This is a genomic window from Pseudomonas sp. CFBP 5748 (assembly GCF_053850495.1).
Window position 1 is genome coordinate 57,407 of record NZ_JBSPTN010000002.1, and the last position, 112,357, is coordinate 169,763.

The 112,357-nt window shown below is 61.2% G+C and carries 105 protein-coding genes (2 of these 105 cut by a window edge); 60 read left to right on the plus strand and 45 right to left on the minus strand.

Translation table 11 applies throughout. From position 1 onward, the window contains the following. From ACWNZ1_RS04900 to ACWNZ1_RS04910, 3 genes are all read left to right on the plus strand, one after another. Positions 1-923, plus strand: the 3' portion of a protein-coding gene (locus ACWNZ1_RS04900; RefSeq protein ID WP_135845251.1) for a mannitol dehydrogenase family protein. The gene continues 559 nt to the left of window position 1, outside the view; only the last 923 of its 1,482 coding nucleotides appear in the window; its start codon lies beyond the left edge, outside the window; the stop codon is at positions 921-923. A 122-nt stretch (positions 924-1,045) separates the two neighbouring features. Further along, positions 1,046-2,533, plus strand: coding sequence for a xylulokinase (xylB, locus tag ACWNZ1_RS04905; protein WP_456027460.1), 1,488 nt, complete (start codon positions 1,046-1,048; stop codon positions 2,531-2,533). A gap of 12 nt (positions 2,534-2,545) precedes the next feature. Further along, entirely contained in the window at positions 2,546-3,484 is a 939-nt protein-coding gene (locus ACWNZ1_RS04910) for a carbohydrate kinase family protein (protein ID WP_135845249.1), read from the plus strand. A 90-nt stretch (positions 3,485-3,574) separates the two neighbouring features. Here ACWNZ1_RS04910 and ACWNZ1_RS04915 read toward each other — a convergent pair whose 3' ends face one another. The 4 genes from ACWNZ1_RS04915 to ACWNZ1_RS04930 form a co-directional block, all read right to left on the minus strand. Beyond that, complete coding sequence (locus ACWNZ1_RS04915; RefSeq protein ID WP_256452786.1) at positions 3,575-3,862, minus strand: DUF1652 domain-containing protein; 288 nt, start codon at positions 3,860-3,862, stop codon at positions 3,575-3,577. Between the two features lie 379 nt (positions 3,863-4,241). After that, on the minus strand, positions 4,242-5,249 hold the full coding sequence (gene ilvA, locus ACWNZ1_RS04920; RefSeq protein WP_135845247.1) for a threonine ammonia-lyase, biosynthetic: 1,008 nt from the start codon (positions 5,247-5,249) through the stop codon (positions 4,242-4,244). A 217-nt stretch (positions 5,250-5,466) separates the two neighbouring features. Then, a complete protein-coding gene (locus ACWNZ1_RS04925; protein WP_256452785.1) occupies positions 5,467-6,615 on the minus strand; it encodes a PQQ-dependent sugar dehydrogenase in 1,149 nt (382 codons plus the stop codon). 47 nt (positions 6,616-6,662) lie between these two features. After that, entirely contained in the window at positions 6,663-7,004 is a 342-nt protein-coding gene (locus tag ACWNZ1_RS04930; protein ID WP_135845245.1) for a hypothetical protein, read from the minus strand. A gap of 214 nt (positions 7,005-7,218) precedes the next feature. Here ACWNZ1_RS04930 and ku point away from each other — a divergent pair, with 214 nt between their 5' ends. Beyond that, a complete protein-coding gene (gene ku, locus ACWNZ1_RS04935; protein ID WP_135845244.1) occupies positions 7,219-8,097 on the plus strand; it encodes a non-homologous end joining protein Ku in 879 nt (292 codons plus the stop codon). Between the two features lie 117 nt (positions 8,098-8,214). On the opposite strand, the gene lpxO is transcribed toward ku, so the two are convergent. Then, positions 8,215-9,114: a lipid A hydroxylase LpxO gene (gene lpxO, locus ACWNZ1_RS04940; RefSeq protein ID WP_135845243.1), complete on the minus strand. Its 900-nt coding sequence runs from the start codon at positions 9,112-9,114 to the stop codon at positions 8,215-8,217. Positions 9,115-9,518: 404 nt separating this feature from the next. Here lpxO and ACWNZ1_RS04945 point away from each other — a divergent pair, with 404 nt between their 5' ends. Both ACWNZ1_RS04945 and ACWNZ1_RS04950 read left to right on the plus strand, forming a co-directional pair. Then, positions 9,519-11,108: an ABC-F family ATPase gene (locus tag ACWNZ1_RS04945; protein WP_003181279.1), complete on the plus strand. Its 1,590-nt coding sequence runs from the start codon at positions 9,519-9,521 to the stop codon at positions 11,106-11,108. A gap of 207 nt (positions 11,109-11,315) precedes the next feature. Further along, the gene (locus tag ACWNZ1_RS04950; RefSeq protein WP_135845242.1) at positions 11,316-12,509 is read left to right on the plus strand and encodes an MFS transporter; all 1,194 of its coding nucleotides are present in this window, start codon (positions 11,316-11,318) and stop codon (positions 12,507-12,509) included. Here ACWNZ1_RS04950 and ACWNZ1_RS04955 read toward each other — a convergent pair. Continuing rightward, positions 12,503-13,540 (minus strand): alpha/beta hydrolase family protein, encoded by a 1,038-nt coding sequence (locus ACWNZ1_RS04955; protein WP_135845241.1) that lies wholly within the window; start codon positions 13,538-13,540, stop codon positions 12,503-12,505. The two genes, ACWNZ1_RS04950 and ACWNZ1_RS04955, sit on opposite strands and share 7 nt — an antisense overlap. A 182-nt stretch (positions 13,541-13,722) precedes the next feature. Next, positions 13,723-14,331 (minus strand): FMN-dependent NADH-azoreductase, encoded by a 609-nt coding sequence (locus ACWNZ1_RS04960; protein WP_135845240.1) that lies wholly within the window; start codon positions 14,329-14,331, stop codon positions 13,723-13,725. A gap of 130 nt (positions 14,332-14,461) precedes the next feature. On the opposite strand from ACWNZ1_RS04960, the gene ACWNZ1_RS04965 reads away from it, so the two are divergent. Both ACWNZ1_RS04965 and ACWNZ1_RS04970 read left to right on the plus strand, forming a co-directional pair. Next, complete coding sequence (locus tag ACWNZ1_RS04965) at positions 14,462-15,370, plus strand: LysR substrate-binding domain-containing protein (protein ID WP_135845239.1); 909 nt, start codon at positions 14,462-14,464, stop codon at positions 15,368-15,370. Further along, positions 15,367-15,717 (plus strand): MmcQ/YjbR family DNA-binding protein, encoded by a 351-nt coding sequence (locus ACWNZ1_RS04970; RefSeq protein WP_135845238.1) that lies wholly within the window; start codon positions 15,367-15,369, stop codon positions 15,715-15,717. The genes ACWNZ1_RS04965 and ACWNZ1_RS04970 overlap by 4 nt, the downstream gene beginning before the upstream one ends. Here the strand turns inward: ACWNZ1_RS04970 and ACWNZ1_RS04975 are convergent. Both ACWNZ1_RS04975 and ACWNZ1_RS04980 read right to left on the minus strand, forming a co-directional pair. Beyond that, positions 15,714-16,139, minus strand: coding sequence for a DUF1294 domain-containing protein (locus tag ACWNZ1_RS04975; RefSeq protein ID WP_135845237.1), 426 nt, complete (start codon positions 16,137-16,139; stop codon positions 15,714-15,716). The genes ACWNZ1_RS04970 and ACWNZ1_RS04975 overlap by 4 nt on opposite strands. Continuing rightward, positions 16,136-16,966: an undecaprenyl-diphosphate phosphatase gene (locus tag ACWNZ1_RS04980; protein WP_135845236.1), complete on the minus strand. Its 831-nt coding sequence runs from the start codon at positions 16,964-16,966 to the stop codon at positions 16,136-16,138. The genes ACWNZ1_RS04975 and ACWNZ1_RS04980 overlap by 4 nt, the downstream gene beginning before the upstream one ends. A 269-nt stretch (positions 16,967-17,235) precedes the next feature. Here ACWNZ1_RS04980 and ACWNZ1_RS04985 point away from each other — a divergent pair, with 269 nt between their 5' ends. The 9 genes from ACWNZ1_RS04985 to ACWNZ1_RS05025 all read left to right on the plus strand — a co-directional run bounded on the left by ACWNZ1_RS04985 (position 17,236) and on the right by ACWNZ1_RS05025 (position 25,618). Then, positions 17,236-18,870 carry a methyl-accepting chemotaxis protein gene (locus ACWNZ1_RS04985; RefSeq protein ID WP_135845235.1) on the plus strand — a complete coding sequence of 545 codons (1,635 nt, stop codon included), beginning with the start codon at positions 17,236-17,238 and terminating at the stop codon, positions 18,868-18,870. Between the two features lie 263 nt (positions 18,871-19,133). Continuing rightward, complete coding sequence (pnuC, locus tag ACWNZ1_RS04990) at positions 19,134-19,697, plus strand: nicotinamide riboside transporter PnuC (protein ID WP_265073059.1); 564 nt, start codon at positions 19,134-19,136, stop codon at positions 19,695-19,697. Further along, complete coding sequence (locus tag ACWNZ1_RS04995) at positions 19,694-20,218, plus strand: AAA family ATPase (RefSeq protein ID WP_135847985.1); 525 nt, start codon at positions 19,694-19,696, stop codon at positions 20,216-20,218. The genes pnuC and ACWNZ1_RS04995 overlap by 4 nt, the downstream gene beginning before the upstream one ends. Before the next feature lie 336 nt (positions 20,219-20,554). After that, positions 20,555-21,001 (plus strand): hypothetical protein, encoded by a 447-nt coding sequence (locus tag ACWNZ1_RS05000; RefSeq protein ID WP_135845232.1) that lies wholly within the window; start codon positions 20,555-20,557, stop codon positions 20,999-21,001. A gap of 1 nt (position 21,002) precedes the next feature. Next, positions 21,003-21,581: an adhesin gene (locus ACWNZ1_RS05005; protein WP_265073058.1), complete on the plus strand. Its 579-nt coding sequence runs from the start codon at positions 21,003-21,005 to the stop codon at positions 21,579-21,581. 63 nt (positions 21,582-21,644) lie between these two features. Beyond that, positions 21,645-22,628 carry a heme utilization protein gene (locus tag ACWNZ1_RS05010; RefSeq protein WP_135845230.1) on the plus strand — a complete coding sequence of 328 codons (984 nt, stop codon included), beginning with the start codon at positions 21,645-21,647 and terminating at the stop codon, positions 22,626-22,628. 174 nt (positions 22,629-22,802) lie between these two features. After that, positions 22,803-23,483, plus strand: coding sequence for a C39 family peptidase (locus ACWNZ1_RS05015; protein ID WP_135845229.1), 681 nt, complete (start codon positions 22,803-22,805; stop codon positions 23,481-23,483). A gap of 61 nt (positions 23,484-23,544) precedes the next feature. Further along, complete coding sequence (locus ACWNZ1_RS05020; protein ID WP_135845228.1) at positions 23,545-24,291, plus strand: hypothetical protein; 747 nt, start codon at positions 23,545-23,547, stop codon at positions 24,289-24,291. 46 nt (positions 24,292-24,337) lie between these two features. After that, positions 24,338-25,618: a transporter gene (locus ACWNZ1_RS05025; protein WP_135845227.1), complete on the plus strand. Its 1,281-nt coding sequence runs from the start codon at positions 24,338-24,340 to the stop codon at positions 25,616-25,618. A 137-nt stretch (positions 25,619-25,755) separates the two neighbouring features. On the opposite strand, the gene ACWNZ1_RS05030 is transcribed toward ACWNZ1_RS05025, so the two are convergent. Further along, the gene (locus ACWNZ1_RS05030) at positions 25,756-27,081 is read right to left on the minus strand and encodes a sigma-54 dependent transcriptional regulator (protein WP_135845226.1); all 1,326 of its coding nucleotides are present in this window, start codon (positions 27,079-27,081) and stop codon (positions 25,756-25,758) included. A gap of 339 nt (positions 27,082-27,420) precedes the next feature. Between ACWNZ1_RS05030 and ACWNZ1_RS05035 the strand changes: the two genes are divergently transcribed. The 3 genes from ACWNZ1_RS05035 to nhaB all read left to right on the plus strand — a co-directional run bounded on the left by ACWNZ1_RS05035 (position 27,421) and on the right by nhaB (position 30,762). Continuing rightward, positions 27,421-27,687 carry a hypothetical protein gene (locus ACWNZ1_RS05035; RefSeq protein ID WP_135845225.1) on the plus strand — a complete coding sequence of 89 codons (267 nt, stop codon included), beginning with the start codon at positions 27,421-27,423 and terminating at the stop codon, positions 27,685-27,687. Positions 27,688-27,874: 187 nt separating this feature from the next. Then, entirely contained in the window at positions 27,875-29,164 is a 1,290-nt protein-coding gene (locus ACWNZ1_RS05040; RefSeq protein ID WP_265073057.1) for an NHL repeat-containing protein, read from the plus strand. A 95-nt stretch (positions 29,165-29,259) separates the two neighbouring features. Then, positions 29,260-30,762 (plus strand): sodium/proton antiporter NhaB, encoded by a 1,503-nt coding sequence (gene nhaB / locus ACWNZ1_RS05045; RefSeq protein WP_135845223.1) that lies wholly within the window; start codon positions 29,260-29,262, stop codon positions 30,760-30,762. 57 nt (positions 30,763-30,819) lie between these two features. Here the strand turns inward: nhaB and ACWNZ1_RS05050 are convergent, their stop codons facing one another. From ACWNZ1_RS05050 to gnd, 3 genes are read right to left on the minus strand one after another with little or no spacing between them, the layout of a single operon-like run. Beyond that, positions 30,820-31,641 carry an HAD family hydrolase gene (locus ACWNZ1_RS05050; RefSeq protein ID WP_135845222.1) on the minus strand — a complete coding sequence of 274 codons (822 nt, stop codon included), beginning with the start codon at positions 31,639-31,641 and terminating at the stop codon, positions 30,820-30,822. Beyond that, entirely contained in the window at positions 31,638-33,158 is a 1,521-nt protein-coding gene (zwf, locus tag ACWNZ1_RS05055; protein ID WP_135845221.1) for a glucose-6-phosphate dehydrogenase, read from the minus strand. The genes ACWNZ1_RS05050 and zwf overlap by 4 nt, the downstream gene beginning before the upstream one ends. Next, positions 33,155-34,159, minus strand: a complete 1,005-nt coding sequence (gene gnd, locus ACWNZ1_RS05060) for a phosphogluconate dehydrogenase (NAD(+)-dependent, decarboxylating) (RefSeq protein ID WP_338051101.1) — start codon at positions 34,157-34,159, stop codon at positions 33,155-33,157. Before gnd ends, zwf begins: the two co-directional genes overlap by 4 nt. 249 nt (positions 34,160-34,408) lie before the next feature. Here gnd and ACWNZ1_RS05065 point away from each other — a divergent pair, with 249 nt between their 5' ends. Both ACWNZ1_RS05065 and ACWNZ1_RS05070 read left to right on the plus strand, forming a co-directional pair. Continuing rightward, positions 34,409-34,582 carry a DUF6026 family protein gene (locus ACWNZ1_RS05065; RefSeq protein ID WP_178084252.1) on the plus strand — a complete coding sequence of 58 codons (174 nt, stop codon included), beginning with the start codon at positions 34,409-34,411 and terminating at the stop codon, positions 34,580-34,582. 380 nt (positions 34,583-34,962) lie between these two features. Beyond that, positions 34,963-36,702, plus strand: a complete 1,740-nt coding sequence (locus ACWNZ1_RS05070; protein ID WP_135845219.1) for a phosphoethanolamine transferase CptA — start codon at positions 34,963-34,965, stop codon at positions 36,700-36,702. A gap of 319 nt (positions 36,703-37,021) precedes the next feature. Here the strand turns inward: ACWNZ1_RS05070 and ACWNZ1_RS05075 are convergent, their stop codons facing one another. The 4 genes from ACWNZ1_RS05075 to ACWNZ1_RS05090 form a co-directional block, all read right to left on the minus strand. Continuing rightward, positions 37,022-37,516, minus strand: a complete 495-nt coding sequence (locus tag ACWNZ1_RS05075; RefSeq protein ID WP_135847984.1) for a GNAT family N-acetyltransferase — start codon at positions 37,514-37,516, stop codon at positions 37,022-37,024. Between the two features lie 57 nt (positions 37,517-37,573). Further along, on the minus strand, positions 37,574-38,695 hold the full coding sequence (gene zapE, locus ACWNZ1_RS05080) for a cell division protein ZapE (RefSeq protein WP_135845218.1): 1,122 nt from the start codon (positions 38,693-38,695) through the stop codon (positions 37,574-37,576). A 148-nt stretch (positions 38,696-38,843) separates the two neighbouring features. Beyond that, entirely contained in the window at positions 38,844-39,185 is a 342-nt protein-coding gene (locus tag ACWNZ1_RS05085; RefSeq protein WP_135845217.1) for a nuclear transport factor 2 family protein, read from the minus strand. A gap of 51 nt (positions 39,186-39,236) precedes the next feature. Further along, entirely contained in the window at positions 39,237-39,953 is a 717-nt protein-coding gene (locus ACWNZ1_RS05090) for a helix-turn-helix transcriptional regulator (protein ID WP_265073054.1), read from the minus strand. A gap of 220 nt (positions 39,954-40,173) precedes the next feature. Between ACWNZ1_RS05090 and ACWNZ1_RS05095 the strand changes: the two genes are divergently transcribed. Then, entirely contained in the window at positions 40,174-40,644 is a 471-nt protein-coding gene (locus ACWNZ1_RS05095; protein ID WP_265073053.1) for an LEA type 2 family protein, read from the plus strand. Here the strand turns inward: ACWNZ1_RS05095 and ACWNZ1_RS05100 are convergent, their stop codons facing one another. After that, positions 40,645-41,568 (minus strand): carbon-nitrogen hydrolase family protein, encoded by a 924-nt coding sequence (locus ACWNZ1_RS05100; protein WP_280944915.1) that lies wholly within the window; start codon positions 41,566-41,568, stop codon positions 40,645-40,647. Between the two features lie 85 nt (positions 41,569-41,653). Here ACWNZ1_RS05100 and ACWNZ1_RS05105 point away from each other — a divergent pair, with 85 nt between their 5' ends. Then, positions 41,654-42,562 carry a LysR family transcriptional regulator gene (locus ACWNZ1_RS05105; protein WP_178084251.1) on the plus strand — a complete coding sequence of 303 codons (909 nt, stop codon included), beginning with the start codon at positions 41,654-41,656 and terminating at the stop codon, positions 42,560-42,562. A 3-nt stretch (positions 42,563-42,565) separates the two neighbouring features. On the opposite strand, the gene ACWNZ1_RS05110 is transcribed toward ACWNZ1_RS05105, so the two are convergent. Next, entirely contained in the window at positions 42,566-42,820 is a 255-nt protein-coding gene (locus ACWNZ1_RS05110; RefSeq protein ID WP_135845212.1) for a hypothetical protein, read from the minus strand. Between the two features lie 160 nt (positions 42,821-42,980). Between ACWNZ1_RS05110 and ACWNZ1_RS05115 the strand changes: the two genes are divergently transcribed. Further along, complete coding sequence (locus tag ACWNZ1_RS05115; RefSeq protein WP_135845211.1) at positions 42,981-43,295, plus strand: DUF883 family protein; 315 nt, start codon at positions 42,981-42,983, stop codon at positions 43,293-43,295. 132 nt (positions 43,296-43,427) lie between these two features. On the opposite strand, the gene ACWNZ1_RS05120 is transcribed toward ACWNZ1_RS05115, so the two are convergent. Together ACWNZ1_RS05120 and ACWNZ1_RS05125 are read right to left on the minus strand one after the other, a co-directional pair. After that, a complete protein-coding gene (locus ACWNZ1_RS05120) occupies positions 43,428-44,456 on the minus strand; it encodes an Ldh family oxidoreductase (protein WP_280944914.1) in 1,029 nt (342 codons plus the stop codon). Between the two features lie 529 nt (positions 44,457-44,985). Beyond that, the gene (locus tag ACWNZ1_RS05125; protein ID WP_456027461.1) at positions 44,986-45,225 is read right to left on the minus strand and encodes a hypothetical protein; all 240 of its coding nucleotides are present in this window, start codon (positions 45,223-45,225) and stop codon (positions 44,986-44,988) included. Here ACWNZ1_RS05125 and ACWNZ1_RS05130 point away from each other — a divergent pair. Both ACWNZ1_RS05130 and ACWNZ1_RS05135 read left to right on the plus strand, forming a co-directional pair. Next, complete coding sequence (locus tag ACWNZ1_RS05130) at positions 45,193-49,551, plus strand: dermonecrotic toxin domain-containing protein (protein ID WP_456027462.1); 4,359 nt, start codon at positions 45,193-45,195, stop codon at positions 49,549-49,551. The genes ACWNZ1_RS05125 and ACWNZ1_RS05130 overlap by 33 nt on opposite strands. A 182-nt stretch (positions 49,552-49,733) precedes the next feature. After that, complete coding sequence (locus tag ACWNZ1_RS05135; RefSeq protein ID WP_265073049.1) at positions 49,734-50,744, plus strand: FecR family protein; 1,011 nt, start codon at positions 49,734-49,736, stop codon at positions 50,742-50,744. Between the two features lie 146 nt (positions 50,745-50,890). Here the strand turns inward: ACWNZ1_RS05135 and pvdQ are convergent, their stop codons facing one another. Continuing rightward, the gene (gene pvdQ / locus ACWNZ1_RS05140; RefSeq protein ID WP_456027463.1) at positions 50,891-53,239 is read right to left on the minus strand and encodes a bifunctional acylase PvdQ; all 2,349 of its coding nucleotides are present in this window, start codon (positions 53,237-53,239) and stop codon (positions 50,891-50,893) included. 285 nt (positions 53,240-53,524) lie between these two features. On the opposite strand from pvdQ, the gene ACWNZ1_RS05145 reads away from it, so the two are divergent. Beyond that, entirely contained in the window at positions 53,525-53,905 is a 381-nt protein-coding gene (locus ACWNZ1_RS05145; protein ID WP_135845206.1) for a fe2+ zn2+ uptake regulation protein, read from the plus strand. A 9-nt stretch (positions 53,906-53,914) separates the two neighbouring features. Here ACWNZ1_RS05145 and ACWNZ1_RS05150 read toward each other — a convergent pair whose 3' ends face one another. Next, positions 53,915-54,103 (minus strand): hypothetical protein, encoded by a 189-nt coding sequence (locus ACWNZ1_RS05150; protein ID WP_135845205.1) that lies wholly within the window; start codon positions 54,101-54,103, stop codon positions 53,915-53,917. 150 nt (positions 54,104-54,253) lie between these two features. Between ACWNZ1_RS05150 and ACWNZ1_RS05155 the strand changes: the two genes are divergently transcribed. From ACWNZ1_RS05155 to ACWNZ1_RS05210, 12 genes are all read left to right on the plus strand, one after another. Further along, a complete protein-coding gene (locus tag ACWNZ1_RS05155) occupies positions 54,254-54,400 on the plus strand; it encodes a hypothetical protein (protein WP_178084250.1) in 147 nt (48 codons plus the stop codon). 307 nt (positions 54,401-54,707) lie between these two features. After that, entirely contained in the window at positions 54,708-55,154 is a 447-nt protein-coding gene (locus tag ACWNZ1_RS05160) for a DUF411 domain-containing protein (protein ID WP_280944910.1), read from the plus strand. Continuing rightward, positions 55,154-55,588, plus strand: coding sequence for a YqaA family protein (locus tag ACWNZ1_RS05165; RefSeq protein ID WP_135845203.1), 435 nt, complete (start codon positions 55,154-55,156; stop codon positions 55,586-55,588). The genes ACWNZ1_RS05160 and ACWNZ1_RS05165 overlap by 1 nt, the downstream gene beginning before the upstream one ends. Positions 55,589-55,674: 86 nt before the next feature. Next, positions 55,675-56,706: an alpha/beta fold hydrolase gene (locus ACWNZ1_RS05170; RefSeq protein WP_256452766.1), complete on the plus strand. Its 1,032-nt coding sequence runs from the start codon at positions 55,675-55,677 to the stop codon at positions 56,704-56,706. Between the two features lie 11 nt (positions 56,707-56,717). After that, the gene (locus tag ACWNZ1_RS05175) at positions 56,718-57,680 is read left to right on the plus strand and encodes a D-2-hydroxyacid dehydrogenase family protein (RefSeq protein WP_256452765.1); all 963 of its coding nucleotides are present in this window, start codon (positions 56,718-56,720) and stop codon (positions 57,678-57,680) included. Positions 57,681-58,308: 628 nt separating this feature from the next. Beyond that, entirely contained in the window at positions 58,309-59,880 is a 1,572-nt protein-coding gene (gene glgA, locus ACWNZ1_RS05180) for a glycogen synthase GlgA (RefSeq protein WP_256452764.1), read from the plus strand. Between the two features lie 7 nt (positions 59,881-59,887). Further along, the gene (treZ, locus tag ACWNZ1_RS05185; protein WP_280944909.1) at positions 59,888-61,690 is read left to right on the plus strand and encodes a malto-oligosyltrehalose trehalohydrolase; all 1,803 of its coding nucleotides are present in this window, start codon (positions 59,888-59,890) and stop codon (positions 61,688-61,690) included. After that, entirely contained in the window at positions 61,687-63,765 is a 2,079-nt protein-coding gene (gene malQ, locus ACWNZ1_RS05190; protein WP_280944908.1) for a 4-alpha-glucanotransferase, read from the plus strand. Before treZ ends, malQ begins: the two co-directional genes overlap by 4 nt. Beyond that, complete coding sequence (locus tag ACWNZ1_RS05195; RefSeq protein WP_135845197.1) at positions 63,762-66,548, plus strand: malto-oligosyltrehalose synthase; 2,787 nt, start codon at positions 63,762-63,764, stop codon at positions 66,546-66,548. The genes malQ and ACWNZ1_RS05195 overlap by 4 nt, the downstream gene beginning before the upstream one ends. 20 nt (positions 66,549-66,568) lie before the next feature. Beyond that, positions 66,569-66,898 carry a DUF2934 domain-containing protein gene (locus tag ACWNZ1_RS05200; protein WP_135845196.1) on the plus strand — a complete coding sequence of 110 codons (330 nt, stop codon included), beginning with the start codon at positions 66,569-66,571 and terminating at the stop codon, positions 66,896-66,898. A gap of 132 nt (positions 66,899-67,030) precedes the next feature. Further along, positions 67,031-69,190 (plus strand): glycogen debranching protein GlgX, encoded by a 2,160-nt coding sequence (gene glgX / locus ACWNZ1_RS05205; protein WP_135845195.1) that lies wholly within the window; start codon positions 67,031-67,033, stop codon positions 69,188-69,190. 256 nt (positions 69,191-69,446) lie between these two features. Beyond that, positions 69,447-70,211: a PIG-L deacetylase family protein gene (locus tag ACWNZ1_RS05210; protein ID WP_135845194.1), complete on the plus strand. Its 765-nt coding sequence runs from the start codon at positions 69,447-69,449 to the stop codon at positions 70,209-70,211. Between the two features lie 113 nt (positions 70,212-70,324). Here the strand turns inward: ACWNZ1_RS05210 and ACWNZ1_RS05215 are convergent, their stop codons facing one another. The 4 genes from ACWNZ1_RS05215 to ACWNZ1_RS05230 form a co-directional block, all read right to left on the minus strand. Then, on the minus strand, positions 70,325-71,782 hold the full coding sequence (locus ACWNZ1_RS05215; RefSeq protein WP_280944907.1) for an amidase: 1,458 nt from the start codon (positions 71,780-71,782) through the stop codon (positions 70,325-70,327). Positions 71,783-71,798: 16 nt separating this feature from the next. Then, the gene (locus tag ACWNZ1_RS05220) at positions 71,799-73,055 is read right to left on the minus strand and encodes an MFS transporter (RefSeq protein WP_265073046.1); all 1,257 of its coding nucleotides are present in this window, start codon (positions 73,053-73,055) and stop codon (positions 71,799-71,801) included. A gap of 10 nt (positions 73,056-73,065) precedes the next feature. Beyond that, positions 73,066-73,998, minus strand: coding sequence for a SphA family protein (locus ACWNZ1_RS05225; protein ID WP_135845191.1), 933 nt, complete (start codon positions 73,996-73,998; stop codon positions 73,066-73,068). Positions 73,999-74,067: 69 nt separating this feature from the next. Beyond that, positions 74,068-75,060, minus strand: a complete 993-nt coding sequence (locus ACWNZ1_RS05230; RefSeq protein ID WP_456027464.1) for a helix-turn-helix domain-containing protein — start codon at positions 75,058-75,060, stop codon at positions 74,068-74,070. Positions 75,061-75,311: 251 nt separating this feature from the next. Between ACWNZ1_RS05230 and ACWNZ1_RS05235 the strand changes: the two genes are divergently transcribed. Next, entirely contained in the window at positions 75,312-75,476 is a 165-nt protein-coding gene (locus tag ACWNZ1_RS05235) for a type 1 glutamine amidotransferase family protein (RefSeq protein ID WP_256454452.1), read from the plus strand. A 68-nt stretch (positions 75,477-75,544) separates the two neighbouring features. Further along, positions 75,545-76,456, plus strand: a complete 912-nt coding sequence (locus ACWNZ1_RS05240; protein WP_456027465.1) for a LysR substrate-binding domain-containing protein — start codon at positions 75,545-75,547, stop codon at positions 76,454-76,456. Between the two features lie 82 nt (positions 76,457-76,538). On the opposite strand, the gene ACWNZ1_RS05245 is transcribed toward ACWNZ1_RS05240, so the two are convergent. The 6 genes from ACWNZ1_RS05245 to ACWNZ1_RS05270 form a co-directional block, all read right to left on the minus strand. Continuing rightward, entirely contained in the window at positions 76,539-77,579 is a 1,041-nt protein-coding gene (locus ACWNZ1_RS05245) for an ABC transporter substrate-binding protein (protein WP_135845188.1), read from the minus strand. A gap of 178 nt (positions 77,580-77,757) precedes the next feature. After that, positions 77,758-78,927 carry an acetylornithine deacetylase gene (gene argE / locus ACWNZ1_RS05250; protein ID WP_256452759.1) on the minus strand — a complete coding sequence of 390 codons (1,170 nt, stop codon included), beginning with the start codon at positions 78,925-78,927 and terminating at the stop codon, positions 77,758-77,760. Beyond that, a complete protein-coding gene (locus ACWNZ1_RS05255; RefSeq protein WP_135845186.1) occupies positions 78,920-79,594 on the minus strand; it encodes a DUF1028 domain-containing protein in 675 nt (224 codons plus the stop codon). The genes argE and ACWNZ1_RS05255 overlap by 8 nt, the downstream gene beginning before the upstream one ends. Positions 79,595-79,605: 11 nt before the next feature. Continuing rightward, entirely contained in the window at positions 79,606-80,016 is a 411-nt protein-coding gene (locus tag ACWNZ1_RS05260; protein ID WP_003201555.1) for a RidA family protein, read from the minus strand. Next, entirely contained in the window at positions 80,016-81,341 is a 1,326-nt protein-coding gene (locus ACWNZ1_RS05265) for a flavin-containing monooxygenase (protein WP_456027466.1), read from the minus strand. The genes ACWNZ1_RS05260 and ACWNZ1_RS05265 overlap by 1 nt, the downstream gene beginning before the upstream one ends. A 265-nt stretch (positions 81,342-81,606) precedes the next feature. Further along, complete coding sequence (locus tag ACWNZ1_RS05270; RefSeq protein ID WP_135845184.1) at positions 81,607-82,533, minus strand: LysR family transcriptional regulator; 927 nt, start codon at positions 82,531-82,533, stop codon at positions 81,607-81,609. Positions 82,534-82,658: 125 nt separating this feature from the next. On the opposite strand from ACWNZ1_RS05270, the gene ACWNZ1_RS05275 reads away from it, so the two are divergent. The 8 genes from ACWNZ1_RS05275 (at position 82,659) to ACWNZ1_RS05310 (ending at position 89,769) form a co-directional block, all read left to right on the plus strand. Further along, on the plus strand, positions 82,659-83,498 hold the full coding sequence (locus ACWNZ1_RS05275; protein ID WP_256452756.1) for a pirin family protein: 840 nt from the start codon (positions 82,659-82,661) through the stop codon (positions 83,496-83,498). Between the two features lie 50 nt (positions 83,499-83,548). After that, positions 83,549-84,637 (plus strand): alkene reductase, encoded by a 1,089-nt coding sequence (locus ACWNZ1_RS05280; protein ID WP_280944904.1) that lies wholly within the window; start codon positions 83,549-83,551, stop codon positions 84,635-84,637. Positions 84,638-84,803: 166 nt separating this feature from the next. Further along, positions 84,804-85,226 (plus strand): nuclear transport factor 2 family protein, encoded by a 423-nt coding sequence (locus tag ACWNZ1_RS05285; RefSeq protein WP_135845181.1) that lies wholly within the window; start codon positions 84,804-84,806, stop codon positions 85,224-85,226. After that, positions 85,223-85,978, plus strand: a complete 756-nt coding sequence (locus ACWNZ1_RS05290; protein WP_256452754.1) for an SDR family NAD(P)-dependent oxidoreductase — start codon at positions 85,223-85,225, stop codon at positions 85,976-85,978. Before ACWNZ1_RS05285 ends, ACWNZ1_RS05290 begins: the two co-directional genes overlap by 4 nt. Before the next feature lie 3 nt (positions 85,979-85,981). Then, positions 85,982-87,229 (plus strand): NAD(P)/FAD-dependent oxidoreductase, encoded by a 1,248-nt coding sequence (locus tag ACWNZ1_RS05295; protein ID WP_135845179.1) that lies wholly within the window; start codon positions 85,982-85,984, stop codon positions 87,227-87,229. Beyond that, positions 87,226-88,041, plus strand: coding sequence for a DUF1365 domain-containing protein (locus ACWNZ1_RS05300; protein ID WP_280944903.1), 816 nt, complete (start codon positions 87,226-87,228; stop codon positions 88,039-88,041). Before ACWNZ1_RS05295 ends, ACWNZ1_RS05300 begins: the two co-directional genes overlap by 4 nt. Beyond that, positions 88,013-89,284 carry an SAM-dependent methyltransferase gene (locus ACWNZ1_RS05305; RefSeq protein ID WP_280944902.1) on the plus strand — a complete coding sequence of 424 codons (1,272 nt, stop codon included), beginning with the start codon at positions 88,013-88,015 and terminating at the stop codon, positions 89,282-89,284. The genes ACWNZ1_RS05300 and ACWNZ1_RS05305 overlap by 29 nt, the downstream gene beginning before the upstream one ends. Beyond that, entirely contained in the window at positions 89,281-89,769 is a 489-nt protein-coding gene (locus ACWNZ1_RS05310; protein ID WP_135845176.1) for a DUF2878 domain-containing protein, read from the plus strand. The genes ACWNZ1_RS05305 and ACWNZ1_RS05310 overlap by 4 nt, the downstream gene beginning before the upstream one ends. 21 nt (positions 89,770-89,790) lie before the next feature. On the opposite strand, the gene ACWNZ1_RS05315 is transcribed toward ACWNZ1_RS05310, so the two are convergent. The 4 genes from ACWNZ1_RS05315 to ACWNZ1_RS05330 form a co-directional block, all read right to left on the minus strand. Beyond that, positions 89,791-90,096, minus strand: coding sequence for a DUF6482 family protein (locus ACWNZ1_RS05315; RefSeq protein WP_135845175.1), 306 nt, complete (start codon positions 90,094-90,096; stop codon positions 89,791-89,793). Beyond that, positions 90,093-90,602 carry a DUF3833 domain-containing protein gene (locus tag ACWNZ1_RS05320; RefSeq protein ID WP_406550169.1) on the minus strand — a complete coding sequence of 170 codons (510 nt, stop codon included), beginning with the start codon at positions 90,600-90,602 and terminating at the stop codon, positions 90,093-90,095. The genes ACWNZ1_RS05315 and ACWNZ1_RS05320 overlap by 4 nt, the downstream gene beginning before the upstream one ends. A gap of 26 nt (positions 90,603-90,628) precedes the next feature. Next, positions 90,629-91,195, minus strand: a complete 567-nt coding sequence (locus ACWNZ1_RS05325) for a chalcone isomerase family protein (RefSeq protein ID WP_280944901.1) — start codon at positions 91,193-91,195, stop codon at positions 90,629-90,631. Positions 91,196-91,334: 139 nt separating this feature from the next. Then, entirely contained in the window at positions 91,335-92,390 is a 1,056-nt protein-coding gene (locus tag ACWNZ1_RS05330; RefSeq protein WP_256452750.1) for a LacI family DNA-binding transcriptional regulator, read from the minus strand. 127 nt (positions 92,391-92,517) lie between these two features. Here ACWNZ1_RS05330 and ACWNZ1_RS05335 point away from each other — a divergent pair, with 127 nt between their 5' ends. Genes ACWNZ1_RS05335 through ACWNZ1_RS05345 form a run of 3 tightly spaced genes read left to right on the plus strand, consistent with a single transcriptional unit; the run spans position 92,518 to position 95,591 of the window. Next, complete coding sequence (locus ACWNZ1_RS05335) at positions 92,518-93,441, plus strand: TIM barrel protein (RefSeq protein WP_280944900.1); 924 nt, start codon at positions 92,518-92,520, stop codon at positions 93,439-93,441. A gap of 18 nt (positions 93,442-93,459) precedes the next feature. Beyond that, positions 93,460-94,629 carry a Gfo/Idh/MocA family protein gene (locus tag ACWNZ1_RS05340; RefSeq protein ID WP_280944899.1) on the plus strand — a complete coding sequence of 390 codons (1,170 nt, stop codon included), beginning with the start codon at positions 93,460-93,462 and terminating at the stop codon, positions 94,627-94,629. Between the two features lie 59 nt (positions 94,630-94,688). After that, positions 94,689-95,591 (plus strand): sugar phosphate isomerase/epimerase family protein, encoded by a 903-nt coding sequence (locus ACWNZ1_RS05345; RefSeq protein WP_135845169.1) that lies wholly within the window; start codon positions 94,689-94,691, stop codon positions 95,589-95,591. A gap of 9 nt (positions 95,592-95,600) precedes the next feature. Here the strand turns inward: ACWNZ1_RS05345 and ACWNZ1_RS05350 are convergent, their stop codons facing one another. Then, complete coding sequence (locus ACWNZ1_RS05350) at positions 95,601-96,059, minus strand: metallophosphoesterase family protein (RefSeq protein ID WP_256452749.1); 459 nt, start codon at positions 96,057-96,059, stop codon at positions 95,601-95,603. A 278-nt stretch (positions 96,060-96,337) separates the two neighbouring features. On the opposite strand from ACWNZ1_RS05350, the gene ACWNZ1_RS05355 reads away from it, so the two are divergent. From ACWNZ1_RS05355 to ACWNZ1_RS05365, 3 genes are all read left to right on the plus strand, one after another. After that, positions 96,338-97,906, plus strand: coding sequence for a sensor domain-containing diguanylate cyclase (locus tag ACWNZ1_RS05355; RefSeq protein WP_135845167.1), 1,569 nt, complete (start codon positions 96,338-96,340; stop codon positions 97,904-97,906). A gap of 118 nt (positions 97,907-98,024) precedes the next feature. After that, a complete protein-coding gene (locus ACWNZ1_RS05360) occupies positions 98,025-100,025 on the plus strand; it encodes a peptidase U32 family protein (protein ID WP_135845166.1) in 2,001 nt (666 codons plus the stop codon). 276 nt (positions 100,026-100,301) lie between these two features. Then, positions 100,302-102,041, plus strand: a complete 1,740-nt coding sequence (locus tag ACWNZ1_RS05365; protein ID WP_456027467.1) for a dipeptidase — start codon at positions 100,302-100,304, stop codon at positions 102,039-102,041. 54 nt (positions 102,042-102,095) lie between these two features. On the opposite strand, the gene ACWNZ1_RS05370 is transcribed toward ACWNZ1_RS05365, so the two are convergent. Then, positions 102,096-102,323, minus strand: coding sequence for a DUF3079 domain-containing protein (locus ACWNZ1_RS05370; protein ID WP_210639050.1), 228 nt, complete (start codon positions 102,321-102,323; stop codon positions 102,096-102,098). Between the two features lie 201 nt (positions 102,324-102,524). Here ACWNZ1_RS05370 and ACWNZ1_RS05375 point away from each other — a divergent pair, with 201 nt between their 5' ends. The 4 genes from ACWNZ1_RS05375 to ACWNZ1_RS05390 are packed head-to-tail and all read left to right on the plus strand — an operon-like array spanning position 102,525 to position 105,652. Continuing rightward, on the plus strand, positions 102,525-103,055 hold the full coding sequence (locus tag ACWNZ1_RS05375; RefSeq protein WP_265073039.1) for an iron transporter: 531 nt from the start codon (positions 102,525-102,527) through the stop codon (positions 103,053-103,055). Positions 103,056-103,057: 2 nt separating this feature from the next. After that, positions 103,058-103,420 carry a cupredoxin domain-containing protein gene (locus ACWNZ1_RS05380; RefSeq protein ID WP_256452746.1) on the plus strand — a complete coding sequence of 121 codons (363 nt, stop codon included), beginning with the start codon at positions 103,058-103,060 and terminating at the stop codon, positions 103,418-103,420. Positions 103,421-103,442: 22 nt separating this feature from the next. Then, positions 103,443-104,297, plus strand: coding sequence for an FTR1 family iron permease (locus tag ACWNZ1_RS05385; RefSeq protein ID WP_256452745.1), 855 nt, complete (start codon positions 103,443-103,445; stop codon positions 104,295-104,297). Then, a complete protein-coding gene (locus tag ACWNZ1_RS05390; RefSeq protein WP_265073038.1) occupies positions 104,285-105,652 on the plus strand; it encodes a 4Fe-4S binding protein in 1,368 nt (455 codons plus the stop codon). Before ACWNZ1_RS05385 ends, ACWNZ1_RS05390 begins: the two co-directional genes overlap by 13 nt. A 286-nt stretch (positions 105,653-105,938) precedes the next feature. On the opposite strand, the gene ACWNZ1_RS05395 is transcribed toward ACWNZ1_RS05390, so the two are convergent. The 6 genes from ACWNZ1_RS05395 to ACWNZ1_RS05420 all read right to left on the minus strand — a co-directional run. Beyond that, positions 105,939-107,558, minus strand: a complete 1,620-nt coding sequence (locus ACWNZ1_RS05395) for a methyl-accepting chemotaxis protein (protein WP_256452743.1) — start codon at positions 107,556-107,558, stop codon at positions 105,939-105,941. 111 nt (positions 107,559-107,669) lie between these two features. Next, positions 107,670-108,365 (minus strand): anaerobic ribonucleoside-triphosphate reductase activating protein, encoded by a 696-nt coding sequence (locus tag ACWNZ1_RS05400; RefSeq protein WP_135845160.1) that lies wholly within the window; start codon positions 108,363-108,365, stop codon positions 107,670-107,672. Further along, complete coding sequence (gene nrdD, locus ACWNZ1_RS05405) at positions 108,362-108,523, minus strand: anaerobic ribonucleoside-triphosphate reductase (protein WP_135845159.1); 162 nt, start codon at positions 108,521-108,523, stop codon at positions 108,362-108,364. The genes ACWNZ1_RS05400 and nrdD overlap by 4 nt, the downstream gene beginning before the upstream one ends. A 31-nt stretch (positions 108,524-108,554) precedes the next feature. Continuing rightward, on the minus strand, positions 108,555-110,570 hold the full coding sequence (locus tag ACWNZ1_RS05410; RefSeq protein ID WP_135845158.1) for a ribonucleoside triphosphate reductase: 2,016 nt from the start codon (positions 110,568-110,570) through the stop codon (positions 108,555-108,557). A gap of 178 nt (positions 110,571-110,748) precedes the next feature. Continuing rightward, positions 110,749-111,741 carry a GTP 3',8-cyclase MoaA gene (gene moaA, locus ACWNZ1_RS05415; protein ID WP_135845157.1) on the minus strand — a complete coding sequence of 331 codons (993 nt, stop codon included), beginning with the start codon at positions 111,739-111,741 and terminating at the stop codon, positions 110,749-110,751. 25 nt (positions 111,742-111,766) lie between these two features. Continuing rightward, positions 111,767-112,357: the 3' portion of a peptidylprolyl isomerase gene (locus ACWNZ1_RS05420; RefSeq protein ID WP_256452742.1), read on the minus strand. The gene runs 381 nt beyond the window's last position; the window shows 591 of its 972 coding nt (coding positions 382-972); its start codon lies beyond the right edge, outside the window — the gene reads right to left on this strand; it ends in the stop codon at positions 111,767-111,769.

The following is a 112,357-nucleotide window of genomic DNA, read 5'->3' on the forward strand; positions in this document are numbered from 1 at the left end:
TGTCCTGCGATAACCTGCCCCACAACGGCGCCGTAACCCGCAAGGCATTACTGGCGTTCGCCGCGTTGCGCGATGCTGAACTGGGGCATTGGATCGACCACAACGTCAGCTTTCCCAACGCCATGGTCGACCGCATCACGCCGATGACCAGTGTCGCCCATCGCCTGCAACTGCATGACGAACACGGCATTGACGACGCCTGGCCAGTGGTCTGCGAACCCTTCGTGCAATGGGTGCTGGAAGACAAATTCGTCAACGGACGCCCGGCCTGGGAAAAGGTCGGTGTGCAGTTCACCGATGACGTTTCACCCTACGAAGAGATGAAGATCAAGCTGCTCAACGGCAGTCACCTGGCGCTGACGTATCTGGGATTCCTCAAGGGCTATCGTTTCGTCCACGAGACCATGAACGACCCACTGTTCGTGCGCTATATGCGCGCCTACATGGACCTGGATGTAACGCCGCAACTGGCGCCGGTACCCGGCATCGACCTGACCGACTACAAGAACACCCTGGTGGCGCGTTTCTCCAACCAGGCCATCGCCGACCAGTTGGAACGGGTGTGTTCGGACGGTTCGTCGAAATTTCCGAAATTCACCGTGCCGACGATCAACCGCTTGATTGCCGACGGTGGCCAAACCCGCCGCGCGGCGCTGGTGGTGGCGGCCTGGGCCGTGTACCTCAAAGGCGTGGACGAGAATGGTCTGACCTATTCGATCCCGGACCCACGGGCGGCGTTCTGCCAGGCGCTGGTGGCTGACGATGCGCTGGTGACCCAGCGGTTGCTCGAAGTGGAAGAAATCTTTGGCACCGCCATCCCCCGTTCGCCAGAGTTCGTGGCAGCATTCGAATGGTGCTGCAACAGCTTGCGCGAGCACGGCGTTACACGGACGCTTGAGCGGGTGTTGGCTGACTCGGACTGAACTGCGGTCTGCCGTTGTGGCGAGGGAGCAAGCTCCCTCGCCACGGGTTTTGTGTTTGCCTGAGCATTGTTTGACCGAGCGGCTATTTCTTGCGGATATTGATCTGACGACCAAGGATTTTTATGGCAAACCAACAACTGTTCCTAGGCATCGACTGCGGCACCCAAGGCACCAAGGCGCTTGTCCTGGACACCACCACCGGTCAAGTCCTGGGCCAGGGTGCCGCGGCCCACAGCATGATCAGCGGCCCCAACGGATGCCGTGAACAAGACACCCAGCAATGGCTGGACGCGTTCACCCAGGCGACCCATCAGGCGCTGGCCGCCGCTGGGGTCGATGGCCAGGCCATCCTCGGCATTGGCGTCTCCGGCCAGCAGCACGGCCTGGTCTTGCTCGATGAGCAAGGCCAGGTCCTGCGCCCGGCCAAACTGTGGTGCGACACCGAAACCACCGCTGAAAACGATCGACTCCTGGCGCACCTGGGTGGAGAAAACGCTTCCCTGGAACGCCTCGGTGTAGTCATCGCCCCCGGTTACACGGTATCCAAGCTGTTGTGGACCCGCGAACAGCATCCTGAGGTTTTCGCCCGCATCAACAGCATCCTGCTGCCCCACGACTTCCTGAATCATTGGCTGACCGGCCGCCATTGCAGCGAATATGGCGACGCCTCGGGCACCGGTTATTTCAACGTTCGCACCCGCCAATGGGATGTAGCGTTGCTGCAGCACATCGACCCGAGCGGGCGCTTGCAAGCGGCGTTGCCGGAACTGATCGAGGCCCATCAGCCGGTCGGCCGGATTCTCCCGGCCATCGCCGCGCACCTGGGCATCAACCCGGATGCGGTGGTGGCAAGCGGTGGCGGCGACAACATGATGGGCGCCATCGGCACCGGTAACATCCAGCCCGGCGTGATCACCATGAGCCTCGGCTCCTCCGGCACGGTCTACGCCTATGCCGCAGAACCTGCGGTCAGCCCAGAGGCTTCGGTGGCGACCTTCTGCTCTTCCAGCGGTGGCTGGCTGCCGCTGATCTGCACCATGAACCTGACCAATGCCACCGGGGCGATATGCGAGTTGCTGGAGCTGGACATCGCCGCCTTCAACGCCCTGGTGGCCCAGGCCCCGATTGGCGCCGAGGGCGTGTGCATGCTGCCGTTTCTCAACGGCGAGCGCGTTCCCGCCCTGCCCCATGCCACCGGCAGCCTGCTGGGCCTGACGACCACCAACCTGACGCGGGCCAATCTGTGCCGCGCCGTGGTCGAAGGCACGACCTTCGGCTTGCGCTACGGCCTGGACCTGCTGCGGGCCAACGGGCTTGAGGCCCTGAGTATCCGCCTGATCGGCGGCGGCTCGAAGAGCCCGGTGTGGCGGCAGATCGTCGCCGACATCATGAATACCACGGTCATCTGCACCCAACAGAGCGAGGCCGCTGCCCTGGGCGCGGCGATTCAGGCAGCATGGTGCCATTCAGGCACGCAAGAACACCTGGCCGAACTGTGCGAGCGCTGCGTCAAGCTTGACCTGGGCAGTGAAACCCGGCCCATCGCCGAGCACGTCGCGGCCTCCCAACAAGCGTATGAACAGTATCGACAACACGTCGCAACCCTTTGAGAGCGGGAAACTATGTATTTGGTGTGTGGTGAAGCGCTATTTGATTTTTTCAGTGAAACCGAGACGGGTGGTCCGGCCTCGCAAGTGAACTTCAAGGCCATTGCCGGCGGTTCGCCGTTCAATGTGGCGGTAGGGTTGCGGCGCCTGGGCGTCGAGTCCGCACTGTTTGCCGGGTTATCCACCGACTACCTTGGCCGACGCTTGCAGCAAGTGCTGCTCAACGAAGGTGTCAGCGCCCGATACCTCATGGACTTTGACGCACCGACGACCCTCGCGATGGTCGCCGTCGGCGCCAACGGCTCGCCCCACTACAGCTTTCGCGGCGAAGGCTGCGCGGACCGGCAATTGAGCCAGGCTCACCTGCCGACGTTGGGCCCGGAGGTGCGCGGCTTGCATTTCGGCTCGTTCTCCCTGGTGGTCCAGCCGATTGCCGACACCCTGCTGGCCCTGGTGCAGCGCGAGAGCGGCAAGCGTCTGATCAGCCTCGATCCGAACGTGCGCCTCAACCCGCAGCCAGATATCGAACTGTGGCGCTCGCGGATCGCAACACTGGTGCAATATGCCGACCTGATCAAGGTGAGCGACGAAGACCTGAGCCTGCTCTACCCCGAGCTTGAACCGCAAGCAGTGATTGATGGCTGGCTGCAGCACCGTTGCCAACTGGTGTTCCTGACCCGCGGTGGCCAGGGCGCCACGGTGTTCAGTCGCCGCCACGGCACATGGACGATGCCCGCCTGCTCGGTAAAGATCGCCGACACTGTGGGCGCGGGCGACACCTTCCAGGCCGCATTGATTACCTGGCTCACCGAACAGCAATTGGATTCGGTCGAAGGCCTGAACACCCTGACCCGCGATCAGATCAGCGCCATGCTCGATTTCGCGATACGCGCCGCAGCGCTGACCTGCGCAAAGACCGGGCCAGACCTGCCTTACCGGCAACAATTGAGCTGAGGGCTCCAGCCCGCGAATTGCGAACAAAACAACGCCCGGCTCGGACAATGGCCGGGCCAGGCGTTGATGTGATTGAACGGAGCGCGTGGTTTAACGCCCGGTCATCCGATGTAAATGATGAAAATGATTGCCGACGGGATTGTGGTGCTGGTTGTGGTCAAGTTCGGTGCGCAGTTCGGCAATCAGGTCGTTGATTGCACGGCAACCTGTGAGTTTCTGAGCATCGATGCCCGTTTTGACCAGGGCCACGCGGTCGGTTTCATGATCGTCGTAGATTTTGATGGTCATCGACAAATCGGGTGACAAGGTGCATTGCGAGCGCTTGGGCAACAAGCTGCTTTCAATGATATTTCGCATTTCGAGGGCAGATAAAAACATGGCAACTCTCTCCTGTTGAGGCGGCCAATTCATGTACACAACGGCGGCATTCTTTTCGTCCGTTTCTTCCATGCGGACTGGGACTGCGAATACCGTGTCGTTCGTTTTTGGCGTTTCTAATAAATGAGCCCCATTAAGCGAACTCCTGAATCATCCCGCAAATAACATGCCTGAACTCACGACGCCCTGGCTTGACTCAAATCAAATACTTAGCTTCGCCTGGCGCCGGACCGGTCGTGCAGAATGCAAGGTAACGGTAAAAAAACCATGCAAGCTGCAATCGCTTTTCTCCTGTCGAAAGCTAGAGTAGACCCTATTGCAGCAGGGGGAGCGGGCATCCGTCGCCTCGTTCAAAAAAAGTGTGACAGGCAGTAAAAACTCAAATCACGCCCTCCGCCGCACGCTCGGCCACATAACGCAAACTGTCGAAGTTGATATTGGCCCCGGAATCGATCGCCACCAGGGTTTGACCTCGGGCCCCGGTTCGGGCCACGTACTGCTTGATGCCAGCCACCGCGAGGGCGCCGGAGGGTTCGGTGATTGAGCGGGTGTCGTCATAGATGTCCTTGATCGCCGCGCAAAGTTGGTCGTTGCTGACGGTCATGACCTCATCGACGCAGAAACGGCAGATTTCGAAGCCATGGGCGCCGATCTGCGCCACGGCCACACCATCGGCGAAGGTTCCGACACTTGGCAGCGTCACCCGCTCCCCGGCCACCAACGCCGCCTGCAAACAGGCGGAGTGTTGCGATTCGACACCAATGATGCGCACTTCCGGTCGCAGGTATTTGACATACGCCGCAATTCCGGCGATCAGCCCACCGCCGCCGACCGGGACAAAAATCGCATCCAGCCGGCCTGGGTGCTGGCGCAGGATTTCCATGGCAACGGTGCCCTGCCCCGCGATCACATCCGGATCATCGAAAGGCGACACGAATTCCCGTCCGGTCTGCCGGGCCAGGTCCAGCGCGTACTCCAGGGCATACGGAAAACTCTCCCCGTGCAGCAACGCTTCGGCGCCCCGGTTGCGTACGCCGAGCACCTTCAATTGCGGGCTGGTCAAGGGCATGACGATCGTGGCCGAGATCCCCAACTCCCGCGCCGCCAGCGCCACGCCCTGGGCATGATTGCCAGCCGAGGCGGTGATGACGCCACGAGCCCGCTGTTCGGGGGTCAATTGGACCAGTCTGTTGTAGGCGCCGCGGATCTTGAAGGAAAAAGTCGGCTGCAAATCTTCGCGCTTGAGCAGGATCAGGTTGCCCAAGGCTTCGGACAACGCAGGGGCCGCTTGCAGTGGCGTGCGCACGGCCAATTCGTAGACCGGCGCGGCGAGGATTTTTTTGACGTAGTGTTCCAGCAGGGCTTGGTCGGTGGGGGTTGCGGTCATGGCGGTCTCCTGGTTGGGGCAGAACCCTGGAGACAGAAAGAAAAAACCCGCCTCTAGGGCGGGTTGGGTGCAGTCGTCAGCTAGCCCGCCAAATAAGGAATGGCGGTAATAATGCTTGGCTGGCTGCGCAGTACGGTGGAAGTCATGGTTGGAAGTTAGCTGGGAGATGGGGGCCAAGTCAATCCAAAATACCCAGCTGGCCTAGTTCCGCCACAAGTTACTTCAGGCCAACTTTATACAACGACCCATCGCCTTCATCCGTCAGCACATACAGGTAACCATCCGGCCCTTGGCGAACGTCACGGATACGTTCATCGAGTTCACCGAGCAAACGCTCTTCGTGTACGACCTTATCATCCTTGAATTGCAGGCGGATCAGGTTCTTGGAAACCAGCGCACCGATGAACACGTTGTGTTGCCAGGCCTTGAAGCGATCGTTGTCGTAGAACGCCATGCCGCTGAGCCCCGGTGAGACCTGCCATACATGGTAAGGGCCGAGGGTGCCGTCGACCGTTTTACCCTGGGCTTCGGGAATCGGGGCACCGGAGTAGTTGTCGCCGTGAGTCGCCAGCGGCCAGCCGTAATTCTTGCCGCGCTCGATGATGTTCAGCTCATCGCCCCCCTTGGGCCCGTGTTCGTTCTCCCACAACGTACCGTTGCGGGGGTTGAGGGCGGCACCCTGAGGATTGCGAATGCCGTACGCCCAGATCTCGGGTCTTACGTTTTCCTGGCCGACAAACGGGTTATCCTCCGGCACCTTGCCGTCGGGGTAGAGGCGCACGATCTTGCCTTGCAATTTGTCCAGGTCCTGGGCCGTCGGACGGTCGTTGTTTTCCCCCAGGGTAATGAACAGGTAACCCTCGCGGTCGAACACCAGGCGCGAGCCAAAGTGGTTGCCCGTGGACAGTTTGGGTTGCTGACGGAAGATCACGTCGAAGCCGTTCAGCGTCTTCAAGTCTTGCGACAACTGCCCACGGCCCACAGCAGTGCCGGCCTTGCCGTCTTCACCGGCCTCGGCATAGGACAGGTAAACGGTGCGGTCCTGTTTGAAATCCGGTGACAGCGCCACATCCAGCAAGCCGCCCTGGCCCCTGGCCCAGACCTTGGGGACGCCACTCAACGGCGCCGACAACTGGCCCTCGGGGCTCACCAGACGCAGGTTGCCGGATCGCTCCGTGACCAGCATGCCTTGCTGATCCGGCAGGAACGCCACCGCCCAAGGGTGCTCCAGGCCCTTGACCACCGTGGTCACCTCCAGGGTGCCCTCCTCGCTTTTCACTTGCTGGGTTTGCACGGCAGAGGCCGGAGTAGCAAAGCTCAGAACAACGCTGGCGCCGAGTGTGGCCAAGAGTGTTTTACGCAACATGCACACATCCTTCTGTGGAGTGGAAAGAAACAGCCAGGGTTCAGCGCCTAGCGATCGCCGTTGTTGGTTTTCCTGGGCAGGGTTGGGGATTCGATGGTAGGTCGTGGCGAACCCGCAGGCTGGCCGGAACGAGGGTAGCCATTGCCGATTCCGCCGTTTTCCAGGGTGGGTGGACGAGGGACGGCAATCGTCGGGTTGTTGTGAATCATCGGCACGTTGGGCCGGGTGCCCTGCATGCTATTGGGATTGGCCCGGCGAGTCGGGCTGTTGTAGGGGTTGTTGTTGCCGGGCAGATTCTGAGCCACGAGCACGGTGCCAGCGTCAGGCGTTGCAGCCTGAACAGCGGTGGTCAGCAGTAATGTCATGATGGCGAGCATCAGCCTGTTCATCGGAACACCTCATGGATTCAGGCATATCGAAAACACGCTACGCCGCAGGTTCGCCATTGTTAAGTAAAAGATCCTCCTGAAGATGTAACTAAGCGTCTCCAAAACAGAGGGGAGCGGGCTTGCTCCCGCCATGAGCCAGACGGCGCGCGGTGGAAACTTTTCCCAAGGCCCCAAGGTCACCAGAGAGACACTCATCGGCAAGGAAAACTGCACCATGGCACGGGCAATCTGGAAAGGCGCAATCAGCTTCGGACTGGTCCACATTCCTGTGGCGCTGGTGTCAGCCACCGCCTCCCAGGGCGTGGATTTCGACTGGTTGGACAAGCGCAGCATGGACCCGGTGGGCTACAAGCGGGTCAACAAGGTCACGGGCAAGGAAGTCACCAAGGAAGACATCGTCAAGGGCGTCCAATACCAGAAAGGCCAATACGTGCTGCTCAGCGAAGAGGAAATCCGCTCCGCCCACCCGAAGTCCACACAGACCATCGATATCTTTTCCTTTGTCGACAGCGAGAAAATCCCACTGCAAAACATCGACACACCCTACTTTCTTGCCCCCGACAAGCGTGGCGGCAAGGTCTACGCCTTGCTGCGCGAAACCCTGATCAAGAGCAACAAGGTGGCCCTGGCCCTGGTTGTGCTGCACACCCGCCAGCATCTGGCCGCCCTCATGCCCCTGGAATCGGCCCTGGTCCTGGTCATGCTGCGCTGGCCGGCAGAAGTGCGTGAACTCGACATCCTGGAACTGGGCGATGAAGTGACCCACCCGACCCTGGCCAAGGGCGAGCTGGAGATGGCCAAGCGCCTGGTGCAAGACATGAGCGCCGACTGGTCTCCGGAAGAATACCGCGACAGTTTCCAGGACAAGATCATGGAACTGGTAGAGAAAAAGGCCAAGGAAGGTCGACTCGAAGCCGTGGAAACCGACCCGGGCGAAGAGCAACGCAAGAGCGCCGATGTCATCGACCTCACCGAACTGCTCAAGCGCAGCCTGGGCGGCAAAGGCAAGTCGCCGGCCAAGCCCGCGGCAAAACCGGCGAAGAGCACCAAGTCCGCCCCCGCTAAAAAAACCACAAAGACCTCCCGGGGTTGATGGCGAGGTCGGCAAGCGTCTGGGTTGTGATCTTGTCCCAATCCATTGAGTCGCTGGTAAAAGTCTCAAGATCAAAAGATCGCAGGCTTCGCCAGCGCCTGCACAATGGGTGTGGGCTCAGATCCAGATGAAGACTGCCAACAAACCACCAAAGAACGCCCATTTCTGCAAGTAATACAGCTTGCGGTTGCGCTTCTTCAGTTCCTTGCCTTGCAGACGAATCTTGTAGAGCCGGGAAAACGCCCGATTCAAGCCCCCCGTCCTGTCACCCGCGTCATTGGGCGCACCGGCGGCGGCCATGACGGTGCGACTGAACCAGCGGTTGAACGCTGTGGCCCAGCGAAACTTCAGGGGGCGTTCCACATCACAGAACAAAATAATGCGGTTATGGGGGGTGGTGTTCTCGGCGTAATGAATGAACGTCTCGTCGAATATCACCGCCTCGCCATCACGCCAATGGTAATGCTCGCCATCAACGTTGATGTAGCATCCAGCATCGTTGGGCGTTTCCAGGCCCAAGTGATAACGATAGGACCCGGCATACGGGTCGCGGTGACGAACCAACTTCGAACCTGGCGGCAACTCGGCAAACATTGCCGCCTTGATCGATCCGATGCCCTGCACCAGCTCGGTGGTGCGCGGGCAGAGCTTCATGGCCGAAGGATGGCTGTCGCCGTACCACTTCAGGTAAAAACGCTTCCAACCGGTCTTGAAGAACGAATTGAAGCCGACGTCATCGTACTGATTGGAACGCTTGATCTCCCCCGCTTGCAGCAGGCGCTGGCCTTCGGCACGGATTTCTTCCCAATGGGTCTGCAACGGGCTCAGGTCCGGGAAATCCGCCGGGCTCAGGAAAGCTTTATTAGGAAACCTCGAGCACAGGTAGAGCAAGCAGTTGATCGGAGCGAGAAACGACGAGTGATCACTCAACTGGCGTCCGAACTTGTGCCGCACGCGCCCACGCAAGTGCACATAGCCAATGGACAGAAGGTAGATCGTGGCAAAGATAAGTTTCACGGAATCCGTCACAAATCAGGAGTGAACAGGCTGCTTTCTCCCGGCCAGCCGAGCGGCAAGGGAGGTGGCGTCGGGTGAGATGGCATTTTAGCCAGAGTTTGTAAGCGAAAGTTATCCTTCAGTTGTGAAAAACTGTCATGCCCAGGCAATACCCTATCGTTAATGCGGCCATATCAGTACAATCGCCGCCAAACATCATGCGCCCCCTTTGGTCGATACCGGAAACCCGGCTTCGGCGCACGTCAACTCGGGCCAGGCGCTCCGTATGCTGCTGTCCTCTTATGCCGGATGGACCCTTGCGCTTGCGACCGCGACGCCTTTGCGCGGTCGGGCCCTGCGCAAACAGGTACTGAACAGGTACTGCCGCACCCTTAGCTACTCTGAATGTTCCGCAGGATAAACCTTTGATCTCTACAGCTAACATCACCATGCAGTTCGGCGCCAAGCCGCTGTTCGAAAACGTCTCGGTCAAGTTCGGCGCGGGCAACCGCTACGGCCTGATCGGCGCCAACGGTTGCGGCAAGTCGACCTTCATGAAAATCCTCGGTGGTGACCTCGAACCGTCCGGCGGCCAGGTGATGCTCGAGCCGAACGTGCGCCTGGGTAAACTGCGCCAGGACCAGTTCGCCTACGAAGAATTCACCGTGATCGACACCGTGATCATGGGTCACGAAGAGCTGTGGAAGGTCAAGGCCGAGCGCGATCGCATCTATTCGCTGCCGGAAATGACCGAAGAAGACGGCATGGCCGTGGCCGAGCTGGAAACCGAATTCGCCGAGATGGACGGCTACACCGCAGAGTCCCGTGCTGGCGAACTGCTGCTGGGCCTGGGGATTGGCATCGAGCAGCATTTCGGCCCGATGAGCGAAGTATCGCCAGGCTGGAAACTGCGTGTACTGCTGGCCCAGGCGCTGTTCTCCGACCCGGAAGTGCTGCTGCTGGACGAGCCGACCAACCACCTGGATATCAACACCATCCGCTGGCTGGAAAACGTGCTGACCCAGCGTTCGAGCCTGATGATCATCATCTCCCACGACCGTCACTTCCTGAACAGTGTCTGCACCCACATGGCGGACCTGGACTACGGCGAGCTGCGCCTGTTCCCGGGCAACTATGACGAATACATGACCGTGGCGACCCAGTCCCGCGAGCAGCTGCTGTCGGACAACGCCAAGAAGAAAGCACAGATATCCGAACTGCAATCGTTCGTCAGCCGCTTCTCGGCCAACGCCTCGAAAGCCAAGCAAGCCACCTCCCGCGCCAAGCAGATCGACAAGATCCAACTGGCCGAGGTCAAGCCGTCGAGTCGTGTCAGCCCGTTCATTCGTTTCGAGCAGACCAAAAAGCTGCACCGCCAGGCGGTCATCGTCGAGCGCATGGCTAAAGGCTTTGACGGCAAGCCGCTGTTCAAGGACTTCAGCTTCACCGTCGAAGCCGGCGAGCGCGTGGCAATCATTGGCCCGAACGGCATCGGCAAGACCACCTTGCTGCGCACCCTGGTCAATGAACTGGAACCGGATGCCGGTACGGTGAAATGGACCGACGCCGCGGAACTGGGCTACTACGCCCAGGACCACGCCCACGACTTCGAAGACGACGTCAACCTGTTCGACTGGATGGGCCAATGGACCCAGGGTGGCGAACAACTGGTTCGTGGCACCTTGGGCCGCATGCTGTTCTCCAACGACGAGATCCTCAAGTCGGTCAAGGTCATTTCCGGTGGTGAACAGGGTCGCATGCTGTTCGGCAAGCTGATCCTGCAAAAACCGAACGTGCTGGTGATGGACGAACCGACCAACCACTTGGACATGGAATCCATCGAAGCGCTGAACCTGGCGCTGGAAAACTACCCGGGCACGCTGATCTTCGTCAGCCATGACCGTGAGTTCGTTTCGTCCCTGGCCACCCGTATCATCGAGCTGAGCGCGGACGGCGTGGTCGACTTCAGCGGCACCTATGATGACTACCTGCGCAGTCAGGGTGTGGTGTTCTAAGCACCGCCCTTAGCTGCACGCTGCACGTGAAAGCCCTGTCCGTTGTGACAGGGCTTTTTGTCTTCCAAGGGTAAAAACCTGTGGGAGCGAGCTTGCTCGCGATGGCGGCGGCACATTCTCCACCAATGCAAACCGTTAGCCTGCTTTCTTTTATCCCCACCTCGCGCCATGATGAGGCTCTCTTACCGCTGCCCGCGAACGAGCCCCATGCCAACGCCCTCATCTGCCCCCAGCTCCCTGTCGATCACCCTGCAGATCGTCTCCATTGTGTTCTATACCTTCATCGCCTTCCTCTGCATCGGCCTGCCGATTGCGGTTCTGCCCGGGTATGTCCACGAGCAGCTGGGTTTCAGTGCAGTGGTGGCCGGGCTGACCATTGGCTCACAGTATCTGGCGACCCTGCTCAGCCGCCCCATGGCCGGGCGGTTGTCGGACAGCGTTGGCACCAAGCGGGCGATCGTCTACGGGTTATCGGGGATTGTACTCAGCGGTGTGCTGACGCTGATCTCGACCCTGCTGCAAAGCTTCCCTCTAACCAGCCTGCTGATTCTGATTGCCGGCCGATTGCTGCTCGGCGTGGCCCAGGGGCTGATTGGCGTGGGCACCATCAGTTGGTGCATGGGCCAGGTGGGCGTGGAACACACCGCCCGCTCGATTTCCTGGAATGGCATCGCCTCTTACGGGGCCATCGCCATCGGCGCGCCACTGGGGGTGGTGATGGTCGGCGAGCTGGGCTTCGCCAGCCTGGGCATCGCCCTGTCGATGCTGGCCGGCATAGCGCTGTTGATGATTCGCAACAAACCGTCGGTGCCGGTCATTCGTGGCGAGCGCTTGCCCTTCTGGGCGGTGTTCGGGCGCATTGCGCCATACGGAGCGAGCCTGTGCCTGGCCTCGATCGGCTACGGCACACTCACCACGTTCATCACGCTCTTCTATATCAGCCGCGGCTGGACCGGAGCGGCCTGGTGCCTGACGGTTTTCGGCGTCTGCTTCATCCTGGCGCGGTTGATATTCATCTCCAGCATCGCCCGCTTCGGCGGCTTCAGCTCGGCCATTGCCTGCATGAGCATCGAAACCCTGGGGCTGGTATTGCTTTGGCTCGCGCCGAACACCGCGGTCGCGCTGATCGGCGCGGGGCTGGCGGGCTTCGGGCTGTCGCTGGTGTACCCGGCACTGGGTGTGGAAGCGATCAAGCAAGTGCCCAATACCAGCCGGGGCGCGGGGTTGAGCGCCTATGCGGTGTTCTTTGACCTGGCACTGGCAATTGCTGGGCCGTTGATGGGTGCGGTGGCATTGAACCTGGGCTATTCGTCGATCTTCTTCTGCGCCGCGTTGCTGTCGGTCAGCGGGCTGGGCCTGACCCTGCTGCTACGTCGCCAAGCGACAAACGCCCATTATTGATCGGCCGTCCTCATCCCCGCCCGGGTCGGCTTGCCCAAGGCCTCGCCGAAGAAGCGGCTGGCCTCGGAAATCATGGTGCGGTGGATGTCCTTGCGGTCGACACCGTCCGCATCGGTACACAGTGCCGGCATCGCGGCGATCTGCTCTTCAGTACACGGGGCCAGGAAGACAAAGTGCCCCGCTCCGGCCAGCGTCTTGAAATCCGGTGCGGTAGGCAGCTTGCGGGCCAAGGCGGCGGCGTTTTTATCGAAAGCCACCAGCTTGTCGCCGTCGCCGCTGTACAACAGCACCGGCACATGGACCTCGGCCAGGGTGTGGCGGCCAAATTTCAGGCTCAACGGCGCCATGAGCAACAATGCCCGGACCCTGGGGTCGGCCACCGGGGACAGGTCGTCGCGGTCGGCAATCAATTCGCCTTGGGTATTGCAGGCATCACGATCGTCCGGCCGTTCCTGACAGTAGCGGCGCAGGCGATTGAGGTCTGGCGTGGCGCCCGACAGGATCAACGCCGTCTCGCCACCGGCCGAATAGCCGATCACCCCAACCTGCTCCGCATTAACAAAGGGCGAGAGCATCGGGTCGTTCAACGTCGCGGTAATGGCTTCGGAAATCTGGATCGGCCGGCCATACAGATTGCTCAAGGTCCCGAGTCGGCTGTGATCCTGGGCGTTGTCGCCGGGATGAATCACCGCTACCACCACGAAGCCCTGGCGCGCCAGCGAGGTGGCCAGGTCATGCAGGGCCAGCGGTGTGCCGGTGTTGCCGTGGGAGAGCATCAACAGCGGAAAGCGGCCGATAGCAATTTTGGCATCTGGCGCAGCATCGATCTGGTAGCCATCGAGCAGGCTGGACTGCTCCCTGGCGGTGGACGGATAAAAAGCGAAGGCATGCATCGGTTGCCGATCCAGCGGATCGAGAAAGCTCAGCTCATGAAAACCGGCGCTCCAATGCGGATGCGGTGCCGATGCGGCCTGCACTGAACCCAGGCTGGCGAACAAGCAAAGCAGTAGCCCTGCACCAAGACGTGTCATCGAATGTTCCATCCTCACCAGCCGACAGGGTCCCCTGCCGCTCGCCGCTGTGGCCGTGCATAACCTGCGCCACAAAGCCTGATGCCAGACGCGGAAAAACTCCGCACCCTGACCGTCCATGACGACCAGAATACAGAGTTTTACCAAGCTTGCCCGAAGGGCCTGGTGTTTTTACACAAGCCTTACGCAGCGGCGAACTGTTCGCTGATCTGCGACTGGGCTTGGCTCATGCCCTTGATGCGCATCTCGTCACCCTTGGCCAGCCCTTCGGCACGGACGAACTCGATGTCAGTGATGCCAAGGAAACCAAACATCACTTTCAGGTAATCCTCATGGCCGACGCCGCTCGGCTGACCAGCATGCAGGCCGCCTGCGGTGGACACGATCACCAGTTTCTTGCCGCCGCACAGGCCTTCGAAGCCGGCTTCGGTGTAGCGGAATGTCTGGCCGGCCACGGCGATGCGGTCGATCCAGGCCTTGAGCTGGGTCGGAATGCTGAAGTTGTACATGGGCGCAGCGATCACCACGGCGTCGGCGGCCTGGAACTCGGCCATCGTGGCGGCGCTGAGATCGGCCTCGTGCTGCAGGGCGGCATCGCGCAGTTCAGCGCTGGTGCCGGCGGCGACCAGGGTCTGGGCGGAGAAATGGCTGATGGCGTCAGCGGCCAGATCCCGGTAGGTCACCACGGTTTGTGGCTCAGCGGCTTTCCAGGCTTCAACCACTTCGCGGCTCAATTGGCGGGAGGCAGAGTGGTCGCCGAGGATGCTCGAATCGATGTGCAGCAGTTTCATGTGAGTGCTCTCCAAGTGAGGATCGCAACCAAGGCGATCAATTGCGGACAATCCTACCAATGAAACCAATGGTCGATAAGCCAACAAAAATGCGATAGTTCGTTCTACTGACAGGACAATCGAGCTCGATATGCAAGATCTCAATGATCTGTACTACTTCGCTAAAGTCGTCGAAGCCGGCGGTTTCGCCGCCGCCGGGCGTGTGTTGGGCATTCCCAAATCACGGCTGTCGCGGCGTATCGCCGAGTTGGAAGAGCGCCTCGGCGCCCGTCTGCTGCAGCGCACCACCCGTCAGTTGAAACTGACCGCCGTGGGCGAGCGGTATCTGCGCCATTGCCAGGCCATGCTGTTGGAGGCCGAGATGGCCGACGAAGCAGTGGCAAGCATGTCCAGCGAGCCCCGCGGGCGTCTGCGGGTCTCGAGCCCGGTGGGCCTGGCCCACCAGATGCTGCCGCAGGTGATTGGCACGTTCCTGACGAAATTTCCTCAGGTGCAACTGGAAATGAGCCTGATGAATCGCCGAGTGGACCTGGTAAGCGAAGGCTTCGATGTGGCGCTGCGGGTGCGCGACCTGGGCGACGAAGACCCGTTGCTGGTGACCCGGCGCCTGCGCCAGGCGCAACTGATCCTGGTCGCCAGCCCGGCGCTTGTCGAAGGGCGGCGAATCGACACCCCGGAAGATCTCAAGCAACTGCCGGTGCTAGGGGCATTGGAGGCCGATCGCCTGGTGCATATGCGTTTGCGTAAAGCCGATGGGCAGAGCGTCGAACTGGCCCTGGAGGCGCGGCTAGGCATCGAGGACTTCGTCGTGCGCCGCGCCTGCGCCGTCGATGGCCTGGGTTTTACCTTATTGCCGAGTATGTATTGCGAGCAGGATTTGCACGACGGCACACTGGTGGAATTGTTGCCGCAATGGTCATTGCCGGATGGCTGGCTCCTGGCGGTCTATCCCCATCGACGCGGCGTGCTGCCGGCGGTGCGCGCCTGGATCGACCATCTGGTAGAAGCGTTTGAGAGCTGTGGAGAACGAAAGATATGAGCTTGAGCGAAGAAGATGTCGCACGGTTTTGCCTGGGCTTGCCCGGTGCCCGCGAAGACTACAAATGGGGCGGCGTGCGGGTGTTCTCCATCGCCGGGAACAAGATGTTCGCTCTCCAGGGCCTGCGCAGCGATTCGCTGGCGTTCAAGGTCGACAAGGATCTGTTCCTCGGTCATTGCGACCGCCCGGGCATTCATCCCGCGCCTTACCTGGCGCGGGCCCAGTGGATCATCATGCAGGTGCCCTACCCGCTGGGTGCCGATGAACTGCGAGGCCTGCTGCAACGCTCTCACCAATTGGTGGTCAGCAAATTGCCCAAGCGCACCCAGGTCGGGTTGCTGCTCTAGAGCAACGTCAGCAGGCGCCCCAGGAACAACTGGTCGATCCAGAACACTTGGTGCAACAGCACGATGAACCAGAACACCACCTGAAACGACACCTTTCGGGTCTTGTGGCGAAACACCTGCTGGGCCAGCAGTGCCCCGGGCCAACCACCGGCCAGCTCCACCGCATGCAGCACGTTCTCCGGGGTGCGCCAGGCGTCAATGCGAGCCTTGCGCTTGTCGCTCCAGTACAGCAGAAACGCCAGCAGGCTGACGACGCCATAGGCCACCATCGGCACCCAGGACACCGACCGCAGTCCGAGCAGCAGCGACCCGAACAACGGCAAGGCACACAGCAGGACAAACACTATCAACTTGAGCCGCAGGTTCTGCACGGCGCCGTCGGTATTGCGCGCCACGCGTTTGCGGGTGCCTGGATCGTTCATGGCCGGGCAGCCGTCCAGTCCACCCAGCCGAATTGCCAGGTCGCCAGGATCAACAGGCCGAACGCGATCCGGTACCAGGCGAACACCGCGTAACTGTGACTGGCGATGAAGCGCAGCAGGCCCTTGACCGCAATCATCGCGAAAATGAATGCGGTGACGAAACCGATGGCAAACACCGGGAAATCCGCCGGAACGAACAGCTCGCGGTATTTATAGCCCGAATAGACAGCCGCACCGACCATGGTCGGCATCGCCAGGAAGAACGAGAACTCGGTCGCAGTCTTGCGCGACAGGCCGAACAGCAGCCCACCGATGATGGTCGCCCCCGAACGGGAGGTGCCGGGAATCATCGCAATGCACTGGGCCAGGCCGACCTTCAGGGCGTCCTTCCACGTGATCTCATCCACCGTTTCGGCGTGCACCTGGTGCTGGCGCTTTTCGGCCCAGAGCATCACCAAACCACCCAATACCAGCGCCGCGGCCACCGTGATCGGATTGAACAGGTATTCGTGGATCAGGTCGGCAAACAGCACGCCCAGCACCACGGCGGGCAGGAAGGCGATCAGCAGGTTGGCGGTAAACCGGCGGGCACCGGGTTGCGTTGGCAAACCGAATACCACGTCGAAGATCTTGCGCCGAAACTCCCAGACCACCGCGAGGATCGCGCCCAGCTGGATAATGATGTTGAACGCCATCGAGCGCTCGCCGCCGAACTCGAGCAAGTCGGCGACAATGATCTGGTGCCCCGTACTGGAAATCGGCAGGAACTCCGTCAAGCCTTCTACCACGCCAAGAATCAGTGCCGAAAAGGCGGTCCACAAATCCATTCATCCCCCAAAAGACTATGCTTGCGCAGGTCTCATAAAAATTTTAAGCAATATGCAGGTGCAAACAGCAGGCGCACGGTGACTGCGATTTCTCAAAAAAACCAATGAAAAAATCAGGACAGGCTCAGGTTTTGCGCTGCGGGGCCGAAATCCTATCAGACAAGCCCTGATAACGCTGCCGCGTTATGACCCAGGTCAATCACGCGTACCTGGCGGGCGCTAAAGTGCCGGCCGTCGTTATGACAAGAATAAAAACGGAGTGACAGCGTATGAATAGCTTGCGCAGTGTGTCGATCAGCCGACGCTTGTGGCTCATATTGGTCGTAGCCATCGTGATGTTATTCACGCTGGGCGCGTTCATGTTGAAACAGATCCACACCGACCTCTATCAGGCCAAGGTGCAGAAGACCCAGCATGTGGTGCAGACCGCCAGTGGCGTGCTGACCTACTACCATGGGTTGGAAACCGCCGGCACCCTGACCCGCGACGCTGCGCAAAAGCAGGCCCTGAGCGCCGTGCGCGGCCTGCGCTACAACGAAACTGACTATTTCTGGATCAACGACCTGACACCGGTCATGGTCATGCACCCGACCAACCCGAAACTTGAAGGCCAGAATCTCTCGGCGATCCGCGATCCGAACGGTTATGCGCTGTTCAACGAGATGGTCGCCATCGCCAAGGCCAAGGGCGCCGGCATGATCAACTACCTCTGGCCGAAACCGGGTGCCGAGGCGCCGGTGGCGAAGACTTCCTACGTCAAGCTGTTCGAGCCCTGGGGCTGGATCATCGGTTCGGGCGTGTACGTGGATGACGTGGAAGCCGAGTTCCAGTCCCAACTGATCAAAGCCTCGTTGATCGGCCTGGCAATCACGTTGCTCATGGGGCTGTTATTGACCCTGATCGTGCGCAGCATCGTCCGACCGCTGCAGGAAACGGTCAACGCCATGGCCAACATCGCCAGCGGCGAAAGCGACTTGACCCGCACCCTCGACACCCACGGCCAGGACGAAGTCACGCAACTGGCGCGGCACTTCAACGCCTTTACCGCCAAGCTGCGGCAAGTGGTGACCCAGTTGCAAGCCTCGGCCAGCGCGCTGGGGCAATCCTCCAACGAGTTGGGCAACGATGCCGCCCAGGCCCAGGAGCGCAGCCAGCAGCAGTCGCAACAAATGGAACTGGTGGCCACCGCGATCAACGAAGTGACCTATGGCGTGCAGGACGTGGCGAAGAACGCCGAGCACGCCGCCAGTGAGATGCGCGACGCCGAATCCCAGGCCCAGCAAGGCCAGGTCAATATCGATGGCAGCTTGCAGCAGATCGACCGCCTCTCCCAGACCATCGACCAGGCGGTGGAAGTGATTCGCACCCTGGCGAGCGAAAGCACCCAGATTGGCAGCGTGCTGGAGGTGATCCGTTCCATTGCCGAGCAGACCAACCTGTTGGCCCTCAACGCCGCCATCGAAGCCGCCCGCGCCGGTGAGCAAGGCCGTGGTTTTGCGGTGGTGGCCGATGAAGTACGGTTGCTGGCACAGCGTACGCAAAAGTCCACCGCTGAAATCCAGGCGATGATCGAACGTCTGCAAAACCATTCCGAGGCCGCGGTAAAAGTCATCAGCGACAGCAGCCGCGCCTCACAACTGACCATCGAACAGGCCGGCCTGGCGGGTGCCAGCCTTAACGCTATCGGCCAGGCCCTGCGCAACCTCAACAGCCTGAACGCTTCCATCGCCAGTGCCACCCTGCAGCAGGCCCATGTCGTGGAAGACATCAACCAGAACGTCACCCAGGCGGCCGGACTGTCCCACAGCACGGCCGTGGCGGCCGAACAGTCGAGCCTGGCGAGCACGCGGCTCAAGGCACTGAGTGAACAATTGAACGGGTTGCTCACACAGTTCCGGGTCTAAGGATTGATGGACTCTTTGTGGGAGCGAGCTTGCTCGCGATGACGGCGGCGCATTCAACACTGATGCAAGCTGAGCCACCGCTATCGCGAGCAAGCTCGCTCCCACAGGGGGGTCTACTGAGCCCAGGTTTCGTCCTCACCGCAAATCCCTTGTGGAAGCGAGCCTGCTCGCAATAGCGTCGGCACAGCCAGCATTGATATTGGAGCTGCCCACGCCATAACGTTTACAATCCCCGCCCTCTCCCTCTTCCCCAAGGAATCGCCATGTCCGGGCTTGAACTGTTTGCCGCAGCCCTCGGCGTGATTGCTGTCTGGCTGACCGTCAAGCAGAACCCCTGGTGCTGGCCGATCGGCCTGGTCATGGTGTTGCTGTACAGCTGGATTTTCTTCGAGGTGAAGTTGTACTCGGACATGTTGCTGCAGGTGATCTACGCCGTGCTGCAACTCTATGGCTGGTGGCAATGGACCCGCGCCGGGCAGCATCATGATGGGCGGCAGGTGACGCGCCTGGGTGCGCCATCGGTGCTGCTCGGGTTGGCCATCGGTGCCGCAGGCAGCTTGATGCTGGGCGCCGCCATGGCGCACTGGACCGACGCCGCCCAGCCCTGGCTCGACGCGGCGCTCACCGGTTTCAGCCTCGTGGCCCAGTGGTGGATGGCGCAGAAGCGCGTGCAATGCTGGCCCCTGTGGATCGCCCTGGACGTCATCTTCGTTGGCCTGTTCGTCTACAAGGACCTGCACCTCACCGCCGCGCTCTACGCCCTGTTCACCCTGTTGGCGATCCAAGGCTGGCGGGAATGGCGCGCCGATCCGGCCCTGCGCGCATGAAGGTGGTGGTTCTGACCGGCCCGGAATCCAGCGGCAAGAGCTGGCTGGCGGCGCAGTTGCAGACGCATTTCGGCGGTTTGCGGGTGGATGAATACGTTCGCCATTTCATGGAACAGCACCTGCGCGATACCTGCCTGGGCGACATCACCGACATCGCCACCGGCCAATTGGCCTGGGAGGACATGGCTCGTGCCCGGCTGCCGAGGTTGCTGATCCTCGACACCCATCTGTTGAGCAATATCCTCTGGAGCCAGACCCTGTTCGATGACTGCCCAGCCTGGCTCGAGCCGGCCTTGCTCGCGCGCCATTACGACTTGCACCTGCTGTTGAGCCCCGAGCAGGTCGAATGGATCGGTGACGGCCTGCGCTGCCAGCCTGACCTGGCAGAGCGCCTGCGCTTCTTCGACGCGATCGAGCATTGGCTGGTCCGGCACCAGCAGCCTTTCCAAGTAATCGAAGGTGATTGGGTGCAACGTCGGGAGCGGGTGTTCGCAGCCGTTACCCGGCTGCTCGACGCCTGACCCCCTGCGACGGGGGTGACAGCCACATTTGTTCCATGCCTGAAACACTTCCATGTGCGTCAACCCCTGCCCCAGGGCCCTTTCACACAATTGTCATCGTCACTGTCAGTTTCTTGAAACACCTCACTGCACTGCCTGGATCCAGAGCCAAGCGATAGCGCACGGCCATTAACGCCCATCAGGGCTGTCTCACGGATGAAACAGATCCGCTCTGCAGTCCATGCAAAAAAAACCTAACTCATTGAATTAACAGTCCTTCCAAAACCCGGCACAACACATGCTCCTCTTCTTCCCAACGCTGACTAGGGCCAGCCCACCGAAGAAGGAATCGATGCCGTGGGGACTTTCAAAAGAAGTTTGACCTGCCTGCTGGTGATCGGCTGCGCCGCCGGCGCGACACTCAGCCTACCGGTACAGGCCGAGGGCAACGGCGTCATTGTGCTCAACCGTGACGTGCAACCCGTGCACATTGGTCGCTACGGTGGCAAAGACCCCTACCCGACCACCGTCAACGCCAACCCATCCGACCGAATCAATCAGGCGATCACCAGCACTGAACTCAGTGATGGCGAGTTCGCCAGCGTTGCCAGCGGCTCTTCGATCCGCAACACCATCAACCCGAACACCGGCGTGCAGGGCCTGAATGTCGTCACCAATCCCAACGGCATGCCCGGCATGAGTGCCGGTCATGGTGGCGGCAGCGGAGGCGCGATCTCCGGCACCATCAACCGCTCGCTGAGTTCCGGACTGGCCCCATTGGGTCGGCTGGCGGGAGGCCAGTGACATGAAGCCTGTCTTGTTTCTGCTTACCCTACTCGGCACCTCCATTGCGCTCGCCGATCCAGGCGTGGCGGTGGTCAGTAGCGCCACCCTGCAGGATTCCGGCAGCCAGTACACCGGCAACTTCAACGTCAACCAGGCGGCCGGCGACCAGACCCAGCAAACCAACACCCGGGCCATCGCCATTGGCACCCATGCCCAGGCCACCACCCGCGTACACCAACGCCTGGACGCGCCAGCCAACCCGTCCATGAACGCAACCGCCCACATCGGCGGCAACTCATTCACCAACGGCAACGGGGTACTGGGCGTCAACCAGTCCGCCGGGGCCAACAACCAGATGGCCAATGTCATGCGAGTGGGCATCAGTGCCCATCCGCAGAGCATTGACGACAGCGCCCTTTCTCAACAGAACGTGGCGTTGCTACCGAACTCAGGAGCAACTGGCACCCCAACCGGCAGTCGCCAGGTCGCCACCAGCGACCAGGCATTCACCGGCAGCCGTGGGGTCATCCAGGTGAACCAGAGTGCCGGGGTGGGGAACCGCATGGCTAACACCCTGAGCATCCGGGTCGCTGACTGACCCGGATACAGCACCCATAAGAAAGTACTGACACTTAACCAACGACACGCAAGGAGAAACACCATGAAACCTACAATGGCACTCAAACCATTGGTTTTCGCTCTCGCCGCTGTCATGGCAATGGCCGCACAGGCCGGTGGAAACGGTAACGGCAACGGGCACGGCAATGGTCATGGCGACCATGGTCCCAAGGGCCCAACGTGGGAAGAACAACTTTCCATCAATGCCAGCGCGATGGCTACCGTGATCGATGAGCAGAGCAGCGACGGCAACGAAGTGCTCAACCAGGGCACCAAAAACACCGCCGAAGCCACCGACTCCCTCAATGGCAGCAACGGTAACATGGGGGCGAACATCGCCGCCGGCGACGGAAACCAACAAGATAACGCCGCAGCGCTGGCTACTGCCGACGAAAGCTTCATCTTCGGCTCGGCTGTCGCCGCCTCCAGTGCCACGCAAACCAACACCAACAACTATGTAAAAAACAACTCGACCCACAACAACGCCTCGCTCACCAATGCGGGCAACAACGGCTCCGGCAACATCGGCATCAACGTGACCGCCGGTAACTTCAACCAACAGAAAAACAACCTGGCCATCGCGGTATCGGGTGGCCGTGTCGCACAGGCCTCTGCCGAGGCCAATCAGTCCTCCACCGGCCTTGTGGTCGACAACAAAGGCGTGCGGACCTACAAAACCGACACCCTCACCAGCACCTACGCCGCTTCTGGCACCTTCAAGGCCAAAGGCACCGGCACCGTGGAAGATGACGACCATGGCGGATGGGGCAACAGAGGTGGCAACGGCGGCGGTCACGATGACGATAAGTTCAAGTTCTCCGCAGTGGGCACTTTCGAACTGTCCGGCACCAACACTCAGCAAGTGCTGACCCGCGACGGCTGGAAAAACCCTGTGATCAACAACGCCACCATGACCAACTCCATGAACGGCTTCTCCGGTAACGGCGGCGCCAACGTGTCGGCGGGCGTGGGCAACCAGCAAAGCAACTCGCTGTCCATCGCCGCTGGCTGCAGAGCCTGCATGTAAAAAGTACCACTGTGGGAGTAGTGGCTCTGTGGGAGCACCGTTTGCTCGCGATGAGGTCGTCACGTACGGCACCTCTGCTGGCTTTAAAATCGCTATCGCAAGCAAGCTTTGCTCCCACGGGCTCGCTCCCGCAGGGGGCTTTTTTTTCCAGGATTTCTACCAGGTGTATTGATCATGCGTGCCACTGCCCTTTCCCTGCTGCTTTGCATGGCGTGCGTGGCTGAAGCTGCGCAAATGCCGGTCGCCGCCCTGCCTGGCGGCATGCTGGTCTTCAAACAGGTGCAAAGCGTACGCGAGCGCAAGTTCAGCGACATCGTCGAGCAGAAAACCGATTTCAGCTGCGGTGCTGCCGCGCTGGCCACGGTGCTGCGCCAGGCCTATTGGCTTGACGTCGATGAAGAACACGTCATCAAGGGCATGCTGATTAATGCCGACCATGACCTGGTCCGCACCCAAGGGTTTTCCATGCTGGACATGAAACGTTACGTGGAAGCCATCGGCATGCGCGCCCGGGGCTACCGGATACCGCCCGAGAAGATCGAAGCGGTGACGATTCCGGTGGTGGTCCTGATGGAAATACGCGGCTACAAGCACTTCGTGGTGTTGCAGCGGGCCGATAAGCAATGGGTCTACATCGGCGACCCGGTGCTGGGGCACAAGCGCTACAGCCATGATGAGTTCGTCAAAGGCTGGAATGGCATCGTCTTTGCCATCGTCGGTCCGGGTTATGACAAGACCAATGCGTTGCGCAGCCCTCCGCAACCGCTGACGGCACGTAACAAGCTGGACGGTTTCAACCCGGTCAAGGATGCAGAACTGATGGATTTCGGCTTCATACAGAGCGACTTCTTTTAATCGCCGACAAACTGCCAACGCCAATAAGTACAAAAGGGGCAGGAAGCTCCGGGAGCAACACATGAAAACTTCACACTGGCTGTCGCTGGCCTGCCTGGCCGCGACCGCCTCGGGCTATGCCCATGCCGGATTCAAACCCATCGAAGTCAAGGACCAGGAGCTTGCCGAGCTACGCGGTCGTTATGTCATGCCCGGCCGCGTCATCAGCTTCGGCATCGTCATGAGCAGTACCTGGCGCAACGCCAGCGGCGATCTGATCGGCGCCAGCAGTTCCATGCAGATCCAGGCCGCCACCGTCAAACCGCAATTCTACGTCTCGACCATCCAGCAAACCGGCAACGGCAGCGCCCCGGAACAGGGCAGCGGCACGATCGCCGGTGGTGCCGGCCTGGGCAGCAGCCAGGGCGTAACCCAGAGTGTACGCGCCGCCGGCGATGGCAACAGCGCCTACAACAACGTCACCATCAACGTGAAGGAGAGCAGCCACGCGCCCGCACTGGCACCGTCCCAAGGGCAGTTGCTGACCAAGGGCCAGACCATCAGCGGCAGCAACGCCGCCGGCAGCGTCGCGGTCACTGCCACCGGCAGCGGTGTGCAAATGGCTATCCAGGCCAACCACAACCAGGGCAGCACCCTGCAACAAGTGGCCCAAGGCGGCTTGCTGCAGAACACCCGCCTGCTGGGCAACAGCAACCTGGTCAACAACATGACGCAGCTCAATGTGGTGCTGAACAATAATGGCCCCAGTGCCGGGGCTCTGGACTGCAACCTGACCCAACTACGCGGCCTTCGTAACCTCGGTTATTGAGCTACGCTGATCTGCGACCATTGGGCAAATAAGGACGGCATATTTCATGTATCGATCCGTATCGTTGCGCGCTGTCATGTGTTTAAGCACGTTGTTCCCGGCGACCGTGTTGCAAGCGGCACCGGACGCGGACATCGAGGCCCTGAAACAGGAACTTCTCGAGCTCAAGCAACGATACGAGGTCCAGCAAAAGGCCCTGGCGGTGCTCGAACAGCGGGTTCGCCAAGTGGAGGACCAACCCGCCGCCCCACCGCCCAAGCGCCTGGCCAAATCCCCGGCCGACATGAAAGGCAACCAGACCGCAGCTGGCAGCGGGGCCACGGCCGGCGGCAGCGGCTACGGGCAATCCCTGGCCGATGATTCGCAACCGGCCCAAAGTGTCTCCAACCTGTATGACGAAGCCAGTGGCTTCTTTGGCGGCGGTAAATTCAGCTTCGAAACCGGCGTGACCTATTCACGCTACGACACGCGGCAACTGATCCTCAACGGCTTCCTGGCCCTGGATTCGATTTTCCTGGGCAACATCAACCTGGACCGGATCAAGGCCGACACCTGGACGCTGGACCTCACCGGTCGCTATAACTTCGACAATCGCTGGCAGTTCGACCTCAACGTGCCAGTGGTCTATCGCGAGTCCACCTATCAGTCGGGGGGTGCGAGTGGAGGAGCAGGCAGCGTCACCAGCGAAGAAACCGTGACGCGCGATCCCACCATTGGCGACGTCAACTTCGGCGTCGCCTACAAGTTCATGGACGAATCGATCAACACCCCGGACGCAGTGGTTACCCTGCGCGTCAAGGCGCCAACGGGCAAGGATCCGTTCGGCATCAAGCTGCGCCAGTCCCCGGCCAACACCAACCTGTTCGTGCCTGAAGACCTGCCCACCGGCAACGGCGTCTGGTCGATCACCCCCGGGATCTCCCTGGTCAAGACCTTCGACCCGGCCGTGCTGTTCGGCACCCTGTCCTACACCCACAACCTGGAAGAGTCGTTCGACGACATCAGTTCAACCGTCAACCAGAAGGTCCCGGGCAAGGTGCGGATCGGCGACAGCTTCCAGATCGGCGCCGGCATCGCCTTTGCCTTGAACGAGAAGATGAGCATGTCGTTCTCGGTTTCTGACCTCATACAAAAGAAAAGCAAGCTCAAGCAGGACGGCGGGGATTGGGAATCGGTGGTCTCCAGCGACGCCAACGCCGGCTACTTCAACATCGGCATGACCGTGGCGGCCAGCGACAACCTGACCATCGTGCCCAACCTGTCCATCGGGCTGACCGACGACGCGCCGGACTTCACCTTTAGCCTGAAGTTTCCGTATTACTTCTAGCGCAGAGAATTGCTTTAAGCGCATCCCTTGTGGGAGCGAGCTTGCTCGCGAAGGCATGGTGTCAGATTAATCAATCTCACTGACATACCGCCTTCGCGAGCAAGCCCGCTCCGACAAGGGGTTTTGTGTTGGAAGCTCTAACGGATTTGATGCTTGTGCAGCAACCGATAGAAAGTCGGCCGGGACACGCCCAGCACCCTGGCCGCCACGCTCAGGTTATCGCTGTGGCGGTTGAGCACATCGCTCAGTGCCTGGCGCTCGGCGCGGGTCTTGTAATCCTCCAGGGTGCCCATCGGTGCAACGACACCCTGATGGCTGGCCAGGCCAAGGTCGCGGGCCTCGATCTGCCGCCCCTCCGCCAGCACGAGCCCACGACGGACACGGTTGGCCAGCTCCCGCACATTGCCCGGCCAGTCATGCATGCCCATCGCCACCAGCGCATCTTCGCTGAAGCTACGGGGCCGGCGGCCGGTTTCCTGGCTATAGAAATGGGAAAAGTGACTGGCCAGCATCGCCAGGTCGCCATGGCGTTCACGCAACGGCGCCATCACCACCTGCAACACGTTCAAGCGGTAGTACAGATCCTCGCGAAAACGCTTGTGCTCAATGGCCGCCTCAAGGTCGACGTGGGTGGCCGCCAAGACCCGCACATCGACCGCAATCGGCTGGCTGCCGCCGACCCGTTCAATGTGTTTCTCCTGCAGAAAACGCAGCAGGTTGGCCTGCAATTCCAACGGCAAGTCACCAATTTCATCCAGGAACAGCGTGCCACCATGGGCCGCCTCGATCCGCCCGACCTTGCGTTGGTGAGCCCCCGTGAAGGCCCCCTTCTCATGGCCGAACAACTCGGACTGGATCAGGTGCTCCGGAATGGCGCCGCAGTTGATCGCGATGAAGGGTTTATTGCGGCGGTGAGACTGGCAATGCAACGTGCGTGCGACCAGTTCCTTGCCGGTGCCGCTCTCACCCCGAATCAACACCGGCGACTCGGCGGGCGCCAGTTTGCTCAACAACTTACGCAGCTCGCGTATGGGCTTGCTGTCGCCCAGTAGCTCATGTTCGGGCTGATCAATGTGAACCGAACCCTGCCCTCGCAGACGCGCCATGCCAAACGCCCGCCCCAGTGTCACCTGAACCCGGGAGACATCAAATGGCAAGGTATGGAAGTCGAAAAACCACTCACAGACAAAATCACCCACATTTTGTAAACGCAGCACTTCCTGGCTGAGCACAGCGATCCACTCGGTACCGCTGCGACTGATCAACTCCTTGACCGCTTCCGGGCGCTCCAGGTGAAAAGGCTGCAAGCGCAAAAGCCCGACATCGCAGGTGCGATCGCCAGCATGTTCGAGTGAACAGCTGGCGACGTCCCAGCCGATGCTGCGCAGACCTGGCAACAGGCGATGACAATCATCGCAAGGATCAACCACAAGTAGACGACGCGACGTGATGGCTTCGATCATGACTGATCCTTGGCGCCAAAATTAAGAAATATTAGTAAAAACAGTCGTTTGGCAAACCTGCATGTAACAGTAGCAAGAAGTTGACACGCCCTTGTATCAATTGATTATCGAAATCGCCACAAAGCGGTTATAAGCAAGCCTTCGTTAGTTGCCCACGTCTGAATCTTTCATGCAGCTTTCAAACAAAAGCCCAAAAGCCTTGTCTGAAAGAAAGTCGAAATTTATTTAAAGATTGTGTGACCTGCCCCCCTGTTGCGGACATCAGTACAAGTAACCCGCCGCACGGTACGCCCAACCGACGGCAGATCATTTGATTGGGCACACTTAAGAGAAAATGCCATGAACGCCCCGCTCCGTATCAACGAAGCTCTTTTGATTGCCGACCGCGCATTCCGTCCTTTCCAGTGCGTGGCCTGGGCTCCACAAGACGGTAACGGCGAACTGAGTCTGACCGTCATCGACCGCACCAATACTCATATTGGTCGCACTCAGATCCCAAGCAGCGCTTATACCGACCCAGCCCAACTGGCCAACCTGTTGAAACAGGCCCGTGCCGAATTGAGCGAGGAAGGTTACACACTGCAATCCTGGTCCATGCCTGAATAACACGTCGCTAAAGCCTATTATTGATTGCAGGCTAGGTACTGGGTCGTAAAGCCATTGTTATGGCACGAATCGCCCCTGTATCTGTAGAATCTGACAGTTGTGCGCTGTCACGTTCAGGGGTTGAATGTTGCCCTCATGCAGTCGTCGCGCCCCTTCCGGGCTGGTCGACGCGCAAGGAGAGGCATGCATGCTCGATCAATCCGCGTTTGCGCTTCCGACGGCTGCGGCTCACGCCGGGCAACTCGACCCAGGCTTTGCCACTACTGGCAAAGCCTGGGTTCATTTCACCGATAGTATTTCAAGCCTGACCACCGGGGTGACCATCGATCACGTCGGGCGGATCCTGGTTGCGGCCAGGATCGAGACCGCCCACGGCAGCCGGTTCGGACTGGCGCGGCTCAACCATGACGGTTCGACCGATCCAGGTTTCGGAACCCGCGGCTGCATCATCGGCTCTTTTGAACACGACTTCGAAGCGACCGCTGGCAAAGTGATTGAGTTGCCCGACGGACATATCCTGTTGTCAGGCCTGCACTACGAAAACGCCGACCGTACCCTTCCCGCCCTGGCGCTGTTCGATCAACAGGGCCGCCTCGTCCAACGCTTCGGCAACGCCGGACGGCAGGTCATCCGGCTCAGCGGCGATCTCTCCCAAGGCCTGCGCGATCCCTGGCTCCCACCCGGCGTTCCCGGCCTCGAAGCCTGCGACATGCAAGTGCAGGCCGATGGACGAATTCTCCTGCTGGCCAACCATCATTACCAATTGTCCGACCATGTCGGCGTGCTGATCCGGCTCCTGCCGGACGCCACACTGGATACCTCGTTCAACGGTCGCGGTTTTGTGATGGTCCGGCGCTTATTGAAAAACACCTGGCTGGGTTGCCTGGCGCTCCAGGCCGACGGCAACATTGTGGTTGGCGGCGCCATCGACTTGCCCCAGCAAGGCTTGTTAGCTCGCTATGACCCCAGCGGCAAACTGGATGATAGCTTCGGCGACGGCGGCTTCATGTCCATCATGGCCCAGGATCACAGCGTGATGATCAGCCAGATCGTTCAACATGAAAACGGTGATTTGCAGGCATTCGGCAGCAGCCGCGATCCGATGCATAGCCTGTCCCTTAAAGTGCGCCCGGATGGCAAGCCAGACCGCCACTGCAACCAGGGCCAATGTCGACTTCTGAAAATCGGACGCAATCCCAGCCAGTGGACTGCCGCCGAGGTTCAACCGGACGGAAAACTGGTGACCGTCGGCGCCACTATCGGCGGAATCGATGCCGATTTCGTGCTTGCCCGGCATTTGCCGGATGCCAGCCTCGATCCGGATTTCGGCCAGGGCAAAGGCTGGGTCCGTACGCGACTGGGCTACAGCCTGGACACCGCCACCTGCGTCGCAGTGCAGGCTGACGGGAAAATCCTGGTGGGGGGATATTCGCTTCACGGCATTTATCGAGCGGTGGTGGCGCGGTATTGGGCCTGAGCCGGACGGTCCCGGATGAGTTATATCAATTCCTACGCTTGATATTCCGCATTTCTTACGGCAAGTTGCGCGCTTCTAATTAAAAGGAGCAGCCGATGTCCGGTTCAATGGCTCAAGCGTTCGCGCACAACTTTCTTGGGCACTCACCGCGTTGGTACAAGGCGTGCATTATCACCTTCCTGATACTCAATGCCGTGGTGCTGTGGACCCTTGGCCCGGTCATTGCCGGCTGGATGTTGGTAGTCGAGTTCATTTTTACCCTCGCCATGGCTCTTAAATGCTATCCGCTGATGCCCGGCGGGCTGTTAGTCATTCAAGCGGTGGCACTGGGCATGACCACGCCCAAAGCGCTGTACGATGAGTTGGTGCACAATTTTCCGGTGCTTTTGCTGTTGATGTTTATGGTGGCCGGGATTTACTTCATGAAGGACTTGCTGCTGTTTTTATTCTCACGCCTGTTGCTGGGCGTGCGGTCAAAGGCAATGTTGTCCTTGATGTTCTGCTTTCTCTCGGCATTCCTGTCGGCGTTCCTTGATGCACTGACTGTCACGGCGGTGATCATCAGCGCCGCCGTTGGCTTTTATGCTGTGTATCACCGCGTGGCCTCAGGCAACGACCCCCGTCAGGACAGCAACATTGATGAGGACCACGACCTGCCGTCATTGCACCATCAAGACCTTGAGCAATTCCGTGCATTCCTGCGCAGCCTGTTGATGCACGGTGCCGTGGGCACGGCCCTGGGCGGCGTGTGTACGCTGGTGGGCGAGCCGCAGAACCTGCTGATCGGCCATGAGATGGGCTGGCATTTTGTAGAGTTCTTTCTGAAAGTCGCACCCGTTTCGCTGCCGGTGCTGTTCGCCGGCCTGGTGACCTGTGTGGCATTGGAGAAGCTGCGCTGGTTCAACTACGGCGTCCTGCTCCCCGATAACGTACGCTCGGTGCTGGCGAATTTTGCTGAACAGGACAATCAGCAGCGCACCCCTCGTCAGCGAGCGGCCCTGATAGTACAAGGCATCGCGGCGCTGATTCTGATCGCCGGCCTGGCTTTGCATATTGCCGAAGTCGGCTTGATAGGGTTGATGGTGATTGTGCTGATCACCGCGTTTACCGGAATTACCGATGAACACCGTGTCGGCAATGCCTTCAAGGAAGCGATGCCATTCACCGCATTGCTGGTGGTGTTCTTTGCCGTGGTCGCGGTTATTCATGACCAGCATTTGTTCACGCCGCTGATTCAATGGGTGCTCGCCCTGCCCGCCGATCAACAGCCGGGCATGCTGTTCATTGCCAACGGCCTGCTGTCGGCCATCAGCGACAACGTGTTCGTGGCGACCATCTACATTACCGAAGTGAAGCAGGCCTTCGTCTCCGGCCACATGAGCCGTGAGCAGTTCGAGACCCTGGCAGTGGCCATCAATACCGGCACCAACCTGCCCAGCGTCGCCACACCCAACGGGCAGGCCGCTTTCCTGTTCCTGCTGACCTCGGCGATTGCACCGCTGATTCGCCTGTCCTATGGCCGGATGGTCTGGATGGCCTTGCCCTACACCGTGGTGATGGGTGGCTTGGGCTGGTATGCAGTGACTTATTGGTTGTAAACCACACGCCTGTGGGAGCGAGCAAGCTTGCTCCCACAGGAGCCCTTAAAAAGGTCGCTATCGAGGCAGGATGTACCGCTCGATCGCCAGTGCCGCGCCGTCGTCGACAACGGCGGCGGTAATGACATCGGCCTGACGCTTGATCGTCTCCTCCGCCTGCCCCATGGCGATCGACAAACCCGCACGATGAAACATCGCCGGGTCGTTGCCACCATCCCCCATCGCAGCGGTCTGCTCCAACGGCACGTCCAGAAACGCCGCCAGGGTTGCCAGCGCTTCGCCCTTGTTGGCTTTCATCGCCGTGACGTCCAGATAGATCGGTTGCGAACGCGACACCTGGGCCTGGCCCTTGAGCAGCGGATGCAGCCGGCCTTCCAGCTCAACCAACAGCTCCGTATTGGCGCTGGTGGCGACGATCTTGTCGATACGTTCCAGGTAGGGTTCGAAGCTGTCGACCTGTACCGGCGGATAACCCAGACCGCGGGTTTCCACCGGCACCATCGGCCCGTTGGCGTCACGCACCAGCCAGTCGCCATCGGCAAATACCCAGACCTCGATGCCGGGCTGATCGGCGTACAGCGCCAGGGTGGTCAGGGCCGCCTCAGGTGGCAGGTAATGCACGGCGAGGAAACTGCCGTCCGGATGAACCAGGGTGCCGCCATTGAACGCAGCGGTGGGCAGGTCGACGCCAAGGGCCTCGATCTGTTGCAACATCGCCCGGGGCGGCCGCCCAGTGGCGAGACTGAACAGCACACCGGCCTCGCGCAAGGCGCGAACGGCTTCGATGGTACGTTGGTTGAGACTATGGTCGGGCAGCAGCAATGTGCCGTCCATGTCACTGAGCAAAAAGCGGATGGGTTGTTTCACCTGATCACTCATCCGAGGCTGTGCCAGACGCGACCGTCGCGTGTCAGCAGATCATCGGCGGCCGAAGGCCCGTCTTCACCGGCCTTGTAAGGCTGGATCGTTTCGTCCTGCTTCCAGGCGTCAAGGAACGGCTGCACCGCACGCCAACCGTTCTCAATGTTGTCGGCACGCTGGAACAGCGTCTGATCACCCGTCAGGCAATCGTAGATCAGGGTTTCATAGCCGGTGGATGGCTGCATTTCGAAAAAATCCTTGTAGGCGAAGCCCAATTCAATGTTCGCCATGTCGAGTGCCGGCCCCGGCCGTTTGGCCAGCAGGTCGAACCACATGCCTTCATTGGGCTGAATCTGGATTCTCAGGTACGTAGGTTGCAGTTCGTCGACTTCGGTATCACGGAACTGCGCGTAAGGCGCCGGCTTGAAGCAGATGACGATTTCCGTGTCCCGCACGCTCATGCGCTTGCCGGTGCGCAGGTAGAACGGCACGCCCACCCAGCGCCAGTTATCGATCATGACCTTGAGGGCGACATAGGTTTCGGTGCTGCTGTCGACAGCCACGTTGGCTTCCTGGCGATAGCCGTTGACCGGCTTGCCCGCGACCTCACCGGCACTGTACTGACCGCGTATCGAGTTGGCGCGGGCCTGTTCCACCGACCAGGGTCGGATCGCCCCCACCACCTTGGCCTTTTCCCCACGTACCGCGTCTGCGCCAAATGCCGCCGGCGGCTCCATCGCCACCATGGCGAGCAGTTGAAACAGATGGTTGGGCACCATGTCCCGCAGGGCGCCGGTGTGTTCATAAAAACTGCCACGGGTCTCCACGCCGACGGTCTCGGCGGCGGTGATTTGTACGTGGTCGATGTAGTGGTTGTTCCAGAACGCCTCGAACAAGCTGTTGGAGAAACGGCTGACCAGAATGTTCTGCACCGTTTCCTTGCCCAGGTAATGGTCGATCCGATAGATCTGCTTCTCGCCCATGACCTTGAGCAGGCAGGCATTCAGTGCCTCGGCGGTTTGCAGGTCGGAGCCGAACGGCTTTTCGATCACCACGCGGCGGAAAGCATCCTCCTGCTCCTGAAGCAACCCGGCCGCACCAAGGCGGCTGACCACTTCACTGAAAAAGCGCGGCGCGGTCGCCAGGTAGAAAACCGCATTGCCGGTGCCGCTGGCGGCGATTTTCGCCGCCAGCGCCTGGTAGGTGCTGTCATCGAGAAAATCACCCTGAACGTAACTGATGCCCCTGGCCAACTTGGCCCACAGTTGCGGGTCGAGCGCCCGGTCGGGGTCGCCGCCCTTGTTCGCCGCCTCGCTACGGATGAAGTTCTCGAGTTTCTTGGCGAAGTCCACATCGCTGATGGCGTTGTGGTCGACGCCAATGATCCGCAGCCCATCGCCCAGCAGACCGTCACGACCGAGATGGTAAAGCGCCGGCATCAGCAGGCGCTTGACCAGGTCACCATGGGCACCGAACAGAAACAACGTGGTCGGCGGCGCGGGTTCTGCCTTGGATTTGCTGCCGATCGAGGTCATTTTTTCGGTGTCTCCACGTGACCGCCAAAGCCGAAGCGCATGGCCGAGAGCATCTTGTCGCCGTACGTGCTTTGCTGACGGGAACGGAAACGGGCAAACAGCGAGCTGGACAGCACCGGGACCGGCACCGCTTGTTCGATGGCCGCCTCGATGGTCCAGCGCCCTTCCCCGCTGTCAGCGACTTCGCCGGAAAACCCGTCGAGTTGCGGATCATTGGCCAACGCGTCGGCGGTCAAGTCCAGCAACCAGGACGAAACCACGCTGCCACGCCGCCAGACCTCGGCAATATCGGCCACGTTCAGGTCGAAACGCTGTTCCGCTGGCAGGCTTTCGCTGGATTTGGTCTTGAGAATGTCAAAACCCTCGGCGAAGGCCTGCATCATTCCGTATTCGATGCCATTGTGGATCATCTTCACGAAATGCCCCGAACCCGCTGGGCCCGTGTGGATGTAGCCGCGTTCGGCGCGGTCATCGTCAGACTTGCGGTCACGGGTGCGCGGGATATCGCCCATGCCTGGGGCCAGGCTATCGAACAGCGGATCCAGGCGCCTCACCACATCGGCGTCACCGCCAATCATCATGCAGTAACCGCGCTCCAGGCCCCAGACGCCACCGGAGGTGCCGACGTCGATGTAGTTCAAGCCCTTCTCCGACAGGGTTTGGGCGCGACGGACGTCGTCCTTGTAGTACGTGTTACCGCCGTCAATGATCACATCGCCCGCCTCTAGCAGTTCGCTGAGGACGTTGATGGTGTCTTCGGTGGGTGCGCCGGCCGGTAGCATGACCCAGACTGCCCGTGGTTTTTCCAGGCCGGCGACCAGTGCCGGCAGGTCCGCGACGCCCATCGCGCCCTCCTGGCGCAGGTTTTCGACAAAAGCGGCATTGCGGTCGTAGACGACAGTGGTGTGCCCATTGAGCATCAGGCGCCGCGCAATATTGCCGCCCATGCGGCCCAGTCCAATAATCCCGAGTTGCATGTGCTGATGCTCCCTACTACAAATAAAGGTGTGTCAAAGATGAAACGCTATCGACTAGTGGAGGTTAGTCCAGAGCATTGCTGCATAGTTTCCGGGTAATTCGAGCGATCACAAGGGATAACGCTCCAGATCCGGCCGAAGACACAGCGACCATGAAAAATAAAAAAGTTCCAATCACAAGCAAAAGAAATCAGAATCGGCGCCGATAGTAGAGGTGTCGACCAAAAGCTGGCGGCATCTCTATAGTTGATGTAGCCATTTGCGAGGTGAGCAATGGGCCCTGTCGTTACCACACGTCCTCCCCAAACCCTTTACGTGACCATTCGTCGCGACGAATTGCGCCTACTCAAAGAAGAGCGTGATCTGCTGCTCGATGAAGTGATGCAGTTGCGCATGCAGTTGCAGCACTCCCAGCTACCCCACCAAAGCCAGTCTGTGGCTCGGTAAGCGTCCCAGAGGCACAGCGCCAGCGCGTGACACTGGCCAGGCCAGTGTCACTTCCATGTAAGCCTGCCATGTGCACGTGTGGCGAGGGGATTTATCCCCGCTGGACCGCGTAGCGGTCCCGAACCTGCGTGCGCGGCCTGCCGGGCTGGCCAAGTACCTACCCTAGTAGGGTTGCTGCGCAACTCAACGGGGATAAATCCCCTCGCCACAGATAAATCCCTCTGGTGCATTCGCGCCCGCGCCAGCATTTTGTATCCAAAAAAATCACAAACTTTTCACACCCTTACCGCGATACTCCCGGCCTTTTAGGGTTGCTCGGCGTATGCCTACGGTCACCAATCCGGTGCCGACGGCTTCGTCGATAACGGCTGGAGCGCTTGATGAGCTTGTTCAAACGCAGCAAAACGACTGCGAAAGGTTTCGACTGGGCCGGATTCGGCTGGCTTTTTCTGTTCTTCTGGTATTTCTCGGGCATCACCCAACTGCTCATTCTGCTGAGCGACACTTCCGGTTTCACCGGGTTTCGCCAAGCGTTCGTGATGAGTGCGCTGTGGTTGGCGCCTATGCTGCTCTTCCCCGCCCGCACGCGCGTGCTCGCCGCCTTGATCGGCGTGGTGCTGTGGGCTTGCTCCATGGCCAGCCTGGGTTATTTCTTCATTTACCAACAGGAGTTTTCCCAGAGCGTCATCTTCATCATGTTCGAATCGAACGTGTCTGAAGCCGGCGAGTACATGACCCAGTATTTTGCCTGGTGGATGGTCGCGGCCTTCTTGGCCCACACCGCCGTCGGTTACTGGCTCTGGACCCGTCTGCGCCCTGTGTACTTGCCTCGGGGCCAAGCCTGGGTGGCCGCGGCCGTGATCGTCGTGGCCGTGGTCGGTTATCCACTGGTCAAGCAGACCTTGCGAGCCGGCAACTTCGCCAAGGGCCTGGAGAAACTCGAAGATCGCATCGAGCCCGCCGTGCCGTGGCAGATGCTGGTGGCCTATCGTCGCTACGGCGAACAGCTGGAAAACATGCAAGGCATGCTGCACAGCGCCAGCAAGATCAAGCCCCTGAGCAACCTCAAGGACACCGTGACCAACCAGCCGGCAACGCTGGTGCTGGTCATCGGCGAATCGACCAACCGCCAGCGCATGAGCCTCTATGGCTACCCACGGGAAACCACGCCGGAGCTGGACAAGCTCAAGGACCAGCTTTCGGTTTTCGACAACGTCATCACCCCACGCCCCTACACCATCGAAGCACTGCAGCAGGTGCTGACGTTCGCTGACGAGGAGAACCCGGACCTGTACCTGAGCACGCCATCGCTGGTAAGCATGATGAAGCAGGCCGGCTACAAGACCTTCTGGATCACTAACCAGCAGACCATGACCAAGCGCAACACCATGCTCACGACCTTCTCCCAACAGGCCGATGAGCAGGTATACCTGAACAACAACCGCAACCAGAACGCCGCGCAGTACGATGGCGACGTGATCGAGCCCTTCAACAAGGCCTTGACCGATAGCGCACCGCGCAAGCTGATCGTGGTGCATCTGCTCGGCACCCACATGAGCTATCAGTACCGCTATCCGCCGACCTTCAACAAATTCACCGACCGCCAAGGCGTGCCCGCCGGCGTAAGTGACGATCAGGTCCCGACCTACAACAGTTACGATAACGCAGTGCTGTACAACGATTTTGTGGTATCCAGCCTGATCAAGGACTACGCCAAGACCGACCCCAACGGCTTCCTGCTGTACCTGTCGGACCATGGTGAAGACGTGTTCGATTCGCAGGGCCATAACACCCTGGGCCGCAACGAAGCCAAACCGACCGCGCCGATGTACACCATTCCGTTCATGGCCTGGGCATCGCCCAAGTGGCGCGAAAGCCATGACTGGAGCTTTGCCGGCGACCTGTCCCGGCCCTACAGCAGCTCTCACCTGATTCACACCTGGGCAGACATGGCCGGCTTGAGCTTCGATGAACTGGACCGCAGCAAGAGCCTGGTCAGCGATGACTTCAAGGCCCGGCCGCTGTTGATCGGCAATCCTTACGAAAGTCAGCATAAAGGGCTGATCGACTTCAGCTTGATGAAGCCCAAGGCGCCGCGGGCTGAGGTTGTGCAGAAATAACCGGAACCTGCGAGGCCTGCTTTTACAGGCTGTGCTGTTTACTTAAGGAAAACGGCGCTTCTCACATTGGGGAAGCGCCGTTTTTTTGAGGAAGGTTTTTGCGTCGTGTCCAGATGCTGAGAACACCCGCAGCCCCATGTGGGGGCGAGCCTGCTCGCGATGGCGGTGGTCCGGCTACATCGTGCTCCCGCTTGTGCAGAAGCTTTTGGTCACTTTTGGCGGGTGCGGCATTCCGGCTCATCCAAAAGTGACCCGCTGCAAGAACAGAACCGTCAGCCGCCGTTACCGCGAAAATGGATATGTACCCAACATAAAGCCTTCACAACGGCTTTATCCAAAACAACATACGCCCATGGGCCGGGTCAAACATCCCAGCAGCAAAGCCGAACTTGGCATAGCTACCCTGGGCCACGGCATTCCCCTCAAGCACCTCCAGGGTGATCTTGCAGCAACCGCGCTGGCGGGCGATGTCCTCGACCTTCTGCAGCATTTTCTGGCTCAGCCCGAGCCCGCGAAACTCTTTCATCACCGCCACGTCGTGGATATTCACCAAAGGTCGACAGGCGAAGGTTGAAAAACCTTCGAAACAGTTGACCAGCCCCGCCGGTTCGCCATTGACGAAAGCCAGCACGCTGAACGCATGGGGGCGCTTGGCCAGTTCCTCGGGCAGGTGCAGCAGCACTTCGGCGGGCAGCGAGTGGCCGCCTCCCATGGGATCCTCTGCATAACCATTGAGCACGTGGCAGATTGCTTCAGCGTGAACCGGGTTGGTATAGCTCGCTTGCAATACAAGAATGTCCTTGGCTTCTTCCATGATCATTACCATCTCACTTCGGTAGTACCGGCGGCTCGATCCGGCGGCGGGATACAGTCAGGCGGGCTGACCAAAACGTTGCATTTGCATTTCCTGAAGGCGACTGAGCGTACGGCGAAACGGAAATTGCAGATAGCCCTCGGTGTACAACTGATCCATCGGCACCTGGGCCGAAAGGTACAGCGGCACCTTACGGTCATAACATTCGTCGACCAGGGCGATGAAACGCCGTACGCCGTCATCATGCACCGACAATTGTGGCAGTTCGCGATCACCGGCCACAACCCGCTCGACACCGTCTTCCGTGCCACGGGCAATCCGCCCCTCGCGCTGTTCGCCGCTCAGGCACGGCACATCACTGAGCAGGATGACGTTGAAACGATCGCACAGGGCCATGAAATCCAGCGCCGAGAACGGTTGTTCACAGAGATCCGGGTAACGGCTCCAGAGCACCGTGTCACTGGCCTGGACCGGTTCTACCTGACGATGGCCGACTGCAATCGGTTCATGACTCAGCCTCTGCCCTGCCGTCAACTGGTCGAAGATATCGCTCAACGGCTCGGGCTGTCCGGGGTCGCGCAGCCAATAACGCTGCTGCAACTGGCCCGGATGCTGGCGGTGGTCTTGCCATCCATTGACCGGCACGACCTGCATGTGTTGCTTGATGGCGGTGATGGTCGGCAGGAACCGTTCGCGGTTATGGCCATTGGCGTAGAGCTCCTCCGGCGGCAGGTTGGAGGTGCTCACCACCACCATGCCCTGCTCGAACATCACTTGGAACAGCCGACCGAGGATGATGGCGTCGCCGATGTCGCTGACAAACAATTCGTCGAAACACAGCACCCGCACTTCTGCGCTCAACTCCCGGGCCAGGGCCTGCAAAGGGTCCGCCGTACCGGTGAGCTGGAATGAGCGCTGATGCACCCAGGCCATGAAGTGGTGGAAGTGCTGACGGCGGGCTGGCACCTTGAGGCTGTCGTAGAAACGGTCCATCAGCCAAGTCTTGCCGCGCCCCACCGGCCCCCAGAGATAAACGCCCTTGATCGACTTACGGCCCTCGTGCAACGCCTTGTGGCATTGCTCCAGGGCCATGATGGCCAACTCCTGGGCTTCATCCTGGACAAAACCGTGGTGTTCAATGGCATGCTGCCAGGCACTCAAGGGGGAGTCGAAAGTCATACGGCCCAGGTCCGGGAAATGAAGGTGGGGAGTATGCCATGTTGGCAGGATCAGCGATCACGCCGGCTCCATGAAACAATACAAAACCCTGTGGCGAGGGAGCTTGCTCCCTCGCCACAACAGTGCTCACCTGACAAAGTGCAGAACGCTAAACCGAGATATCCAACCGACTGATCTTGCCCTGCTCATCAAGCCGGAAGGTATAGCGCAACTCCAGCGGGCTGCCGGGAAAGGTGCCCGAGATCAGGTTATGCACCAGCACTTTGCCGGTGCGCTGCTGCACATTGAGCACTTGCACCCTGGGCTGGAAGCGCTGGGCAGTGTCTTCCATCCATTGGGCGATGGCCTGGGCGCCAACACGGTGCTGGCCTTCATCGAATACGTTGGCATCCTCGGCGAAGAAACGCGTCACCGCCGAACTGTCACGGGCATTGGCGGCCGCAATGTAGCCGGCGATGGCCGGGGCCAGGGAAGAGACGGGATTGGACATGGTGGGGCTCCTTGTTTTATCGATCTGGCTCCATGCTAGAACAGCCTTGTGTCAGTTTTTGTCAGGAGTGAAGCGCCCGGTTTCATCCAGTTCCATCAACTTGAACCAGGCACGCAACCAGTCACTGCGCCGGCCGGGATACCGCTCCTCCTGCTCGCTGGCAGAGGCAATCCGGTCGGTGCGAAAGGTCCGATAGGCACCGCGCAATTCACACCAGGCCACCACCACCCGCGCCTCATTGAAAAAGCCCAGGGCCAGTGGCCAGATCAAGCGCTGGCTCGGAGTTTTATTCACGTCGGCGTAATCGATCTGCAACTTGGCTTGCGTGCGAATGGCTTGGCGATAGACATTCAGCTCCACCGTATTCTGCGGATAGCCATAGCCAGGCGGACCGGGCAGCACCGTCGGGTTGCGCAAGGCGTCCCGCACGTCAGGGGCCAGCACCGCCGCGACTTTGGCCAGCGCATCGGCGGCGGCCTTGCCCAACACTTCGTCGCCACGCTGATCGACGTAGCGCAAGCCCAATACAATGGCCTCGATTTCGTCGGCAGTGAACATCAACGGCGGCAGGAACAGGCCACTGCGCAACACATAGCCGATGCCCGCCTCACCCTGGATCGGCGCACCGAGGGCGGTGAGTTCGGCGATGTCGCGGTACAAGGTGCGCTCGGACACCTTCAGCTCGACCGCCAATGTCGCGGCGGTGACCGGGCAGCGCTTGCCCCGCAAGACTTGCAGCAAAGTGAGCAGCCGAGTGGTACGCGACACGATGGCGATCCGGAAGGAAAAAGTTGACGCAGATTAGCAGAGGCCGCTGTCAGAAACTGTCAGGAGCCATTTACTCAAGGGCGTAACCTGGGTGTAGCCCGCTTTTGTGGCGAGGGAGCTTGCTCCCACGCCACAGGGGCTTACGGTTGCCTTGAGAACGCGGTGGGTTATCGTACCCCGCAGTTTTCCGAGTTTTTCTCCATCTCTTGAGAGTTTATCCATGCGCAGAATCCTCGGCTTATCCCTTTTCCTGATACTGCTCAGCCTGAGCGCCTGCGCCCTTTTCCCGCACCGGGATCCGTTGAATATCAACGTGGTCGGCATCGAACCACTGCCCAGCCAGGAGCTGGAGATGCGCTTTGCCGTGAAGCTGCGCTTGCAGAACCCCAACGAAACCGCGATCGACTACAACGGCGTGGCCCTGGACCTGGAGGTCAACGGTCGTACGCTGGCATCGGGCGTCAGTGACCAGGCCGGTTCCATTCCACGCTTTTCCGAAGCGGTGCTGAGCGTGCCGGTGAGCATTTCGGCGTTTTCCGTGCTGCGTCAGACCTTGGGCCTGAGCCAGACCCAAAGCCTGAATAACCTGCCCTATGTGCTCAAGGGCAAACTCGCCGGCGGCGTGTTCGGCACCATGCGCTTCGTCGACCGCGGCACCCTCGACTTACCGGGCTCCGCGGCCACCTGGTGATCAGGCGGTAAACCGCACGCCGGGCTTGGCCCGCTCGTCCACCACCAGTTCGAACACATCCGGCCTGGCGTAATGCCCGACCACGTCATAGTCGTAGCGCGCCCGCACCAGTTCATCGGTATCGATTTCAGCGGTGAGCAACCCGGCCGTGTCTTTCAGTGGCCCAGCCAATACGTCGCCCATGGGCCCGATAATCACGCTACCACCGGCAATCAACGGTCGCTCGGCCGGCCAATGGGCGACGTCGATGCCCAATGCCTGTGGCGAGGCCTGGACCTGGCAGGCACTGACCACAAAGCAACGGCCTTCGTGGGCGATGTGGCGCATGGTCACCTGCCACATCTCTCGCTCATCCACCGTCGGCGCACACCAGACCTCAACGCCTTTGGCGTACATCGCGGTGCGCAACAACGGCATCATGTTTTCCCAACACACTGCAGCGCCCAAACGACCGACCTGGCTGTCGATCACCGGCAAGGTCGAACCGTCGCCCTTGCCCCAGATCAGCCGCTCGGTGCCGGTGGGCATCAGCTTGCGGTGCTTGGCCACCAAGCCGGCCTCGGGCTCGAAGTACAGCGCCGTGCAGTACAAGGTGCTGCCGGCACGCTCGATGACGCCGAGCACCAGGCTGGCCCCGGTCCGGGCCGAAAGTCCGGCCAGCGCCTCGGTTTCGGCGCCAGGCACGTCAATGGCATTGGCAAAATAACGGGCAAACGTCTCGCGCCCCTCGGGCAGTCGGTAACCCAGTTGAGTCCCGAACCCCTCGCCCTTGGGATAGCCCCCCAGTAAGGCTTCGGGCATTACCACCAAACGGGCGCCGGCCTGGCGGATGGCGTTTTCATAGGAAAGGATCTGCGCCAGGGTCTCGTCCTTGCCGCCGGGCAACGAACCGATCTGCAGGGCAGCGACAATGGATTTGGGCATGGCTTTCAACTCCGTGGTCATCAGGTGTTGCTGATTCTCAGGTGTCGGCCGATCATGAATAAAGCCCAGAATGCTGCTAAATGATATGAGCCTTATGAATATCGCCAATGTCGACCTCAATCTGCTCAAGACCTTCGAAGCCCTGCATGACGAATCCAGCGCCAGCCGCGCCGCGTTGCGCCTGGGCGTAACCCAGTCGGCCATCAGCGCAGCCCTGCGCAGGCTTCGAAACCTGTATGGTGATCAATTATTCGTGCGCACCGGGCGCGGCCTGGCGCCGACACTGCGGGCCAATCAGTTGAAGCCGGTGATCAGCGAAGCACTGGACAAATGCCGCCAGAGCCTGGCAATGGTCGATCCCCATGTCAGCCATTACCAAGGCCGCTCGGTCATCGTCGGGCTGTCCGACGATTTCGAAATTGCCCACGGGCGACGTCTGATTGAGGAAGTGGCACAACGTGCGCCGGGGTTACGCTTGATTTTTCGCCAGACCCACAGCCAGATCGTCGGCCAGGCCCTGATGGAGCGCAACCTCGACCTGGCGATCACGGCGGGAGGTTTCGCCCAGCGCTTGCTCAGCCGCCAGGTATTGGGCGAAGGCGACTACGCCTGCCTGGTGGACCCGGCCAGCCTGACGGAGGGCCAGCACACCCTCTCCCTGGAAGCGTTCGTGGCCCGTGAACATGTGCTGGTGTCGTCGGGTGGTTTTATCGGCATCACCGACGAAGGGCTGGCCGGGCTCGGTCTGAGCCGGCGGGTGTGCGCCTCGACCACCCACTTTGCCGCGCTGCCATTCCTGCTCAAGGGCAGCCAGGCGGTGGCAACCATTCCGGCCCATGCCGCCCGGGCCATCGCATCCCTCAGCGGCCTGGAAGTGCTGCCCTGCCCCCTCGCCTTGCCGCACTACCCGATCGAACTGGGCTGGCGAACCCCCACGCAAATGGATCCCGCGATGGTCAAGGTTCGCGAGGCGATTGTCGCAACCTTCACGTAGGGTTTACTTGTTGGCGGCCATCAGGCGATTGACTTCACTGCGCACCATGTTGGCGTATTCCGGCGGCGACATGCCGTCCAGTTCCGAGCGCACCCACTCAGACCACTTGCCCTTGCGCTTGGAGCGCTCGCCAAACAGCCGGGCAGCGTCGCCCTTGGCCTTGCCCAAATTGTTTTGCCACAGCTCAAAGAGTCGGGATTTTTCGTCTTCCAGCGCCGCACGCTCGGCCAGGGGCTTGTCAGCCAGATTGAAACTCATGGGAATTACCTGTTGCGTAAATAGGCGCCATCTTACACCTTGCAGAGAAACGTCTTAACCACGATTTGTTCAGGGGTATGCTGCCAGCGTCACGCCCTGCAACTTTTGCCCGAACGCAACACTCCATTGTTCACTGCCATCATCACCAAGGAGTACCTCAATGGCTCGTAAAACCACCGTGCAAAACGGAGAGCAAATCAAGGATCAAGCCTTCAGCGAACTGAAGGCACTGATTGAGGAATCGGAAAAACTGCTCAAGAGCAGCGCGTCACTGGTCGGCGAGGACGCCGAAGACCTGCGGGGCCAGATCTCCCAGAAACTGCAACAGGCCCTGGATTCGGTCACCAGCGCCCGGGAGCGCACCCGGCCGATGGTCGATGCCACGGAAGTTTATATTGGCGGTCATCCATGGCAAACCGTGGCGATTTCCGCCGGATTCGGGCTGGTGGTGGGTTTGTTGCTCGGACGGCGTTAAGCAGCACCCAGAAGGACGGTTATCCGTGGCGAGGGAGCTTGCTCCCGCTCGGTTGTGAAACAACCGCAAAAAAGCGAGGGCTGCTTCGCAGCGCAGCGGGAGCACGCTCCCTCGCCACAAAAATACAATTGCTTACTGCCCCGCCAACTCGCGCAACTGCGCCAACGTCTGCTCCTCCAACACAATCCCCCGCTCATTGGATTTGCTGCGCTCGCGATGCCGACGATCCCCCGGCAGCCGCCGTAGCCCCACGGCATGCATTTGCCTCACCAGCTCCTGGCTGCGCTCGGCGAAGTTCTGGCCGGCGGCCTTGCTCGGGTCGATGACGATCAGTAATTGGCCGGTCCATGGCGTCTTGGCGCCGGGATGATTGCTCCAGTCGAACTCGAACGAAAAATTCCCCCCGGTCAGGGCCGCCGCCAGCAACTCGACCATCATCGACAACGCCGAGCCCTTGTGTCCGCCAAACGGCAGGAGTGCCCCGCCTTCGAGAATCGCTTTCGGATCGCAGGTCGGTTGGCCGAGGCTGTCCACGCCCATGCCTGGCGGCAACAGCTCGCCTTTGCGGGCGGCAATCTGCACGTCGCCATGGGCGATGGCGCTGGTGGCCAGGTCGAAGACTATCGGCTCGCCGTCGGCCCGGGGCGCGGCGAAGGCGATCGGATTGGTGCCGAACAGCGGACGGTCGGCGCCGTGGGGCACCACGCAGGTCATGCTGTTGACCACGCTCAACGCCACCAGGCCTTCGTAGGCAAACGGCTCGACATCCGGCCACAGGGCGGCGAAGTGATGGGAGTTACGAATCGCCAGGACCGCAATCCCGGCGCTGCGGGCCTTAGCCACCAGCAATGGGCGCGCTGCCGCCAGGGCTGGCTGGGCAAACCCGTTTGCGGCGTCAACCGCGACAAAACCCGATGCGACGTCTTCGACCGCTGGCACGGCCTTACCGTTGACCCAACCGCTGTTAAGTGTCGAAACATAGCCCGGAATGCGAAACACCCCATGGCTATGGGCACCGTCGCGTTCGGCGCCGGCACAGTTTTCGGCCAGGGTCCGGGCGACTTCGGCCGACGTGCCATGGCGCAGGAAAATCTTCTCCAGCAAACTCACCAACGCATCAAAGGACAGGGTGGAACCAGCACGATCGGATAGCGCAGACATCTGAAGCTCCAGAGTGATTGTTGGAGGTAGCAACAGCGTAGGACCAGCCCGGTGATTAAACACTGCTTCGCCGTGGGAGCAAAGCGTGCTCGCGATAGCGGTCCCTCAGTCATATGGTCATCGCGAACAAGCTCGGCTCCCACACAGAGAGCCTGACAGGTCTGAAGACTTTCGTGCGGTAACTATGTACCACCTTTGCTCATTCATCGCTCTCTAGTCTGACCGCTTCATCCACCGATGTGCCGCCATGCGGCGCCTTGATCGAGAAGCAACGATGACCACTGAGACCATGCCACTTTTCTTTGCCCAAGTGCTGGACGCCAAGCGCCTGGACGAGTTGACCGCCGCCAATGACTTGACCCAGGCCGACCTCGACTGGCTGCACCACACTTCCCTGGCCAACCACATGCTACGCGTCGCGCAGACACCGGCGATGTCCGCCGAAACAATTCTGTTGCACGCCGAGGGTAAGGCTCCCATCCCGCTGGCAGGCTGCTTTACCCTCAGCGCCTTGTCAGGCACCAAGGCGTCAGCCCCCAAGCCTGCGTTCCTTTACACGCCGCTGGGTGGAATCAAAAAGTTCGACAGCCCGGACGCTCTCGCCAGGCGGATAGACGAAATGATGGCGCACCCGACAGAGCGTGACGACCTGTTTCAACTCCTGTCGATTGCCCAGCGCGCCGAACTGAACAGCGCAGCCACCCTTACCCAAAGCCGGCAGATCATCAACGGTGACGTGTTCAAAACCCAGGTCGAATCCATTGAGCACGCACAAGACCTCAACGCCCTGGCAATGGTGAATGAGCTGATCAAATTACCCTCGCTGACTTCAATGCTCGACGAGGTGTTGAATGAGGTGCTGTCGAACTTCGATCATAAACAGGCCAGAGTGACACTGAGTACGGGTGATCCGCAGGCAAACCAGGTAACCAAGAGCCTGTCACTGAGCGACGCGGTCCTGCTCTACTTCCACAATCAGGGACGACCTCGCGGGCATGACGTCGACTTCACTCACCCTGGGATAACCGCGTCCCCCCAGAATACCCGGCAGTGGGAAAGCATCTTGAGGGTCACGGCCAGGAACCTGATTCCCAAACTCAGCCACCGCATCAATACCTATTGGGACGCCACGGGCCCCTTCCATACTTCACGCCGGGATTTCCTGGCCCAGATCATCAAGGATTCGCTGCAATCCACGATCCTGATCCAGCGGGAGAAAAGGCAACTGACCGATGCACACAGCCGGGAACTGCTTCGACTGTTCAGGCCGTCGCGCGCGGATGAGGCGCTGCTGTTTATCGAAACGGTTCGTCTTTGGGAATATGAGCCGCTCTACGTGGAGCTCGCAGGTTCCTTGATGATCAGCGGCCGCCACCACTACCTCTATACCCCCAGCCATGGCCTGCAGAAAGTGGCCAACTACCTGGGCTTCAAGGATGCGCTGCTCAGCACCCCCACCAGTACGGTGCGCAAGGAAGAGCTCTATAGCCTTCTGAGCCTGGAGGAGCGCAACCGGTTCCTGCGCTTTGACGAGCCACAAGTGTCGGGCAAGTCGCTGAACCTGCCAGTCTCCGAGTCGTTGGCTAACGCGATCATCGGCAAGCAACTGGAGAACCTTCATTACGCACTGGAGATGTCCCGCCAGGGCGATGTGGACATCCACACGCTCATCGACAAGGCCCTGGACATCCGGGCCCTGATCAACCAAAGCCTGTTGAAGCAGAAAACCGCTGGCCACTGGGGTACGCAACCGGCCTTTTACGGAGAGATGCGACCGTCCAACTACTTGGCCGACACCTTGGAGCGCAAGGTCAAGAGCTATGCCAGTGTCGAAGACGCGTTCAATACCCTGTTCAAACAGCTGCCGCTGTCCAACGAAATCTTGCTGCGCAACGAACTGAGGGGCCTGCTGCCTCAATTGACCAATGTTTTTTCCCTGGGGATCCGGGCAGAGGCCGAGCTCAGGGAACTCAATGGCACACTGCCCCCTGCCGCGCACGACCTCATCAGCAGCGTGTTTGCCTTCGACCCCGAATACCCGCAGCGCAAGCAACGCATAGGGGTGAAGGGCTTTCGACCGGATGTCTATTCATTGCGACTGGCGTACACCGCAGAAGGTGAAACGCTTTCCCTGCCCCTCGCCAATTGTTTTTTACTGACTGAACGCGGAGGGTTGGATACGCCATATTCGGGCCTGGGCATTCTCTGGACGCCCGCCGATGGCTTGCAGGTGTTCAGCTCCGTCGAGCTGGCCACGACGCAATTGAACCGCCACCTGCTCGACGGACAAAAGCGCTTTGGATGGCTGGCAAACCTCACGCCCGCTCAACGCAAACCCCATGGACGTTATCAGCTCGAGGCGTTTGAACTGATCGAAGACAATGTGCTGCTCAATCGGATGAGTTCGTTCATCAAACACTTCGAGGCCGAGTACGGTTATTTGAGCACGTTGAAAGCCGGGGATTGGCAACTGACCGGGCCTGCCTTGGTCAAAAGCCGTGAGGCGATACGCCAGGAAGGCGCACCGACCAATCTCAAACGCGCCGGCCGTATCGCCGAGGCCATCAGGTGGCAACAGAAACTTCCCGCCTGGCTCGGCACGGCCTCTGTGGAAGATCAACGCCTGCACATTGACCTGGTTGAGCAATATCGAAACAGCGTGGTCGATGGCAAAGATTACCTCGACGGTGTCGAGCCCCTGCACGCCTATGTGAGTAAAAAACTGAAAGCGCTACTGGACGCGCGCTTTGCCGACAAAAGCCTCGACCCCGCCACCCTGCTGATCACACCGAACCTGGCGCTGGCGGGCCCAGCATGCACCTTGACCGATTTTGCCCTGAATCATATCGAGGTCACCCAGATGACCGGCTTCAAGGTGTCCTCCACCTCCCGGCAGAAGTTGCCGGACAGCTTGAACGAGGCGGCTGTCAGGCAAATGCTGCTGTCATTGGATATCCCCAGCGTTTATAAAAAACACGTACTGGACAAGCTTTCCGGGACCGCCGCCGACGTCCAGCAAAGGAAGCAGCGGTTCCGCCGGCAAATACCCTGGCAATTGTTGCAGCAGGCTCATGCACGGCACCTGCAACAGCATCTTTCACCGACGGCGTTCGACTTGATTCGCCAAGTGCTGGACATGCCGGATGCCATCGCTCGCCAAGCGGTGGAAGGCGCCAGCGCGTGGATTCGTCCACTGGAGCTGATTAAAACCGGGGGCACGGCTGCGGTCAAAGCACTGGGACTTTACCTGATCGGGTCGAGCGCCGACGCCAAGGCACCCCATGTGCTGTATGCGCCCTACCATGCCGGCCAGAACTTCACCGAGTTCAAGGATGAAGCGAGCGTGATAGCGGCATTCAATGCGCCGGGAGCGCTCCAGGATTTACTGATTCGCCGACTGCCCGAGAGCCAGCAAGCCACATTCAAAAACCTGTTCGCCGCCACGGCCGGGGCTCTCTCGGAAATCACCCTGGCCTCCAATCCTATCAAGACCAACCTGCTCGACACGCTGTTCGACGACAACACAACGTTGCTGTCCGACATGCTGACCACCCAAACAAACAAAAAACGCCAGTTCGACTGGGAAACGGTTCGGCATCTGTTCAGCGCTGGCGTCAAGCTGGTGGGTAGGCAGTTGCCGGGCAAACTGACGTTTATCGAAACGCTGTGGGAAAGCTATCAGGACTTCAAGGCCTCTGCCGAATCCCTGCGGGTGCATGACTGGAAAGCCGGCTTGCACGATTTCATCGCCGGTGCCGTCGAGATGGCCTCGCTGGGATCGCTGAATCCCGACGACACCTTCGGCCTGCTCGCCCCGGTAGGTCCTGGCTCGCAAAACAGCCCGGTGGCAACCCCGGCCCATTGGAAAGAGATTGCCTCCACGGCCCCGAGGCGCACCAACCTGCAGGCTTTCGAAGCCACCGACATCAGCCTCCAGGATCTTCAGAGAAACCCAGCCGAGGGGACCTACAAATCGATAGCGTCCGGCAAGCTCTACGCCCACGTTGCCGGCAAAGTCTTTCAGGTGGCGAAAACCAATCAGGCCTGGCGCGTTGTCCATGAGAACGGAGAAGGCCCGATACTGAAACAATCGCCTGGCAGCCCACAATGGACGATTGACCCACAACGCCATGGCATTCGCTACGGCAAGGTGATGTCGACACTGGCCAACTCTTACAGTGACTACAAGGCTTCGTTGTCAATGAATATCGAAGCGCGGGGCATGGCTGAAATACGCAGAAAGTATCCTCACCGCGCAAACGCGATCGTGCAGGCCCTGGAAACGGCGCGGTACTACTCGTTGAATGCCCTGCATAACCTCGCGCTAATCAAACGACGGATCCCTTCAGGCTCTCGAGTGGATACTTTTCTCAAGCCATTTTTCGGGGTCAAAAAAGTCGATGTCAGTCTTATCCAAAAGATACACACCGCGATCTCACCGATATGCCGGGCGTTGGCTGATCCCTCCTGGGACTCGCAGAACCCCAAGCGCGTCGTGATTGGCTCCCTCAGCCAAGCAAACGATGACCTGGTTGCGTTTGTACTGGAACCAGAAGCAACCGGAACCATTTATCTCACCGACCTTTTCTTTGATACGGGGATGGATTGGTACAAAGAAGCGGTACCAAACTCCTTTAACGTCGATGCTCATGCCCAGGGCGCAACCCTTATCCACGAAATTTCCCATCAGCTTTTCAACACCATCGATATCGTTTATCTGGAAGCCGCACTGCCCTTCCCGGATCTGATTTCCCAGGCGACTCACGAAGGCCGACGGAGATACAACGCGTTAAAAAATCAACAAACCAATGTGCTTTCGTTGACCACGCCAAGAGCCCGATTGTTTACGGCATGGGATATCGAGGACGATGCGCCGAGAAGCCTGGATCTTTTCGGCCGGTATAAGGACACCGTGAAGGAAATCCTGAAAATGACCGGCGCCAGGACTCTGGACGAAGCGCGTGATGCCTTCCTGGATCCAGACTTACCGGACAAACGCATCGACGTCATACTTCGAAACGCCGACTCCCTGACGCTGCTGATTTGTGAGTTGGGTCGCCAGCTCGATCCGCCATCACCCACGACCTCGTCTTGACGGCGACACTTGGCGCAGGCGATTGAGCGTTGATCTTTTTTTCACGACGTTTATGGGACGCTACGACTGCCGAATAACGGTGTTAAATCCTAAAAACAGGCTCATTTGATATGCAAACGCCATGATGGCTGTTCTCGGCAGCTCATGCCGAAGGTTAGAATGCGGCAAACCAGGAAGAGTCAATGACCGAACGTACCCTCTCTGAAGCCGAATACGACGCCATTACCGATGCGGCCGCGCATTGGTGCATGCGGTTGCATGCGGCTGACTGCACGCCAGCCGAACGGCTGGCGTTCAAGCAATGGCACGATGCCGATCCCCTGCACGCCTTCGAATATGAAGCCATGCTGGAAATCTGGACTGTTGCCGATCATCTGCCCCGGGTCGAATCAACGGCGGCGCCCGCTCCAGCGTCCCGACCGCGCTCGCGGTCACGTTGGAGCCGGCTGGCGGTGGCTGCGGCGGTGCTCGCACTGGGCTTACCCCTGGCCGCTTTCACTGGCTGGAACCTGGGCTGGCTGGCAAATTCGTACCAACGATTCGAAGCCGGCGCGAGCGTACGCCACATCACTCTGGACGATGGCAGCCAGGTAGAACTGAACCTGGGCAGTGAGCTGGTCTATGCCAACTACAAGCATGAACGCCGGGTCACGCTGAAAAAGGGCGAGGCGTTTTTCGACGTCAGCCATGACGCACAGCACCCGTTCGTTGTTCGCGCGGGCCAGGGCCAAGTGCGCGTGACCGGCACTCGCTTCAACGTCTGGATGTACCAGGATCAAGTGCGGGTCACGCTGGTGGAGGGCTCGGTATGGGTGACCAGCAACCAGGCACTCGCCAACAACGGCTCGCGGCTCTCGCCGGGCATGCAGGCGAGCTACAAGGCTGGCGACTACCAACCGCAAGTGCGTGAGATCGGCCCCAATGACAGCTCGCTGGCGTGGCGCAACGGCAAGCTGGTCCTGGATGATCTCGCCCTCAGCGACGCGCTGCCGCTGATCAACCGCTACCTCGACCATCCCGTCATGCTGGCCGACAACAGCACCGGCGCCTTGCGGGTGGGCGGCATCTACAACCTCAACGAAGTGCAGAACCTTGTGCCTTCGTTGCCCAAAGTCCTGCCGGTTTACCTGACGCGGAACAAGGACGGCAACCCTGTCCTCAACTCCATCGGCCAACGCCCCGCCAACAACTGAAAAAGCCGCGATCCTTTCGGACGCGGCTTTTTTGCAGGTTATCGCGCCATTTATGACCTTCGCTCCCACAATTTAGACCTGTGTCGGGCTGCGATTTCCGGACAGTCCAAAGTCCCCTGTCTAGTCCTGAAACCCAACAACAACACTTAGTGCGTCACCACCCTGCCCGCCTCGTCACGCTCACGGATAATCAGGGCCTGATAGTGCGGATCGGCTTTGATCTGCTGTTCGGTGAAGGGCAGCACACTCCACTGCTTCTTCGAAAAGGCCTGGGTCTGGTCTGCCGAGTAAGGCGATGCCGGGTCGCTGGAGATGGAAAACGCCAACAACCCCTGGGCCTGAGGGCCTTTGTCGTCAAACGTCACCACTTGCAGATAGCTGGTACCGCTGACCACTTCCCGCTGACCGTTCGCCGACGGCACACTCTGGATCGCGTTATAGATTCCCAACTCCCCTGGGCCGCCGTGGATGGGCGTCTGTCGACCACCACTGCTGGCCACCTGAACGTCCTGCCATCGACTGTCCTTCGTCAACCCGGCGGCCTTCACCGCCGCCACTGAAGCCAGCATCGCTTCACGCAGCGCCTTGCGCACTGCCGGTCGCTCGATCGCCAGGCCTCGCGGGGTATGTTGCGGGTCCTTCGGATCGAACGCGACACGCCACACATCAGGCGTCGCCTGCAACGGCTCCATGATGGACTGGAAATGAATGAACCCCAGCCCGCTGTCCAGGCCGGCAGTGCGGTCCCACGCCTTGAGGCGGGTACAGGCTTCGACCAACGCCGAGGCATCGGCCCCCAGGTCACTGGCGCAAAAACCGAGCAGGTCTGGCATCACCTGGTCAGCCAGGTAAACCTGATCGTCCATGACCATGCGCTGCAAGTCCTGCGCCTTCACCGGCCCGCCTTTGGCCAACTGGCCCAGGCGGTCCAGGGCAAAACGCGCCCGCAGGCCCAGGGGCTGGTCCTGCTGGCTGATCAAAGGCGAATAACCGGACAACGGTTGCGAAGGATTGGCCATCCAGGCCGAATCGTTGGAGTTCTGTACATAATCGCGACGCAACAACTGCGGCAACTTGTCGGCCGCGTAGATGCCTTTTTGCATGGCTTTGGCATCGATATCCCAGGCGCATTCACTGCGTGAGCCATCCAGCACGATCAGCCGCAGCCCGGCCCGGGGATCGCTGCAGCGAGCCAGTTTGTCGGCACCGACATTCGGCACCACCGACAGGTTCATGTAGAGACTTTGCCCCTGATCGTCCACTGCCAGGGTATTGACCCAGGGAATGCCCTGGATCCCATGGACCGCGTTCTGCAAATCCTTGAGCGTGACGGCCTTGTTCATCGCGTACCACTGGGCCAGCACCCGATCGTTTTCCAGGTTGGCGTCCCGCAGGCTGTAGGCGAACTGGTTATTCCAGTCCAGCCGGCCTGGCCATTGCACGATTGGACCGAACTGCGAGCCGTAAACCACTCGAGAGAGCGTTTCCACCTGACCATCGGCTTGCTGGACGTCCACCGTGATCGTCTGCTGGCTCATCGGTACGGATTTGCCATCGAGCAGGTAGCGGGTCGGATCTTTCGGATCGAGCTGCAATCGGTACAGGGTGAAGTGTTTGGAGCTGTCGACGGTGTGGGTCCAGGCCAGGTGCTGGCTGAACCCGATGTTGATCACCGGCAAGCCTGGCAGGGCCGCGCCCATGACGTCCAGCTTGCCGGGGATGGTCAGGTGCATCTGATAAAAACGCATGCCCCCCAACCAGGGGAAATGCGGGTTCGCCAGCAACATCCCGCGACCGTTGAACGAACGCTCGCTGCCGATGGCCAGCGCATTGCTACCGCGCTCCAGGGCGAAACGCTGCTGCCGGGCTGCCGCGCCGGCAAAACCCGCCGTCGGGGCGCCAGTGAGCGCCGTTGCCTTGGGTGGCTGTGCGCCAGCCAGGGCTTCGGCGAACTGGCCAACGCCGCCTTCCACCAACAGCCGACGGGTCAACTTGACCAGGTCCAACGCCGTGATCGGTCGCACCCACTCGCTGGCGCATTGCTCGGGCAGGCCTTTGGCCTTGCGCTCGGCCAGCAGGCGGTTGTAGCCCGCCACATAACCTTCGACCAGTTGCTGCACCTCAGGTGTCTGCGCTTGCCAGAAACCGGACACCGCTTGCGGCGTGTTGAGCCAACTGAAAAACAGATCGCTGACGCGGTTCTCCCGCTGCTCGACCGTCAGCTGATCAGGCCCGAAATAGCGCGAGCGCTGGCCGTTGACCGTGACGATTTCATTGGCCAGCAGGCAAAGATTATCCTGGGCGTACGCATAGCCAATGCCGTAACCCAGCCCGCGCTCATCCTGAGCCTGGATATGCGGCACGCCAAAACGGGTGCGGGCAATTTCGGCACTGGCCTGCCCCGCATCGCCTTGCGCGCTGGCAACGGTGCCGAGCCCCAGGCTCATCACCAAAAACACGCCTGCGAGGCCACGCCTCGATAACTGACCGGACATTCTTGCGTTCACTCCTGAGCGAAAACTTCAGAACCAGGACGGCGACCGGTACGACCGTTGGCCCGCCTGGACAATCACAGACCGCCTGCAGAAGCGGAATGTGCCTTCCCTGAAAACGAACCGGATGAAAAAAAATTAACGGCTAATCAACGGGCTCACGGTGAAGAAATGCAGGCTCCAGACATTTTTTTCACCTCAGGGCCCTCATTATTGCTCGCGCTCGTTCGTCCTATTACAAGAGAGTATTCGTGACCTTTTCTGAACAGGCTGGTAAGGAGTTTTTGCATGCATGACAGGCAACTGCCAATGGAAGGTAAGTCCAGGTCGAGCGGCGTCTCGATGACCGTCACTCACAACGTGTTCGGCGGGCCAGCAGAGCGCGGTGGCAATGAACACATCAGGCGGCTGCTCAAGAGCTACGGGCTCAGGACCAGCTTGATCCGCCTCAAAGTCATCGATGCCTTGCTCAGGGCCGCCAATGAGAATCGCTGCCTGGGTGTGCGGGGCGTGCACAGTCAATTGCTGGGGCTGGACATTCCCTTGTCCTTCCTCAGCGTACGCGAGGTGCTCAAGCGCTTGTGCAGCGAGGGCGTCGTCACCTTCAACCCGGATAAGAGCTACTGCCTGCACCCCAAGGCCATGGCCGTGCTCGAAACGGGTGAATAACGCTGATGCTCAGGGCTTGACCTTACGCCGCATCACGCCGTTGATCACCACCACGATGACCGCCACGGCAATGGCGATGTATTGAAACAGCTGTTCGCTGATCATGCCGTTGTTCTGCATCCAGGACAGTCCCAGCATGATCGCCAGGACGACGAGGACGATCAGGATCGAGTATTTCAAACGTTGCGAATGAGTCATTGCCAATTTCCCGAATGTATCCGTTCTGTATCCGCCTGCTTGCCAGGCTCATACCTTGTTTTGGGGATAAGCGGCAGCAAACGGGGTCCCATGGTACAGCCGAAGGAGCGTTTTCGCGCAACCACGGTGTTAAACCATGAGGATTTATTTATGTTTCGTCGCCTGACCCTGTTGCTTCCCCTGTTGTCCATCCTGACCCTGAGTGGCTGCCTCTTTTTCCCTCACGACCGCGGTCATGGCGACCATGATCGCCGTGGCGGTCCCGGTCCCGGCCCCGGCTTCGAGCAGCACCGCTAGGTGCGTTTGCCAGCCCACTGATCGGTTCAAGGTCCGCTGAACCGGTTCCATACTGTCAGCAGGTGGATACGAAACTGCCATCGGCCACATTCCCCTGCTCGCGATGGCGGATTAAGATCAGCATCAGAGTAGCTGACCCACCGCTATCGCGAGCAGGCTTGCTCCCACAGGGGTTGCCGCGATACCGGGAAGTCCTGCTTTCATTCTTCCAACCTGACAATTCTGTAATCCCCCCCTCAGCCCCCTGTCAGCTCGCACTCGCTACTCTGTTATCCTCCCTCCAAACCGTTCGACACGAGACCACTCCATGGCCAACCCCCTGCACTTGCTCGCCCTGAGCGCCCTGCTCATCACCTCCCTGGCCCAGGCCGCCGAACCGGTCACCATTGATGTGCACCGCGATGCCAATTGCGGCTGCTGCAAAAAGTGGATTTCGCATCTGCAGGAAAACGGCTTCAAGGTCAACGACCATGTCGAGGCCGACATGGGTTCGGTCAAGCAACGCCTGGGCGTGGCACCGAACCTGCGCTCCTGCCACACCGCCGAGATCAACGGCAAATTCGTCGAAGGTCATGTCCCGGCTGATCAGGTGCTGGCGTTGAGTAAACGCGATGACTTGCTCGGCGTGGCGGCGCCCGGCATGCCCATGGGCTCGCCGGGCATGGAAATGGACGGTATGAGCGATGCCTATCAAGTGATCGGCCTGAAAAAGGACGGGACGCAAACCGTAGTGGCGGATTACCCGGCCCACTGATGGGCGAGGCGTACATCGGGTTGTTCCTGGCCGCCTTCGGGGCGGCGACCTTGCTACCCCTGCAATCGGAAGCCCTGTTGGTGGGCCTGCTGCTCAGCGAGCGCTATGCGCTTTGGCTGTTGCTGGGGGTCGCCACACTGGGCAATGTCTTGGGCTCGCTGGTGAACTGGTGGCTGGGCACACGCCTGGAGCAGTTCAAGGACCGGCGCTGGTTTCCCATCAGCCCGGCCCACCTGGACAAGGCCCGCGGGCACTACCGACGCTACGGACGTTGGTCGCTGCTGCTCAGTTGGCTGCCGATCATTGGTGATCCCCTGACCCTGGTGGCCGGGGTGATGGGCGAGCCCTGGAGACGCTTTCTGTTGTTGGTGACCCTTGCCAAAGGCCTGCGTTATGGCGTGCTCGCCCTCGCGACCCTGGGCTGGATGGGTTGAACGTTCGGGCCGTGCGGTTGCCTGTGGTTAATGTCGCCATAATCGGACCGTCCCAGGATCGGCCGGATGCCCAAGGAGAGTTGACCATGTCGCGTCCCACCACTCGCTGGTTGCCCAGCCTGTTCCTGACCACCGCACTGCCCTTGCTCGCCCAGGCCGCCAATACGCCGGAAAGTCCGGCCTACGGTGCGCAACTCGAGGGGTTCGAATACCCCTATACCCTCAAGCATTTCGCTTTCCAGTCCCAGGGCCAGTCGTTGCAGATGGGCTATATGGACGTGCCGGCCCAAGGCAAGGTCAATGGCCGCAGCGTGGTGCTGATGCACGGCAAGAACTTCTGCGCCGCCACCTGGGGCGATTCGATCAGGACCCTCAGCGAGGCCGGTTACCGGGTGATTGCCCCGGACCAGATCGGCTTTTGCACCTCAAGCAAACCAGGCCATTACCAGTACAGTTTCCAGCAGTTGGCGAGCAACACCCAGGCCCTGCTCAAGGCCCTCGGCGTGCAGAAAGCCGTCGTGCTCGGCCATTCCACCGGCGGCATGCTCGCCACCCGCTATGCCTTGCAGTTTCCCGATCAGGTCGAACGCCTGGCGATGGTCAATCCCATTGGCCTGGAGGACTGGAAAGCCCTCGGCGTGCCCTACCGTACTGTGGACCAGTGGTACCAGCGCGAGCTGAAGCTCAACGCCGACGGCATTCGCAACTACGAGCGCACAACTTATTACGGCGGCCGCTGGAAGCCGGAATTCGACCGCTGGGTGGACATGCTCGCCGGGCTGAACAAGGGGCCCGGTCATACGCAAGTCGCGTGGAACTCGGCGTTGATCTACGACATGATCTTCACCCAGCCGGTCTATTACGAGTTCAAAGACTTAACCGTGCCAACCCTGCTGCTGATCGGCACCTCCGACACCACAGCCATTGGCAGCGACATCGCGCCGCCGGCGGTGAAAGCCAAACTGGGCCGCTATGAGGTGCTGGGCAAGCAGGTCACTCAGCTGATTCCCCGCTCGACCCTGGTAGAGTTCCCCAATCTGGGGCATGCCCCACAAATGGAAGAGCCGGACCGCTTCCACCAGGCCCTGCTGGGCTGGCTGAATAAACCCATTCCCTGACGAGGTGTTCCATGGCGGTGCAAATAGCAGTCATCGACGATTGGCAAGACGTGGCACGGGACGTGGTCGACTGGTCGGTGCTGGACAGCATCGGCCAGGTGACTTTTCTTCACGACTACCCCGCCGACCGCGACACCCTCGCCCAGCGCCTGCAGCGTTTCGAAGTGATCTGTGTGATGCGTGAACGCACGTCGTTCGACGAAGAACTGCTGCGCCGGCTGCCGAATCTCAAGCTACTGCTCACCGGCGGCATGCGCAATGCGGCCCTGGACCTCAAGACCGCCGCCGAGCTGGGCATCCAGGTCTGCGGCACCGACAGCTACAAGCACGCCGCCCCCGAACTGACCTGGGCGCTGGTCATGGCCCTGACCCGCAACCTGGTACAGGAAGCCAACGCCCTGCGCGCCGGCCTGTGGCAGCAAGGCTTGGGGGGTGATTTGCATGGCAAGACCCTGGCGATCCTCGGCCTGGGCAGCATCGGCAAACGTGTCGCGCAGTTCGGCCAAGTATTCGGCATGCGGGTCATCGCCTGGAGCCAGAACCTCACCGCCGAAAAAGCCGCCGAAGCCGGTGTAACCTACGTGAGTAAACAGGCGCTGTTCGAACAGGCCGACATTCTCTCGATCCATCTCGTGCTCAGCGAGCGCAGCCGCGGCCTGGTGGATGCCCAGGCCCTGAGTTGGATGAAGCCCGAGGCGCTGCTGGTCAACACCGCACGCGGGCCGATCGTCGATGAGGCCGCCCTGATCGACGCCCTCCAGCACAAGCGCCTGGCCGGCGCCGCCCTGGACGTCTTCGCCCAGGAACCCCTGCCCTCCGGCCACCCGTTCCGGACCTTGGATAACGTGCTGGCCACGCCGCATGTGGGGTATGTCAGCCGACAGAATTATCAGCAGTTTTATGCCTTGATGATTGAAGACTTGCAGGCCTGGGCGGCGGGCAAGCCGATTCGTCTGCTGACCCCGGCAACCTGATTTCAGGCACAACCTAACGCCTCCTGTGGGAGCGGGCTTGCTCGTGAAGGCGGAGCATCAGGCAGTCAATGCATCGGCTGACAGACCGCACTCGCGAGCAAGCCCGCTCCCACAAAAGAGTGTGTTTCTCGCGCCATTAGTAGCCATCAAAACGCCTCTATCCCACCCGCCCTCCAATGGTGCGTCGCGCCATTCCATCGCGCACGGCGATGAAACACCGCCTTCCCCTTACACCCTTTTGATTTCAAGAAACTGCACTTCGTCGGTGCGTATCCCCCTTTGTTGTGTAAGTGATTGCCGACAAAATCCGTGATTGTCCGACAATGCGACGAAGCGAGCCGCACCGCTCTACGTTCTGACCTAGACTGCATAACCGGGGGGAAAACCTACCGGTCACCCAGGCGAAAAAAAGTCGAAACTTTTCGCAACGGCGACAGGTCAGGTTAGAGGTAGGGCAACAGTGGCTGGTGCATTCCTTGCAACCACCCTTTCACCTGATTCGCTTTGCCGCATTGGGCAGCGCTTTGCTTTCCTTGCGTAGCGCTTGTGCGCCTGGCCGCAGGATTCGGCCAATGAAACAACAGCTCTGGCGCTTGCCGGAAACAGATCGAAAAAATGGGAGAAAGTTATGATCAGTGCTGCCTTGGAACCACAGCAAGTCCGTTCTCAATTACCGCCAGCGGCTGAATCGCTGACGGCACCGGTGCTGGCCACCGGCGGCAAGGCACTGCTCCCCGTCGTTCGACAGAATCCCAATCGCAAGAAGGTATTGTTCGTAACGTCGGAAATCGCCGACCTGGTCAAGACCGGCGGCCTGGGCGACGTTTCAGCCGCACTGCCCCGGGCCATGGCCGGGTTGCATGATGTCCGGGTACTGATCCCCGGTTATCCGCAAGTGATGAACAGCGGCAATCCGATCCACATCATCGGCGAGTTGGGTGGCCACGCAGCGCTACCGCCGTGCAAGATCGGACGCATGGACATGCCCGACGGCCTGGTGATCTACGTACTGATCTGCCCGGAACTGTTTGCCCGCGAAGGTTCACCCTACGGTGCCAACAACGGGCGCGACTGGCCCGACAACCACATTCGCTTCGCTCGCCTGGGCCTGGCCGCAGCCGACATCGCCGCCAACCTCGCGCAGATCCACTGGTGCCCTGACCTGGTCCACGCCCACGACTGGCCAGCCGGGCTGGCGCCGGCCTATATGCACTGGCGCGGCCAGCGTACTCCAACCCTGTTCACCATCCACAACCTGGCCTATCAGGGTGTGGTGAGCCTGGCGTCTTGCCCGGAGCTGGGTATTCCCGAACACGCACTGCAACAAGAAGGCATGGAGTTCTACGGCAAGTTGTCGTTCCTCAAGGCGGGCATGGCCTACTCCAGCCACATCACCACGGTCAGTGCCACCTACGCCCAGGAAATCACCACCCCGGCGTTCGGTTGCGGGCTCGATGGTTTCCTCGCGGCCAAGACCCAACAAGGCCTGCTCAGCGGCATCCCCAACGGCATCGATGAAAGCTGGGACGCGGCCACTGACACGCACCTGTTCCGCCAGTTCGCCATGGGCGACTGGGAAGGCAAGGCGGTCAACGCCGCCCATGTGCGCGATCTGTTCGGCCTCGACGATTCCACCGGCCCGCTGTTCGCCGTGGTGTCGCGCCTGGTGTACCAGAAAGGCCTGGACCTGACCGAAGCGGTCGCCGAATTCATCGTCGAATCTGGTGGACAGATCGCCATTATTGGTCGCGGCGAACCGGAAGAAGAACAAGCCATGCGTGAACTGGCACTGCGCTTTCCCGGACGGATCGGCGTGCGCATCGGCTTCAATGAAACCGATGCCCGACGGATGTTCGCCGGCAGCGATTTCCTGCTGATGCCCTCGCGCTACGAGCCTTGCGGCTTGAGCCAGATGTACGCCCAGCGCTTCGGCTCGCTGCCGGTGGCGCGCAATACCGGTGGGCTGGCAGACACCATCGAAGACGGCATCACCGGGTTTCTGTTCGATGAATCCACGGTGGACAGCTACAAACAGGCCTTGAGCCGGGCCTTCAAGGTCTTCGCCTTTCCTGACCTGCTCAACGCCATGCGCTGTCGGGCCATGTCGGCACCGTTCAATTGGTGCAAGGCCGTGGAGCCCTACGCCGAACTCTACGAACAGCTGGTGGCCAAGTCACTGGGTAAATCGGTCAGACAATGAGGTAACAATGCCGTCAAGGACGCCTGAAACCTGGACCCATGGCGCGGTCATGCTCGATGCCGAGCACACCCGCTTCGCCCTCTGGGCCCCGGATGCTTTTTTTGTCAGTGTCGAGCTCGACACCGGAGATTCAATACCGCTACTGCCCCAAGCCGACGGCTGGTTCATGATCCAGACCCGTTGCCCCGCCGGCACCCGCTATCGCTACAACATCGACGGCGAACTGGAGGTGCCGGACCCGGCCTCCCGCGCCCAGGCCGGTGACATCGACCGCCACAGCGTAGTGGTCGACCCCCATGCCTACCAATGGCGACACACGAACTGGTGCGGTCGGCCCTGGCACGAAGCAGTGATCTACGAGCTACACGTCGGTGCCCTCGGTGGTTTCGAAGGGGTCGAACAACACCTGGCACGCCTGGCCGGACTGGGCGTGACCGCCATCGAATTGATGCCGCTGGCGCAGTTTCCCGGCGATCGCAACTGGGGTTACGACGGCGTCCTGCCCTATGCGCCCCAGGCCTCCTATGGCACGCCGGAACAGCTCAAGCACCTGATCGACAGCGCCCACGGACATGGGCTGGCGGTGATTGTGGATGTGGTCTACAACCACTTCGGCCCCGACGGCAACTATCTGCACCGCTACGCCAAGGGCTTCTTCCGCGAAGACAAACACACCCCCTGGGGCGCGGCCATTGATTTCCGCCGTCGCGAGGTGCGGGATTTCTTCATCGACAACGCGCTCATGTGGCTGCTGGAGTACCGTTTCGACGGCCTGCGCCTGGATGCCGTGCATGCCATTGAAGATCCGGACTTTCTCCATGAACTGGCGATCAAGGTGCGGCAGCAGATCGACCCGACCCGACATGTCTGGCTGACCGTGGAGAACGAACACAACCAGGCCAGCCTGCTGGAACACAACTACGACGCCCAGTGGAATGACGACGGCCACAACGCCCTGCATGTGTTGCTGACCGGCGAAACCGATGCCTATTACGCCGACTATGCCGAGCAACCGACCGAACAACTGGCGCGCTGCCTCAGCCAGGGTTTCGTCTTCCAGGGCCACACCAATCGCCATGGGGAGGTCCGTGGCGAACCCAGCGGTCACCTGCCACCCAGCGCGTTTGTGCTGTTCCTGCAAAACCACGATCAGATCGGCAACCGTGCCTTGGGGGAGCGCCTGCATCAACTGGCCCCACCCCAGGCGCTGCACGCGGCGATCGCCTTGTTGCTGTTATCGCCCATGATTCCGTTGCTGTTCATGGGCGATGAAGTGGCCGCCGAAAACCCGTTCCTGTTTTTCACCAGCCATCACGGCGAATTGGCAGAGCTGGTGCGTGAAGGCCGGCGCAACGAATTCGCGGCCTTCAGCGCCTTCGCCGATCCGCAAAAGCGCGAGCGGATTCCCGACCCCAATGAGGCCAGCACCTTCGAAACCTCGCGCCCGGCGTTCGAAGCGCAGCATCCCCACCAGCACGCCACCGAGGCGCTGTACCGCCAGCTGTTGAAGATTCGCCGCGAGGAGATCGTTCCACGCCTGCCTGGTGCCCAGGCCCTGGGGGCCGATGTGCTGGGCGACGGCGCGGTCAGCGCACGCTGGCGGCTGGGAGATGGCAGCGTATTACGCATTGACCTGAACCTCAGCGAGCAGTCCGTCGAGCATACCGCCCCCGAAGAAGCGCGCATTCTTTTCGAACATCCGCAGCAGACCATGGGTCTGTTGCAACAGGGCGCCCTTGCGCCCTACAGCGCGCTGGTCAGTCTGACGCAAGCGGCAAACTTGCCCAACATCACTGGAGAGCGCCTATGAGCGATGCGCAACTTGAAATTCTCGCCAGTCGAGCGGGCCTTGCAGTGGACTGGATCGACGCTAACGGCCGGGCGCAAAAAGTCTCGCCTGCCGTGTTGCGTTCGGTCCTCACCGGCCTGGGCCATCCAGCCGGTAGTGCCCAGGAAATCGATGCCAGCCTGCAGCAACTGCAACAGGATCAGCAAAATCATCAACTGCCCCCGTTGATCACCGCCGACGCCGGGGTCAGTGTGGACTTGAGCCGCTATTTTGCAGGCGAAACACCCTGCGAAATCAAACTGGAGGACGGCGCGACACTGAACCTGAAACTGGATGCCGATGCCAAGCTGCCCGGGATAGTCCCGGTGGGGTATCAGCACGTCGCCATCGAGGACCAGCGTTTCACCCTGGCCGTCGCGCCGGCCCGTTGCTACAGCGTCGCCGATGCGGTGGACGACCCGACGCCACGGGCCTGGGGCCTGAGCGCGCAGTTGTATGCGCTGCGGCGTCCTGGCGACGGCGGTTTCGGCGACACCCAGGCCTTGGAAGAACTGGCACGGGTGGCCGGCGAACGCGGTGCCGATGCCATCGCCATCAGCCCGATGCACGCGATGTTCAGCAGCAATACGGGAAGCTACAGCCCTTACTCACCGTCCAGCCGACTGTTCCTCAACAGCCTGTACGCAGCACCCGGCACCATCCTCGGTGAACGCGCCCTGCGCACGGCCATCGACGCCACTGGCTTGACCAATCAACTGCGCCACCTCGAAGAGCAACCCCTGGTCGATTGGCCGGTGGCTGCCGAAGCCAAACACAAAATCCTGCGCGCCCTGTACGACGGTTTCAGCCAGGGCGAGCATCCGCTGCATGAAGATTTCAGCAGCTTCCGCCACACCAGCGGCGAAGCTTTGGAAAACCACTGCCGCTTCGAAGCCTTGCAAGCCGAACGCGCAGCCCGGGGAGAAAGCCTGGACTGGCGCCACTGGCCCGAAGAATGGCGTAACCCACGAAGCCCGGCGCTGACGCATTTTGCCGAAGAAAATGCTGACGAGATTGGCTACTACGCCTTTTGCCAATGGCTGATCGCCCGCTGCCTGGAGCGCGCCCAGAGCGCGGCCAAATCCAGTGGCATGGGCATCGGCCTGATCGCCGACCTGGCGGTGGGCGCCGATGGCGGCGGCAGCCAGGCCTGGAGCCGGCAGGATGAACTGCTCGCTTCGCTGACCGTGGGCGCGCCGCCGGACATTCTCAACCGTTCCGGCCAAGGCTGGGGGATCTCCGCGTTTTCCCCGGAAGGCCTGGTCCGCAATGGTTTTCGTGCGTTCATTGAAATGCTGCGGGCCAACTTTGCCCATGCTGGCGGCTTGCGCATCGACCACGTCATGGGGCTGCAACGACTGTGGGTGATTCCTAACGACGCCCCGCCTTCCGATGGCGCCTACCTGTATTACCCGCTGGACGACCTGCTGCGCCTGCTGGCGCTGGAATCGCACCGTCACCAGGCCATCGTGCTGGGCGAAGACCTCGGCACCGTGCCGGACGGCCTGCGGGAGAAGCTCAGCGCCCGGTCAATCCTGGGCATGCGCGTGCTGTTGTTCGAACAGGACAACACCCACTTCAAACCGATTCTCGACTGGCCGGACAACGCCCTGGCGACCACCAGCACCCACGATCTGCCAACCCTCAACGGCTGGTGGCATGGTCATGATATCGACTGGAACGCCCGGCTGGACCTGATCGACTCCCACACTGAAATGGACTGGCGCAAACACCGCGAACGCGAACGCGAAGGCCTGCGCAACGTATTGAACCAGGACCCGCAGAACTTTCGCGAAGAACACCTCGAAACCGACCAGGTGCTGGATGCCAGCGTGCGTTTCCTCGGCCACACCCGCGCGCCACTGGTGTTGCTGCCGATCGAGGATGCCCTGGGCATCGACGAGCAGGCCAACCTGCCCGGCACCACCGACATCCACCCGAATTGGCGCCGCCGCCTGGCCCACGAAAGCCAGGCGTTGCTGGATGCCCCGGACGCCGCCCGGCGTCTGGAAATACTCGCCTGCGCACGACTTCAGGCGAACGAGCGTGACCGATGAAACCGACGTTGATGCAACCGCTGCGGGCGACACTTCGCCTGCAGTTTCATAAAGACTTCACCCTGGACGATGCCGTACCGCAGGTGCCGTACTTCGCGTCTCTGGGCATCAGCCACATCTATGCCTCTCCGTTGCTCAAGGCCCGTGCCGGCTCCATGCATGGCTACGACGTGGTCGACCCGACCGTGGTCAACCCGGAGCTGGGCGGTGAAACCGCGCTCAGACGCCTGGTCGCGACCTTGCGTGAACACGGGATGGGGCTGATCCTCGACATCGTCTCCAACCACATGGCCGTCGGCGGCAACGACAACCCCTGGTGGCTGGACCTGCTGGAATGGGGGCGCTTGAGCCCCTATGGCGAGTTCTTCGATATCCAGTGGCACTCCCCTGACCCGCTGATGGAAGGTCAGTTGCTGCTCCCGTTCCTGGGCAGTGACTACGGCGTGGCGTTGCAGGAAGGCACGCTGAACCTGCGTTTCGATGCCACCCAAGGCAGCTTCTACGTCGAGCATTACGAGCATCACTTCCCTATCTGCCCGATGCAGTACGGCGAGCTGCTCAAGCCCGCCGAAACCCTGCCATCGGAACAGGCTGAATCGCTCAAGGCCCTGGCCGAGCGTTTCACCACATTGAACTACCAGACCAACGCCCACAGCCTCGCCCGTCCGCTGCAAGCAGAGCTGCGGGACCTGGCCACGCAACCGGGCATCCTGGCCGCCATCGAGGACAACCTCAGCGGCTACGATTCCCTGGCGCCTGAGGGGTTCGAACGCCTGCATCAACTGCTGGAGCGGCAAAGCTACCGCCTCGCCAGCTGGCGCACCGCGGCGGACGACATCAACTGGCGGCGCTTTTTCGATGTCAACGAACTGGGCGGGCTGCGAGTCGAACGGCCGACCGTGTTCGAAGCCACCCATGCAAAAATTTTCGAACTGATCGGCGAAGGGCTGGTGGACGGGCTGCGGATCGACCATATCGACGGTCTGGCGGACCCGCGCGGTTACTGCCGCAAATTGCGCAGACGCGTCGATTCGCTTTCGCCGTCGCGGCACCTGCCGATTTTCATCGAGAAGATCCTCGGCGATGGCGAGACCTTGCGCCAGGACTGGAACATCGACGGCAGCACCGGCTACGAGTTCATGAACCAGATCTCGCTGCTGCAACATGACCCAGCCGGTGCCGCCCCCCTCGCCGAGTTCTGGAGCCGCCATAGCGAGCGGCCAGCGCAGTTCATCGAAGAAGCCCGCCTGGCCCGCCAGCAGATTCTCAACGGGTCCCTGGCCGGCGACTTCGAAAGCGTCGCCCAGGCCCTGCTGCAAGTGGCCCGGGACGATGTGATGACCCGCGACCTGACCCTGGGGGCGATTCGTCGGGCCTTGCAGGAGCTGATCGTGCATTTCCCGGTGTACCGCACCTATATCAATCCGTTGGGCCGCTGCGCCGAGGACGAGGTGTTTTTCAACCAGGCCCTTGAAGGCGCCCGGCAAACCCTCAGCGAAGCCGATTGGCCGGTACTTGATTGCCTGGCCGGCTGGCTCGGCGGCATGCCCTGGCGGCAACGACCACGGGGGAGCCAGCGCAAACGTCTGCGCCATGCCTGCGTGCGTTTCCAGCAACTGACCTCGCCGGCGGCCGCCAAAGCCGTGGAGGATACGGCGCTCTATCGCTCGGCGGTGCTGTTGTCGCGTAACGACGTGGGCTACAACACCGAACAGTTCAGTGCCCCGCCGCAAGCGTTCCACAACGCCTGCGCTCAGCGGCTGGAACACTTTCCTGACAACCTGATGACCACCGCCACCCACGACCACAAGCGCGGCGAAGACACCCGTGCCCGGTTGGCGATCATCAGCGAGCGCGCCGACTGGTACACCGCCTGTATCGAGCAATGGCGCATTCTCTCGCCTTCGCTGCACAGCGATCCGGCGGCGCCTTCGGCCGGCGATGAACTGATTCTCTACCAGGCGCTGCTCGGAAGCTGGCCGCTGAACCTCGACCTGCGGGACCACAAGGCCCTGGCCGAGTACAACGAGCGCCTGTGGCAGTGGCAACGCAAGGCCCTGCGTGAAGCCAAACTGCAAAGTAGCTGGGCGGCGGTCAATGACGCCTATGAGCAGGCGACCCAGATGTTCCTCGAACGCTTGTTGCTGGGCGATGAGGGACTGCCGTTGCGCAGTGCCATCGCCGAGGCGGTCCAGGCCATTGCCGCAGCGGGCGCCCTCAACAGCTTGGCGCAGACTTTGCTGCGCATGACCGTACCCGGTGTGCCGGATCTGTATCAGGGCAACGAATTCTGGGATTTCAGCCTGGTGGATCCGGACAACCGCCGGCCGGTGGATTTCCAGGCGCGCCGTGAGGCGATGCACGCCGACAACACTCCGGCAACGCTGATACGCGACTGGCGCGACGGCCGGGTCAAGCAGGCATTGATCGCCAGGACCTTGGCCATGCGGGCCGAACACCCGCAGCTGTTTCACCAAGGCCGCTATCAGCCGCTGCAGGTAGTCGGCGAACACGCCCACCGGGTGCTGGCGTTCATGCGTGAGTACGAGCAACAACGGGCAATCATAGTGGTACCGATCCACGCAGCCCGTCTGCTGGAAAACAGTGCCGTACCACAGGTTGCTGCATCGGACTGGGGCGATACCCGCGTGTCGCTGCCATTTGCCGCCGGGGATGAAAAACTGAAGGGACTTTTTTCAAGCACGGCAGTCACACCCCAAAGGGAGCTGATGGTCAGCGCCGCGCTGGGGGATTTCCCGGTCAATGTTTTTATCCAACCTTGAGTTCAGTCAGGAGCACCGCGATGAGTACCGACGATAAACGCATTCGTGAATTCGCCTATCAAATCTGGGAATCCGAGGGTAAGCCGACAGGGCACGAAAAACGTCACTGGGAGATGGCCCGCAAACTGGCCGAAGCCGAAGCCCTGGCGCCAAGCAAACCGACCAAGGCTGCGGGAAAGCCCGCAGTTGCCAAGGCCGACGGCGCCAAACCTGCCGCAGCCAAAAGCACCGCTGCCAAGGCCGCGCCAAAAAGCACAGCCAAGGCCAAGCCTGCGGCAGCGGCGGTCACACCCGCTGAAAAACCTGCCAACAAGAAGCCACGGGCGGCACGCAAGCCGCCGGCGAGTTGATTTCCCCCTCACTGATCTCAAGCAAACAGCTCTTTGTGGCGAGGGGATTCATCCCTTCGCCACAGGGTTCATCGCACAACCACCCGTCTTAACTTGAACAGCATTGCGTATCTGTCTTTTGCAGGAGCAACTATGACCCGTCCAAACAAAACCACGCCGCCGCCCGTTATCGAGGCTTCGCGGATTCGTGAAGGGCTGCCTTTTCCGCTCGGTGCAACCTGGGATGGCCTCGGGGTCAATTTCGCGCTGTTCTCAGCCAACGCCACCAAAGTTGAACTGTGTATTTTCGATGATGCCGGCGAGGTCGAACTCGAACGCATCGAGCTGCCGGAATACACCGACGAGATCTACCACGGCTACCTGCCCGACGCCCACCCTGGGATGATCTACGGCTATCGGGTCTATGGCGCTTACGACCCGGAGAATGGCCATCGTTTCAACCCCAACAAGTTGCTGATCGACCCTTACGCCAAACAATTGGTCGGTCAGTTGAAATGGTCCGAAGCACTGTTCGGCTACACCATCGGGCACCCCGATGGCGACCTCAGTTTCGATGAGCGCGACAGCGCGCCGTTCGTGCCCAAATGCAAAGTCATCGACCCGGCCCATACCTGGGGCAATGACCAGCGTGTCAGTGTGCCCTGGGACAAGACCATCCTGTATGAAACCCATGTTCGCGGCATCAGCATGCGTCATCCCTCGGTTCCCGAGAATGTGCGCGGTACCTTCGCCGGACTGATGGTCGACGACGTGCTGGAGCACATCCGCAAGCTGGGTGTTTCATCGGTGGAGCTGCTGCCAGTCCATGCGTTCGTCAATGACCAGCATCTGCTGCACAAAGGCATGACCAACTACTGGGGCTACAACAGTATTGCCTTCTTCGCCCCGGACCCGCGTTACCTGGCCAGCGGCAAAATTGCCGAGTTCAAGGAAATGGTCGCGCACCTGCACGAGGCCAACCTGGAGGTCATCCTCGACGTGGTCTACAACCACACTGCCGAAGGCAATGAACAGGGCCCGACCCTGTCCATGCGCGGCATCGACAACGCGTCGTACTACCGGCTGATGCCCGATGACAAACGCTATTACATCAACGACTCCGGCACCGGCAACACCCTGGACCTGAGCCACCCGTGCGTATTGCAGATGGTCACCGACTCCCTGCGCTACTGGGCCACGGAGATGCATGTCGACGGTTTCCGTTTCGACCTGGCGACGATTCTGGGCCGATACCATGACGGCTTCGACGAACGTCACAGCTTCCTCGTCGCCTGCCGCCAGGATCCGGTGCTGCGCCAGGTGAAAATGATCGCCGAGCCCTGGGACTGTGGCCCCGGTGGCTATCAGGTGGGGGGCTTCCCACCGGGCTGGGTGGAGTGGAACGACAAATTCCGCGACACCGTGCGCGCATTCTGGAAAGGCGACGACGGCCAACTTGCCGATTTCGCCAGCCGCATGACCGCCTCGGGCGAAATGTTCAACCAGCGGGGTCGGCGCCCTTACGCCTCGGTGAATTTCGTGACCGCCCATGACGGGTTTACCCTCAATGACCTGGTCTCGTACAACGACAAGCACAACGAAGCCAACGACGAAAACAACCAGGACGGCAGCAACAACAACCTGTCCTGGAACCACGGTGTCGAAGGCCCTACCGACGATCCGGCGATCAACGCGCTGCGCCATCGGCAGATGCGCAACTTCTTCGCCACCTTGCTGCTGGCCCAAGGCACCCCGATGCTCGTCGCCGGGGACGAGTTCGCCCGCACCCAGCACGGCAACAACAATGCCTATTGCCAGGACAGTGAGATTGGTTGGGTCAACTGGGACCTGAGCGAGGAAGGTGCGGCGCTGCTCAAATTCGTCAAGCGCCTGATCAAACTGCGCCTGGCCTATCCGATCCTGCGGCGCGGACGGTTCCTGGTGGGCAATTACAACGAGGACATCGGCGTCAAGGACGTCACCTGGCTGGCCCCGGACGGCAGCGAGATGACCACCGAGCAATGGCACGACGGTCACGGTCGTTGCCTGGGCATGTTGATGGACGGGCGCGCCCAGGAAACCGGCATCCGACGCAAGGGCGCCGACGCGACGTTGCTGCTGGTGGTCAATGCCCACCATGACATCGTCAACTTCCTCTTGCCGGAAGTCCCCGAAGGCAGTTTCTGGACCTGCATGGTCGACACCAACCAGCCGGCGGTACGTGGCCAGGAGCGGTTCGATTTCAATTCCGAGTACTCCGTCACCGGACGCTCGCTGCTGCTGTTCGAACTGCAACGCGAGGACGATGAGTAAATTCCCGCGATAAACGGTTGCTGAAGATGAAGATCCGCAGGGACGCGGTTCTTCGAAGCAGGGCAACTCAGTTCGCAGAAAAAAATACAGTTCAGGTACACATGTGACGCGACGAATCAGCCGACATGAGCAATACTTCGTGTGCGGGCGACTCCAGGATCAGGAGCACCGCAGATCGCAGTCTGGCCCTCAAGGCCTGATCGGGCAGTAGGTCCGGTGCATGACTCAAAGATTGAATTCAACAAGGACGTCCCTCATGAAACCCGCCTCTCGCTTGCAAGGTCGGCATCATCCGCAAATATGGAACAGTGCCCCGCAACTGGCCGACATTCCCATCATCAGCACCCAGACACTCATCCCGGCCGGCGCCCGCGCGGTCATCCTCGCCCCGCATCCGGGCGATGAGGTCGGGGCCTGCGGCGGATTGCTCCAGTTGCTGAGCAACCTGGACCAGCCCATGTTGTTGATTTCGGTGACTGACGGTAGCCATGGCCATCCCAGTTCGCCCTTGTGGAGCGATGAGCGCCTGCGTACGCACCGCCCTCACCCCCAGGAAAGCGTGGACGCCCTGCATCGCCTGGGCGTACCGACCCATGGCCTGCAATGGGTGCGCGGCGGCTTCCCGGAAAAGACCCTGGTCGAACACGAGGCCCAAGTGGCCGCCTTCATTGGTCAATATCTACGGCCCGGTGACGTGGTGTTCAGCACATGGCGCAAGGACGGCGACGCCGACCACGAAACAGTCGGCCGCGCCGGTGCCCTGGCGGCTGAGAACATCGGGGCAGTATTTAACGAACTGCCAGTGTGGGCCTGGCACTGGCCGGTCCGCGAGCAGAACAAAATACCCTGGCACCGGGCACGCAAACTGCGCCTCGATGTCTGGACCACCGCCCGCAAGCGCCACGCGATGCACGCCTACGCCAGCCAGCTCAACGGCGAACCCGCCAGCGGTATCTCACCGCTGGTACCGCGGGTCATTCTTGATCGCATGGGCATGCCGTACGAGATCGTTTTCATCTGAACCCGAGTGTTCCCACAGAGCCCTGTGAGGGTTGCTTGCGAAAACGGTGGGTCAGCCAAACCGATATCGACTGAGCTGGCGCCCTCGCGAGCAAGCCCGCACACAGTTAGAGATCACCGACGACAAGCGTTGACCGACGGCACCCGGCCACGCCACGGTTGGGCGCGTTCCAGTTGTGCGGCCAGTGCCAGCAAGGTGCTTTCCTCGCCGAAGCGAGCGGCGAAGTGCGCCCCCATCGGCAGGCCGTTGGCACTCCAGGACAACGGTACCGACATCGCCGGCTGACCACTGGCATTGAACAGCGCGGTGAACGGCGAGTAGCTGTGGTAGCGCTCCAGCAGTTGATCGAGGCTCATGCACACATCCTGAACGTCCAGTTCACCAATCGGCATCGGCTCCCGAGTCAGGATCGGGGTCAGGATCAGGTCATAATTCTGCATGAACATCGCCAGTTGCCGGCCCAGGGCATGAATCCACCCCACGGCGGCCGCATACTGGGCGCCGCTGACGTTGCCCTTGTCCCGCAGGATGATCCGGGTCCGTACTTCCAATTCCTCGGCCTGCACGGTAAACCCACGCATCTGGCCCAGCAGATCAACATAATGCCGCGTGCTTGCACCGATGATGGTAAAGACCTGATCCAGAAACTCCGGCAGCACCACCGGCAGGCTGACTGGTTCGACACGATGGCCCAGGGATTCGCACAACCGCGCAGCCTCGCCCACGGCCTGAAGGCTCTGCGACGACGTAGGCCAAGGGCCGAGCTGCTCGACCAAGGCAATGCGCAACGGTTTAGGATCACGTTGCACCGCCATCACATAAGGCAACGCCTGGACCGGCGCCGCATACGGCGCGCCAAGATCCATCCCGGCAGTGGCATCGAGCAGCGCGGCACTGTCGCGCACCGACAAGGTGATCGCATGAGGCGTACCCATCCCGGCCCAGCCCTCTCCCATCAGCGGCCCCGACGGCAGCAGGCCACGGCTGGGCTTGAGCCCGAACACGCCACAGCAGGACGCCGGCACCCGCAATGAACCACCGCCATCGTTGCCATGGGCGAACGGCACCACCCGGGCCGCCACCAGCGCCGCCGCGCCACCGCTGGAACCGCCGGCGCTGTGGTCGATGCTCCATGGGTTGCGCGTGGCGCCAAAGCGCGAGGATTCGGTGGAGTACGACGTGCCGAATTCCGGCGAGGTGCTGGTGCCCACGATCTGGCACCCCGCACGCCGCAAACGCGTCACGATTTCCGCTTCGAAGTCCGCACGACAATCGCCTAAAGAGCGCGAACCGTTGGTCATCGCCGCGCCGTTGACCGGCGAGAACAGGTCCTTGATCAAGGTCGGCACGCCGGCCAGCAGGCCTTGCCCCGCCTGGGTCGTGTGCGCCGCCTCCCGTGCCGACGCGTACAACCGCTCGGCCACGGCATTGATCTGCGGCTCGACCCGTTCAAGGCGCTCGATGGCTGCCTCAAGCAGTTCGCCGGGCAGCACTTCGCCGCGCCTGACCCATTCGGCCAGCCCTGTGGCGTCTTCATTGTCCATCAAGTGGTGGATGTCTTGCATAGCCATGCTTCAGGCTCCTATTTCATGACGATTGACGTGATCCGACGGGGGCCGCCTGGCCGTGGGTTCGCGCTCGCAGGCCGACGATCACCCAGAGCAACGCGGCGATAAAACTGACAAGCGCCAACCACTGGATGGCATGACGAAGGTCACCGGCAAAGGCGCCCACGAAAGCCACCACCAGCGGACTGACAAACTGGCCGATGTACAGGCACGAAGTGAACCCGCCCAGGCCCCGGCCACGGGTGGTGGCGGTCAAGGCATTCATCACCGGCGCCATCACGTTGGGCACCAGCAACCCGGCGCCCAGGCCTTGGATGAACGCGGCCACCAGTACTGCGTTGTAGCTCTGGCTGCGCATCAGCAACCACATCCCGATGCCCATCAGGCCCAGCAACAAGGCGTTGCAACCGGCGATGCCAAGACGACGCCGCAACAAGGGCCACATCAGCGAACCGACCAAGGTCGCCAGCAGGCTCAGTCCTGCCGCCAGACCGATCATGGTGCTGGAGGTGATCCCCAGGCTGACCAGCAGCATCGGTGCCTGGATCGGCATGACGAAGGTCAGGATCATGCCCCCCAGGATCATCAGGTAGCCGACCACCAGCTGCGGCACCGCGACCTTGGCCAGGCCCGCCTCATCGGCTCGCGGCTCGACCGTTTGCCGCTTCACCAGTGGCGGTTCCCACAGCACGTTCACCATCGCCGGCACCAGCAGCAACGGCAGCAAGTACAGAAAGAATGGCGAACGCCACGAATGCTCCCCAAGCGCCCCGCCCACCACAAAGAACAGCGCCCCGACCAGGCCGATGGTGACTACCTGCCGGTTGACGTAGCGCATGCGCTCCTCGCCGTGCCAATAGTCAGCGATCAGGGTCGCGCAACAGGTCATCACCGCCGCTTCGGCGCAACCGAATAACAGCCGCGCGCCGACAATCGAAGGCAAGTTATCGAGGATGGCTGGCAAGGCTCCGAGCAAGGCGTAGAGCAGCGTGGCGATCACCAGCAGGACCTTGCGCCCTACCCGGTCGGCCAGCCAACCGGCCAACGGCGCGCACAGAGCAATCGCCAGGGCCGGACCGGTGATCGCCAATGGCACCAGCAGATCGGCGCGAGGCTCCATGGGGCCGAATTCGGCGCCCAATCGAGGCAGGATAGGCGCGACCATCGTCGAGCCCATGATGGTCAGGCTGCTGCCCAGCATCAGCACCAACCCTTCACGACGACCGGCCTGTCGCGACGACGCCGCGGCCGTTGAAACGGAACTTGATTGGTTCATGGCGAGCCCCTTAGAAACTTTGAGAGATACGCAGCGCCGCGGTGTAGCCTTCGGCGCGGTTTCGCGCATCGAGCTCCTTGTAGACGTGCAGCCAGACCGGCGGTATGCCGGGTTTGAAGTAGCTCACCGCCGGCCCGACAGCCAGCACTCGGGCGCGATTGCCCGCCTCCAGGCCTGGCGCATCGTCATCGGTGAACTGCCGGTAGTAATACCCGCCCACACCCACGGTCCACGGCCCGACGTGCTGGCCCACGGCGAATTCGTGGCGGTATTCGACACCGTTCTTGTAGTCGGTGGCCTGGTTGCGCGTATTGATGTCGGCTTCGAAGCTTGAAGAGACTTCAAAGCCGCTGTCGGAGATGTAAGTCGCGTTGAGAATCGGCGAAAAGGTCCAGTGATTGAGCCCCGGCGAGATCAGCCGATTCTTGTCGTAGTCACCGGTCGGTGCCTGGATCTGGAACTGGGCATTGACGAACAGGTTCGGCGAAAGGGTCCACTGCAGGATCACCGGCAGCACCTGGATGTCGGCCATGCGAAACGGATCGGCCGCAAGATCCAACGGGCCAACAGGCGTCTGCACCTGCACCGAGGCATCCATCTGGAAGAACGGCACCACGGTGCCGAAGCCGTACTTGGCGCCCAGCACGGTGTAATCGGTCATGCGCATATAGGCAACGCCGATGGACAAGACATCCAGGGAGAAATTGTTGTCCAGCGATTTGCCGTGGCGATCTTTCTGCACGTTGGCTGAATAGAAGGCGGTTCGCAGGCCGACGGTCCCGAAAGGCGTGGCCGGGGGCATCATGCCCGCGCCGAAATCGTAGACCCCGACCGCCGTGGTCGGCGCGCCGTTTTCGGTGCCATGGGCTGCGGTACAGAGACCGATCAGCCCCAGGGTCAGCCACGTACAGTGCCAGACGTTGATTTTTTTATTTTGGTACATCGAATGCCCCTCCGACCATGTGGTGTTGGGGTCATCCTAGGGAGCCGGCTCGTCAGCGGTTATCCGTTTTCAGCACAGTTGAGTGCGGCGCAGGGTTTGTGACGGGGTTTCGCCAAACAGGATCCGATAGTCACTGGAAAACCGGCTCAAATGCCAGAACCCCCAGCGTGCAGCGACCTCCTGTACCCCCAGCGCCTGATCACCACTGCGCAGTTCACGGCGCACGGCATTGAGGCGCAATGCCCGCAAATAGGCCACCGGGTTGATGCCCAGGGTCTCCTGGAAGCAATACTGCAATTTGCGCCGGCTGGCACCGATGTGGTTGCACAGGTCGAGGATCGACAGCGGTTCGTCGACGTGGGACAGGGCGTACTCCCGCGCCCGGTCGACCATGCGCTTGCGCGCCGTAGGGTTGAGCGGCGGCACCTCATCCGGCGCCACCAGCTCCAGCATATGCAGCATTACCGTATCGCGCAGGCCACGGCGGATCGACTCGTAACCAAGCAACGAGTCGCGCCCCTGCTCGCCCCCTTCGAGCTCATCGAACAGCGCCGCCAGTTCAGCTGGCAGCGTCGAGTCGCCGAGGCGGTAACACTTGGGAAGATCGGTAATTCGAAAACGACTGCCCTGGCACTCCAGCAGATGTTCCAGTGCCTGCTCTTCCACCGCGACCCCGAGCAGGTCCAGATGTTGGGGCGTGCGCAAATCAGGCAGGTTCTGCCCGCGGGCGACCAGCAGGCTGGGCTCGATAATCGGATGCCCGGCGCAAAACACCGGTCCATCGGCACTCAACGGCACGCTGAACGTAATGGCGCCCTCCCAAGCCATGCCTCCCTTGGTCAGGGCCTGATTAGAGCGGTCACGCACCAGTTGCATCCAGTCGCAGCGAAATTCGATCAGTTCACCTTCGAAGCGTCCGGGGGTCAACTGGTCGTAGCTCACTTGCCAGCCGCCCATGTTGCGCGCGTGCTCGTCGATGTCGGCGGTGCGGAACCGATTGATCGGCTGCGCCGGCAACACGCTTGCCAAGACCGGTGGTTGCGCCATGTTGTCGTTGTTCATTGACCCGACCTTTGATGATTCCAGGGCTTATGGATCAAAGGTCAGGCAAGTTCCATTCCGCCTCGCAAGCGGGTTATTCAATTGTGCCGAAAACGGATAGTCAGCCCGGACTCAGTTGCCAGCGGGTAACGACAGGATTAAACCAACCTCTGCACACCGAAGCGCTACGATAACGCCCTGTTGCAATCCCCTTCCCCTGCCCTCTGATGAACTCGAAACCGCGCACGCGGATGTTCCTGGCGTAGCCGCGAATGGGCTTGCTGGACTTGACCATGTGCGACCTGCTCAAGAGTGGTTCTCCGTCGGTTGAAGTGGACCTCGACGCGATCTTCATCCAGCTGGGCAACGTGTGGACCTCGGCAGGTGTCCACCAACAAGCCAGCCTGAATATCGTCAATGCCCAGCAAAATCCGTAGCAATGCTCACCCTATGTACCAGCGGCACGCGGTAAGGTAGGCGAAAACCATCCGGATCGAGGTGTGCCGTGGCGTCCTATTCCCTGCGTCAGCTGAAGTATTTCGTCACCACCGTCGAATGTGGCAGCGTCGCTGAAGCATCCCGCAAGCTGTACATCGCCCAGCCGTCGATTGCCACGGCCGTCAAGGGACTGGAGGACAGCTTCGGCGTGCAACTGCTTATCCGCCATCACGCCCAAGGCGTGTCGCTGACCCCGGGCGGTGCGCGTTTCTACCGCAAGGCCCAGGAGCTGTTGCGCATGGCCCGGGAGTTCGAGCAGAACGCGCTGGCCGATAACGATGTGGTCAGCGGCCAGATCGACATCGGCTGCTTTGAAACGGTCGCCCCGCTTTACCTGCCACGGCTGATCGCCGGTTTCCGTGAGCGCTTTCCCGGGGTGGAGATCCGCGTGCAGGATGGCGAGCAGCAGGAGCTGGTGCAAGGCTTGACGGGTGGGCGTTTCGACTTGGCGATTTTCTATGAGCACGACCTGGACAGCACCATCGAGACCGAAGCGTTGACCGCCCCACAGCGACCCTACGCATTGTTGCCGGCGGGGCATCGTTTTGCCAATCAGGCGCAAGTGTCGCTGCGCGACCTGGCGCTGGAGCCGATGATCCTGCTGGACGTGCAGCCCAGCCGGACTTATTTCGTGAGCATCTTCGAGGAGTTGAGCCTGACCCCGAACATCGTGTTCAGCTCACCGTCCATCGAGATGGTGCGTGGCATGGTCGGCCAGGCGTTCGGCTTTGCGGTGCTGGTGACCCGACCGCACTCCACCTGCACCTACGATGGGCAGCAAGTGGTCTGCGTCAACATCGCCGAAGACGTGACCGGCTCGGCGTTGGTGGCCGGATGGCTCAAACGCGCACACCTGACCAAACCGGCGCAGTTGTTCGTGGATTACTGCAAGGAACAATTCCAGCAATGGCTGGGATGAGACTTCCATGACCACCGGATAGTCCGTGGCGAGGGATCTGCTCCCTCGCCACAAACAGGCGGTGTTCGCCGCAGGTTCGGGGCTAGCGAGCCGCCCAGGCGTTGAAACGTTGCTCCAGCTCCTCGCCATGGTCGACCCAGAATTCGGCATCCACGGCCCGGGCTTCAGCCAGATTGGCCTCGGCGGTGGGCAACTGTTCTTGCACTGCCGCGGGCAACAAGGCCAGCGTCTTGCGATGCACCGGCCCATAAGGGATGTTTTCCGAGAATACCTTCTGCGCCTGTGGCTGGCTGGCAAAGGCAATGAACTGCTCGGCCAAGGCCTTGTTCGGCGTGCCCTTGACCACGGCCCAGAACTCCGGGTCGTACAGGCTCTGCGGCCAGACGATACTCAGCTTCATGCCTTCCTTTTGCGCCGAGGCGATGCGCCCGTTGTAGGCGGCACTCATCGCCACGTCACCCGCCACCAGCCACTGCGCCGGTTGGGCACCCGCTTCCCACCACTGGATGTTGGGCTTGATCTGGTCCAGCTTGGCGAATGCCCGGGCCACGCCCTGCGGTGTGTTCAACACCTTGTACAAGTCCTGGGCCTTGACCCCATCGGCCAGCAAGGCGATTTCCAAGGTGTACTTGGCCCCTTTGCGCAAACCACGTTTGCCCGGGTAATCGGCCACATTCCAGAAGTCCGCCCAGGATTTGGGCGCCTTGGCGAGCTTGCTCTGGTCATAGGCCAGGACCATCGACCAGACATAGGTGGCTACGCCACATTCGGTGAGTGCCCCCGGGACAAAATCCGCCGGGTCGCCCAGGGCCGTCTGGTCGAGCTTTTCAAACAGGCCCTCCTCACAACCACGCAGCAACTCGGGGCTTTCCACTTCGACCACATCCCAACTGGTGTGACCAGCCGCGACCATGGCCTTGATCTTCGATAATTCACCGTTGTATTCGCCGGCCACGATGCTTCCCGCACCGCTGGCGTTGAAGGGTTGGAAGTAGGCCTTGTCCTGGGCCTGCTTGGTGGCGCCGCCGAAGGAAATCACGGTCAAACTCTGGGGCGCGGCCAGGACGCTGGTACTCAACAACGCCAGGGCACACGCAATATTGCAACGCAAGGATCTGGACATGAAGCGGTTCCTCGAAATGCCGGCTCGCCCGCACGAGCCGGTGACGGGACTCAAAGGTGACCGTAAACACGGGCGGTATGGTCTACAGCAAAGGCTCTTGTCGGCCTGTTCGTTGTCGCCTGGCTGACCACCAGGAATCTGCGTCCATTGAAATCACTCTCCTCAGGCACCCTTGCGGTCAGCAATCATTGGGTTCACAGAGATAGCTCGCCAGCCGATCCATCAAGCGATCGCAGGCGGCCATCTGTTCAACGCTCACGTATTCGTCGGGCTTGTGCCCCTGGTCCATGCTGCCGGGGCCACACACCACCGTTGGCACGCCAGCCTGATGAAACAAGCCGCCTTCGGTGCCGAACGCGACGGTGCTGAACGCGTTGCTACCGCACAGACGGGCGAGCAGTTGCGCGGCGGCGCTGTCAGGGGAAGTCGCCAGGCCTGGGTAGGCGGACAGCTGTTCAAAACGGATCGAGGTGTCGCCTTGCACCGCACGCATCGGCGGCAGCAGCGTCCGCTCGGCAAAGTCTTGCAATTGCTCGGCCACCACTTGCGGGGCGAAATCCGGCAAGGCGCGTACTTCGAAATCGAAGCGGCAATCGGCCGGGACGATATTCAATGCCGTACCGCCCTGGATCACGCCGACCTGCACCGTCGAATAAGCCGGGTCGAAGCGTGCGTCCTGCAACGAGGGATCGGCCAGCGCTGCGCCGATCTCCCCCAACCGGCCAATCAGTCGCGCCGCCTGCTCGATGGCATTCACGCCGTAAGGTGCGTAGGCCGAATGGCAGGCCGCCCCTTTGACATGGCAACGCATCGCCAGCTTGCCCTTGTGGCCCAGCACCGGTTGCAAACGGGTCGGCTCGCCGATCAGGCACAACGCTGGCTGGGGAATGCGCTGCAGCAGCACCTCCAGCAGACTGCGCACGCCCAGGCAACCGACCTCTTCGTCATAGGAAAATGCCAGGTGCAGCGGGCGACGAAGCGGGCTGGCGAGGAACAGCGGCACCGCCGCCAGCACCGAGGCCAGATAACCCTTCATGTCCGCCGTACCCCGGCCGTACAGCTTGCCGCCCGCCTCGCTCAGGCAGAACGGCTCGACCGTCCAGGCCTGCCCGTCCACTGGCACCACATCGGTATGCCCGGACAACACCACGCCATCGGGTACCGACGGGCCGATGCTCGCCAACAGGTTGGCCTTGGTCCGCTCGAGGTTGTAGATCAGCTCGCACGCCACCCCCAGGTCGCGCAGGTAGTCACGCACGAACTCGATCAGCGCCAGGTTCGACTCGCGACTGACCGTGGCAAAGCCCACCAGACGGGCGAGTAACGCGCGGCTGCGCAGTTCACTCATCGCCCGGCACTCCATAGCTGGGGGCCTGGGTCGGGTCGAGGGCGCGGGTCAGGTAGTCCTGCAATTGCGGTTGATAGGCCAGCCAGAGTTTTTCCAGCTCGCCGATGGGATTCTCCTCAGCCCAGTCCACCCGCAGATCGACGATGGGCCAGGTCAGGTCATCCACCACCGACAGCGCCGCCGAATGCACCGCCCCGGCTTCGCCACCAGCTTGCTGCCCGGCCTGCAACGCACTCATCAGGCGTGAAGCAAGGCAGCCTCCGCTGTGCTCGAAGGCGGCGACCATGGCCTCGATCACCCCAGCACTGGCCAACAGATTGCCGGCGGCGACGCACTGCTCACCGGCCAGCGCGTTGTGGATGCCCAAGGCATGGCTGCCACTGAAAATCGCCGTGTGTCCATGGGTATCGACCACCGCCACTTGGCGGTACTGGCTGTAGCCATTGCGCGCCAGGGCGCGGTCCACGGCTTCTTGCGCCGTCAGGCCACCGGCCAGCTCGTCAAGGATCAACGGGCCCAGGGCCGGTAGCGTAATGTTCTGGCTCGCCACCGCGCCGACGCCCGCCCGCAACCAGGGGCAACGGGCGCCGACGGCAATGCTCGATGAGCTGATAGCGACACCCAACTGACCGGTTTCGGCGCAGCGCCCGACGATGGAAAAAGTCATGTGCCACTCCTTTATTCAGGGATTACCGCGATCACGTCGATTTCCATCAGCCACTGCGGCTGGCCGAGGGCGCTGACCACCAGCCCGGTGGAAATCGGGAACACACCCTTGAGCCATTTGCCGACTTCCTGGTACACCGGTTCGCGGTAGCGTGGGTCGATCAGGTAGGTGGTGGTCTTGACGATATGGCTCAGGTCGCTGCCGGCCTCTTCAAGCAGTTGCTTGACGTTGCGCATGGCTTGCTCGGCCTGGGCACGAGGGTCGCCAAGGCCCACCAACTGACCATTGAAGTCCGTGCCGACCTGCCCGCGCACATAGACGGTGTTGCCTGCGCGCACGGCTTGGCACAGGTCGTTGTCCAGGGTCTGGTTCGGGTAGGTGTCTTTGGTATTGAACATGCGGATGCGTGTGTGAGTAGGCATCAACGGACTCCCGTGAGACTGGTTTTCGAACGATACGAATCGCTATCAAGTGCTGGGGCCTGGCGCTGGGCAGCATCTTGATAGGCGAGATAAATGCGCTGCTTCACGATGTGATCGGCAATATGCCGGGCGTCATGCCACACGCCCCAAATGAACGCCGAGCCCCGTCGCGACAGCCATGGCAGGCCGACGAAATACACCCCCGGCTCGCTGGAAACACCGCGCTGATGCCGAGGCTTGCCATTGGCACCGAGGGCGTCGACCTTCAGCCAGCTGTAATCCACCGAGTAGCCGGTTGCCCAGATGATGCTGGTCACGCCAGCGGCGGCCAGGTCCAGCTTTAGAATCGGCTGGGTCAGGCACTGCGGGTCGGACAGCAGGTGGCGGGCCTCGGGTTCGAGCGGCAGGTCCAGGCCGTTGCGGGCAATGTAGGCATCGGCGGCATCCAGCAGCGCCAGGTAGTTTTCGTCGCCGCGAGCGATGTTTTCGGCAAGGTTTGACTCAAGGCTCACGACGCTGCCGTTGAACGACTTCGTCAGGCCCACCAAGGTGATGCCCTCATGGGCCAGCCGGCGAAAATCCACGGTATGGCCACCACGAGCGCCGCTCACGGCAATGGTTACGTGCTCCTTGCCGGGCTGGACGGCCTCGGCGTCCCACTCGCCGAGCACGCCCAGCCACCAACAGAAATCACGGTTGCGATAGGCCCGTGGCGGACGATCATGGGCGCCCACCGAGAGGTAGACTTGCTTGCCGGCGCGCTGCAACTCATCGGCGATCTGCACCCCTGACGACCCGGCGCCCACCACCAGCACCGCCCCCTCGGGCAACTGCTGCGGATTGCGGTATTGCGCGGAGTGAATCTGGGTGACCGTGGCCATTTCAGGGGCGATGGGCGGAATCACCGGCCGCTGGAATGGCCCGGTGGCGACGACCACGTGAATGGCCTCGATCAGGCCCTCGGACGTTTCAATGCTGAAGCCCGGGCGGCCGACATTGCGCTCGACTTTTTTGACCTCCACGCCGGTACGGATCGGCGCATTGAACTTGCGCGCATAGGCTTCGAAATAATCGGCGACTTGATCCTTGGCGGCGAAGGCATCGGGGTCGAGCCCCTCGAATTCCATGCCAGGAAAACGGTCATGCCAGGCCGGGCCGTTGGCGACCAGCGAATCCCAACGCGCCGTGCGCCAGGCCTCGGCAATCCGGTTGCGCTCCACGACCAGGTGAGGCACACCTTGTCGGCTCAAGTGTTCGCTCATGGCCACGCCGGCCTGGCCGGCGCCTATAACAAGCGTATCGATGCGTAGGGTTTCAACGGGCATGTCTGTGCACTTCCGGCAGTGGGTTGGTTCAGGCCGGCATGGCGCCGCCTCGGGTACTGATTTTTTTGTTCTGCTATTGCGACTATCGGGAAGAGGTTTCGAGGCGATTGTGTTGGCAGGCGGGGATTTGCGAAACGAGGGTTTTTATCGTTGCTGGGAAGGAAAAAACTGGATGCACGCCTGATGTCGAGTCAGGCGTTCCGCAGTGGCTCGGGGCTTGAAGGGAGGATGCGGCAGTGGATCCTGATAACTTGGTATCAAGCGTCTACTGACAGGTCTGTTTCAACTGCGCCGGAAACGCCTTGAGCTCAAGCTTCTCCATCACCAACCCAATGAAGGCCGACACCGCCAGCGGCAACTGACGTCGACTCGGGTAAAGCACATTCAGGCCAAAGCCGGCGCGTTGGTATTGCGGTAGCACGCGTACCAGCCTGCCGGCCTCCAGGTCGAGGCGGCTCAGCGCCGACGGCAGCACCGCGATGCCCAGGCCCGCGACGGTTGCCCTGCGCAACGCTTGGGCGGTGTTGGCGTTGAATCGGCTGGCGACCTGCACGTGCTCCTCGATGCCGTCCGGACCGACGAATCGCCAATGGGTCATGCCGCTGGGGTGAGCGAAGCTCACGCTGTCGTGGTGAGCCAGGTCCTGCAGTGAAGCCGGCGCACCGCGTGCGGCGATGTAGGCGGGGCTGGCGACCATGCCATCACCGTCGTTCTTGAGGAGTTGACGGCCGACATACCCCGAATCCTGCAACGGACCGCCGCGAAAGGCGACGTCGATGCGATCGGCAATCAGGTCGACACGGGCATCGCTGAGCACAAAATCAAGTTGCACCCGAGGATGTGCGGCTAAAAAGTCGGCCACCCATTCCATGGGGAAGAAGTCGAAAAAATCCGCCATCGCCGCGATGCGCACCAGACCGCTGGGCTCTTCGCTGCCCATCATCAATTCCTGTCCCGCCTCCATCAGCCCATCCACCGCATCCACGCAGCGTTCATAAAAACCCTGACCCGCATGGGTCAGCGTGAGTTTGCGAGTCGAGCGCTGCAGAAGTCGCGATTCCAGCTGCGCCTCCAACTGCTGCACCCGTCGGCTGACGGTGTTGGATGGCATGCCCAGCCGCCTGGCCGCCTCGGCAAAACTGCCACTGCGGACCACCTGGACAAACAGCGCAACATCGTTGAGATCGAACATGGCGCCGTAATTCCTTCGTTTTTTGGATGAGTTCAATCCGATTGTATCGGCTAATCAATCTATTGGAAGGCACTTATCCTCTCTTGCATCGAGGCCCCCAAACGCTCAAGCATCCGAGGCTCACCATGAACAGCATCGTCAAAGCACCGCCACGCGCCATCGTCCACCGCACCTTTGGCAGCAGCCACGGACCGATCACCCGGCTCATGAGCCCCGGCGACCTGGGCCAGCTCTGCAAGCCCTTCGTATTTCTCGATCTCTTCGGGTTCAAGGCCGACGCCATGCAAAGGGGTTTCGGCATGCACCCTCATTCCGGAATCGCCACGCTGACCTACATGATCGAAGGCCAAATGATCTACGAAGACACCACGGGCCAGTCCGGTACGCTGCCCAGCGGCGGCATGGAGTGGATGCAGGCCGGCAACGGCGTTTGGCATAACGCCCGGCCGGCCGGTGGCTCGCCGATCCAAGGTTTCCAGCTCTGGGTGGCGCTGCCGGCGGCGGAAGAAAATGCCCCGGCCCACAGCCTCTACCTGGCGCCCGCCGAGATCCCCCGGGAAGGCCCGGCGCTGGTATTGCTCGGCCAATACGGCGCAGCCCGCAGCCGCGTCTCCTCCCCCGCCGATATGAATTACCTCGCCGTGCAGTTACAAGACAACGAGCGCTGGCGCTACACCCCACCGGCCGGGCACACAGTCGCCTGGCTGGCGGTCAACGGCGGCAGCCTCGATGCTGGCGGCAACGTCAATGCCGGAGAAATGGCGGTATTCGCAGAATCCAGCGAGGCCATCGACATCGTTGCCCGAGGCGCGACGTCCTTCGTCCTCGGTTCGGCGGTCAAGCATCCCCACGACCTGGTGCTGGGCTACTACTCCGTGCACACCAGCGAGGCCGCGCTGGAGAAAGGCGAGAAAGAAATCCAGCGCATCGGCGCCCTTTTGCAACAAGAGGGCCGGTTGGCTTAGCCGACCCTCGACTCACCCCCTATCCATACCCCATCACATAGAGGTGAATCATGACCAACATCGGTCTCGATCTTCTGCTGTCCCGTGTTCAGCTCGGCAAGCTGTCCCTGAAAAACCGCATGATCATGGCGCCGATGACCCGCAGCCGCGCAGGCGCGGGTGACGTGGCCACGCCCCTGATGGCCGAGTACTACAGCCAGCGGGCCAGCGCGGGGCTGATCATCAGCGAAGGCTCCCAGGTATCGGCCCAGGGCAAGGGTTACCTGCGCACGCCAGGGATCTTTACCAGCGAACAAATCGCCGGCTGGAAACAAGTGACCGACGCGGTCCACGCCGAGGGCGGACAGATCTTCCTGCAACTGTGGCACGTAGGCCGTCTTTCCCATCCGCTGGTGCAGCTCAACGGCGCCCAGCCGGTGGCCCCTTCGGCGATCAAGGCCGATGGCGAGATCTACACCGCCGAAGGTCTCAAGCCCTATGAACTGCCACGGGCATTGGAGCTCGATGAAATTCCAGGCGTGGTCGCCGACTTTCGCCAAGCCGCGGTCAACGCGAAGCTGGCCGGGTTCGACGGCGTGGAGATTCATGGCGCCAACGGCTACTTGATCGACCAGTTCCTGCGTGACGGCACCAACCAACGTACCGATGCCTACGGCGGCTCGATCGAGAACCGCGCGCGTTTCCTCAAGGAAGTGGTCGAGTCGGTGATCGAAGTCTTCGGTGCCAGCCGCGTCGGCGTGCGGCTGTCGCCGATCTTCAGCTACTTCTCGATGAGCGACAGCAATCCGCAGGCAACTTTTGAATACGCCGCCAGGATGCTCAGCCGTTATGGCCTGGCCTACCTGCATATCGTGGAACTGGGCGAAGGCACGTTCGATTTCCTGGAACTCAAGCGCCGCTTTGGCGGGCCCTACATTGCCAACGGCGGCTACAGCGCCGTACGCGCAGCCACCGCCATCAGCCGTGGTGAAGCGGACCTGGTGGCGTTCGGCACGCCGTTTCTGGCGAACCCGGACCTGGTGGAGCGTTTCAAACTGGGCAAGGCACTGAATAGCCCTGACACGGCGACGTTCTACCAGGGTGACGAACAGGGTTATACAGATTATCCGACGTTGGCCGAAACCCAGACACAACAATGATCCAGTGAGACGGGAGGCAAGGCTTCAGCGCCCTCCTCTCGTCTCGGCTTGAAATTGTACAAATTCACATTTTCTTATACAAATAACTTTAAAATGTACAACTCCTGAAGTAGGCTTCAAAAACTTGTACAGAGATATGTATCTGTACAATATTTAGGAGCCTAGCATGTCCGCCTATCTCCAACGTTTCGCCCAGGCTTTCGCCGAACTGGACGCCCGACGCCTGGCCGAGCTCGATGAGCTCTACAGCGTCGACATCCATTTCCAAGACCCCTTGCACCGGATCGAAGGCCTGACGGCCCTGCGTGAATACTTTGCGCAGTTGTATGCCAGTGCCAGTGACGTGCGCTACGACTTCCACTCGTTCGATGAGGTCGCTCCCGGCGAAGGCTATTTGCGCTGGACCTTGCACTTTCGGCACCCACGCCTGGCGGGCGGAGCCCCCGTGGCATTGTCGGGTTGCAGCCATTTGCGCTGGACCGACCGGGTCTACCACCACCAGGACTTCTTTGACGCCGGTGCCCTGCTCTACGAACACTTACCATTATTGGGGCCGGTGATCCGCTGGCTCAAGCGCAGGCTGGCATGAGCCGCGTCTGGCTGACCGGCGCCAGCAGCGGCATTGGCGCGGCATTAGCGCAAGTGCTGCTGGAACAGGGTCACCACTTGGCATTGAGCGCGCGCCAGGTAGAACCCTTGCAGGCACTGGCAACACGCTATCCAGACCAGGTGCTGGTAGTGCCAGGCGACCTGACCGACCCGCGCCAGGTCGCCAGGGTCTGCCAGCAGATTGACTGTGAGTGGTTGGCGCTGGACCTGGTGATTCTCAATGCCGGTACCTGCGAATACCTGGAGCCTGGACGCTTCGACACCCATCTCGTCGAACGCGTCATCACCAGCAACCTGCTGGGCACCAGCCATTGCCTGGAGGCCGCCCTACCCTTGCTGCGCCGAGGCCAGTGCCCACATCTGGTGGTGGTGAGCAGCGCGGTCACCTGGCTGGCCCTGCCTCGCGCCGGCGCCTACGGTGCCTCGAAGGCCGCGTTGCGCTATCTGGTGGAGTCCTTGCGTATCGACCTGGCCACCGAGGGCATCGACGTCACCCTGGTGAGCCCCGGTTTCGTCGATACGCCACTGACCCGACGCAACGATTTTCCCATGCCCATGCGCTGGTCGGCGCAACGGGCCGCACGGCATATCGCACGGCGCTTGCCGGCACGGCCTTTGGACATCGTGTTTCCCTGGTTCTTCACCGTCGTCCTGCGCTTGCTTGGACACTTGCCCGCAAGCTGGCGGCTGGCCCTGGGCCGGCGCCTGGCACGCCCCTCCAAGGAATCTTGAGACATGCGCATCGCAATCATCGGCAGCGGCATTTCCGGGCTGACCTGTGCCTATCTGTTGGCTCGTCGACATCAGGTCACTCTGTTCGAGGCCGACAGCCGGATCGGTGGCCACACCCATACCGTGGATGTCGATTGCCAGGGCAGGCGCTTTAGCGTTGATACCGGCTTCATCGTGTACAACGACTGGACCTACCCGAATTTCATTCGCCTGCTGGATCAATTGGGCGTCGCTTCGCGTCCTACGCAGATGAGCTTCTCGGTGCGTGACCCGGCCACCGGACAGGAATACAAGGGCTACACCTTGCGCAGCCTGTTCGCCCGCCGGCGCAACCTGCTGTCGCCCGGTTTCTGGGGCATGCTGCGCGACATCCTCCGGTTCAACCGGCAGGCGACGGCCGACCTGCAGGCGCACCGTATCGACAGCGCCACGCGACTCGGTGACTACCTGCACAGCCACGGTTATGGCCAGCGTTTCATCGACCACTACATCGTGCCCATGGGTTCTGCGATCTGGTCGATGTCGCCGGCCAGGATGCTGGAGTTTCCGCTGCAGTTCTTCGTGCGCTTCTGCCACAACCACGGCCTCCTGTCGCTCAATCGCCGCCCACAATGGCGCGTGATCGAGGGCGGTTCACGCAGTTACATCAGTCCCTTATGCGCCGGGTTTCACCAACACATCCGGCTCAACTGCCCGGTGCAAAGCGTCAGCCGAGACGCGACTGGGGTATGCGTGACCAGCGCCGCGGGCATCGAGCGTTTCGATAAAGTGGTGTTCGCCTGCCATAGCGACCAGGCCCTCGCCCTGCTCGAGGCGCCCAGCACCGAAGAAACCGAGGTCCTCGGTGCCCTGGCCTATGCCAGCAATGAAGTGCTGCTGCACACCGACACGCGATTATTGCCACGGCGGCGCCAGGCCTGGGCGAGCTGGAACTACCGCCTCGGCGGCCCACCTAACGCTCCGGCCGCGCTGACCTACAACATGAACATCCTCCAGGGCCTGGACGCGCCGGTGACCTTTTGCGTAAGCCTGAATCAGAGCGATGCGGTCGATCCGGCGCAGGTGCTTGCGCGCTTCGAGTACGCCCATCCCCAGTACAGCCTCGCCGGGGTAGCCGCGCAGGCCCGCCAGGGTGAATTGCAAGGACACCGGCACAGCTATTTCTGCGGTGCCTACTGGGCCAATGGTTTCCATGAAGACGGCGTGGTCAGCGCACTCCACGTAGCGGAGCTTTTCGGAGAACGCCTTTGAACAGCAGCCTGTGTCGCGGCTGGATCGACCATCGGCGCCATGCACCGCGAGTCCACGCATTTCGTTATCCGATCGGCATGCTGTACCTGGACCTCGCCGAACAGGATCATGTGCTGGGTCTGTCACGCCTGCTGCGGTCATGGCCCCTGGCGCCGCTGTGCTGGCGCGAACGCGACTACCTGCCTGCGCGCACCCGCCTGGGTGTGCCCTTGGTCGACGCCGTGCGCGAGATCCTCACCGAAGCGCTGGGTACGGCTCCCCAAGGCGCGATCCAACTGCTGACCCAGCCACGTAGCTGGGGCCTGTCGTTCAACCCGGTGAGTTTCTATTTCTGCCACGAAGCCGACGGGCGCCTGTCGGCGATTCTCTGCGAAGTGCGCAACACCCCGTGGCGCGAGCGTCATCACTATGTGCTGCCGGTACGCCCTGGCGAGCCCCAGGCGTTCCGGGTGGCCAAGGCTTTCCATGTTTCACCGTTCCTGCCCCGGGACATGGATTACCGCATGCGCTTTCGGCTCCAGGACTCCCACATTCGCGTGCACATGGAGAACTGGCGCGACGGGCACAAGGTCTTCGAGGCCCACCTGGCGCTCGAGCGCGAGCCTCTCGATGGCCGGTCGTTGCGCCGCCATGTCCTGGCATTCCCATGGATGAGCCTGCGCACTCTCAGCGCCATCTACTGGCAGGCGTTGCGCCTGCTGCTCAAACGCAGCCCCCTGTACACACACCAGGCAAGCCAAGGCGACCTGAGTATTGGTGAAACCGCCCACAAGGACCCCGACCATGCCCGAACCCACCCTGAGCGTTACTAAGGCCAGCAGCTTCTTCCCGTTCAACGGCGGCTTCTTCAAGCAGGCCGTGCTCGGCCAACTGCGCCGCCTGCGTCACGGCCATCTGCGCCTGACGGTCGATGGCGCGCCGTTGAGTTTCGGCGACCTGAGCAGTCCCTTGGTGGCCGAGGTCGAGATCCTCGACGCCGCCGCCTGGGGCATGGTCGCCGGTAACGGTTCCATCGGCGCCGGCGAGGCCTATATCCGGGGCTACTGGCGCAGCGCCGACCTGACCGCCGTGACACGCCTGTTTGTGGCCAACCTGGAAGTGCTCGACGCCATGGACAGCGGCCTGGCCCGCCTCAGTCGCCCCCTGATGCGCGGCTTGCACTGGCTCAACCGCAACAATCGAAAAGGCTCGCGGCGCAATATCATCGCTCACTACGACTTGGGTAATGAGCTGTTCGAGCGACTGCTCGACCCCACCATGATGTATTCGGCCGCACTGTTCGAAAGCCCGGAGCAAAGCCTGGAAGACGCCCAGCTCAACAAGCTTGAACGCATCTGCCGCAAGCTCGATCTGCGCCCAGGCGACCATTTGCTGGAAATCGGTACGGGCTGGGGCAGCCTCGCCATCCATGCAGCCACTCACTACGGTTGCAAGGTGACCACCACGACCTTGTCCGACGAGCAATACCGCCACGCGCTGCAGCGCATCGAGACGCTGGGCCTGCAGGAGCGCGTGCACGTGCTGTGCAAGGACTATCGTGACTTGCATGGGCGCTACGACAAGTTGGTGTCCATCGAAATGATCGAAGCCGTCGGGCATCGATACCTGCCTGAGTATTTCCGCTGCTGCGCCGCGTTGCTCAAGGATGACGGCCTGATGCTGCTGCAATCGATCACCATCCGCGACCAGCGCTACACCCAGGCCCGACGTTCGGTGGATTTTATCCAGCGCCATGTTTTCCCCGGCGGCGCACTGCCGTCGCTGTCGATTCTGTTGAGCACCGCCAGCACGCGGACGCAACTCAACCTGCTGCACCTTGAGGATTTCGGTGCGCACTACGCCCGTACGCTGCGACACTGGCATGAGAATCTGCGCCAATCGCGCCAGGTTTTGTTGGAACTTGGCTATGACGAAACCTTCCAGCGCCTGTGGGAATTCTACCTGTGCTACTGCGAAGGGGGATTCCAGGAGCGTGCCATCGGCGTTGCCCAGTTGGTGTTCGCCGGCCCCGCTGCCCGCCCGACGTCCCTGGCGGAACAACGGCAGGCCCGATGAACCGCATCGGCCTGCTGATCAACGCACTCTGGCTGCAACTGGGCTGGTGGGGATGCGTGGCCGGCGCCCACCAGCCAGGCTGGCTGCTGGTGGTAATCTGTGGCCTGCTCGCTCACCTTGCATTCAGCCCGACGCCCAAGTCCGAGTTCTATGCGGTGACCAGCGTTGGCCTCTGCGGCATGTTGCTGGACTGGAGCCTGGGCGCACAGGGCCTGTTCGTGTTCAAGCAGAGCCCGTTGCCACTTTGGCTGGCCCTGCTCTGGTTGGTCTTCGCCACGGGCTTGCGGCATAGCCTGGCCTGGGCCATACGGCCGGTCTGGCGCGGTGCGCTGGCAGGCATGGTGGGTGGTCCGCTGGCCTATTGCGTGGGAGCACCATTGGCCGGGGTCACGCTGCCCCTTGGCGTACTCGGAACCGCGTTGGTCTTGGCCCCTCTCTGGGGGTTATGGCTACCACTGGCGCTGCGCCTGGCTGAATCGCGCTGACCACGGGATGCAAGCGGGCAGCTACCAAGGCTCGTCCAGAAAAAGTGGGAGGCGCAATGGCTCGACCACCCCCTCGCGCAAACCGCACATTTCATCATGGACCACCTGTTGCACCAGCACGCACGGCAGGCGCGGCACAAAACGCAGCAGTTCACGAAGATGGGTGGTAGAGCGCACCGGCAACGTCTTGCCCGATTCGTCGAGCAGCGTATACAACCCACTGCCCCGCCGAGCGCGCAACACGTAAAGACCGCCTTCCAGCGACAAGAGCTCGAGTTCATGGATCCGACCGTCGACGGCCAGATCGGTCAGCTCCTGCAAGGTCATGGCGTACTCCCGGCCTGACGACGGAAAAACAGGGTCACCTGGCCCAGCTCGACACCGAGCTTGCTCATGCTGGAACGGTTGATCAGCGTGTCTTCATCCATCAGGTACATCCAGTCATCGAAAGTGACTTCATAGGTCGAACCGTCGACCGGCAGGTTCAGCCGATAACGCCAACGTAGAGCATTGCCGGCCACTTCTCCCTGCGCCTCGCCGATCACGTCGTCCGCACGACCGCGCCAAAGCCCTGGCCCAACAGGCGTCAACGTCCAGACCCGCCGCTGGCGAGTGCCGTCGCTGTAGAGGAAACGCTCATCCAGGATCAGTCGATCACCCTCGTGGCGGCTGGAAATCTCCACCACAAAACGCTTGATCACTTCACCCGAACGCTTTTGATAGATGCCCCAGGCCTTGACGGGCTTGCTGAAAAACTGCGCCAGATCCAGTCGTGGTTGCTGGTCGGCATAACGTTCGACATTCACATTCCCGCAACTGGTCAGGCCCAGCATCAGCAGCAATGCCAGCAGAAAATGCTTCACTGATTCTCTCTCCCTTCACTTGAACTCTGGATTCCAAATAATTGATTCCTAAGAATGGGTTCTCGAGTTCGAGGATCGAGCCAGATAGCAAAAAATGCCCGGGCAAACAGTGGGTCTGCGACCACAAGAGACAGCTTTTCACCCACATAGAAATGACAGCCCTGCCCCGGTAGATACACGCCAGTGATACGGCTTCCAGGCTTCACATCAATAAAAGCACGGCGCATTTGACCGGCCCATCCGTCCCGGCGCTTGACGTCCAGGGGCGCCCCGTTGAGGCGCTGCATTTCCTTCAGGCTCGTTTGGACCAAAGCCTCTTTACCGATGGCGCGCCGGTAACTGAGTTCCAGGGCAAACGCCGTTTCCAGGCTTGGCACAGCGGCCGCACTCCAGAGCCTGGCCTGGTAGATGTCGAACCCGTACCAGTCGAAATCGGCTTGCCCGACCAGACGCGTGCCTGGCAAAACGCCGCGCCAGTCCGACAAGGTTTGAGTGCAATAAAGCGTAGACATGCAAACGACTATGGCGACCAAGCTTTTCCTGAGCGCGAGCGACCGGGCCATGAAAGCACTACCCGTTTACCAAGGGAGCCTTGATAATTGTACAAGAATCTAATTTTGTACAGCTTTTAAAGAAAGCTCCGCTGACTTAGTGGTCACGAGGATCATTTCGCAGAATGGATAAACCGGATCGTATGTGCAGCTATATGCTTTCCGACACATCGATCTGAAGTGGCACCACCCGCCTTGACGCCGAGCCTGGCGGCGTGGCTGTTGCTGCCTCGACCAGTGCTTCGACCGCTTGTTCGGCCATGGCCGCGACAGGATGCGACAGCACCGCCTGGACCAGCCCCGTTTTCAACGCGTCACGCGTCAGTGGCGTCAGGTCATGGCACACCACGATGGGCAAGCGCAGCTGTCGGTCCTTGAGATCGCGCAAAGCCCGCAACACCCCCGCTATGCCACCTCCAGCCACATAAAGCCCGACAAGATCAGGTTCTGCCGTGAGCAGGTCCAACGTGTTGCCATAGGCGAACTCATCGTCCTCCAGCGTCAGGCGCGAGGCGAGCAGTTCCCATTCGCTGGAGTGCTCCGCCAGATAACTGCGAAAGCTCAGTTCGCACAACTCCTGGCACTGGAAACGCTGGCTGCTGAGCATGACCGCCACCGGGCCGGGCTGGCCGGCGAGGCGGCTGACGAACCAGCCTGCCGTGCGCCCGGTGAGCCGGTTGTCCAACCCGACATAGCCGGTGCCGGTAGCGCTGGACAACTCGGACAGCAGTGCCACCACCGAAACACCCGTCTCGCGCAGTTGTGCGACCGCCTCGCGCACCCTGGGATGGTCCACCGCCACCACGCCCAGGCCGTCCACTTGATCGCGCAAGGACGAGATGCGCTGCGCCACGGTGATCGGATCAAGGTCATCCAAATAGCCGATGACCACCCGAATCCGCGCTCGCGTGCAGGTTACGGCGGCATTCGACAACGCGTGGGCAAGGCCTTGGTAAAAAGGCACGCCACTTTTCTGCAACAGGAAGCCAAGCCGCAAGGTCGGGCGGTCGTTGAGCACCCGCTGTTCGATAACGCCCTTGGCATGAAACCCCAACCGCGCGGCAGCCGCGGCGATGCGCTGGGCGGTGTCGGCGCGCACGTCAGCGCGCAGGTTCAACACCCGGTCGACGGTGGACAGGCTGACTCCGGCTTCCCGAGCGACATCGGCCATCGTGGGACGCAGTTTACGACGTGACTTTTCTGACATGTTTTGACACCTCTATTGGGCATCATGAGGGGTTTTGACAGATTAAGCCATCCACCCATGGCCCCTTCCCCGGCAACCCAATAGCATCAGGCCAAGCACATAAAAACAAACACAGCCGGAGTGCCCCATGACGATCCACATCTGCACCGCGCCTTGCTGCTGGGGCGTCGATGACGTCAAGAACCCTTTCCTGCCTCCGTGGCGCCGCGTGCTTGGCGAAGCAGCCGAGGCTGGCTATCGCGGCATCGAGCTGGGCCCCTATGGTTACCTGCCGCTGGACGCCGAAACCGTCGGGCCAGCCTTGTCCGAACACGATCTGCATGTGATCGCCGGGACGATCTTCGACGACCTCGTCACCCCCGCCAACCTGCCCGAGCTACTGCGCCAGACCCACAACATCTGCGCGCTGCTCAAGCAATTGCCAGCCCCGCAAAAGCAAACCGGACAGCGCCATGCCGGCCCCTATCTGGTGATCATCGATTGGGGCCACGACGAGCGCGACTACGCCGCCGGGCACTCGGACCGCGCGCCACGCCTGGACGATGCGCGCTGGAACACCATGATGGCGCACATCCGCGCCATCGCTGACATTGCCTGGCATCAATACGGCATCCGCGCCGTCGTCCATCCCCACGCTGGCGGCTACATCGAGTTCGCCGACGAGTTGGCACGCCTGGTGGACGACATCCCCGACGAAGTCGCCGGGCTGTGCCTGGACACCGGACATCTCTATTACGCAGGCATGGACCCGGTCGCGTCGCTGCGCACCTACGCTCATCGCCTGGACTACCTGCACTTCAAAGACATCGACCCGGTGGTTTTCGACCAGGTGTTGAACGAACACATCCGCTTCTTTGCCGCCTGCGCCCGGGGCGTCATGTGCCCCATTGGACGCGGCGTCATCGACTACCCAGCGCTGCACAACCTCGTGCATGAGTTGGGTTACCAAGGCTGCATCACCGTCGAACAGGAACGCGACCCGCGCAACGCCGGGACCAGCCTGGACGATGTAGCGGCCAGCCGCGCCTACCTGGCCCGAATCGGTTTCTGATCACATGAGGACAGCCCCATGATCAATGGCAGCAAGACAATTACCCGGCCCATCCGTTGGGCCATGGTCGGTGGCGGTGAGCACAGCCAGATCGGCTACATCCACCGCTCGGCCGCCCTGCGCGACCGGAATTTCGAATTGGTCGCTGCGGCGCTGGATATCGACCCTGCACGCGGCCGGGCCTTTGGCGAGCAATTGGGCATCGACCCCGCGCGCTGCTATTCGGACTACCTGAGCCTGTTCGAACTGGAAGCACAACGTGCCGATGGGATCGAGGCAGTGTCAATCGCCACGCCCAATGGTACCCACTACGCTATCACCCGGGCCGCCCTTGAAGCCGGGCTGCATGTGGTCTGCGAAAAACCACTGTGTTTCACCCTCGAACAGGCTGAGGCGCTGCGAACCCTGGCGCAATCCAGGGACCGCATCGTTGGCCTGACCTACGGCTACGCCGGGCACCAGTTGATCGAACAGGCCCGGGCGATGATCGCGGCGGGCGAACTGGGGGACGTGCGTATGGTGCACATGCAGTTCGCCCATGGTTTCCATAGCGCGCCGGTCGAGACGCAGAACCAGGCCACCCAGTGGCGTGTCGACCCGCGCCAGGCCGGGCCCAGCTACGTGCTGGGGGATGTCGGCACCCACCCGTTGTACCTGGCCAAAGTGATGTTGCCCGACCTCAAGATCAAACGACTGATGTGCAGTCGGCAAAGCTTCGTCGCCAGCCGCGCCCCGTTGGAGGACAACGCCTACACCTTGATGGAATACGAGGGCGGCGCCATGGGCATGGTCTGGTCCAGCGCGGTGAACGCAGGGTCCATGCACGGGCAGAAGATCCGCGTGATCGGCTCCCGGGCCAGCCTTGAATGGTGGGACGAACGGCCCAACCAGCTGAGTTTCGAAATCCAGGGCCAACCGGCGCAGGTCCTGGAGCGCGGCATGGGCTACCTGCACCCCGACGCGCAGCAGGACGATCGCATCGGCGGCGGCCATCCCGAAGGGTTGTTCGAAGCCTGGTCCAATCTCTATCGCCGCTTTGCCCTGGCCATGGACGCATCCGACCGTGGCGACAGCGAGGCACTGGCCGCCCTGCATTACCCCGACATCAACGCCGGCGTCGAAGGCGTGCGCTGGGTCGAACGTTGTGTGGAATCAGCCGACAAGGACGCGGCCTGGGTTGCCTACTGAGCGGGCGACTTACCTGCAATCGAAAAGACAATGCCCCCAATGCTCACCGGAGAACAACAATGAAAATCGCACTCGACCCCTACATGCACCGCCACCTGGGCCTGCCGGATCTGTGCCGCAAGACCGCCGAGCTTGGCTACGAATACCTGGAGCTGTCGCCACGGGAAGACTTCCTGCCGTGGTGGGTGCGCCCCCGCGCCCACAAGGAACGCATCGCCCAATTCAAGAAAGCCCTGCGCGACCATAACCTGCAACTGGCCTCGCTGTTGCCGATGTACCGCTGGGCCAGCCCCCACGAAGACGAACGCCGGGCGGCGGTGAATTACTGGAAAGAAGCCATCCAGGTCGCCGTGGAGATGGGCTGCACGACCATGAATTCGGAGTTCGGTCGCGGGCCTTCACCGGATCGCGGGCACAAAGTCAGCTGCTGCGGGGGGCTGCACAGCCATGAGTCCAGCGAAGCGGCCTGGTGGCGCTCGATGGAGGAACTGGTGCCGATCCTGGAAAGCGAGGGGGTCACGCTGAACGTCGAGCCCCACCCGGAAGACTGGTGCGAGACACTGCACCCGGCCCTGGACATGCTCAAGACCATCGGTTCGGACAACGTCAAGTTCCTTTACTGCACGCCGCACACCTTCTATTTCGGCGATGACATGAAGGCCATGATCGCCGAGGCCGGGTCAATGATCGCCCATGTCCACATCGCCGACACCTACAACCACAAGGCCTCCTCAGGCCTGCGCTACATCGTCAACCCACCTGGCGCCAAAGTCACCGTCCACCAGCACATGGACATGCACCAGGGCGAGATCGACTGGGACCTGTTCTTCAGCGAACTGGCCAAGACTGGCTTCGACGGCATCGTCACTGCCTGTGTGTTCGGCTGGGAAGAACGGGCGGATGAATCCGGGCGCTTCATGCGCAAGGAAATCCAGGCCTACGTCGACAAGTACTTCAGGTAGACGCGTTCGTCACTCCAGTAATTGAACGATCCGCGGGTCTATCGCACTTGCACTCACCTCGAGCAAGGCCAGCGTCACCGGTAGCTTGAACCGCCGCCGGCCGGCGCTGCCGGGGTTGAGGTACAAGCGCTCGCCGCGCCACTCGATACCTGGCTGGTGGGAATGGCCGGTGATCACCAGTTTCACGCCCGGTTCGAGCGTTGCTGGCACATCGGCGATGTCATGCACCAGCACAACCGCCCACCCGCAGAGCTCGAATTGCAGGCGATCGGCAAGTTGCCCGGCCCAATCGGCCCCCAGGTCGTTATTGCCGCGCACCACGTGCAATGGCGCGATGGACGCCAGTTGATCCAGGATCCCGGGGTTGCCGATGTCACCGGCATGGATGATCTGTTCACAGCCCTCCAACGCTACCAGCGCTTGCGGGCGGAGCAGGCCGTGGGTATCGGAAATGACGCCAACTTTCATGAGCGGTTCCCTCGCAAAAAACAGCAGCTGCCATGCAGCCCGACGGGAGCGGACTCCCGCACCACAATGACTCAGGCAAACCTTATAGCGCGGCACGGCTTGACCGAAAGGTATTAGGCACTAACCACGGGCGTTTGTGTCCTTACTTTATTGCTTGATATCGACCCGCAAGTGTCGCTGCCCCCTGCCGGCCGCGTCTGAGCTAGCTAACGTGCTGAAATCGAATAAGATAGGCTGCGCATCAATCATGCGCAGACCCGTCGTAGAAGGAAATGTTGATGCTCGGACGCAAACGGCCAGAGCCAAAGATTGAAAGCTCTGATGAAGCCTTTTCTCCCCAGTCGGCCCGGGCCGGAGCAGCGTTGCGGCTCACCGTGAGCTTCATGCTGGTGGTGATTGTCGCCTTCCTGGCCGTTGAAGGCTGGCGGACGTGGCGTGATTATCGCGCGGCCTTTGCGTCGGCACGCGACTCGGTGACGAACCTGGCGCGGGCGACGGCCCAGCATGCCGAGGACACCATCCGCCAAGTGGATGTGGTGACTGCCGCCCTCAGTGAGCGCGTGGAAGGTGACGGACTCCAGAACATCGACATCCCGCGCATCCACAAGCTGCTGGTCCAGCAATCCGCCATCATGCCGCAACTGCACGGGCTGTTTATCTACGGCCCCGACGGGCAGTGGGTAGTCACCGACAAGGAAGTGACTCCGGAACCGGCAAACAACGCCGACCGCGATTACTTCCAGTACCACCGCACCCACGCGGATCGACGCGTGCGCATCGGCGAAGTGATCAAGAGCCGATCCACCAACGACCTGATCATCCCTATCTCCCGTCGTTTGAACAACCCCGATGGTTCGTTCGCCGGTGTGCTGCTGGGAACAGTCAAGGTCAGCTACTTCGTGGACTACTACGGTGACTTCAAGATCGACGACAAGGGTGCCCTGGTCCTGGCCATGCGCAGTGGAACCATCCTGGTGCGTCGGCCGTTCGTGGCCTCGGTGGTCGGCAAGAGCCTGCTCAATAGCGTGATTTTCAGAGAACACCTGCCCACTTCAAACCAGGGCGTCGCAGAGGCCAGGGCTGTCGTCGATGACACTGAGCGCCTGTACGGCTATCGGGCCTTGACCACCTACCCCTTGGTGGTAGAAGCCGGCCTGTCCCGGGAGTCGATCATCGCACCCTGGCGTCGTGACCTGCTCAAGACCGGCTTTGTCCTGATTTTCCTGATCGTGATACTCGTAGGCTTCGGGCTCATCGTGCTGAGTCAGTTGCGCTACCGGATGACCATGGAGAAGCAGATTCGCAGCGCCCACCAGGTCATGCGGGATATGGCACTGACCGACAGCCTGACCGGGCTGGGCAACCGCAGGCGGCTGGACACCGCATTGGCCGATGAGGTGCGCAGGGCCAAGCGCGACGGCTCTTGCCTGGCATTGATCATGCTCGATGTCGATTACTTCAAACGCTTCAACGACAAATACGGTCACGCTGCCGGGGACGACTGCCTGCGCGCGATTGCAGGTGCGATCCAGAAAACCATCAAGCGACCGGGTGACCTGGCCGTGAGGTACGGTGGCGAAGAGTTCACCGTGTTGCTTCCCCACACCCACAGCGCAGGCGCCACCAAGATCGCCCAAGAGATCCTGGAAGCCATCAGGGCGCTGAACATCGAGCACGTTGATCATCCATTGGGCATCGTCACGGCCAGCGCGGGCATTACCATCAGCCAGCCGGGCAGCGAGGACATGACCCCAGCCATGCTGATAAAGGCCGCTGACGCCTTTTTGTACCTGGCGAAAAACACCGGGCGAAATCGCTGGTGCAGCGCTGGCGCGTCCCAGGGATAAACCCCGCCGGACAGCCGCGCATCGGTCCACATCATGCGAACCCAAGTCCACAGGTGCCTGTCAGGCGCCTGACGGCTACAATGGGCGCTTCGACCGTGACCAGCCCGACTAAAAAAACATGTCCTTGCCCAAACATCATCTGGAACTGCTCAGCCCTGCCCGCGACGTGACCATCGCCCGCGAAGCCATCCTGCATGGCGCCGACGCCGTGTACATCGGTGGCCCGAGTTTCGGCGCGCGTCACAACGCCTGCAACGAGGTGGGCGATATTGCCCGGCTGGTGGAGTTCGCCCATCGCTACCACGCCCGGGTGTTCACCACGATCAACACCATCCTGCACGACAACGAGCTGGAGCCGGCCCGCCAGTTGATCCACCAACTGTACGATGCCGGCGTCGATGCGCTGATCGTCCAGGACCTGGGGGTGATGGAGCTGGATATCCCGCCCATCGAGCTGCACGCAAGCACCCAGACCGACATCCGTACCCTGGCACGGGCAAAATTCCTCGACCAGGCCGGTTTCTCGCAACTGGTGCTCGCCCGCGAGTTGAACCTGCAGGAAATCCGCGCCATCGCCGACGAGACCGAAGCGGCCATCGAGTTCTTTATCCATGGCGCGCTGTGCGTGGCGTTTTCCGGCCAGTGCAACATCTCCCACGCCCAGAACGGCCGCAGCGCCAACCGTGGCGACTGCTCCCAGGCCTGTCGCCTGCCCTACACCCTCAAGGATGACCAGGGTCGGGTGGTCGCCTACGAAAAACACCTGCTGTCGATGAAGGACAACAACCAGAGCGCCAACATCCGCGCCCTGGTGGAAGCCGGCGTGCGTTCGTTCAAGATCGAAGGGCGCTACAAGGACATGGGCTATGTGAAGAACATCACCGCCTATTACCGTCAGCGCCTGGACGACGTCCTCGAAGACCGCCCAGACCTGGCCCGCGCCTCCAGTGGCCGCACCGCACACTTCTTCGTGCCGGATCCGGACAAGACCTTCCATCGTGGCAGCACCGACTACTTCGTCAGCGAGCGCAAGATCGACATCGGCGCCTTCGATTCGCCGACCTTTACTGGCGTGCCAGTGGGTGTAGTGGAGAAAGTCGGCAAGCGCGACCTGCAAGTGGTGACCTTTGATCCGCTGTCCAACGGCGACGGCCTGAACGTGCAGGTCAAGCGTGAAGTGGTGGGCTTTCGGGCCAACATCGCCGAGCCCAAGGGCGAGTTCGAGGAGGACGGCCAGAAGCGTTATCGCTACCGCGTCGAGCCCAACGAGATGCCCGCCGGCATGTACCAATTGCGCCCCAACCATCCGTTGAGCCGTAACCTGGACCACAACTGGCAACAAGCGCTGCTCAAGACGTCCTCCGAGCGTCGTGTGGGCCTGACGTGGGTCGCGCGCCTGCGCGAAGAACGCCTGGAGCTGACCGCCACCAGCGAGGAAGGCATCAGCGCCAGCGTCGCCCTGGATGGACCATTTGGCCTGGCGAACAAGCCGGAACAGGCCCTGGAGCAACTGCACGACCTGCTGGGCCAATTGGGCACTACCGAATACCACGCCACCGCGATCGAGCTGGATGCGCCCCAGGCGTACTTCATTCCCAATTCGCAGCTCAAGGCATTGCGTCGTGAAGTCATCGAAGCCTTGACCGCCGCCCGCATCGAGGCCCACCCGCGCGGTGGCCGCAAGGCCGAGACCAATCCGCCACCGGTGTACCCGGAGTCGCACCTGTCGTTCCTCGCCAACGTCTACAACCAGAAGGCCCGGGATTTCTATCACCGCCACGGCGTCAAGTTGATCGACGCCGCGTTCGAGGCCCATGAAGAGACCGGTGAAGTGCCGGTGATGATCACCAAGCACTGCCTGCGTTTCTCGTTCAACCTCTGCCCCAAGCAAGCCAAGGGCGTCACCGGCGTGCGTACCAAGGTTGCGCCAATGCAGCTGATACACGGCGATGAAGTACTGACGTTGAAGTTCGACTGCAAACCCTGCGAGATGCATGTAGTCGGCAAGATCAAGGGCCATATCCTTGACCTGCCGCTGCCGGGTAGCACAGCGCAGCCAGTGGTCGGCTACATCAGCCCTGAAGACCTGCTCAAGACGATTCCTCGCGCGCCGCATTGAGCAAATCCCAGGATTTGTGCTCAGCACAAATCCTTTGTGGGAGCGGGCTTGCTCGCGAAAGCGGTGGGTCTGCTTGCATTAATATTGAATGTGCCGCCTTCGCGAGCAAGCCCGCTCCCACACCATTTTTCATTTCTGCGCCGTTTTTGCTTTGCTGTGCGACAGATCATCTTTCAGGACTCCCCCGCCGCTTCCCCGTGGTGTTAGGTTGTAAGGGTTTGTGTCATCAAATCAGACACTTCTCTCTCAACTGCCTGCAAAGGAATGCCCCCAGCAATGGACTTCTCCCTCAAGCACCTGGCCGTGACCACCCTGATTCTGTCCAGCCTCGCGTCGATCACCCCGCCAGCATTCGCCAATATCAGCGCGCAACAGAGCGCAGCCATCGTCAAGACCTTCACTGAAACCTCAGCCACCGACTTCAGGCAGTTCCTGGCAAGTGTGGCCAAGAGTGACGTCGCCAAGCCCGCCAACCTTGGCCCGGCCATCAGCGCCTTCCTCGACAACAAGCCGCTTTCGGCTGAACAGCAGAACGAAATCCATCGCCTGCTGGGTCTCTATGCCCGGGTGAAGTACGGCAGCGCAGCCACCGAGACGCTGAAAGAGCTGGTAGCGATCCCGACCTTTCGCAAGGACGGCGTTGCTCAGCACGAGAATCCCGAATTCCTCAAGATCGCCGACAAGATCAAGGACCTGGCCCAGTCCTTCAAGCTGAACTTTCGCAACATCGACAACCGCGTCTATGAGATTTCCCTCGAAGGCAGCGGCGACGAAGTCGTCGGCATTCACGCCCATGCCGACGTGGTGCCGGTGACGCCGGAAAACTGGGTATTGAAAGACGGCACCCGCCTTGATCCGTTCAAGGTCACCCTGGTGGGCGACCGCATGTATGGCCGCGGCACCGAAGACGATAAGAACGGCATCGTGGTGGCGCTCTATGCCATGAAAATCATCAAGGAAGAGAAGCTGCCGCTGGCGCGCAATTTCAAGCTGCTGGTCGACACCACCGAGGAAACCACTGGCGACGCGATCCCCTATTACTTCGAACACAACCCAACGCCCAACTACAACCTGGCGCTGGATGGTGGTTATCCGGTCGTGATTGCCGAAAAAGGCTACGGCACGGTCATGGCGAACTTCGCCCGGCGCAATGCACAGGGCAAGGGCGCTGAGATCACTGCGCTGACCGGCGGCCTGGCCACCAACCAGATTCCATCGACCTCGGTGGCCACCTTTGCCAGCGACAAGCCCACCGAACTGGCCGCCAACCTGCTCAAGGCCGGTACCGACTATGCCAAGCGCAATGGCGGCAATTTCGAGGTCGCCACCAACGTCGTCGGCAAGGACGTCCAACTGACCTTCACCGGCGTGTCCGCGCACTCCTCCGAGCCCGAGTCAGGCGTCAACCCGGTGGCGAGGATGCTGGACTTCATCAACGGCCTGGACGGCAAGGTCGCGCTCAAGCACAACCACATCACCGATGCCGCGCGCTACGCCGCCGACAACTGGGGCCTGGACTACCTGGGTAAAAAACTGGGCATTGGTTTTTCCGATGCGTTCATGGGCCCGCTGACCGCGTCCCTGACCTATGTCGGCATGGATGACAAGGCTTTCAAGCTGGCGGTCAACCTGCGGGTGCCGGTCGGCAAGTCCACCGAAACCCTCAAGACTGAAATCGCCGATAAGCTCGCCACCTGGAGCAAGAAGTCCCATGTCGCCGTGGCCTTCGATTATTCCATCGACGAGCCGATGTATCGCAACCCTGAGGGTGAATGGGTCAAGGCGCTGTTGGCCGTGGCCAGTGAAAACCTGGGCATGGAACACAAATACGGCACCTCTGCCGGTGCCACTTCGGTGCATGAGCTGCCCAACGGCGTACAGTTCGGCCTGGCCATGCCCGACGTCAAGTACACAGGGCATAACGACAACGAGTTCAAGACGGTCGAGCAGTTCCTGCTGGACCTGCAGATCGTGACCGAGATGATGGGACGGATCGGGCAGTTGCCGAAGCTCTAAGACAAGTGTGATCCATTGTGGCGAGGGAGTTTGCTCCCTCGCCACAGGTTTATTTCATTCCTTCAGGTGGGTTGCGCTTGGGTCGATGACCTTGGCCGTAATGTCCACCAGCTCCAGCCCCCAATCACCATGCAGGTACCAGTCCTCGCCGATCATCTCGGCCGGGTGCATCGTTCGATCGGCACCGTTACCACAGGCCAGCGCACTGGTCGCACAGTAACGATCACAGCCCCAGCAAATGCGCTCGGGATGTTTGGGACTGATGGGAAAAGGCTTTGCCATGACGACCCCGTATAACCGGTGGGTGTAGCCGTACCCTACCTCGTAGGGGCGCAGTGGCCCTTGATTCTGATCAAGAACCGCCGCGCCTGAGTGAACTGCCGCTGGCGAGCGTGAATTAACGCTGAAAATTGACAAGAATCATTATTATTCGCAGCGAAGCCTCCTAGACTCGGCCATCTCTTAGTCGTCCAGGAAGTCAGCATGCGTACCCTTGCCCCTCTCTCTATCGCCCTTCTGTTTCTCTCCCCCCTGGCCCAGGCCAAGGAATACCCCATCGGCGAACCGCAGATGTGCCCCGGGCTGGAGGTCGGTGCGGTGTACTTGCAGCCGATTGAAATGGCCCCGGCCGGAATGATGCGGGCCACGGCCGATTCCGATGTCCACCTGGAAGCCGACATCCGCGCCACGGCGGACAACAAACAGGGCTTCCAGGAAGGCAGTTTCGTGCCCTACCTCAATGTGTCGTTCCAACTGAAGAAACAAGGCAACGACACCGAGCTCAAGGGTGACTTCCACGCCATGGTCGCCAACGACGGGCCGCACTATGGCGACAACGTCAAGCTGCTCGGCCCTGGCAAATATCAACTGACCTTCACTGTCCTGCCACCCGGCGGCCATAACTCCCTTGGTCGTCATACCGACAAGGAAACCGGCGTGGCGCCCTGGTTCGAACGCTGCGAACTGCATTACGAATTCGTCTACGCCGGGATCGGTAAAAAAGGCGGGTACTGAGCATGAGCCGCTCATCCTGCCCACGGCGCGGTGCGGCTCATCGACGCCTGGCCTGGTTGAAGCTGGCCGGCTTGATGCTGCCCTCGATCGCCCATGCCGAACTGCCGACCTACGAGTTGAGCATCCGCGACGGGCATTTCACGCCGCCGCAATTGGAAGTACCGGCCGGGCAGCGCTTCAAGATCGTGCTGAAAAACGTCGGCCAGGGTCCTGCGGAGTTCGAGAGCACGCCACTGCGGGTGGAAAAAGTGCTGTCCCCGGGTGTCACCACTTTCGTAGTGATTCACCCGCTGCGCCCCGGGCACTATCCGTTTTTCGATGAATTCAATCCGCAACTGCCCGAGGGCGGCATCCTGGCCCAGTAATCGGTCAGCAGGAGGCGTTTGCATGACTCAATCGATGTTTATTGTCTGGCGCGAAAGCGTCGAGGCGCTGTTGGTGATCGGTATTCTCCAGGCCTGGGTCGGCCGCCAGCAACAGGCCAGCCAACTGCTGCGTTACGTATGGGCCGGCGCGGCGTTGGGCTTGCTGCTTTCCGGCGTATTGGCCGGCCTGATTCTGCTGGCCGGCGAAGCCATGAGCGGCGCGGCCAACGAATGGTTCCAGGCGTCGTTGGCACTGGTTGCGAGTCTGCTGATCGTGCAAATGGTCGGCTGGATGCACCGCAACGCGGGGACGCTGAAACAGGACCTGGCGCGCCACGCCGACCAGCGCCTGAGCCGCCAGGGCGGCCTGGGCCTGCTGGTGCTGGCATTGCTGGCGGTCAGCCGCGAAGGCAGTGAAACCGTGGTCTTCCTGTATGGCGCCGGCGCCCGCTTGCAAGGGGCGCAACTGGGGCTGTTCGCCGTCGGGGCAATCGCTGGCCTGACGCTGGCGCTGTTGACCGTTTCCTTGCTGCACAGCAGTCGCCGGTTCATCTCGTGGCCGCGTTTTTTTGCCATCAGTGAAGCAATCCTGCTGCTGTTGGGCGCGGCGTTGTTGGTCAGCGGTATCGAGCGGGTCGCAGGGCAGTTGCTCGGTATGGACTGGCCCGACGCGGTGTATCGCGGCATTGGCGAGGCACTTTGGGACAGCAGCGCGATCCTCGACGACGGCCACGGTTTCGGTGGGTTCCTGGCTGATTTCACCGGCTATCGAGCCAGCCCCAGCGCGCTGACGTTGCTGGTATGGCTCTGCTATTGGGGCGTCGTTGCGGGTTGGCTGCGGCCACGCAAGGCGCAAGACCTGCCATGTCCGACCTGAACCCTTGGCTCCAGCGCCTGGGCGACGGCATGCGGCGCCACGGTGCAAGCATTCGCGCCGTGCAATGGGCGGTGGTGCTGTTCTACGCAGTGCTGCTGGTGGTACCGGCCCTGTCGCCATTGCCCAGCAGCCAGGCGCGTCTGTTCGACAACCTCACGCTGCTGGCACAGTTTCTGTTCTGGGGGGTGTGGTGGCCGTTCGTGTTGCTCTCGATCGTGTTGTTCGGGCGGCTCTGGTGTGGCGTGCTGTGCCCCGAAGGCGCCTTGAGTGAATGGGCCAGTCGCTACGGCAAAGGCCTGGGCATGCCGCGCGGGTTGCGCTGGGCTGGCTGGCCGACCCTGGCGTTCTGCCTGACCACAATCTACGGCCAGTTGATCAGCGTGTACGACTATGCCCAGGCTGCGTTGCTGATCCTGGGGGGCTCGACCGTCGCTGCGGTGATCGTTGGCCTGTTGTTCGCCCGCGGCAAACGGGTGTGGTGCCGTTACCTGTGTCCGGTCAGTGGAGTCTTCGCCCTGCTCGCCCGCTTGGCGCCGGTGCACTTTCGGGTGGACGAACAACGCTGGCTGGAAAATCCTGCGCCGCGCCGCCCGCCCCCCAACTGCGCGCCCTTGCTGGACATCCGTCGCCTGCGCGGCGCCGCCGATTGCCACGCCTGTGGTCGCTGCAGCGGCCAGCGCGATGCGGTGCGCCTGATTGCTCGCTCCAGTAACGAAGAAATTCTTCACTCACGCGCTGACACGCTCTCGCCCTGGGATGTTCGCTTATTGCTGTTCGGTGTCATCGGCCTGGCCATGGGGGCCTTTCAGTGGACTGTCAGCCCCTGGTTCATTGCCCTGAAACAGGCACTGGCACAATGGCTGGTGACGCACGACCAGCTGTGGCCCCTGCAGGACAACGCACCTTGGTGGTTGCTGACCCACTATCCGCAACTCAATGACAGCTTCAGTTGGCTCGATGGCTTTTGCATCGTCGTTTATTTGGGCATGAGTGCCTTGCTGCTGGGCATGTCATTGATGCTGCTGATGCGCCTGGCGGCAAGACTCTCGGGTGATTCTGCACAGTATTGGCCCTTAGCCATCACCCTCACGCCCCTTGGCGGTGCAGGGTTGTTCCTCGGCTTGTCAGCCACCACGGTCAAACTGCTGCGTTATGAAGGGCTGCTGCTGGAATGGGTACAGCCGGCACGGGCTGGGTTGCTGGTGCTGGCGATCGCATGGAGCCTGTGGCTGGGCTGGAAACGCCTGGAGCAGATGACTGCATCACCGATTCAACGACTGGCAGCCATGGCCTGCCTGGTCCTGGCCAGCAGCTTGGTGGGCTATGGCTGGTGGTTGCAGTTCTGGGGTTGGTGATCACCGCTCCAACACCTGAACTCCCCCTGTGGGAGCGAGCTTGCTCGCGATGACGTCGGCACATCCAACATCACCGCAAACTGACCCTCCGCTTTCGCGAGCAAGCCCGCTTCCACATTGGATTTGTGTTGCCCACAACATCCGGACACGACACAAAACCCTGTGGGAGCGGGCTTGCTCGCGAAGGCGTCCGCACATCCAACATCACTGCAAACTGACCCTCCGCCTCGCTCCCACAGGGGATTTGTGGTGAGGTCGATTGCTGTGAAGCCTGGCAGTGCCTCGCCTATACCTTGAACCGCGCCACCGTCTCATGCAGCGAACCGGCCATCTGCGCCAGGTCCTGGCCGGCGGTGTCGGTGTGGCGGGCGCCCAGCAGCACCTGTTCGGACAGGTTGCGAATACCCACCAGGTTGCGGTCCACCTCTCGGGCCACCAGGGCCTGCTGTTCCGTGGCGCTGGCGATCATCAGGTTGCGCTCGTTGATCTGCGAGATCGAATGGGCGATTTCATCCAGGGCATCGCCGGAGCGCTGGGCCACTAGCAGGGTGGCCTGCACCAGTTCACTGTTGTTTTGCATGGAGGTCACCGCGTGGCCGCTGTCCAGGCGGATATTGCCGATCATGTCCTCGATCTCCCGGGTCGAAACCTGGGTCCGATGGGCCAGTGCGCGGACTTCATCGGCGACCACCGCAAAACCACGCCCGGCATCACCCGCGCGAGCCGCTTCGATGGCGGCGTTCAGGGCCAGCAGGTTGGTTTGTTCAGCGATGCTGCGAATCACATCCAACACCGAACTGATGTCCTGCACCCGTCCGGCCAATTGCTGGATTCGCCCGGAGCTGTCCGTCACACCGTCCGCCAGCGCAGTAATGGAAGCGACCGTCTCCTGAACCTGCTCACGGCCACGCTGGGCGGTTTGCTCGGACACCCGCGAGGCTTCGCTGGTGCTCACGGCATTGCGCGCCACTTCATCCACGGCGGCGGTCATCTGGTTCACCGCCGCCGCAGCCTGTTCGATTTCCTGTCCTTGCAACTGCAAGGTGCTGTTGGTCTGGCTGCTCACCGCGCTCAATTCTTCGGAGGAACTGGCCACCCGATCCACCGAGGCAGCAATGTGCCGGACCATGCTGTTGAGGCTCTGCTGCATGTCATGCATGTTGCTCATCACACTGTCGTTGGCGCCGACACCCACCGGTACCCGGATCGTCAGGTCGCCCTGGGCGATAAGGTTCAGCACCCGCGCCGCGTCATTGGGCTCACCCCCCAGTGGACGGGTCACGCTGCGGGTCACCAGTATCGCGACAAGGCTCACCAGGGCCAGGCAAGCCAGCACCAGCGCGAGCATGTTGCGCCGCGCATCGCTGTAACGCGCCTGGGCCGACTGTTCACGTTCGACAAAGACCTTGCCCTGCATCGCCATCAGCACATCCAGGCTTTTGTACACCTCAAGCTCTGCCGGCATCACGCCTTGCTTGAGCTGCGTCATCGCCTCGTCCGTAGCGCCTTGGCGGATCAACGCCTGCACCTGGACGAACGCTGCCACATAAGCCTCGCGGCGCTTCTTCAGCTCGGCATAGGCGGCCTTGCCTTCGGGTTGATCGAACAACGGCTCCAGCGTGGCAAAGGCCTGGGTAATGCGTTGCCGGGTGGTGTCGATCGATTGCTGGACTTGCGCATTGTTCTTGTCGATCAACAGGTCCCGGGTGTTCCTGGCGTTATCGCGCACGCCCGTGGCGATCACCATGATCGGATCGATCTTCGGCCAATCCTGCCTGACGATCTGCTCGGCCTGGTCGCGCAGCATCGCCAGGTCGCTCAAGGCGTACAGCGCCAAGGCGATCAAGGCCAGTGGGGCGATGGCAAAGCCGATCACGATACGTTGGGCAGTGGTGAGTCTGGTCATATCAAATGCTCCCTGTTCAATTACCTGCCGACTGGCAGCGCATTTGAAAACCTTAAAAAAGTGTGGCCCGGTCATCCCGGGCCGCTGTCGGTCGTTCATCCCTGCGTTCGGTCAACTGCGTAAGACGAACGAGGGGAACAACTCGCGCAGGGCGGCCCACAACTCAGGTTGCAAGGCTTGTGCCGAGACGCTGGAAAGATGGGGGTCGAGCATCCGCGCAGTGCGCACCAATTGCACGGCGAACCGGCTGACGCCGCGCTCGCTCAAACGGCGGGCCAGGGTCAACAACCGTTCGGGGTCGAACAGGTGCCAATGCACGGTGGTACGGCATTCATACTCCACGCCGCTGGCCAGCAGATGGTCGAGGCTGCGCCAGTTGGCGGCACCACTGCCTTCGACCCGGGTCACGTCCAGGGCATCTTCGGGCAACGCCTTGATGTCGAAGCCCACCCAGTCGGCCAGACCGACCACTTTGGCGAAGGCCGCCGGCTTGATTCCGGCGCTGTGCAGGCCGACGCGAAACCCCATCTGCCGGACCTCCTCCATGGCCGAGGCCAGGCCGTCCTGCAAGGTCGGCTCGCCGCCGCTGAACACCACGGCATCGAGCAGGTCCTGGCGGCGTTGCAGGAACGCCAAGACCCGACACCAATCCACCTCCTCGCTGCCGCGCGGCGGGATCAATTGCGGGTTATGGCAGTAACGACAACGCCAGGCGCAACCCTGGCAAAACAGTACGCAAGCCAGTTGGCCCGGATAATCGAGGGTGGTCAGGGGCACCATGCCCCCGACCCGTAGCACTCGACTCATGGACGCCCGGCCGCGCTTTCAGTGAAGTGCAGCCGTTCGCGATGCTCGGACTGCTTGCCCGGGTTGAAGGCCGCCACCGGGCGGTGGTAACCCATCACGCGGGTCCAGACTTCGCAACGTTGACGCTGTGCCTGCGGAAGAGATTGTGATGCGTTCATGGGAGAAGCTCCTTGCGGTCGATGGATCGGATCAGTGAACGCTGCCTGCCAACTGCTGTTGCAGCAGCAAGGCTTCGTCGCATTTGGGGCAGAACTCGTGTTCGCCGGCCAGGTAACCGTGCACCGGGCAGATGGAAAAGGTCGGCGTGATGGTCAGGTACGGCAGGCGGAAACGTCCCAGGGCCTTGCGCACCAGTTGCTTGCAGGCCTGAGTGGAGGAAATCTGCTCGGCCATGTACAGATGCAGCACGGTGCCGCCGGTGTACTTGCATTGCAGTTCGTCTTGCAGCTCCAGGGCTTCGAACGGATCGTCGGTGAAGCCCACCGGCAGTTGCGACGAGTTGGTGTAGTACGGGGCGACCGGGCTGCCGGCCTGCAAGATGTCGGGGTAGCGCTTGAGGTCTTCCTTGGCGAAGCGGTAGGTGGTGCCTTCGGCGGGCGTGGCTTCCAGGTTGTAGAGGTGGCCGGTTTCTTCCTGGAAACGCAGCAGCGTGGCCCGCACGTGATCCAGCAGTTTCAGCGCGAACGCCCGACCCTGCTCGGTGTGCAGGCCTTGCTGGTCGTCGGTGAAGTTGCGCAGCATTTCATGCAAGCCGTTCACGCCGATGGTGGAGAAGTGATTGCGCAAGGTGCCCAGGTAGCGCTTGGTGTAGGGGTACAAACCGGCATCCATGTGGTGCTGGATGACCTTGCGCTTGACCTCCAGGCTCTCCTTCGCCAGCTCCATCAGCGCATCGATGCGTTGCAGCAATGCGCTGGTATTCCCTTTGTACAGATAGCCCAGGCGTGCGCAGTTGATCGTCACCACCCCCAGGGAGCCGGTCTGTTCCGCTGAGCCGAACAGGCCACCACCGCGCTTGAGCAACTCACGCACGTCCAGTTGCAGGCGGCAGCACATTGAGCGCACCTGGTTGGGTTGCATGTCCGAGTTGAGGAAGTTCTGGAAATACGGCAAGCCGTAGCGAGCGGTCATTTCGAACAGCCGATCGGCGTTCTCGCTGTCCCACGGGAAGTCATGGGTAATGTTGTAGGTCGGGATCGGGAACGTGAACACCCGTCCTTTCGCATCGCCAGCCTGCATCACTTCGATGTAGGCACGGTTGATCAGCTCCATTTCCACTTGCAGGTCGCCATAGGCGAATGGCATCTCTTCGCCGCCGATCACCGGGATCTGTTCGCGCAGATCCTGCGGGCAGACCCAGTCGAACGTGAGGTTGGTAAACGGCGTTTGCGTGCCCCAGCGTGACGGCACGTTGAGGTTGTAGATGAACTCCTGCAACGACTGGCGAACCTCGTCGTAGCTGAGTTGGTCCTTGCGCACGTAGGGCGCCAGGTAAGTGTCGAACGAGCTGAATGCCTGGGCCCCGGCCCATTCGTTTTGCAGAGTGCCGAGGAAATTCACCATCTGTCCCAAGGCGCTGCTCAGGTGCTTGGGTGGCCCGGCCTCGACCCGTCCTGGCACGCCGTTGAGGCCTTCATGCAACAACGTGCGCAAGGACCAACCGGCACAGTAACCGGCGAGCATGTCCAGGTCGTGGATATGCAGATCGGCCTCGCGGTGGGCCTGGCCGATGGCCTGGCTGTAGACCTCGTCGAGCCAGTAGTTGGCGGTGACCTTGCCCGATACGTTGAGGATCAGCCCGCCAAGGGAATAGCCCTGGTTGGCGTTGGCTTGCACGCGCCAGTCTTCACGGTCCAGGTATTCGTTCATCGAGGTGGCGACTTCCACCAGGGTGCGGCGGTCCCGGCGCAAGCGACCATGTTGCTCGCGGTAGACGATATAGGCACGCATGGAGAGGAAGAAACCCGCATCCATCAGCACCCGTTCGACGCGGTCCTGGATCTGCTCGACGTTCAACCGCGTTTGCCCTTCCAACCGCGCCAATACCGCCTCCAGCAACCCTTCGGCCTCGACTTCGGCGTATTCGCCGGTGGCCTTGCCGGCAGCGATCAGCGCCTGGCGGATCTTGTCCGCATCAAAGGCGACCACACTGCCATCGCGCTTGTGCAAACGGTTACAGCCTACTGAGATCAACGTGCTCTGCATTTTGGCTCCAGACACTACATATAGATTTTCATGATCTTTAAAACACAACATGCAGTGGATGGTACGGACAAAGGCACGGGTTGCAATTGATCGATATCAAGAATCTAGGGTGGGTCAGCAGCATTGAGGTTGACCTTGCTCGCGATGGCGGCGGTACATTCAACATATGTAGTGAAGCTCACCCCCCACTCATGTTCATGAACCGCACAATCTGCACCTCCCCGCCAGGGTTGAAGTCGTGGCGCAAGGGTTTGCCGCGCAACGCCTGCTGCACCGCCTGGATCAGCGGCTGGTCGTCCAACGGATAGCGGCGCAGCAAGCCGCGCAGGTCGAGGGAATCCTCTTGCCCAAGGCACAGCAGCAACCGTCCTTCAACGGTCATGCGCACGCGGTTGCAACTGGCGCAGAAGTTATGGGTGTTGGGCGAAATGAAACCGATCCGGGTCTGCGGATGCCGCTCCAGGCGTACATAGCGCGCCGGGCCACCGCTGTTTTCAGTGCTGTCGAGCAGCCGATGATGGCTGGCGATCTCAGCCCTGACTTCATCACTGGAACAGAACGATTCACCCCGGGAACGCCCGACCTCCCCCAAGGGCATTTCCTCGATAAAGCTGATGTCGATCCGCTGCTCGATGGCGTACTGCACCAACGCCGGGACTTCATCGAAGTTGCGCCCTTTCATCACCACGCAGTTGAGTTTGATCCGTTCGAACCCGGCCACCTTCGCCGCTTCAATGCCAGCCAGCACCTGATCCAGGTTGCCGTTGCGGGTGATCGCCCGGAAGCGCTCGCCGTCCAGGCTGTCGAGGCTGATGTTCATGCGTTTGACGCCAGCGTCGACCAGCGGCCGTGCCAGTCGTCCCAACTGCGAGCCGTTGCTGGTCATCACCAGTTCCCGCAGGCCGGGCAATGCCGCGATCTCGCGGCACAGCCCGACGATGCCCGGACGGATCAACGGCTCGCCACCGGTCAGGCGAATTTTCTTCACCCCCAGGCCGACGAACAACCGCGCCAGACGTTGCAACTCTTCCAGGGTCAACACCTGCTGGCGCGGCAGGAACGTCATGTTCTTCGCCATGCAATACACACAGCGAAAATCACAACGATCGGTCACCGACATCCGCAAATAATCGATCTGGCGCCCAAACCCGTCCTGCAACACCGCGTTCATGTATGTCCCCTGATTGAACCAGTGCTCACTGCACCAGCGGCGAGTCGGCGCCCTGAAGATGAATGCCACGGATGTCCGCCGCACCGATCAGGGTTTGCAGGTACTGCACCAGCGCTTTTTGCCACACGCCCTGCTGCAACTGGGTGCGAATCGCCGTCGCCACCACCTCGTAAGGCAACGGCTGGCCTTCGATGCGCTGGTCGATGCTGATCACGTGCCAGCCGTAACGACTTTCCAGCGGTTTGCTGGCCAGGCCCGCCGGCAGGGTGAACAACTGGCGTTCCAGCTCGGGCACGGTCTGCCCCTTGCTGATCTGTCCCAGCGAGCCGCCCTGCTCCTTGGACGGGCAAGCCGAATGCATCAGCGCCAGTTCGGCGAAGCTGCCCGGGAACTGGTCAAGCCGTTCCAGCAGCAACTCGGCCTGGACATGGGCCTGATCGCGGGCCTCGGTATCATCCGGCGCACATTCGAGCAGAATGTGCCGCACCGCCAGCAACGGTGCGCTGTGAAAGCGCGCCCGATTGCTCTCGTAGTAACGCAGGCAAGTGGCCTCGTCACAGTTCGGCACCTGCACCTCACGCTCAAGGAGCAGCCGCGTGGCCGCTTCCTCTTCGTT

What these genes read in the sequence shown, in the direction of transcription:
- xylB (WP_456027460.1), top strand. Translation starts at nt 1,046, where the DNA reads ATGGCAAACCAACAACTGTTCCTAGGCATCGACTGCGGCACCCAAGGC.
- ACWNZ1_RS04910 (WP_135845249.1), top strand. Translation starts at nt 2,546, where the DNA reads ATGTATTTGGTGTGTGGTGAAGCGCTATTTGATTTTTTCAGTGAAACC.
- ACWNZ1_RS04915 (WP_256452786.1), bottom strand. Translation starts at nt 3,862, where the DNA reads ATGTTTTTATCTGCCCTCGAAATGCGAAATATCATTGAAAGCAGCTTG.
- ilvA (WP_135845247.1), bottom strand. Translation starts at nt 5,249, where the DNA reads ATGACCGCAACCCCCACCGACCAAGCCCTGCTGGAACACTACGTCAAA.
- ACWNZ1_RS04925 (WP_256452785.1), bottom strand. Translation starts at nt 6,615, where the DNA reads ATGTTGCGTAAAACACTCTTGGCCACACTCGGCGCCAGCGTTGTTCTG.
- ACWNZ1_RS04930 (WP_135845245.1), bottom strand. Translation starts at nt 7,004, where the DNA reads ATGAACAGGCTGATGCTCGCCATCATGACATTACTGCTGACCACCGCT.
- ku (WP_135845244.1), top strand. Translation starts at nt 7,219, where the DNA reads ATGGCACGGGCAATCTGGAAAGGCGCAATCAGCTTCGGACTGGTCCAC.
- ACWNZ1_RS04950 (WP_135845242.1), top strand. Translation starts at nt 11,316, where the DNA reads ATGCCAACGCCCTCATCTGCCCCCAGCTCCCTGTCGATCACCCTGCAG.
- ACWNZ1_RS04955 (WP_135845241.1), bottom strand. Translation starts at nt 13,540, where the DNA reads ATGACACGTCTTGGTGCAGGGCTACTGCTTTGCTTGTTCGCCAGCCTG.
- ACWNZ1_RS04960 (WP_135845240.1), bottom strand. Translation starts at nt 14,331, where the DNA reads ATGAAACTGCTGCACATCGATTCGAGCATCCTCGGCGACCACTCTGCC.
- ACWNZ1_RS04965 (WP_135845239.1), top strand. Translation starts at nt 14,462, where the DNA reads ATGCAAGATCTCAATGATCTGTACTACTTCGCTAAAGTCGTCGAAGCC.
- ACWNZ1_RS04970 (WP_135845238.1), top strand. Translation starts at nt 15,367, where the DNA reads ATGAGCTTGAGCGAAGAAGATGTCGCACGGTTTTGCCTGGGCTTGCCC.
- ACWNZ1_RS04975 (WP_135845237.1), bottom strand. Translation starts at nt 16,139, where the DNA reads ATGAACGATCCAGGCACCCGCAAACGCGTGGCGCGCAATACCGACGGC.
- ACWNZ1_RS04980 (WP_135845236.1), bottom strand. Translation starts at nt 16,966, where the DNA reads ATGGATTTGTGGACCGCCTTTTCGGCACTGATTCTTGGCGTGGTAGAA.
- ACWNZ1_RS04985 (WP_135845235.1), top strand. Translation starts at nt 17,236, where the DNA reads ATGAATAGCTTGCGCAGTGTGTCGATCAGCCGACGCTTGTGGCTCATA.
- pnuC (WP_265073059.1), top strand. Translation starts at nt 19,134, where the DNA reads ATGTCCGGGCTTGAACTGTTTGCCGCAGCCCTCGGCGTGATTGCTGTC.
- ACWNZ1_RS04995 (WP_135847985.1), top strand. Translation starts at nt 19,694, where the DNA reads ATGAAGGTGGTGGTTCTGACCGGCCCGGAATCCAGCGGCAAGAGCTGG.
- ACWNZ1_RS05005 (WP_265073058.1), top strand. Translation starts at nt 21,003, where the DNA reads ATGAAGCCTGTCTTGTTTCTGCTTACCCTACTCGGCACCTCCATTGCG.
- ACWNZ1_RS05010 (WP_135845230.1), top strand. Translation starts at nt 21,645, where the DNA reads ATGAAACCTACAATGGCACTCAAACCATTGGTTTTCGCTCTCGCCGCT.
- ACWNZ1_RS05015 (WP_135845229.1), top strand. Translation starts at nt 22,803, where the DNA reads ATGCGTGCCACTGCCCTTTCCCTGCTGCTTTGCATGGCGTGCGTGGCT.
- ACWNZ1_RS05020 (WP_135845228.1), top strand. Translation starts at nt 23,545, where the DNA reads ATGAAAACTTCACACTGGCTGTCGCTGGCCTGCCTGGCCGCGACCGCC.
- ACWNZ1_RS05025 (WP_135845227.1), top strand. Translation starts at nt 24,338, where the DNA reads ATGTATCGATCCGTATCGTTGCGCGCTGTCATGTGTTTAAGCACGTTG.
- ACWNZ1_RS05030 (WP_135845226.1), bottom strand. Translation starts at nt 27,081, where the DNA reads ATGATCGAAGCCATCACGTCGCGTCGTCTACTTGTGGTTGATCCTTGC.
- ACWNZ1_RS05035 (WP_135845225.1), top strand. Translation starts at nt 27,421, where the DNA reads ATGAACGCCCCGCTCCGTATCAACGAAGCTCTTTTGATTGCCGACCGC.
- ACWNZ1_RS05040 (WP_265073057.1), top strand. Translation starts at nt 27,875, where the DNA reads ATGCTCGATCAATCCGCGTTTGCGCTTCCGACGGCTGCGGCTCACGCC.
- nhaB (WP_135845223.1), top strand. Translation starts at nt 29,260, where the DNA reads ATGTCCGGTTCAATGGCTCAAGCGTTCGCGCACAACTTTCTTGGGCAC.
- ACWNZ1_RS05050 (WP_135845222.1), bottom strand. Translation starts at nt 31,641, where the DNA reads ATGAGTGATCAGGTGAAACAACCCATCCGCTTTTTGCTCAGTGACATG.
- zwf (WP_135845221.1), bottom strand. Translation starts at nt 33,158, where the DNA reads ATGACCTCGATCGGCAGCAAATCCAAGGCAGAACCCGCGCCGCCGACC.
- ACWNZ1_RS05065 (WP_178084252.1), top strand. Translation starts at nt 34,409, where the DNA reads ATGGGCCCTGTCGTTACCACACGTCCTCCCCAAACCCTTTACGTGACC.
- ACWNZ1_RS05070 (WP_135845219.1), top strand. Translation starts at nt 34,963, where the DNA reads ATGAGCTTGTTCAAACGCAGCAAAACGACTGCGAAAGGTTTCGACTGG.
- ACWNZ1_RS05075 (WP_135847984.1), bottom strand. Translation starts at nt 37,516, where the DNA reads ATGGAAGAAGCCAAGGACATTCTTGTATTGCAAGCGAGCTATACCAAC.
- zapE (WP_135845218.1), bottom strand. Translation starts at nt 38,695, where the DNA reads ATGACTTTCGACTCCCCCTTGAGTGCCTGGCAGCATGCCATTGAACAC.
- ACWNZ1_RS05085 (WP_135845217.1), bottom strand. Translation starts at nt 39,185, where the DNA reads ATGTCCAATCCCGTCTCTTCCCTGGCCCCGGCCATCGCCGGCTACATT.
- ACWNZ1_RS05095 (WP_265073053.1), top strand. Translation starts at nt 40,174, where the DNA reads ATGCGCAGAATCCTCGGCTTATCCCTTTTCCTGATACTGCTCAGCCTG.
- ACWNZ1_RS05100 (WP_280944915.1), bottom strand. Translation starts at nt 41,568, where the DNA reads ATGCCCAAATCCATTGTCGCTGCCCTGCAGATCGGTTCGTTGCCCGGC.
- ACWNZ1_RS05105 (WP_178084251.1), top strand. Translation starts at nt 41,654, where the DNA reads ATGAGCCTTATGAATATCGCCAATGTCGACCTCAATCTGCTCAAGACC.
- ACWNZ1_RS05110 (WP_135845212.1), bottom strand. Translation starts at nt 42,820, where the DNA reads ATGAGTTTCAATCTGGCTGACAAGCCCCTGGCCGAGCGTGCGGCGCTG.
- ACWNZ1_RS05115 (WP_135845211.1), top strand. Translation starts at nt 42,981, where the DNA reads ATGGCTCGTAAAACCACCGTGCAAAACGGAGAGCAAATCAAGGATCAA.
- ACWNZ1_RS05120 (WP_280944914.1), bottom strand. Translation starts at nt 44,456, where the DNA reads ATGTCTGCGCTATCCGATCGTGCTGGTTCCACCCTGTCCTTTGATGCG.
- ACWNZ1_RS05135 (WP_265073049.1), top strand. Translation starts at nt 49,734, where the DNA reads ATGACCGAACGTACCCTCTCTGAAGCCGAATACGACGCCATTACCGAT.
- pvdQ (WP_456027463.1), bottom strand. Translation starts at nt 53,239, where the DNA reads ATGTCCGGTCAGTTATCGAGGCGTGGCCTCGCAGGCGTGTTTTTGGTG.
- ACWNZ1_RS05145 (WP_135845206.1), top strand. Translation starts at nt 53,525, where the DNA reads ATGCATGACAGGCAACTGCCAATGGAAGGTAAGTCCAGGTCGAGCGGC.
- ACWNZ1_RS05150 (WP_135845205.1), bottom strand. Translation starts at nt 54,103, where the DNA reads ATGACTCATTCGCAACGTTTGAAATACTCGATCCTGATCGTCCTCGTC.
- ACWNZ1_RS05155 (WP_178084250.1), top strand. Translation starts at nt 54,254, where the DNA reads ATGTTTCGTCGCCTGACCCTGTTGCTTCCCCTGTTGTCCATCCTGACC.
- ACWNZ1_RS05160 (WP_280944910.1), top strand. Translation starts at nt 54,708, where the DNA reads ATGGCCAACCCCCTGCACTTGCTCGCCCTGAGCGCCCTGCTCATCACC.
- ACWNZ1_RS05165 (WP_135845203.1), top strand. Translation starts at nt 55,154, where the DNA reads ATGGGCGAGGCGTACATCGGGTTGTTCCTGGCCGCCTTCGGGGCGGCG.
- ACWNZ1_RS05170 (WP_256452766.1), top strand. Translation starts at nt 55,675, where the DNA reads ATGTCGCGTCCCACCACTCGCTGGTTGCCCAGCCTGTTCCTGACCACC.
- ACWNZ1_RS05175 (WP_256452765.1), top strand. Translation starts at nt 56,718, where the DNA reads ATGGCGGTGCAAATAGCAGTCATCGACGATTGGCAAGACGTGGCACGG.
- glgA (WP_256452764.1), top strand. Translation starts at nt 58,309, where the DNA reads ATGATCAGTGCTGCCTTGGAACCACAGCAAGTCCGTTCTCAATTACCG.
- treZ (WP_280944909.1), top strand. Translation starts at nt 59,888, where the DNA reads ATGCCGTCAAGGACGCCTGAAACCTGGACCCATGGCGCGGTCATGCTC.
- malQ (WP_280944908.1), top strand. Translation starts at nt 61,687, where the DNA reads ATGAGCGATGCGCAACTTGAAATTCTCGCCAGTCGAGCGGGCCTTGCA.
- ACWNZ1_RS05195 (WP_135845197.1), top strand. Translation starts at nt 63,762, where the DNA reads ATGAAACCGACGTTGATGCAACCGCTGCGGGCGACACTTCGCCTGCAG.
- ACWNZ1_RS05200 (WP_135845196.1), top strand. Translation starts at nt 66,569, where the DNA reads ATGAGTACCGACGATAAACGCATTCGTGAATTCGCCTATCAAATCTGG.
- glgX (WP_135845195.1), top strand. Translation starts at nt 67,031, where the DNA reads ATGACCCGTCCAAACAAAACCACGCCGCCGCCCGTTATCGAGGCTTCG.
- ACWNZ1_RS05210 (WP_135845194.1), top strand. Translation starts at nt 69,447, where the DNA reads ATGAAACCCGCCTCTCGCTTGCAAGGTCGGCATCATCCGCAAATATGG.
- ACWNZ1_RS05215 (WP_280944907.1), bottom strand. Translation starts at nt 71,782, where the DNA reads ATGGCTATGCAAGACATCCACCACTTGATGGACAATGAAGACGCCACA.
- ACWNZ1_RS05220 (WP_265073046.1), bottom strand. Translation starts at nt 73,055, where the DNA reads ATGAACCAATCAAGTTCCGTTTCAACGGCCGCGGCGTCGTCGCGACAG.
- ACWNZ1_RS05225 (WP_135845191.1), bottom strand. Translation starts at nt 73,998, where the DNA reads ATGTACCAAAATAAAAAAATCAACGTCTGGCACTGTACGTGGCTGACC.
- ACWNZ1_RS05230 (WP_456027464.1), bottom strand. Translation starts at nt 75,060, where the DNA reads ATGAACAACGACAACATGGCGCAACCACCGGTCTTGGCAAGCGTGTTG.
- ACWNZ1_RS05235 (WP_256454452.1), top strand. Translation starts at nt 75,312, where the DNA reads ATGGGCTTGCTGGACTTGACCATGTGCGACCTGCTCAAGAGTGGTTCT.
- ACWNZ1_RS05245 (WP_135845188.1), bottom strand. Translation starts at nt 77,579, where the DNA reads ATGTCCAGATCCTTGCGTTGCAATATTGCGTGTGCCCTGGCGTTGTTG.
- argE (WP_256452759.1), bottom strand. Translation starts at nt 78,927, where the DNA reads ATGAGTGAACTGCGCAGCCGCGCGTTACTCGCCCGTCTGGTGGGCTTT.
- ACWNZ1_RS05255 (WP_135845186.1), bottom strand. Translation starts at nt 79,594, where the DNA reads ATGACTTTTTCCATCGTCGGGCGCTGCGCCGAAACCGGTCAGTTGGGT.
- ACWNZ1_RS05260 (WP_003201555.1), bottom strand. Translation starts at nt 80,016, where the DNA reads ATGCCTACTCACACACGCATCCGCATGTTCAATACCAAAGACACCTAC.
- ACWNZ1_RS05265 (WP_456027466.1), bottom strand. Translation starts at nt 81,341, where the DNA reads ATGCCCGTTGAAACCCTACGCATCGATACGCTTGTTATAGGCGCCGGC.
- ACWNZ1_RS05270 (WP_135845184.1), bottom strand. Translation starts at nt 82,533, where the DNA reads ATGTTCGATCTCAACGATGTTGCGCTGTTTGTCCAGGTGGTCCGCAGT.
- ACWNZ1_RS05275 (WP_256452756.1), top strand. Translation starts at nt 82,659, where the DNA reads ATGAACAGCATCGTCAAAGCACCGCCACGCGCCATCGTCCACCGCACC.
- ACWNZ1_RS05280 (WP_280944904.1), top strand. Translation starts at nt 83,549, where the DNA reads ATGACCAACATCGGTCTCGATCTTCTGCTGTCCCGTGTTCAGCTCGGC.
- ACWNZ1_RS05285 (WP_135845181.1), top strand. Translation starts at nt 84,804, where the DNA reads ATGTCCGCCTATCTCCAACGTTTCGCCCAGGCTTTCGCCGAACTGGAC.
- ACWNZ1_RS05290 (WP_256452754.1), top strand. Translation starts at nt 85,223, where the DNA reads ATGAGCCGCGTCTGGCTGACCGGCGCCAGCAGCGGCATTGGCGCGGCA.
- ACWNZ1_RS05295 (WP_135845179.1), top strand. Translation starts at nt 85,982, where the DNA reads ATGCGCATCGCAATCATCGGCAGCGGCATTTCCGGGCTGACCTGTGCC.
- ACWNZ1_RS05305 (WP_280944902.1), top strand. Translation starts at nt 88,013, where the DNA reads ATGCCCGAACCCACCCTGAGCGTTACTAAGGCCAGCAGCTTCTTCCCG.
- ACWNZ1_RS05310 (WP_135845176.1), top strand. Translation starts at nt 89,281, where the DNA reads ATGAACCGCATCGGCCTGCTGATCAACGCACTCTGGCTGCAACTGGGC.
- ACWNZ1_RS05315 (WP_135845175.1), bottom strand. Translation starts at nt 90,096, where the DNA reads ATGACCTTGCAGGAGCTGACCGATCTGGCCGTCGACGGTCGGATCCAT.
- ACWNZ1_RS05320 (WP_406550169.1), bottom strand. Translation starts at nt 90,602, where the DNA reads ATGCTGGGCCTGACCAGTTGCGGGAATGTGAATGTCGAACGTTATGCC.
- ACWNZ1_RS05325 (WP_280944901.1), bottom strand. Translation starts at nt 91,195, where the DNA reads ATGGCCCGGTCGCTCGCGCTCAGGAAAAGCTTGGTCGCCATAGTCGTT.
- ACWNZ1_RS05330 (WP_256452750.1), bottom strand. Translation starts at nt 92,390, where the DNA reads ATGTCAGAAAAGTCACGTCGTAAACTGCGTCCCACGATGGCCGATGTC.
- ACWNZ1_RS05335 (WP_280944900.1), top strand. Translation starts at nt 92,518, where the DNA reads ATGACGATCCACATCTGCACCGCGCCTTGCTGCTGGGGCGTCGATGAC.
- ACWNZ1_RS05340 (WP_280944899.1), top strand. Translation starts at nt 93,460, where the DNA reads ATGATCAATGGCAGCAAGACAATTACCCGGCCCATCCGTTGGGCCATG.
- ACWNZ1_RS05345 (WP_135845169.1), top strand. Translation starts at nt 94,689, where the DNA reads ATGAAAATCGCACTCGACCCCTACATGCACCGCCACCTGGGCCTGCCG.
- ACWNZ1_RS05350 (WP_256452749.1), bottom strand. Translation starts at nt 96,059, where the DNA reads ATGAAAGTTGGCGTCATTTCCGATACCCACGGCCTGCTCCGCCCGCAA.
- ACWNZ1_RS05355 (WP_135845167.1), top strand. Translation starts at nt 96,338, where the DNA reads ATGCTCGGACGCAAACGGCCAGAGCCAAAGATTGAAAGCTCTGATGAA.
- ACWNZ1_RS05360 (WP_135845166.1), top strand. Translation starts at nt 98,025, where the DNA reads ATGTCCTTGCCCAAACATCATCTGGAACTGCTCAGCCCTGCCCGCGAC.
- ACWNZ1_RS05365 (WP_456027467.1), top strand. Translation starts at nt 100,302, where the DNA reads ATGGACTTCTCCCTCAAGCACCTGGCCGTGACCACCCTGATTCTGTCC.
- ACWNZ1_RS05370 (WP_210639050.1), bottom strand. Translation starts at nt 102,323, where the DNA reads ATGGCAAAGCCTTTTCCCATCAGTCCCAAACATCCCGAGCGCATTTGC.
- ACWNZ1_RS05375 (WP_265073039.1), top strand. Translation starts at nt 102,525, where the DNA reads ATGCGTACCCTTGCCCCTCTCTCTATCGCCCTTCTGTTTCTCTCCCCC.
- ACWNZ1_RS05380 (WP_256452746.1), top strand. Translation starts at nt 103,058, where the DNA reads ATGAGCCGCTCATCCTGCCCACGGCGCGGTGCGGCTCATCGACGCCTG.
- ACWNZ1_RS05385 (WP_256452745.1), top strand. Translation starts at nt 103,443, where the DNA reads ATGACTCAATCGATGTTTATTGTCTGGCGCGAAAGCGTCGAGGCGCTG.
- ACWNZ1_RS05390 (WP_265073038.1), top strand. Translation starts at nt 104,285, where the DNA reads ATGTCCGACCTGAACCCTTGGCTCCAGCGCCTGGGCGACGGCATGCGG.
- ACWNZ1_RS05395 (WP_256452743.1), bottom strand. Translation starts at nt 107,558, where the DNA reads ATGACCAGACTCACCACTGCCCAACGTATCGTGATCGGCTTTGCCATC.
- ACWNZ1_RS05400 (WP_135845160.1), bottom strand. Translation starts at nt 108,365, where the DNA reads ATGAGTCGAGTGCTACGGGTCGGGGGCATGGTGCCCCTGACCACCCTC.
- nrdD (WP_135845159.1), bottom strand. Translation starts at nt 108,523, where the DNA reads ATGAACGCATCACAATCTCTTCCGCAGGCACAGCGTCAACGTTGCGAA.
- ACWNZ1_RS05410 (WP_135845158.1), bottom strand. Translation starts at nt 110,570, where the DNA reads ATGCAGAGCACGTTGATCTCAGTAGGCTGTAACCGTTTGCACAAGCGC.
- moaA (WP_135845157.1), bottom strand. Translation starts at nt 111,741, where the DNA reads ATGAACGCGGTGTTGCAGGACGGGTTTGGGCGCCAGATCGATTATTTG.